The sequence below is a fragment of the Xenorhabdus poinarii G6 genome, from assembly GCF_000968175.1.
GTDB lineage: Bacteria > Pseudomonadota > Gammaproteobacteria > Enterobacterales > Enterobacteriaceae > Xenorhabdus > Xenorhabdus poinarii.
On the sequence record NZ_FO704551.1, the window covers coordinates 2133846 to 2249188 of the forward strand.

Here is a 115343-nt window from a genome sequence, read left to right on the forward strand (position 1 = left end):
TGCGTGATGAGAAATTTGCGCAATTCACTTCTTTACAGGAAAAATTGGAAAACGGCGAAGATTTAGAATCGACTATCCGCCTGCGTGAAGAGCTGGCTGAACAGCACCATGCGCTGGGTCAAATCAAAGAGATGGCGGCTAAATACGGTTATGATATTGCCAATCCGGCAACCAATGCGCAAGAAGCGGTGCAATGGACTTATTTCGCTTATCTGGCCGCTGTTAAATCTCAAAACGGGGCAGCCATGTCTTTTGGCCGGGTGTCCAGTTTCCTGGATATCTACATCGAACGTGATATACAAGCCGGTCAATTGACCGAACAACAGGCTCAAGAACTGATTGACCACCTGGTGATGAAACTGCGCATGGTGCGTTTCCTACGTACACCGGAGTACGATGAATTGTTCTCTGGTGACCCTATTTGGGCAACCGAATCCCTGGCAGGTATGGGTTTGGATGGCCGTACACTTGTCACTAAAAACAGCTTCCGTTTCCTGAATACGCTGTATACCATGGGGCCATCGCCAGAACCTAACATGACCATTCTGTGGTCTGAAAAACTGCCTGTTAGCTTTAAAAAGTTTGCTGCAAAAGTATCGATCGATACTTCATCCCTGCAATATGAAAATGATGATCTGATGCGTCCTGATTTCAACAGCGATGATTATGCTATCGCGTGTTGCGTCAGCCCGATGATTGTGGGTAAACAAATGCAGTTCTTCGGCGCCCGTGCAAACCTGGCAAAAACCATGCTGTATGCCATCAACGGCGGTGTGGATGAAAAAATGAAAATGCAGGTTGGCCCGAAAGAGGAGCCAATGAAAGACGCCGTGCTGGATTATGACAAAGTCATGGAACGCATGGATCATTTCATGGATTGGCTGGCAAAACAGTATGTTACTGCCCTGAACATTATCCATTATATGCACGACAAGTACAGCTATGAAGCCTCGTTAATGGCACTGCATGATCGTGATGTATTCCGCACTATGGCATGTGGTATCGCGGGCTTGTCTGTTGCGGCTGACTCACTGTCTGCCATTAAATACGCAAAAGTTTCGCCAATTCGTGATGAAGCGGGTTTAGCCATTGATTTCAACATTGAAGGTGAATACCCTCAATTCGGCAACAATGATCCACGTGTCGATGATATCGCTTGTGATCTGGTTGAACGTTTCATGAAAAAAATCCAGAAACTGCAAACATATCGCCATGCCGTTCCGACACAATCTGTACTGACCATCACCTCCAACGTGGTTTATGGTAAGAAAACCGGTAATACACCTGATGGACGTCGTGCTGGCGCTCCATTTGGGCCAGGTGCGAACCCAATGCACGGACGCGACCAGAAAGGGGCCGTTGCTTCATTAACTTCGGTGGCTAAACTGCCATTTGCCTATGCCAAAGATGGTATTTCATACACTTTCTCTATCGTGCCTAATGCATTAGGTAAAGATGATGATGTACGTAAAGCCAATCTGGCTGGTCTGATGGATGGTTATTTCCATCACGAAGCGGATATTGAAGGAGGTCAGCATCTGAACGTCAATGTAATGAACCGTGACATGTTGTTGGAAGCGATGGAAAATCCTGAGAAATACCCACAACTGACCATTCGCGTATCAGGCTATGCCGTGCGGTTTAACTCTTTAACTAAAGAACAGCAACGAGATGTTATCACGCGTACTTTTACTCAATCGATGTAATATCAGAACCATATCATTGTCTTATATTGAAATAAAATGACATACACTAAAGACCCCTAAATAATGGGGTCTTTATCGCTTGTCAGTTTTGGAGAAGTCCTCTCATGCCCGTACTTGGCCGTATCCACTCATTTGAATCTTGCGGAACCGTAGATGGCCCCGGTATTCGCTTTATCGTGTTTTTTCAAGGTTGTCTCATGCGCTGCCTCTATTGTCATAATCGCGATACCTGGGATACCCATAGCGGAAAAGCGGTCACTGTTGAAGAACTCATAAAAGAAGCCATAACCTATCGTCATTTTATGAATGCTTCGGGAGGTGGCGTCACCGCTTCTGGTGGTGAAGCTATTCTGCAGGCCGAGTTTGTCCGCGATTGGTTCAGAGCCTGCCATGCAGAGGGTATCCATACCTGTCTGGATACCAATGGTTTCGTGCGCCGTTATGATCCGGTGATCGATGAATTACTGGATGCCACTGATTTAGTGATGCTGGATTTAAAACAGCTTAATGATGATATCCACCAAAAATTAGTCGGCGTATCTAATCATCGGACTCTTGAATTTGCCCGTTATCTGGCAAAACGTAACCAGAAAACATGGATTCGCTATGTCGTTGTACCAGGATGGTCAGACGATGACAATTCTGTTCAAATGCTGGGTGAATTCACTCATGGCATGAAAAATATCGAGAAAATTGAGTTATTGCCTTATCATGAACTTGGCAAACATAAATGGATTACCCTGGGTGAAGAATATCAGCTAGAAGGGGTCAAACCGCCAACCCAAGAGACCATGGAGAGAGTAAAAGATATTCTGTCCAGTTATGGACATAAAGTCATCTATTAGCCCCGCTTTTTCCCCTTTTTCGCCATCAATTGCAATTGGTTCAATCTATTATTGAGCCAATGCTGCATTTAATCACACAATAGTTATTTTTCATGTAATAACGTAAAATAAAATTACACTCATAAATTATTAGTTGTGAAATCAAATACAATAACGCTTATGATAAAAAAATTTCTTCTAGAAATTCACAATATCTCGCGCTTAAATTTTGATTTTTTCTTTAAGTTTTTAAAAAAGCATATAATCCAAATTTATATAATAAAATGAAATTAAAATAATAGAATATATCCTTCAATATTAAGGCGCAATTGCACATTAATCCGTTAATCATCATGGCAACTAATGCTTGTTGATTAATCATTTTTATATGATAATCCTGCCGTTTTTCTCATAATTTGTGCTAATGAGATGGAAATAGAGAAAGACCAATTTAATAATAATCGTTCAATAAGGTAAATCGGAAAAAAGATGGATCATCAAGAGATTAATTCAACATCAGGAGAGAACGTTTCTCTGAGTAAAGAAAAAGAGACATTTATTCCCGGCGGACGTGCAGTTGGTGCCGGCGCATCAATAGAATGGATTAGCAATGCCTGGAACATGTTTAAAGCACAACCGCTGAAATGGCTTTTACTGTATTTAACCTATTCCGTCAGTTTATTAGCATTTGTTGTCGTCTCCAGTATTCTCGCCTTAATAATTCCATATTTATTTTTTGCAATTATACTCATTTTACCCGTCTTCACAGCGGGGATCATTGTTGCTTCTGAGGAACAAAGAATGACAGGCGAGCTTAAAATAGGTTCTCTGTTCGTTGGGTTTAAGCACAAATTGGGTTCACTGGTTGCTGTTGGAGCACTAACCTTTGGTATCTCTATACTCGGTTTATTTGCGTCTATGCTTATTGGCGGTGTAAGCCTACTTCAACTTTTTTTCTTATTACAAAACTCAGATCCTGCCCTACTGCTAGGAGGTATTTCTACTTTAATTCTGGCAGGGGTTATCATGGCTATTTTCTCTATCATTGCTCTTGCATTTAGCTGGTTTGCTCCTGCTCTGATTATGATTAATGATCTGAAATTTGGAGAAGCTGTTTCAATGAGCTTGAGTGCAGTAAAGCAAAATTTGCTGGGTGGTTTTATCTTTTTCTTACTCATCAATGTGCTTATGTATATTTCTGCTATTCCATTTGGATTAGGTTTATTGATTACTATCCCTATGTACATGGCAACTTATTATACTACCTATCGCAATATTTTTTATGCTCCACAAGTAAGCAAAAGTGAATAACACCATTTCAATTTAATCAGCGAATAGTTTATTTATCATTAACAGTCACTATACTGATAAAAAAGCGCCATTATGCGGCGCTTTTTTATTAAGAATAGCTGAGATTAACCAATATATTCCAATCCATTCATATAAGGGCGCAATACTTCCGGGATGGCAATGCGACCATCTGCCTGCTGATAGTTTTCCATCACCGCAACCAGAGTACGACCTACCGCCAAACCAGAACCATTCAATGTATGCACCAATTGAGTTTTCTTATCCTCTTTACCGCGAAAACGCGCTTGCATACGACGCGCTTGGAAATCCCACATGTTGGAACAAGATGAGATTTCACGGTAAGTATTCTGCGCGGGTAACCAAACTTCCAGATCGTACGTTTTTCTTGCGCTTGCGCCCATATCACCGACACACAATAGCATCTTACGGTAAGGAAGATTCAGTAATTGCAGGACTTTTTCTGCATGCCCCGTCAATTCTTCCAATGCATCCATGGATTTCTCAGGATGAACAATCTGAACTAACTCAACTTTATCAAACTGGTGCATACGAATCAGGCCACGGGTATCACGACCGTAAGATCCTGCTTCGGAACGGAAGCAAGGCGTATGGGCCGTCATTTTCAGTGGTAACTCACTTTCATCCAGAATTTCGTTACGCACTAAGTTAGTGACAGGCACTTCTGCGGTTGGAATCAGCGCATAATGGCTACCAGATTCTTCTTCCAGTGGTCTGGTATGGAACAGATCTTCACCAAATTTAGGTAACTGGCCTGTCCCATATAAGGAATCCTGATTAACCAGATAAGGGACGTAAGTTTCCAGATAACCATGCTGTTCAGTATGCAGATCCAGCATAAACTGCGAAATAGCACGGTGCAGACGAGCTATCTGACCTTTCATCACCACAAAACGTGAGCCAGTCAATTTAACCGCAGCAGCAAAATCCAGACCACCAGTCAATTCACCCAGCGAAACGTGATCTTTGATGTCAAAATCATATTGGCGAGGTTCACCCCAACGACTGATTTCCAGATTATCACTGTCATCTTTTCCGTCCGGAGAAGAATCATCTGGCAAGTTTGGTATGCTTAACGCGATATGACGAATTTCAGCTTGCAAGACTTCCAATTCAGCTTTTGCTGAATCCAGTTTTTCACCCAACTGATTGACTTCCTGACGCAGTGGTTCAATATCTTCACCACGGGCTTTCATTGTACCAATAGCCTTCGATCGGGAATTACGTTCTGCCTGCAGGGTTTCAGTTTCAACTTGTAAAACTTTGCGACGCTCTTCGCGTTTACGCAGCATCTCCACATCAAGGGTATACCCCCTGCGAGCCAGTTTTTCGGCGACTGCGTCTAGCTCATTACGCAGTATATTTGGATCGAGCATGCTAGTCCTGTGCTTTGTTGTTATTGAAAATAATGGTTATTGAAAAAATTGTTATTGAAAAATCGATTTGCGAGAATTGACTATAAACCTTACCGCATCAGGAAAATTAACGATAGCGTTTTATTGGGCTATTTTGATCCTGTGCCATTAGCCAGTTTAGTTTCTCACCAATCTTACCTTCCATCCCTCTGGTAGCCGGATAATAATAACGTGTTTGCTGCATTTCCGGGGGAAAATAAACTTCCCCGGCAGCATATGCATTCGCTTCATCGTGAGCGTAACGATACGTTTCACCAAGCCCAATATCTTTCATCAGCTTCGTTGGTGCATTACGTAAGTGGGCAGGAACATCATAATCGGGCTTGTTTTGCGCGTCCGCCATAGCGGCTTTGAATGCGGTATAAACGGCATTGCTTTTCGGTGCACATGCAAGGTAGACAATCGCCTGTGCAATAGCCCTTTCTCCTTCAGCCACCCCCACGCGCGTAAAACAATCCCATGCGGCAATCGCAACTTGCATACCACGAGGATCAGCATTCCCTACATCTTCAGAAGCAATCGCCAATAACCGACGAGCAACGTAAAGCGGGTCCCCCCCTGCCGTTATCATACGGGCATACCAGTAAAGTGCTGCATCAGGTGCTGAACCGCGGATTGATTTATGCAAGGCTGAAATTAAATCGTAATATCGATCACCTTTGTTATCAAACCTTGCACTCCTTTCCCCACTGACTTCTTTCAATAATTCGGGCGTTAAAACCCGCAGCCCTTGTGCGTTGGTTTCCGCCATATCCGACATCATTTCCAGCAAATTCAGTGAACGGCGTGCGTCTCCCGCAACAAGTTCAGCTATCATCTGGCGAGTATTGTCGGGTAATACGATATTCTGCCCGCCAAGACCACGCGCTGTATCATTCATGGCCTGAATAAGCACGAGTTCAATTTCTGATGCCAACAATGGTTTCAGTAAATAGACACGAGCCCGCGACAATAATGCTGAATTTAGTTCGAAGGAAGGATTTTCGGTTGTGGCACCAATAAATGTAATCGTACCGTCTTCAACATGGGGTAAAAACGCATCCTGCTGACTTTTATTAAATCGATGAACCTCATCAACAAATAAGATTGTCCTACGCCCCGCGTTACGGTTTTGTTGGGCTTTCTCTATGGCACCACGAATTTCTTTAATACCGGATGTTACTGCCGAAATACGTTCAATATCAGCTTGCGCATAATAACCCATGATTTCAGCCAGCGTTGTTTTTCCCGTTCCCGGCGGTCCCCATAAAATCATGGAGTGGAGATGTCCTGCCCGGATAGCTCTTGGTAACGGTTTTCCTTCCGCCAATAAGTGTTGCTGGCCGACATAATGATCCAATGTGACTGGCCGCATTCTTGCGGCCAGGGGCTGAAATTCATTCTGTGAAAAATCAAGAGAAAGGTTGTTCACTTATACCTCACTGGCGTTGATCATCCAGCGTGACGCCTTGCGGTACGGTAAATTTGAACTTTGCCGCATCTACGTTGGTGTTTTGCTGCCCTTTTAATTGATAAGAACTTTTTTGCCCATCCTGTTCAACAGCCGTAAATTTTTGAATCGTGCCCTCTGGCGTCACCGTAATTGAAAAATGTTTTAAATTGCCATTAGCGTTATCCGGCGTTAACTCAAAGCTGTTGCCATTCTGTACAACTTTATACTGTTTCCAGTCCGCCGGGTCATTACGGGTAATTAACATAAATGGCGTATTCCCTGTTGCTTCTTTTAACCAATTTGCTGTCACTTGTTCAACAAAAGGGTTATAAAACCACAAGGTTTTTCCATCAGAAACTAACACACTCTCATCAGGTGAGGTCATATGCCAGTTAAACAGATTAGGGCGTTTGATCCAAAGTTGCCCTTCCCCTTTTTGGATTGTTGAACCGTCATTACTCGTGACGGTTTGAGTGAAACTGGCATGAAAACTATTCACTTTCCCCAAACGCCCTTGTAGATCCTGCTCCGCATCAGCCCACACAGAACCTGTGCTCACACCCATCATCAGACAACCAATCAAAATCAGTTTTTTCATGTGCGAGATACCTTCAATTCGTTTTATTATCAGCCGGCAAGCTGATCGTGTATTGCATTTCACCGCAGTCATTAATGTTCATGCGGGGGAGGTGCCAAAACTTCACGATTCCCATTATGCCCCGGTGAACTGACTATCTGTTGGGCTTCCATTTGTTCGACAATTCGAGCGGCTCGATTATACCCAATACGGAATTGACGTTGTACACCCGAAATGGAAACCCGACGCTTTTCAATGATAAATTCAACGGCTTGATCGAACAGTGGATCCAGCTCTTCCTCGCTGTCAAATCCCAGGCTGCCTTCGCCGTCTTCTCCCCCTTTGACAATACTATCGATATATTGAGGACGACCACGGGCTTTCCAGTCATTCACAACTTCATGAACTTCTTGATCGCGTACAAAGGCCCCATGAACACGTACAGGAATGGAAGAGTTTGGTGCTAAATAAAGCATATCTCCCATGCCAAGTAATGATTCTGCGCCACCTTGATCAAGGATAGTACGGGAATCTATTTTACTGGATACCGTAAAGGCAATCCGCGTCGGAATATTGGCCTTAATCAACCCGGTGATAATATCAACAGAAGGGCGTTGTGTTGCCAGTACCAAGTGAATACCTGCTGCTCGTGCTTTCTGAGCCAAGCGTGCAATTAATTCTTCCACTTTTTTCCCGACTGTCATCATCAGATCGGCAAACTCATCAACCATGACCACAATATAAGGCTCTTTTTTCAGCACAGGATGTGTTACGTCCATACTGTCGCCCGGCTTCCAGAACGGATCAGGGATCGGACGCCCCATATTTTCTGCTTGTTTGATTTTATCGTTATAACCCGCAATATTGCGTACACCTAACGCTGACATCAATTTATAACGCCGTTCCATCTCATTGACACACCAGCGCAATGCATTAGCGGCATCTTTCATATCGGTGACAACTTCAGTCAACAGATGTGGAATTCCGCCATAAACGGATAATTCAAGCATTTTAGGATCGATCATAATAAAGCGCACATCTTCCGGTTTCGCTTTATACAAGATACTGAGGATCATCGCATTGACCCCTACCGATTTCCCCGAACCGGTCGTCCCGGCGACCAATAAGTGTGGCATTTTACCCAAATCAGCAACAACCGGCTGACCTGCAATGTCTTTTCCTAATACGATTGTGAGCGGTGAAGGGTTATCACGAAACTTCTCGCAATCCAGGACTTCCCGCAGATAAACTGTTTGGCGTTTTTTATTGGGTAATTCCAGCCCAACATAAGGTTTTCCCGGAACAACTTCCACGATACGAACAGCGACGGCTGACAATGAGCGAGCAAGGTCACGCGATAAGTTAGAAATACGTGAGGCTTTTACCCCTGGTGCCAAATCCAACTCAAATCGTGTGATGACTGGCCCTGGAGAGAAGCCAACAACATCCGCTTTGACGCGATAATCATTCAAACGCGCTTCAATTAAACGCGAGGTTTGCTCAAGTGCAAACATATCAACCGGTTCTTCTTCCGCAGGAGGTGCTGCCAACAGATCCAAAGAGGGCATGGGGGTTGTTGGTTTAGGCAAGGGTTGATCATTGCGTATCAAAAATGGATGAAACAAGCTATCTTGCTGTAATTGCTTACTTTTCAATTCGTGAGAATCAAGCTCAGCAGCTATATTTTTCTCCTGAATATGTTGACTCGGTGATTCTGATGCGAATTCCACTGGCTTCGGCTCATCGAGATGATTAGCCTGCGGGAAAGATTGCGCGTCTGATTGTTCATCCGGGGTCAATATTTGAACCGAAGATGCAGGTGGATACATTTGGTAACGTTCACGCTGCTGCTGCTCAAAAGCAACTCGTAACGCTTCTTCCTGCGCTTTTTGTTGATCTATTGGTTCATCTATTAACTGTTTATCTATTGCACCCTGTTGTTGCCCTGCTCTCTGTTCATTCACGCCATTTGTTATAAACTCAGTCGCCGTTGGTTGTTGGTGGATCACTGTTTCTTCTTCACCTCGCTCCCTGGTTTCTTCTGCAAAATGGGTGCCATAGCGTTCACGTTGCTGATCGAGGAATTGCTGACGCAACATATCTTGTTGTTGAGCATCCATCTGCTGTTCATTAGCTTCTGCAATCTGCTCATTTTGCCGCTCTTTCTCTTCTCGCTGCCTATATTCTGCCAAACGGTGAGAGGGGACTTTAATACCGTACAATTCTCGGCGGGTGGGGATCCTGACAGGGTTTGGACGAGGCATTTCAGGACCAATACCTTGTTTCACCTGTGGATTTCTCGTCACCACCACCGGGCTGGCGAGATTTGCTGCCACATTTTTCAAATTCTCTTCATCATTTGGCGCAAGCGTGAATGCAGCGTGTGACTGCGTATTGATTTCAATCGGGCTATGCAAAATAGGCTGGGAAACGTTATCTGCTTCAACAACGTTATCTGCTTCAATGTGGGTACCGGAGGCGTCTTGATCAGAGACTTCAAAAGAATAGCGGATGGGTTCTTGTTCCTGATGCCCCGCTTCTCCATGTTCTTCTTCCTGAGATTGTACTTCCAGTTGATCTACTGCTGGAGAGGATATCACTGTTTCTTCCATAGCCAAAGAAGCGGCTGTAGGTTGCAAATCTGCCGCGGTACTCGCTAATTCAACCACCGTTGGCACGGTCAATAACACATCATCTTCATCTGCGTCTGACTTTTCACTCGCGCCCGCTGATTTATTCGTGTCATGTATATCACCCTGCCCGGTTTGTGTCTGCTCACGGGTTGAGCGCTCAGCATCTAATGTATTTTCTGGCGTATATTCAGCGTCATGACGACCACGATTGACTACAAAGCTCAATGCATCCAGAATAACCGCACCTATTTTTTCTGCAATCGTGAGCCACGACCAGCCGGTAAACAGGGTGAATCCAACAGCCCAGAAACCAAGCAGCGCCAATGTTGATCCAAGCAGGTTGAACCGAAGCAAAATCGCACCGCTGAATAAATTACCAATAACGCCACCCGCAGAAAATTGATCAAAATCATCAATATTAAGCGCCGCCAAACCACACGAAGTGAGTATCAGAGCCAAAGCACCAATGACGCGTAATGCAAGTATGACGAAATCGACGTACTCTTGCCTATCTTTTGGACGGAAAGCATTCCAGCAACCTAAAAACATCAGCGGCGGGACTGCATAGGCAAAAATACCAAATGCGGAGAACAGCGTATCCGATAACCAGGCACCAACACTGCCACCCCAATTGTGAACAGGTTCATGCCACGATGTTTGTGACCAACTGGGATCAGAGGGGTTAAAGCTCAATAACGCGACCATCAAGTACACAGCACAAATAGCAATAACCAACAAAACGGCTTCCAGAAGCCGACGGCCACTGCTTATTTTCTTCAACTTAACACGTTTGTCTTCTGTATATTCCTGGTTCAAGAAAGGATCTCCAGGGTTTCTTGTTGATTAAACGGAACAACGCTGAGGGCAGCTCAGCGTTGAAACTGTATGCATACACAGGAGTGTACCTAAGTTTTTCCTGTTTTGCATCTGTACATTTTAGACAGAAATTTAACGAGTTTTAATTACCAAACGGTTACTCTGTTTTACTTCTTCCATTACCACATAAGTACGGGTATCGTTAACACCAGGAAGACGTAACAAGGTTTCGCCGAGTAATTTCCGATAGGCAGACATATCTGGCACACGCGTTTTCAGCAAGTAATCAAAATCACCAGAAACTAAATGGCATTCCTGGATTTCTTCTAGTTTCTGAACAGCCGTGTTAAATTGTTCAAATACATCTGCTGCACCGCGGTTTAGCGTGATTTCAACGAATACCAACAATGATGCGTCCAAGTAATGCGGATTCAGCAACGCTGCGTAGCCAGAAATAAAGCCCTGACGCTCCAAGCGGCGTACACGCTCCAGACAAGGCGTGGGTGATAAACCCACTCGTTTGGATAACTCCACGTTAGAAATACGACCATCTTTCTGCAATTCGTTGAGGATGTTACGATCTATACGATCAAGATCTTTTCCTGGGCGCTTCTTATTATCTATCATCTTATTGCTCTCTCTTTATATTCCTATACCTATAACATTTTCCCTATCTCTTTCAATCGGTTGAGCTGGAAAAGATGTCTTCAAAGGCTAAAAACTCAATCTGTAACCAAGGGTTGAGGTCTACCATCATTTCCGGAATACAATCTTCTGGCATTCGCGTGATTATCTCTTTTATCTTCTAAGTCGCTGCGATGCCGGCGATGTTCACCTATCCAGCCACCAAATTTCTATGTGTTTGAGATTTTGTTTCCTTGCAGCCACGTTGCAACTTAAAATTCATTAGATATATAACACGATTTACCCGAATATCCTGTTCCGAAAAACGCTCTCAGAACACGATCTCCCAGAACACTATCTTCTAAAACGCCAGGTGTTCAGAAAACAGCTTAACGGCAATTTTTAATATTCAATGAGAAAATTATCCACATTAATTTTATCTATTCTATAGAAACAATTGATTAGCGAGGTAGATAATTATCTCTTATACAGATGTTTTCGCAAATGCATAGCGGATTGTCAAAGTAAATGAACAAAAATCAGGACAACATACCAAACAAACTTTCAGTAAATCGTTTTAATCGCTCACTTAATGTCTCAAATGTATAAATGATGTTCGATACAGAAAGTGGAACCCTCTCTTCTAACAATTTGATGACATCATCGTGATTATCTATCAGTAAAATCGTTAATAACATGAATATTTTATCTGATAATCGCTTTTTTTAACTTATTATTTCTCCTACAATCCCTAAATCTGCAATATGCGATAATGGAAATGAGGTATTCATGAGCACAGACAATCACAGTAAACTTATCATTCTTGGCTCAGGTCCTGCTGGTTATACCGCTGCGGTGTATGCAGCCCGCGCGAATCTAAATCCCGTCCTCATTACCGGGGTTGAAAAAGGCGGCCAATTGACCACTACGACTGAAGTTGAGAACTGGCCCGGCGATCCTGAAGGTCTGACTGGTCCAGGTTTAATGGAACGTATGTTCCAGCACGCTGAAAAATTTCAAACAAAGATTATTTCTGACCATATTCAGAAAGTTGATTTCTCAAACAGACCATTTCGTTTATTTGGTGATGAACAAGAATATACCTGTGATGCTTTAATCATCGCGACAGGCGCTTCAGCCCGTTATCTCGGACTGCCTTCCGAAGAGGCGTTCAAGGGCCGTGGTGTATCTGCCTGTGCAACATGTGATGGTTTTTTCTATCGCAAACAAAAAGTGGCAGTCGTTGGTGGTGGTAATACCGCGGTTGAAGAAGCGCTGTATTTAGCGAACATTGCCTCTGAGGTACATCTGATTCACCGTCGTGATACATTCCGTTCTGAGAAAATCCTGATTGATCGCCTGATGGAGAAAGTGAAGAACGGTAATATCATTCTGCATACTGATCGTACTCTGGATGAAGTTCTGGGTGATGATATGGGCGTTACCCGTATCCGTATTCGGGAAACAAAAGGTGACAATACCGAAGAACTGGATGTTACCGGTGTTTTCATCGCTATCGGCCATAGCCCGAATACAACCATTTTTGACGGTCAGTTAGAACTGGAAAACGGGTATATCAAAGTTCAGTCTGGATTGCACGGTAATGCCACTCAGACGTCTGTTCCCGGTATCTTTGCGGCCGGAGATGTGATGGATCATGTGTACCGTCAAGCGATTACCTCCGCCGGCACAGGCTGTATGGCTGCACTGGATGCTGAACGTTTCCTGGACGGGTTGGCAACCCAATAATCTCCCCTTTTTCCAAAAGCGCTATTTCGGTAGCGCTTTTTAACAGGTAACATAAGCTTGTTTTGATATTCCGTATCATCACCCGCTAATCAGAAACTTTTCTTATGGACAAAGCAAGACAATCTGAACTTGTTCGCTGGCTGAAACAACAAACTGCGCCTGCCCGTCAATGGCTGCGTTTATCCATGCTGCTTGGCCTGATCAGTGGATTGCTGATTATCGCTCAAGCTTGGATCTTGGCTACCCTCCTTCAAGCCTTGATTATGGATCATGTTCCCCGCGAAAATCTTATCGACCGATTTCTCATGTTGGCTGCTGCTTTTACATTACGGGCAGTGGTTAATGCTATACGGGAGCGGATCGGGTTTATCTGTGGCAAGATTATCCGCCAGCAAATCCGCAGCATGGTACTGGATAAACTCGAACAACTGGGACCGGTCTGGGTTAAAGGAAAGCCTGCTGGAAGTTGGGCTACCATTATCCTGGAGCAAATAGAAGATATGCAGGATTTTTATTCCCGCTATCTGCCCCAAATTGCGCTTGCGACGATGATCCCTATCCTCATTCTGATTGCCGTATTCCCGATTAACTGGGCCGCCGGACTGATTTTATTTGTCACGGCACCCTTGATCCCTCTGTTTATGGCCTTGGTGGGTTTAGGTGCCGCAGATGCCAATCAACGCAATTTTGTTGCTCTGAGTCGATTAAGCGGTAATTTTCTCGATCGTTTACGCGGATTGGAAACGTTGCGCCTGTTTCATCGGGGGGATGCCGAAGTTAAACAAATCACAGAATCAACCGAGAATTTTCGTCGCAGAACCATGGAAGTACTGCGGATGGCATTTTTATCTTCAGCCGTCTTAGAGTTTTTTGCCGCCGTTTCCATCGCGGTTGTTGCTGTTTACTTCGGTTTTTCCTATTTGGGTGAATTGCATTTTGGCAGTTACGGCATGGGAGTTACCTTATTTTCGGGGTTCCTCGCGTTAATTCTCGCACCTGAATTTTTTCAACCTTTGCGGGATTTAGGGACATTTTATCATGCAAAAGCTCAGGCGATCGGCGCAGCAGAATCGCTTTTCACTTTGCTTAGCAGTGATGGGGAGCAAATTACAACCAACGGTGAGAAAACACTACCCGATATAAACCCCGTCGCCATTCAGGCCAGTGAACTGGAGATTCTATCCCACAATGGCCATCACCTTGCGGGCCCTTTAAATTTTACGATTGATAAGCATCAACGCATTGCGCTGGTTGGAAAAAGTGGTGCCGGCAAAAGTTCGTTGATCAATGTGTTACTCGGGTTCCTGCCTTATCACGGTTCGCTAAAAATTAATGGTATTGAATTGCGTGAACTCAATCTGACCAAATGGCGAGACCACTTGAGTTGGGTTGGGCAAAATCCGCATCTGCCAGAACAAACGTTGCTCGATAATATCCGTCTCGGTCAATATGATGCCACACAAGCACAAATCCAAAATGTGATGGATCGGGCTTATGTCAGTGAATTTATCCGTGATCTCCCGAATGGAATGGCAACGGTAGTCGGTGACAATGCGGCTCGCCTGTCTGTCGGGCAAGCCCAACGTATCGCGGTGGCACGAGCATTATTGAATCCCTGCCAGTTACTATTACTGGATGAGCCAGCCGCGAGTCTTGATGCGCATAGCGAACAACGTGTGATGATGGCTTTAAATCAGGCATCTCATCAGCAAACGACATTATTAGTGACTCATTTGCTGGAAGAAACATTATCCTATGACCAAATTTGGGTCATGGAAAATGGGTTACTCATTGAGCAGGGTGATTATCAAACTTTAAGCCAGTCTCAAGGTGCATTTTCTCGTTTGTTATCTCACCGTTGTGTGGAGCTTTGATCATGCGTGTATTACTCCCATTCCTCACACTCTATCGCCGCCATTGGTTGCTCATTAGCTTAGGCATGATATTAGCGATGGTCACGTTGCTGGCCAGTATCGGGTTGTTAACATTGTCCGGTTGGTTTCTTGCTGGCACAGCGCTGGCCGGATTTGCAGGATTATATACGTTCAACTATATGCTACCTGCCGCTGGCGTGCGTGGCGCAGCTATTTTTCGGACCGCTGGCCGTTATAGTGAACGGCTTGTCAGCCACGATGCCACATTCCGTGTATTAGCGCACTTACGCGTTTTTGCTTTTCAAAAAATACTGCCTCTTTCTCCCGGTGGTATAGCCCGCTTTCGTCAGGGGGAATTGTTAAACCGGCTTGTTGCCGATGTCGAAACACTGGATCACCTGTATCTGCGTGTTATTTCTCCTGTCCTTGCGGCATTGGTCGTCATTTTAATACTGACATTTGGCTTAGGGATTCTTGATATTACCCTCGCCTACACCATTGGCGGTATTATGCTGGGGCTATTGCTGATATTACCTGTCGGGTTTTACCACGCAGGAAAATCTTGCGGCAGAGAGATTACCCACCAACGTGGTCTGTACCGTACACTACTTATCAGTGCGTTACAGGGGCAAGCTGAACTGAGCGTATTCGGTGCCCTTAAACGTTTTCGCCAATCCCTGACCGACGTTGAAAATAATTGGTTAACAAAACAACAAAAACAAGCCGGTTTAACCGGGCTTGCACAAGCCATCATGATTTTTTCCACTGGCATCACCGTGACGTTGGTTCTTTGGTTATCTACAGCAGGCATAGGCGAAAATAGTCAGGCTGGCGCATTCATTGCGTTGTTTACATTCTGTGTCCTTGCCGCATTCGAAGCACTTGGACCGGTTACCGTTGCATTTCAGCATATGGGGCAAGTCATTTCTTCTGCGACCCGTGTTTCTCAGTTGATGTATCAAAAACCGGAAATTGTTTTCCCTTCATATGGGGTTGAGGCACATAATGAACTCAGCCTTGAGATAAAAAATGTTGATTTTACCTATCCTGGTCAACCCTTACCTGTATTGAAAAATATTTCTCTCTCCCTGGCGCCAGGCGAACATATTGCTTTATTGGGAAAAACAGGATGTGGAAAATCAACCCTCTTACAATTATTGACCCGTGCATGGGATATCAATAGTGGTGAAATTCAACTTAATCAACACCTTATCTCTTACTATGATGAGGCAACGCTGCGATCAATGATGTCCGTTGTTCCCCAACGAATACATGTATTTAGCCACACTTTGCGAGAAAATCTTTTATTGGCAAAACCAAATGCTAATGACGATGAATTAATCACCCTATTACAGCTCGTTGGTTTAGAATACCTGCTCGACACGGATGAAAAACTCAACTGTTGGTTAGGCGAAGGCGGGCGTCAGCTTTCTGGAGGAGAACAGCGTCGTTTGGGAATAGCCAGAGCATTGTTACACGACGCTCCTTTGATGCTTCTGGATGAGCCAACTGAAGGGCTGGATGCAGATACAGAACAACAGATTTTGTTGCTGTTACGCCGTCACTGCCAGCACAAGGCACTGATTATTGTGACCCATCGGCTCACCGGATTACAACATATGGATCGAATCTGCGTGATGGATGGAGGGTGTATTATTGAGCAAGGCAAACACAGTGCGCTACTGGCTCTGCAAGGCCGTTATTATCAGTTTTACCAGCGGCAACAATTTTCTCTGTTACCGGAATATCCAGAACACAGGTGATTCAGCTTATGCCAATAGCTCAACTGGATAACTCATATACCTTCCCCCACCCAACAAATGCGTTAACTGAACCTAATGGTTTACTGGCGTTTGGTGGAGATCTGAGTGCAGAACGTTTACGAGTAGCGTATCATGAGGGGATTTTTCCGTGGTATTCACCTCATGAACCTCCTTTGTGGTGGTCTCCCGATCCCCGGGCGGTACTGATCCCTGGAGAATTACATACTGGCCGAACACTGCGTCGTTTTATTCGCAAACATACTTACCAAATTACGGTAAACTGTGCTTTCGATGAAGTGATATACCATTGTGCCCAACGGCAAGAAGGCACCTGGATTGGGGCAGACATTCAAAAAAGTTATCAATCCTTACATGATGAAGGCTTAGCACATTCGGTCGAAGTCTGGTATAACCATCAGCTTGTAGGGGGATTATATGGTGTAAGTGTCGGTACACTATTTTGTGGTGAGTCAATGTTTAGCAAAATGCTAAATGCCTCCAAATGTGCTTTTGTCGCATTTTATCACCATTTTTTGCGTCATGGTGGCCAATTGTTTGACTGTCAGGTATTAAATCACCATACAGAATCATTGGGCGCTAAAAATATTCCAAGAGAAATATTTCTCCAGTATCTTTATCAATTAAGAAAGCAATCATTGCAATCAGGTTGCTGGTTAGTACAAAGATTGGATTTATAATGGTCTCTTAGAGATTAATACTGTTCAAGGTGGGAATGTCACTCACCATTACCTTATCGTATATAAAATGATGGGTTAAAAGACGACATTCCTTTACATAATGATGGTTTTTCGGCATTATCTTGCCGGTTAAAAACCATGGTTGTTACATTTAGAGGATTAGATGGCCAAAGAAGACAATAGTTTTGAAATGCAAGGTACTGTGTTAGAAACACTACCAAATACCGTGTTTCGCGTTGAATTAGACAACGGGCACGTTGTCACTGCTCATATTTCGGGAAAAATGCGTAAAAACTATATCCGCATCCTGACTGGAGACAAGGTTACAGTTGAGCTAACTACATATGATCCGGAAAAAGGGCGTATCACTTTCCGTAGCCGCTGATTAAGGTACCTTCAGCACCACAGGTGATCGTATTTTCTAACATTCACCTGTGGTGTGGCTACTACGTTTTTTTACTGTATTTTTTACTACCATACCTTTTACTACTACTGGTCACCCGTTTCTGTCACCGAAAGTACTTGTCACTATTTCGTTTTGCACTGTTTGATGCTGACTGTTTAATGCTGAGAGCTATAACACCGCATCCTCAGATTTCTTTCTGTTTGATTTTTGATTGCTCTTAAAATCGTATATTAATGCCTGTTTAGATTTATCCAGTTTGATCCTGACCGAACCGCCATGCACTAAGGAGCCAAATAACAGCTCATTTGCCAGTGGTTTTTTCAGGTTATCCTGGATGACACGAACCATAGGGCGAGCCCCCATTGATTTATCATAGCCTTTATCACATAACCACTGACGGGCATCTGCACTGATTTCCAGAGAAACGCCTTTTTCGTCCAATTGAGCTTGTAACTCGACGATAAATTTATCAACAACTTGTTGAATAACTTCAGCAGAGAGTGCATCAAACCAGATAATGCCATCAAGACGATTGCGGAATTCCGGTGTAAAAATCCGTTTGATCTCTTCCATGCCATCCGTGCTGTTATCCTGTTCGGTGAAACCAATAGATTTACGCTGTATTTCACGAACGCCCGCATTGGTTGTCATCACTAAAATCACATTGCGGAAATCTGCCTTACGGCCATTATTGTCGGTCAATGTCCCGTTATCCATCACCTGCAACAGCAAGTTAAACACATCAGGATGGGCTTTTTCAATCTCATCCAGTAACAGTACAGAATGAGGATGTTTGATGATGGCATCGGTTAATAATCCTCCCTGATCATATCCAACATAACCCGGAGGCGCGCCAATGAGGCGACTGACTGTATGGCGTTCCATATATTCTGACATATCGAATCGCAATAATTTAACATTCAATACCTTGGCTAGTTGGACTGTCACTTCCGTTTTTCCGACGCCCGTCGGCCCGGCAAACAAGAAAGACCCGACAGGTTTATGTTCCTGCCCTAGCCCTGCGCGACTCATTTTAATGGCTTCCGTCAAGGCACCAATCGCTCTGTCTTGACCAAAAACCAACATTTTCAAACGATCATCCAGTGTTCTCAAGATATCTTTATCACTGGCTGATACCGTTTTTTCTGGAATACGAGCGATACGAGCAACAATAGACTCAATATCCGAAACATTGATCGTCTTTTTACGGCGGCTGGCGGGCACTAGTCTTGTTCTCGCACCGGCTTCATCAATCACATCAATGGCTTTATCTGGTAAATGACGATCAGTAATGTACTTCACCGATAACTCAACCGCAGCGCGGATGGCTTTTGTGGTATAACGGACATCATGGTGTGCTTCATATTTAGTACGCAGCCCATTGATAATCTGGATCGTTTCTTCCAATGACGGCTCAAGAATGTCAATTTTTTGGAATCGGCGAGCTAACGCCCGATCTTTTTCAAAAATATTGCTGAATTCGTGATAAGTCGTTGAGCCAATGACCCGTATACGCCCACTGGACAACAGCGGTTTAATCAGATTCGCTGCGTCCACCTGCCCACCCGAAGCGGCACCGGCACCGATAATAGTATGGATTTCATCGATAAAAAGAATACTTTTGCTGTCTTGCTCCAAGGTTTTTAGCAAAGATTTGAAGCGCTTCTCAAAATCACCGCGATATTTTGTTCCCGCCAGCAATGAGCCGATATCCAGAGAATAGATGGTACAATTCTGCATCACTTCGGGAACATTTTTTTGCACAATGCGCCATGCCAGCCCCTCAGCAATCGCCGTTTTACCAACGCCAGACTCCCCAACAAATAAAGGGTTATTTTTGCGACGACGGCACAGCACCTGAACGGTTCTTTCCAATTCATGCTGACGGCCGACAAGTGGATCAATTTGCCCCTTCAGCGCCAATTGATTCAGGTTAGTCGTGAAATTTTCCACTCGGTCATCACTCATCGCCGGCTCTTCCTGAACCGGATTGACACTGTGGTGAGAATCATTATCTGATTCATCTTTGCGCGTTCCATGAGAAATGAAATTGACAACGTCCAGGCGACTGACGTCATGCTTACGCAGTAAATAAGCGGCTTGAGATTCCTGTTCACTAAAAATGGCAACTAAAACATTCGCGCCAGAGACTTCCGAGCGCCCCGAAGATTGAACATGAAATACCGCACGTTGCAAAACACGCTGAAAACTTAATGTAGGTTGTGTATCCCTGTCATCATTTTCAGACAACAACGGGGTGGTTTGTGCAATAAAACTTTCTAACTCCTGGCGTAATTTTGCCAGATCGACTTTACAAGCCTCCAGTGTTTCTCGCGCTGATGTGTTACTTAACAACGCCAGCAACAGGTGCTCTACAGTCATAAATTCATGTCTGTTATCCCTTGCTTTGGCAAAAGCAATGTTGAGACTAAGCTCCAGTTCTTGATTGAGCATAAGCACCTCCTCCTAAATTCAGTGAGCCAGATCAGACCTTTTCTAGCGTGCAAAGTAACGGATGCTCGTGCTCCTTAGCATACATGTTCACTTGCGCAGCTTTAGTTTCTGCGACCTCTGCCGTATAAATTCCGCAAACTGCCTTCCCTTTATAATGGACATCCAGCATTAGTTGCGTTGCTCGTTCAACATCATAAGAAAAGAACTTTCGCAATACGTCAACCACAAACTCCATGGGGGTATAGTCGTCATTATTAAGAATGACCTTATACATTGATGGCGGTTGTCGTTTTTGTTTTGCATCATCCGCAATAAATTCTTCAACTTTCAAATTGTTATAAAACTCAGTCATTATTATTCCACTGGGTATTCACTTTCCGCTGGATTTTAGTATGAACTCATTCATTCTGCTGCTTTCTATTTTATCACTTCATCGCCCACTCTGCTTACTCCTCTTTGATGAGCGAATCAGGAATTTCATCTAAAAATCTCAGACCGTTATCTATATCAAACTTTGATCATTTGGGATAGCTTGACGTGATTTATCAGCTTGACGACGTAATGAATTTCACTACAGTATGTTTTGCGAACACCGCCTTCTGTCCTGGGTGTCTGTTCATATTTCAACATTTTTAGTGACTCCTAAACCCGACATCGAGATACGAGGGATAGAGAAGTATGGAAACAGGTACTGTTAAATGGTTCAATAATGCAAAGGGCTTTGGATTTATTTGCCCGGCCAGCGGAGGCGAAGATATTTTCGCTCACTATTCAACCATTCAAATGGATGGTTATAGAACATTGAAAGCTGGGCAGACAGTGAATTTTAGCGTTAATCATGGCCCCAAGGGTAATCACGCCAGCTTGATTGTTCCTGTAGACAATGGTTCAAAACCCAAACAAGAACGCGACTCGACAAATGCGTAATGTTCACGCCACAGTAGGCTACACGCTTATTGTGGCGTGCTGTTTTATTCCCTAGCAAGTGCTTCAATGGGATTAAGATGCGCCGCATTTCGGGCAGGCAGGAAACCAAAAGTGAGGCCGATTACTGTTGAAAAACCAAACGCGACAATAAATGTAATCGGGTTATACACAAAATCCCACGTCGGTAACATCACTTGTACAATCAAAGAAAGACAATATGACAGGGTAATCCCCAATATTCCTCCGACAAAACAAACCAAAATGGCTTCCACAAGAAATTGCTGCATAATGTCACTGGTTCTGGCGCCAACAGCGATGCGAATGCCAATCTCCCGGGTACGCTCGCTAACAGATACCAACATGATGTTCATGACCCCAATCCCCCCGACAACTAAGGAAATCACCGCAATGAGCGTCAAAAATATTTGCAGCGTTTGCGTTGTTTTATCCATGGCTGTCAGGATCCTGTTCATGCTTTCAGCCTGAAAGTCTTTTTTACCATGACGGAATATCAACAACTGATTCAATTTTTTTTCTGCTTCATCAGAAGAATAGCCACTTTTTAATCTGATAACGATCAAATTCAAGTAACTTTGATTGACTAAACGGCTATTCATCGTACTGTAAGGCACCCAGATTTGTAATAAATTACCGGTATTATAAATATCTTGTTTTGGTGCAACGACACCAATGACGGTCAACGGGATATTTTCTAACAACACCTGTTTTCCTATCACCTCATTCTGATGAGGAAATAATTTCTGACGTGCCTTATCGTCAATGATAACCACCTGAGCCTGCTGATAAATCATTTCGGCAGTAAAATAGACGCCTTGAGACAGTTTCATGGCATATACCTGAAAAAAGCCACTTCCCACACCAGCTACCTGCGCTGTAGTATCTATCCTCCCTTGACGCAAGCGCCCATTGTAAATGAACTTAGGAGAAACAGACTGAACATAAGGCTGAGATTTGATGGCGGAAACATCACTCATTTTCAATGCCTGTAAACTCAAATCCTCATTACTGCCATACTCTTTTCCCGGATAAATCGATATAGAGTCGGTCGAAATGGATCTAATCTGAGATAACACCATTGACTTTGCCGCATCACCAATCACCAGAATCGTGACAACAGAAGCAATACCTATAATAATTCCTAGCATCGTCAACAGGGTACGTAATTTATTAACATTCATGGCGCGCCATGCCATCAAGACAGCCTCATTGAAACGGCCCCAGGTTTGTTGGATTGGTGAACTTTTTTTCGCATTAGCCATTTTTGCTTCTGGAGAAGAGGGATGAGGCAATGTCTGATGCTCAGAAGAACGAACATCACTGATAATTCGTCCGTCTTTAATTTCAATCACTCTTTGAGCCTGAGCAGCGATATTAGGATCATGGGTAACAATAATGACCGTATGCCCTTGTTGACAAAGTGCCTTTAAGATGTCAATCATCTCCTGGCCTGAAGCACTGTCCAATGCCCCCGTTGGTTCATCAGCAAGAATGATTTTGCCCCCATTCATCAGTGCTCTGGCAATACTGACTCGCTGTTGCTGACCACCTGAAAGCTGGTTTGACCGGTAATAAATACGGTTTTCCAATCCAAGACTCTTTAACAATTCAATCGCCCGCTCACGACGTTGTATTTTAGACATACCGGAATAAATTGCCGGTATCTCAACATTTTGTTCAGCTGTTAAATGAGTCAATAAATGATAACGCTGAAAAATGAATCCAAAATATTCCCTGCGTAATTCCGCCAACTGATTGTTATCTAAATCAGCAACGTTTCTCCCTGAAACCCAGTATTCGCCGTGACTGGATTGATCTAAACAACCCAATATATTCATCAACGTGGACTTCCCTGAACCAGACGCACCAACAATCGCGACTATTTCGCCAGCCTGGATGGATAACGAAATATCCTGCAACACATTGACCTGGCCCTCGCCAGACTGATAACTACGGCTAATACTTTTCAGTTCCAGTAACGCACTCATTATTCACTACCCTCTATGTGCCTATCACTGCTATCACTCCGATTCATGATCACGCGTTCGTGCTCTTTTAATCCGGAAAGCACCTGAACATTCACGTCATCAAAAGCCCCTATCGTAATTTTACGTTTCTCTGCTTTTCCATTGCGCAAAACACTCACTTCATACTGAGCAGAAGATGGCTGTTGGTTTGAAACAGAAGATAAATCCAGGACTGAAATCGGGATCATCAAGACATTATTCAGTAACTGTAATTGTATTTTGACTTGAGCGGTCATCTGTAAACGCAAGAGATGGCTGGGATTAGGGACGTCAAAACGGGCATAGTAGAAAACAGCATTATTCACAATTTGTGGTGTTGGTTGAATATCTTTCAGAACACTATGAAATTCCTTTTCCTGATTTCCCAAAATGGTAAACGACACTTTCTGTCCCGGCTTTAAACGGATCACATCCGCCTCCGACACCTCTGCATTAACCGTCATAGTATCGAGATTGGCAAGTGTCAGGATCGTGGGTGCTTGCTGGGCAGCAATCACAGTTTGTCCCTGAAATGTTTTAATATCGGTTACCGTCCCTTCTATAGGGGCAATGATTTTGGTATACCGCAAGTTAGTTTGCGCAGTATCAAGCTTGGCCTCATTTTGCTTAATTTGCGCTATTAAATCATCGATTCTGGCGGCCTTAGACTGCATATCCATTATGCTGTTGTCCAGATCCTGATGAGATATCAACTGCAATTTAAATAAATGCTTCAGACGATTGACTTTCAGCTGTGCAAACTTTAATTCTGCTTTTGCTCCACGGAGATTAGCCTTCAGTGATTTTGCCGTTTCTTGTATTTCTGTCACAGAATTTTGTGCTGTTTGCGGATCAAGCAGTGCCAGTAATTGCCCCTGCTTAACCTTATCGCCCAATTTCACATAAAGCTCTTTCAATTGACCACTAACCTGAGCGCCAACGTCAACCTTATTGATCGCATCCAATTTCCCTACCGCCAGAACATTCCGTTCAAAATTCCCGGTGATTACCGGGGTCGTCTGATAGGCAATAGGTTTCGGTACATAGACGAAATGGTATACAGCTACAGTGGCAATAAGGATAAGCCCAGCTCCAATCCAGCGACGTTTGGTAAAAAGAAGATTCATCACAAATACCCACCATAAAAACCGATTACTTATCTATATTACTGTAGGTAAGGTAAACGTAATCTAACAACGTGCTATTTCTAATAAAGAAATGATACACTTTCCTCTGCCGTGACTGTCTCCGGGCTGTTGGGTGACGCTTCCACTTCTCATTTTATTTACCCGTCTTTTTGTCTGGTTTTGGTTATGAAAACCAGACAAAAAGGTATTTTTTTATTAGATAAGGACATGGGTCATGTATTCAGGATTGTTGATTATTCTCCTGCCTTTAACGCTGGGCTATCTGATTCATTTAAATAATCAGTCGTTATTAAACTTCGTACATCAGCTTATTAGTGCAATGGTTTATCTGATACTGATTCTGATGGGCATGAGTCTCGCCATGCTAGAAAATCTGAGCAGCAACTTACTGTCTATCTTACTGTATGCGACAACATTTTTTCTGTGCATTTTTATTATTAACCTACTCGTCCTTTCCCTTTTAGATAAACGAAAACCGTGGATTATTAATAGTCATCAACAGGAAAAACCGCCTTCCCGGTTACATATGGCGTTAGATTCCGTCAAATTATGCGGTGCATTAATATTGGGATTCCTGATTGGGTTAACCGATTGGTCATGGCTGCGTTCTTCCAGCCATGCCAGTGAAATCGTCTTGGTTTTTCTACTCTTTCTGGTGGGAATCCAATTACGCAATAACGGTATGAGCTTAAAACAAACACTGTTTGATCGTCGTGGCACGATGATTGCGATCGTTGTTGCCATAAGCTCTTTGCTAGGCGGGGTGTTAGCCGCATTTTTGCTAGGGCTACCGACGAAAACTGGCCTTGCCATTGCCTCCGGATATGGCTGGTATTCGCTTTCCGGCATTTTAATTTCCGACGCTTATGGGCCAGTACTGGGTAGTGCCGCCTTTTTCAATGATCTGGCTCGTGAACTGGCATCAATCATGCTCATTCCCATGCTCATCAACCGCTATCGTTCAACTGCACTAGGTTTAACCGGTGCGGCTTCCATCGACTTTACCTTGCCGATTTTACAACGCTGTGGGGGAGTCAGTATCGTGCCAGCCGCTATCGTACATGGTTTCATTTTAAGCTTAATGACACCGTTGTTTATTGCATTGTTCACTCAATGAAGAACACCGTTTCCCTGATATTTTAATTGACTAAAAATTTTTTTTAAGAGAAAAATCAACCTGTTCAGGCCTCCAAAAAGGCAAAAAATAGGCTAACAAACACCCACAGGTTGATTAGTTAACTAACTAATTCGATTAAAATAACAATTTTTAGCGGATATTATTGCATAGTTATGCTCATGACATTAATATCCAATCAAACAATTAACTATTCAAATTTTTCGCATGAGCATTCAATTAAAAAACATAAATTGTTTCTATGGCTCGCATCAGGCTCTGTTCGATATCAATTTTGAATGTATATCGGGAGAAACTGTTGTGTTACTGGGACCCAGTGGGGCAGGAAAGAGTTCGTTGTTACGCGTCCTGAACCTACTGGAAATTCCTCACTCTGGACAACTCAATGTGACAACGCACCGATTTGATTTCAAACAACAGCCCAACCACAAGGATATTCTGGCATTACGACAAAAAGTGGGGATGGTCTTCCAGCAATACCATTTGTGGCCTCATTTGACCGTCATGGATAATTTGATTGAAGCACCTTGCCGGGTATTGAAGTACTCTAAACACCAAGCGCAGGAAAAAGCGGCAAAACTGCTTGCCCGGCTTCGTTTGGACGCATTTGCTAACCGGTTTCCCCTGCATCTGTCCGGTGGACAGCAACAGCGCGTTGCGATTGCCCGAGCATTAATGATGGAGCCTCAGGTTCTATTGTTTGATGAACCCACGGCGGCTCTCGACCCCGCAATAACCGCCCAAGTTATTGATATTATCAAAGAATTAGCAGAGACTGGCATCACACAGGTGATAGTGACTCATGAAGTCGAATTGGCTCGCAAAACAGCCAGTCAGGTTATCTACATGGAACAAGGACATATTATTGAAAAAGGTGACGCAACGCATTTTATGCACCCGAAAACAGAAGCCTTTGCTCATTACTTGTCACACTGAGTACCCTACTGAATCGGTAAGTCGGTAAATTTCAAGCAATAGTATCCCCCGTAAGGGGCAGCTTGAAAGAGGAAGTGTCTATCGATAATCGATGACTAAACAAACAGTAAAGCAGTTATCAACCATAAATTTTATAAACGATAGGATATTGCTATGAAAAAATTATTGTTTGCCGCTCTGCTAAGCGCAGTGACCTTATCAGCAACCGCCGCAGAAGAAGAAGCGACGCTCCGTTTTGCAACAGAAGCAACTTACCCACCATTTGAATATCTTGACGCAAACAATAAGATCCAAGGATTCGATATTGATTTAGCGGATGCCTTATGTGCAAAACTCAACACAAAATGTACCTTTACCAACCAGGCTTTTGATAGTCTGATCCCTAGCCTGAAATTCCGTCGTTTTGATGCTTTGATGGCCGGCATTGACATCACACCAGAACGCCAGAAACAAGTTGATTTCACACATATTTATTATGATAACTCGGCCACTTTTATTGCTGTCAAAGGGAAATTTGCCCAAGTTGCCGACCTCAAAGGCAAACAAGTCGGGATGCAAAATGGCACGACACACCAGAAATATTTGATGGAGCAACACAAAGAGATTAAGACTGTGCCTTATGACAGCTACCAAAATGCGATCCTTGACTTGAAAAATGGCCGCCTTGATGCTGTGTTTGGCGATACCGCCGTCGTCAATGAGTGGTTGAAAAAGAATAAAGAATTAAACGCGGTTGGCAATAAGGTCACAGACAAAAACTATTTTGGTATCGGTTTAGGCATTGCCGTTCGCAAAGGTAATACGGATTTACGGGATAAACTGAATAAAGCCCTGGCAGAAATTAAACAAGACGGTACTTACGATACTCTCTATAAAAAATGGTTTGAACAATAAACTCAATCATAATGAATGAATTCCAATCTTTAATCAGTGCCGCCGGAATCACCGTCGGCCTTGCTGTTTCTTCGCTGATTGTCGGTCTAGTCCTCGCCATGTTTTTTGCTGCGTGGGAATCCATGCGCTGGAAACCCCTCGCATTTTTAGGTTCCTGCTGGGTGACATTGATCCGAGGGTTACCTGAGATTTTAGTTGTGCTCTTTATCTATTTTGGTAGCTCACAACTGCTGATCACGCTGTCAGAAGGTTTTGAGATCAATCTCATTATCTGGCACGTTAAAATACAGATAGACATTGATAACTTTAATGTCAGCCCGTTTCTATGCGGTATTATTGCCCTGTCTCTGCTCTATTCCGCGTATGCATCACAAACACTACGAGGAGCCTTAAAAGCCATTCCTATAGGGCAATGGGAAGCGGGGCAAGCGCTGGGATTAAGTCAACGTCGCCTCTTTTTTCGCTTAATTCTGCCTCAGATGTGGCGTCATGCTTTGCCAGGGCTTGGTAATCAATGGTTAGTACTCTTAAAAGACACAGCGCTGGTTTCATTGATCAGTGTTAATGACTTGATGTTACAAACAAAAAGTATTGCGATCCGAACTCAGGAGCCGTTCACATGGTATATGATCGTGGCGGCCATTTATTTGATCATTACCCTGATCAGCCAATTTATTCTTAAACAACTTGAAACACGCTCCACCCATTTTGAACGGGGTGCTTCATGATATTTACATATATCAAGGAAATTTTACCGGGCTTGCAAACCAGTCTCAGTTTAACGTTCGCCGCGTTACTGGTTGCCCTCATTCTCGCCATTGCCCTGACCATGATCCTGACCATGAAATTGCCGGTGCTGTCGCAAGGGGTAAAAGGCTATATCACACTGTTTACCGGCACCCCGCTCCTGGTTCAGTTTTTTCTGATTTACTACGGGCCAGGGCAGTTTCCATCACTCAAAGAATATCCGTGGCTATGGCAACTGATGTCAGAAGCGTGGCTATGTGCAATGATCACTTTAGCGTTGAACAGCGCGGCCTACTCAACTCAGCTATTTTACGGGGCTGTCAGAGCGATTCCAGTGGGGCAATGGCAATCTTGTCAGGCGCTTGGGATGTCCAGAGCGCATTCCATGTGCATTCTGCTTCCTTACGCCTTCAAGCGCGCGCTTTCTTCCTATTCCAATGAAGTTATATTGATTTTTAAGAGCACTTCACTGGCCAGCACGATCACACTTTTGGATATTATGGGATATAGCCAGCTCCAATTCGGGCGTAGTTATGATGTCACCGTATTTGTCGCAGCAGGGGTAATTTATCTCTGTATAAATGGTCTTTTGACGCTACTGATGCGTATGATTGAACGGCGCGCGTTATCATTTGAACATCGTCATTAATGAGCCTGTACACTGAATTATCCCGTGATAACATCTCGTTATCACGGGGTAATCAAATCAGCCAGGTGATTAATTTACGTCAAGAACTAACAGGGCCAAGGTTTCATAATGTTCAGTATGGGGAAACATATCGAATAGCTGAATCTTCTCGATACGATATTGCTTAAGCATCGTAATATCTTTCGCCATCGTCTCGGCATGACAACTTGAATAGAGAATAAATTTGGGCGCCATCCGGCTAAGATATTCACAAAGCGCCTTGCCAATCCCTCGTCGGGGTGGGTTTACCAAAACTAATTCTGGCAGTTGTGATTTATCAAGGGCGAAATGTGTGGAATCCAGCGCCTGAAAATCCACGTGTTCCAATCCAAGACTTTTAGCCGAACTTTTCGCACAACTGATTGCTTCAGCGCTGATCTCAATCCCCGTCAGCCTGGTCTTTTTATCTGCGCAATGCAGACCAAAACCACCCGCACCGCAAAACAGATCCCACAAACTGTTAATGCCCAATTCCCTAACCCAACGCCCTGCTGTTGCATACAGTTCGGCGGCAATATCCGGGTTCGTCTGAAAAAAACTCCGTGGGCGAATATACAACGGAATACCGTTAAACCTTTCCGTCAACATTTTGCGCTCAGTCAAAATGATTTCCTTTTCGCCTTCCAAAATCGCCATATGGGTAGGTTGAATATTCGCGGAGATAACGGTCGCTTGCGGCAGTTGCGCTTTCAGCCAAGGCAAAGCCCGTACTAACTGAGCCAGCTTTGTTTCCGAACGCAAAACAAAGCGCAACATCATTTCACCATTAGCGCGGCTTTCTGTCAGAAGAATATATTTTAATTCTCCTTTCTTTCGTTCAACGTTGTATGGAACCAGACCAGCTCTAGCGATAAATGTTTTTATTACAGCAAATACCGGCTGAAAATATTTTGGATACAGCGGACAATCACAAAGATCCACCGTTCTGCCATCACGATGCAACATACCAAGCAACGGACGCTCGACACTGCCACTGACGACCATTTTGGCTTTGTTACGAAATTCGCTGGTTTTGCTGGTCACCGGTGTCAGCCAATGTACTACTGATGTTTCCTGTAACAGTTGTTTTAAATGTTGTTGTTTATCCGATAATTGCTGTGAATAGGGCTTATCGAGCCACTGGCAGGAGTGACAATGCCCCACGGTATACTGCACACACTGCATTGTAAGAAAACCGTATCAAAAAAATGTTAGTGCAACGTAAATGTTGACGTCTCCGTCGACGTCAAAGATTCGTCATCTTCCGCTTCAGCTTCTATCTCATTTTCCAACTCATGAGTCACATAGAGAAGATTATTGCTGTGGATCTCAAAAATCACATTAGCAATTTGTTCTTCACCTTGCTGTATAAAATTGGAGAATTGCTTGAAAGTCATTCCGGCAGCGATAGGGAATGTCTGACACACAATTAATTTAGGCAGGCTTTCATCCTGAACATCAAGAAAGGCCTTAACCGTAAGAGAACTGGCATTAATCTGACTTAAATTGGCAACCAGCGGCACTATCGCGGTAGGTCTGACTTCGGCCAGCGCAGAAAACAGCAATGCATCACCCAACAGATCAATTTTGGCATCAAATAAGCCATCAATATTCTGCATATGAGGCAGATGCAAGACTGAACCTGAATCATTCTCAAAATAAGAGATCTTGAGCTGTTCAAGCCATGTACGTAGAATTGACAAATCGGGAATAACCATAGAATCCATCGAATTAACCTCATATAACCAAGAAGTTACACATGCTACGTTAGGAAACTCCCCCGCAGGCAGCAAAATGAACAATAATTGATCTATTTTATTTTTTCATCATCAGTGACACTCTGATGATTTGTATCCGCTTTCTTATGATCAATTCCCAAAAAGGAAAGATTATAAACCGCGCGCCAGATAATATGGATAGTAGCGGGTATCAAACACCCCATACCCAACAAGATCATAGCAATGTGCACCTCTGTCGTCATTAATAAAGGTGATAAAATTATGCTATCAGTGATTGATAAGTAAGCCAGTGCTAATAAGCCAATGCCCAATACTTCCAATAAAATGACTAACTTAGGCATATCAGCTAATGAACGCATCGCTTTTGAAGGGTTAATATTCATGCTTTAACCTGTTCCAATCTGAAAAATAGATTTTTTATTACTCAGTAAACTTCTATTCATGATAGTAAAACTATCATACCTGAATCCCACTGATTGGCGGCACTAATTACAATAAAAGGGACTTCCCACTTTTTTTTGCGCATACTTACAGGCATAGTAACTACCGTTGCCAAGTTATGAAAATCGTCATGATTACCACTAAGGAGTTTATATGTACACTGTTATTTTCGGCCGCCCGGGTTGCCCATACTGCGTTCGCGCTACAGAATTAGCGGAGCGATTAAAAAAAGAACGTGACGACTTTGACTACCGCTATATTGATATCTGGGCTGAGAATATCACTAAAGAAGACTTATCAAAAACAGTCGGCAAACCGGTTGAAACGGTTCCTCAAATATTCATTGACGAAAAACATATTGGTGGCTGCACAGATTTTGAAGCGTACGCTAAAGAAAATCTGGCTCTCTACAGCTAATCAAGCCAGATAACGGGTTGACGAAAAAATTTTGTAATTTTTTTCTCAGGGGTGAGAACTTTCACACCACAATGTAGTCTTAATTATTGCCACTGCTTTTCTTTGATGTCCCCATGTTGAGGAGCCCGATAGTCATCCACTTTGGTTAAAGACTATCGGGTTTTTTGTTGCCCAATCCGTGAGCGACGATCACCGAAGGTTAGGGAAAATGTCAAAAGATAAACGTTACCGTTCTTTGCCATTACCTTCTCTTATTATCTATCATGTAAGATTAACAAACACTAAATTAATATGAAGATTTAACATCATTCCCTTTTTTTAGTGACTATATCTTGTAAAACTACTGTTTTTAACAACAAGTTGATAAAATAGAATCATCTTGTTTGCATCAATATCTCGTTTGTGAGGCTTACTTTGCTAGAACAACTTAACCACAATTTGTTTACTTTTATTAATGCGACACCCGATTCACCACCTGCAACGATCTCGCTTGCCATCTTTATTGCGAAATATTGCGTCTTTATTTACCCGGCTGTCTTAGCCATTTGCTGGCTTTGGGGAGATGACAAAGTCATCGCATCTCAACGCGTCGTTGTCAGTAAATCCACCATTGCTTTTGCCTTGGGTATGTTAGCATCCTATATCATCGGTGTGGTTGTTCAACATGACAGGCCATTCGTTGAAGGCTTTGGCTATCATTTTCTCTACCACGCTCCGACAGGGTCTTTTCCCAGTAACCACGGCACAACCGTCTTCACTTTCGCCCTGGCATTTCTATTTTGGCATCGAATCTGGTCAGGTTTATGTTTAATGCTCATGGCCTTTGCCATCGCTTGGTCTCGTGTCTATGTGGGCGTTCACTGGCCAATCGATATGGTTGGCGCGTTTTTAGTCAGCTTGTTAGGGTGTACATTGTCCCAAGTATTTTGGAACCAGTATGGCGAACGTTTACAAGACAAAATCACTTTGCTCTATCACTTCTGCTGTGGATTTTTGATCAAAAAGGGTTGGGTGAGAAATTAATACAACGTCAATCGATGTCCAAATAGCACACAGAAACAAGCCTCTCAATTAGCAGGATAACGATACCCCAGTCACATCATTCTGTGACTGGGGTATCGTTATATTTAACAATATATAGCCATTGAAATGATTACGATTTCTTTATAAAGATAGAATAAACGAACACACTTTACCCATAAAATCTATTTATATTTAAAATGCTTATTAATACATCATCAATGAAAACCAAATTTCTGCTCAAAAGGGTGAATGTTACATAAAGCAAAGAGGCATCCTTATTTTATTTTTATTTATCAAAATGTTAAATGAAAAATACTTGCCAACAAAGACGTATTAAAGATGAAGTTATTGACATTTATGGTTCCACTTTACTCCAGACCAACATTAAACAAAAAGGATCATTAATATATGAATATATTTAAGCAGTAGGCCAAATGGATATTAGCATTTAAAATAAAAATAATGAGAGATCCTTTAACAGAGATTAAATCTTGCTTTATTTAATATTTAATCAACATTTAGAAAAGTATTTATAACAATATCCCTTTTCTATATAAATCTTGCAATTGCGAGAGTGATCACGGTACATTTCACTGAAAATAACTATATTCCCCCCACCAAAAGTCCGGAGTTAAGTTTTTGAATTCAGGAATCGAAAAATAGAGCAAATAAGTTGAAAATTTTCTGTTTTAAATGAACAAATTTCAATCATATTACGCATGTGGCAATGAAAGACGTTTAAATAAACACCGACGCAATATTTGACAACTTATACATAAAAAAATCCAACTCGCGCATCTAATTAATGTGCGGGTTTAGCAGTTTTTAATTTTTTACTTTACCGCGTTATTTCGGAGATATTTATGGACACATCTCAAGCAGGTTCAATCGTATCCTCTGCTGCAAGCAAAAGCGATTACACAACCTGGCGTAAATCAGACACTGTATGGATGTTAGGATTATATGGCACAGCAATTGGTGCCGGCGTTTTATTTCTTCCTATCAATGCAGGTATCGGTGGTTTGATTCCACTGATTATCATGGCAGTGCTTGCCCTGCCCATGACATTTTTTGCTCACCGTGGCATGTGCCGTTTTGTTCTGTCAGGCAGAAGCAGCGGTGAAGATATTACTGGTGTGGTAGAAGAGCACTTTGGTAAAGTTGCCGGATTTCTCATCACCATTCTCTATTTCTTTGCTATTTATCCTATCCTGCTCGTCTACAGCGTTGCTCTGACTAATACAGTCGAAAGCTTTATTGTACACCAACTGCAAATGAATGCTCCGCCACGTGCATTGCTGGCGTTGGCATTACTTCTCGGTGTAATGAGTATTATTCGTTTCGGTGAGAAAGCTATCGTTAAGGCGATGAGCGTATTAGTATTCCCATTTGTCACCGTGTTAATGCTATTGGCTCTGTATTTAATCCCTCACTGGAATACGACTATCTTTGATACTTTGTCACTGAATAATTCCCTGTCTTCGACAAGCAATTCCGGTCTGTTATTTACTCTGTGGCTGGCCATTCCTGTTATGGTTTTCTCGTTTAACCACTCGCCCATCATTTCAGCCTTCGCCATTGCAAAACGTGAAGAATATGGCGAAAATGCGGAGAAAAAATGTTCACGCATTCTGGCTTATGCCCATATCATGATGGTGCTGACAGTCATGTTCTTTGTGTTTAGTTGCGTACTGAGTCTATCACCTGAAAACCTGGCAGAAGCAAAAGCACAGAACATTACTATCTTGTCCTATCTGGCTAACCATTTCCGTATACCAACTATTGAGTATATTGCGCCACTCATTGCTTTTATCGCGATCACTAAGTCTTTCCTTGGCCACTACCTGGGCGCCCGTGAAGGCTTCAATGGTATTGTCAACAAAGCTATGATGAACACACGCGGTAAGACTATTCAGCAAAAAACGCTGAATCGTATCACCAGCTTATTTATGCTAATCAGTGCCTGGATCGTTGCGACACTCAACCCAAGTATCCTGAATATCATTGAATCTTTGGGTGGACCCATTATTGCGATGATTCTGTTTATCATGCCAATGTACGCAATCTACAAAGTGCCAGCGATGCGTAAATATGCAGGTAAACCAAGCAATATCTTTGTTATCGTAACAGGTTCAATCGCGATTTCCGCAGCGATTTACTCTGTCATGTAATCAAAATCTGGGCACCGACTTTTTCAGCAAAAGTCCCTAAAAAAATGCCAGTCAACTTTTTGCTGACTGGCATTTTCCATTACTATCGCGATATGAATTTTTTTGATTTTAACTAAAAATCGCGTTAAACCAGCCCGTCACAGTTTTTATCACAAAATCCCATATACGCCCAAAGAAACCACTTTCTTCCACGGCTTCTTTAACGACTAATGGTCGCTGGTCAATCACTTTATCATTCAAGACAAAATTCACCGTACCAACAACCTGGTTCTGCACGAGTGGGGCTTCGAGTGGGGTTTTATCCAGCATAAAACTCACTTTCACATTTCCTATCTGTCCACGGGGAACGACGGCAGAAGCCTCTTTTTCCACCCCCAATGCAACTTCCGGGCGGGTTCCATACCATACTTTTTCCGTCACCAGGGTATCACTGGCCTTCAACGGTATTGTCGATTCATAAAAACGAAACCCCCATGCCAATAGTTTTTCGCTGTCAGAAAAACGGACGCGATCACTGGATGCTCCCAATACCACTGAGATCAAGCGCATTGGTCCTTCAGTCGCCGATGCAACAAGATTATAACCTGCACCACTTGTATGCCCGGTTTTGACACCATCCACATTCATATTTTTATGCCATAACAAGCGATTGCGGTTAGGTTGGCGGATATTATTAAAAGTGAATTCTTTCTCTTTATTCAGCGCATATTCTTCTGGTACATCACGGATCATCGCCTGACTTAAACTGGCCATGTCACGCGCCGTGCTATACTGCCCTGCGGCATCCAGACCGTGTACTGTCTTAAAGTGAGTATTGGTCAGTTTTAGTGTCGCTGAATATTTATTCATCAAATCGACAAAAGCATCCTGACTACCTGCGACATAATCCGCAAGTGCAATACTGGCATCATTACCGGATTGAATGACAATACCACGGTTTAAATCAATCACCTTCACCCTGTCACCCGGTTTCAAAAACATCAGGGATGACCCTTTAAGCACGGGGTTTCCGGTGGCCCAAGCATCCTGACCAATGGTAACCCAATCTTCTGAAGAAATTTTCCCTGATTTGATCGCCTGCCCAATGACATAACTGGTCATCATCTTCGTTAAACTGGCTGGATCTAACCGCTCATCTGCGTTATTTGATGCCAGGATTTTTCCACTGGCGTAATCCATCAATACGTAGGCTTTTGCATCAATTTCAGGTGTCGCCGGCTGTTCCATCGCGTAAGCGTTGACACTCACCAGCCAAACAACACTTAAGCTAAAAGTAAAAGATTTAATGATTGGTATCTGCTGCCTTTTTTTCATCATCGCTAGCCCTTTTTCTCTACTGCTCAACCTCGTGTCGCATCGACAGAGTAGATATAAAAACATAAAAACGCTATTAATATAGGATGTTATGCGATAAGACTCCAACCTAATAACATAAAGGTTTTTCGGTTATCCCATTGGCATTCTGCCGGGATCAGGGAACTGATACTCAAACCCTAACACCCGACAAATACGACTCCCATCGACCATTTTGCTTGCAATTTCTGTACTATTTCCAATGATACTATTTCCAATGATTGTACTGTCTGACTGCAAAAATTCTGGCGGAGTCAGATTAAGCTGACGGCTGGCTAACGGATAAAATACCGCTTTTTTCGGGTGTATTGGTGCACACAAATTAAAGAGATGCCCGCCTTTCGGCTGTTGAATAAGAAGCTTAATGGCAGAAATCACATCATCTTGATGAACTAAATTGACAGCATCCTCACCTCCCTTAAGAGCCTTTTTCCCGGCAAGAAAACGTCCTGCATGGCGTCCATTACCCACCAGTCCCGCCAAACGTAAGATATCCACCGAAGTATTGGGGAGTTGATGCAGCCAGTTTTCCAACACAACTAACGCCTTTGCGGATTCGGTTTCAGGGCACAGAGGTTCATCTTCATTGAGATACCCCACAGACGAACCATACACAGAAGTTGAACTCATAAAGATAATTCTTGGCACTGAATAGGAAAGGGCTGTATCAACAACTAATTGCACCGCTTTTACATAGGCTTCCCCACCCCCTGCTACGCCTCGAACGGGCAAGGTTAAAATCAGGACATCAACAGACATCAGTTGATCAAGCGTATCTGCATCACAAATAATTTGAGGAGCCAGGTTCAATAAATAACAATCGATGCCACACATACATGCCGCTTCAACACCATCTGGTGTTGTTTTACTACCGACTACCTGTATGCCTCCACGTTGTAATGCTTGTGCTAATGGCATACCTAACCAGCCCAACCCAATAATGGAAACTTTTTTCACCATGATCCCCCCCACAAGCAATGCATTTTAATTCTTAGGCCATTAAGTCACCTTAGCTAACATTACGCATATATCTACTGAATAGCAATAAAGCATATATTGTTTTAAAACAATCAGTTAAATCAAAATAAACCTATTTTTAAAAAAAGAATTTGCTTTTCACATATAAAATCGTATAGGTTAAACAACAAACAATTCATTCTTAATCACAACGATAATTGTACATCGACATGATTCAATAGGGTGTTATTTTGTCTATAAAAATAGCACTGAATGTTACATCGAACGCACCATCAAAAAGACAGAGAGCTTAATCAATGATTCGTATTCAATTTAACCATCATCATCACCATCATCCTGATTAGTCTTTCAGGCTGCTGTGTGCTGGAAGACATCTAACCCGTCTTCCGGTGGCATGAATGCGATAAAAAACCCTCGGAAGATTTTCCGGGGGTTTTTTTATTGCTGAATTCGACAAATTAATGACTGACTGAAAACGAAGATGGGGGTAAAACATCACATGTTAGATAAAACACGCTTACGTATAGCCATTCAAAAATCAGGCCGCCTGAGTGATGATTCCAGAACATTACTGGCACGCTGTGGTATCAAAATTAATTTGCAGCAACAACGCCTGATTGCATTCGCTGAGAATATGCCTATTGATATTCTACGTGTCCGTGACGACGATATCCCGGGTCTTGTGATGGATGGTGTTGTTGATTTAGGCATTATCGGGGAAAACGTCCTTGAAGAAGAACGACTGACTCGTCAGGGGCAAGGAGAAGATCCTCGCTATTTAACATTACGCCGCCTCGATTTTGGCGAGTGCCGTCTTTCGCTGGCAACTCCGCTTGATGTCGATTATACCAGTGTAGTATGTCTGCAAGATTCCCGCATTGCGACCTCTTACCCACATTTATTAAAACGTTATTTAGATCAAAAGGGCATCCGCTTCAAACCCTGCCTTCTTAATGGTTCCGTTGAAGTTGCGCCCCGTGCAGGGCTTGCTGATGCGATCTGTGATTTAGTGTCAACCGGCGCTACATTGGAAGCGAATGGCTTGCGAGAAGTGGAAGTCATTTATCGCTCCAAAGCTTGTATGATCCAACGTGGTGGAGATATGCCGGACACCAAACAACAGCTTATCGACAAATTAATGCTCCGCATTCAGGGGGTCATTCAGGCGCGAGAATCCAAATACATCATGCTACATGCCACCCATGACAAACTGGAAGAGATTATCGCTCTACTTCCAGGGGCAGAACGTCCCACTATTTTGCCGCTGGCAGGCGCACAAAATCGCGTCGCTGTACATATGGTCAGCAGCGAAACACTGTTTTGGGAAACGATGGAAAAACTTAAGGCACTCGGTGCCAGTTCCATCCTGGTGCTGCCCATTGAAAAAATGATGGAGTAATCTTGATGAAGAATCCTTTTAACACCATCATTCGCTGGCAAGAATGCACGCCAGAACAACAAAAAAGATTGCTGACACGCCCGGCAATGACTGCATCCGATACGATTTCCAGTACGGTTAAACAGATTCTGGAAACAGTCAAAACACACGGTGATCAAGCATTACAAGCATTCAGCCAACGCTTTGACAAAACGACGATTGAAGCCATTCAAATTTCCACTAGGGAAATAAACACAGCGGCCGCCCGCCTGATACCTGAAATCAAGCAGGCTATGCAACAGGCCATGAAGAATATTCACCTGTTTCATGAGGCACAAAAACCAGCAAAGGTTGATATTGAAACACTCCCGGGCGTTCGCTGCCAGCAAATTACGCGCCCAATCGATTCTGTTGGGCTTTATATTCCCGGCGGCTCTGCGCCCCTGCCTTCCACTGTATTAATGCTTGGTACACCGGCCAACATTGCAGGTTGCCGTAAAGTCATTCTGTGTTCCCCTCCTCCTATCACAGATGAAATACTTTATGCGGCACAGCTATGCGGGATCAGCGAGATATTCCAAATTGGTGGCGCACAAGCAATTGCAGCGATGGCATTCGGCACTGAATCCGTACCCAAAGTAGACAAAATTTTTGGCCCCGGTAACGCCTGGGTTACCGAAGCCAAACGCCAGGTAAGCCAACTGAGCGAGGGTGCTGCAATCGATATGCCCGCCGGCCCGTCTGAAGTACTGGTTATCGCTGACAGTGAGGCTAACCCCCTATTCATCGCCGCCGATTTACTTTCACAAGCGGAACATGGCCCCGATTCCCAAGTGATATTGGTCACCCCTGACGAAAATCTGGCTGTACACGTTATCCGTGAGATTGAAGCCCAACTTGCAGTTTTGCCACGCCAGCAGATTGCAGCACAGGCTCTGCAAGCCAGCCGAATCATTATTACCGAAGATCTTCCCCAATGTGTGGCGATCAGCAATCAATATGGTCCAGAGCATTTGATCATTCAGACTCGTCAGCCTGAGCAACTGGTTGAGCAAATTACCAGTGCTGGTTCCATTTTTCTCGGAGACTGGTCACCCGAATCTGCGGGCGATTACGCCTCTGGTACTAATCACGTTCTGCCGACTTATGGCTATACTTCAACTTATTCCAGCCTCGGCCTGGCTGATTTCCTGAAAAGAATGACCGTTCAGCGGCTCACCCCTCAAGGATTAAGAAACCTCGCCCCCACTATCGAAACACTGGCACAGGCAGAACAGCTTATCGCGCACAAAAATGCCGTGACGCTACGTATGGCGGCTTTGAATAACGCAGACTTAGCACTACAAAAGGAATCATCATGAGTACAGTTTTTGATATCACTTCATTGGCAAGAGAAAACGTTCGCAAGTTAGTTCCTTATATGTCTGCCCGTCGTCTGGGGGGTCATGGTAATATCTGGTTAAATGCAAATGAATATCCCATTGCACCTCATTTCCAACTCACTGAAAATACGCTTAATCGCTATCCTGAATGCCAACCTGTAACCGTCATTCAACGTTACGCCGATTACGCCGGTTTGCAACCTGAGCAAGTGCTTGTCAGCCGTGGCGCAGATGAATCTATCGAGTTGCTCATCCGGGTTTTTTGCGAGCCAGGGCGCGATGCTGTCCTGTTTTGCCCCCCCACTTATGGCATGTACAGCGTTAGCGCCGAAACCTTTGGCATAGCGCAGAAAAAGATCCCTGTCTGTGCTGACTGGCAACCCGATATTGCCGCGATCAAAAATAACCTGGATTGCGTCAAGCTGATCTATATCTGTAGCCCCAACAATCCTACCGGTAACCCCATTGACCCTGCTGCATTGCGCCAGATCCTGGAATTAGCTCGCAACCGTGCCATTGTTGCTATTGACGAAGCCTATATCGAATTTTACCCGCAGCACGTTACCCACCATGCTACCACGCGTTGGCTGAAAGATTATCCCCACTTAGTCATTTTGCGAACCCTCTCGAAAGCTTTTGCTTTGGCTGGATTGCGTTGTGGATTTACGCTGGCTTCTGCCGATATTATCGCGCTAATGCTAAAAGTGATTGCACCTTATCCACTTGCTACGCCTATCGCCGATATTGCTGCACAAGCACTCACTGAAACAGGGATTCAAATCATGAGAAATCGAGTGGAAGAGATCAGCTGCAATCGAGCTTATCTCCAGCAAGCGCTCAGTCAATTAGCGTTAGTTGAAAAAGTGTTTCCAAGCGAAACCAACTATATTCTAGTGAAATTCATCAATGCAGAATTCGTATTCAAGACACTGTGGAAGCAAGGGATTATTTTACGCGATCAAAGCCAACAACCGGGATTAGAAAACTGCCTGCGCATTACCGTCGGCAGCCGGAATGAATGTGAACAGTTAGTCAGTGCTATTGACGCCCTTTCCAATCAAACTCAACCTATCAAGGAAACGGAGAACCCATGAGTCAGAAAATACTTTTTATTGACCGCGATGGCACCTTAATCACCGAGCCAGCGGGTGATTATCAAGTTGATCGCCTTGATAAATTGGCTTTTGAGATTGGCGTGATCCCCGCTTTACTCTCCCTGCAAAAAGCGGGTTATCAATTCGTCATGGTCACCAATCAGGATGGATTAGGAACATCCCATTTCCCACACGCAGATTTTGATCCCCCCCATGCGCTGATGATGCAAATTTTTACCTCACAAGGCATTCATTTTGAAGAAATACTGATCTGCCCACACAAACCAGAAGATCACTGCCATTGCCGTAAACCTAAACTCGGATTAGTACAAAAATATCTGGCCGAAAATATCATCGATACTGAAAACAGTTATGTCATCGGTGATCGGGAAACTGATCTGCAATTGGCGCAAAATATGGGACTCAAAGGGATTCGTTATCACGCAGAACTATCAGGATGGTCAACTATCTGTGCCCAGTTGCTCCGCACTGATCGCCATGCCCACGTTGAAAGAAGAACCAAAGAAACCACTATTGATATTGAAATCTGGCTGGATCGAGAAGGAGAAAGCCGCATCAATACCGGTGTCGGTTTTTTTGATCATATGCTGGATCAAATCGCGACCCACGGCGGCTTTCGCATGAAGATACACGTCAAGGGTGATCTCTATATTGACGATCATCATACCGTTGAAGATACCGGTCTTGCCCTGGGAGAAGCATTAAAGCAAGCGCTGGGGGATAAACGGGGTATTGCCAGATTCGGCTTCATACTACCGATGGATGAGTGTCTTGCGCGCTGCGCCCTGGATATTTCCGGCCGTCCGCATCTTGAATATAAAGCCGAATTTAAACATCAGCGGGTGGGTGATTTAAGTACCGAGATGATTGAACACTTCTTCCGTTCCCTCTCTTACACCATGGGATGCACCTTACACCTGAAAACCAAAGGCAAAAACGATCACCATCGGGCAGAAAGCCTGTTTAAAGTTTTTGGTCGGACATTACGACAAGCTATTCGCATAGAAGGCGATACCTTGCCGAGTTCCAAAGGTGTTTTGTAAGCAATGCGATAAAGGAAGTTATGATGAATGTTGTTATTCTGGATACCGGCTGCGCTAATCTTACCTCTGTTACCTATGCTATCCGTCGGTTAGGCTACAAGCCTATTGTGAGCTTAGAGACAGAGATTATACGGACAGCCAATAAACTCTTTTTACCGGGTGTCGGTACTGCCAGTGCGGCAATGAAACAACTTGAACAACGACAATTAATTCCCCTGATTCATTCACTTACCCAACCCGTATTGGGTATTTGCCTTGGTATGCAATTGCTTGCCAATGTCAGTGCAGAGGGAAATAACGTTCCTCTCTTGAAACTCATTGACGCTGCTGTCGAAAAAATGACGCCTGAAGGACTGCCATTACCACACATGGGTTGGAATCAAGTGAAAGCACACGCAGATAATCCGCTATTTCGTGACATTGCCGATAACACCCGTTTCTATTTTGTTCATAGTTATGCACTGCCCGTTGGTGAATATACAATCGCCCAAACTGAATATGGCAATACTTTCAGCAGTGCCATTGCAAAAAATAATTTTTTTGGGGTGCAATTTCATCCTGAACGTTCAGGTGCCGCCGGCGCACAATTACTCAAAAACTTTTTGGAGATGTAATCACATGATTATACCTGCATTAGATTTAATCGATGGCAATGTGGTACGTCTGCATCAGGGACAGTATGATCAACGTCGGGATTATGGCCATTTTCCCCTTTCCCGCTTACAACAATATGAACAGGCCGGTGCCCGCTTACTGCATTTAGTCGATCTCACTGGTGCCAAAGATCCCACTCAACGTCAAATTGCACTTTTAAAAATGTTATTGGCCGGCGTTACCGTTCCTGTTCAGGTTGGTGGCGGCATTCGCACCGAGACGGATGTAAAAACCTTATTTGAAGCTGGCGCAAGCCGAGTTGTCGTCGGTTCCACGGCCGTAACTCAACCTGAATTAGTCAGGCAATGGTTCCAGCAATACGGGGCAAATGCCATAGTTCTGGCTCTGGATATCCGTATCAATACAAGTGGCGTTAAGCAAGTCGCTATGAGTGGTTGGCAGGAAAACAGCCATGCAACCCTTGAAGATGTGATTGACCACTATCTCCCGGTTGGGCTGAAACATGTTCTATGTACCGATATTTCTCGTGATGGCACATTAGGCGGATCGAATATTGCACTGTATCAGGAAATCTGCCAACGATATCAGAAAATCCAGTTTCAAGCCTCTGGTGGTATTGGCCGTCTCGCCGACATTTCTCTTTTGCCGGCATCCGGTGTCGCGGGGGTGATTGTCGGGCGTGCATTACTGGAAGAAAAATTCACCTTAACGGAGGCGATTCAATGTTGGCAAAACGCATAATCCCCTGCCTGGATGTCCGGGATGGACAAGTCGTCAAAGGCGTACAGTTTCGTCACCATGAAATTATTGGTGATATTGTTCCCCTCGCGCAACGCTATGCCCAAGAAGGTGCGGATGAGCTGGTATTTTATGATATTACAGCCTCCTCAGATGACCGTGTCGTCGATAAAAGTTGGGTAGCCAAAGTTGCTGAAGTTATCGATATCCCTTTCTGCGTGGCCGGGGGCATTAAAACTGTCGAAGCAGCAGGGCAAATCTTGGCTTTTGGCGCAGATAAGATCTCCATTAATTCCCCGGCATTAGCTGATCCGGATTTAATTAATCGTCTGGCTGATCGTTACGGTGTCCAATGTGTCGTTGTCGGTATTGATACCTGGTTTGATGAGAAAACCGAAAGTTATCACGTTTACCAGTTTACCGGCGATGAAAATCGCACTACCGCAACCCGCTGGCAAACACTAGAGTGGGTGACAGAAGTGCAACAACGTGGGGCTGGTGAAATTGTTCTGAATATGATGAATCAGGATGGTGTCCGTCAGGGTTATGATCTGACTCAGCTAAAATTAGTGCGCGATCGCTGTTCAGTCCCGTTGATCGCTTCCGGTGGCGCCGGATCAGCAGAACATTTTCTGGCGGCTTTTCAACTTGCCAATGTGGATGGTGCTCTAGCGGCTTCCGTTTTCCACAAACAGATCATTAATATCACTGAACTCAAACAATATCTTGCTACACAAGGTGTCGAGGTTAGAACATGTTGACAGCACAACGATTAACCCCTCAAGACATTGAAAAACTCGATTGGGAAAAAGTGGACAATCTGATGCCCGTCATTGTCCAACATGCCATCTCAGGCACAGTGTTAATGATGGGCTATATGAATCAAGAAGCACTGAATATCACACTCATTTCTGGCAAGGTAACCTTTTTTTCTCGAACTAAGCAGCGATTGTGGACAAAAGGCGAAAGCTCCGGTCATTTCCTGAATCTGACAGAAATCTATCCTGACTGCGATAACGATACTTTGCTGGCTTTAGTGAACCCTGTTGGTCCAACCTGCCATAAGGGTACGGAAAGCTGCTTTGCATCTGCACAAACCGAATGGGGGTTTCTCTACGAATTGGAACAATTACTGGCCAGCCGGAAAAATGCTTCACCAGACAGCTCCTATACTGCCCGTTTATATGCCAGCGGCACAAAGCGCATCGCCCAAAAAGTCGGTGAAGAAGGGGTAGAAACCGCATTAGCAGCGACAGTCAATGATAAAGAAGAGTTGACCAATGAAGCCGCAGATTTAATCTATCACCTGTTGGTCTTACTCCAAGATCAAGATCTCGATCTCCGTCATATCATCCGCCAATTGCAGGCGCGGCACTCAACCAAGAGTTAGTTTTCATGGCGGGGTAGAATCATTAAAAAATAATAGCCACTTCGTTAATCAAAATTTAAACGAAGTGGCTTCTTTGCCTCATCTCACCATAAGAATGGCAAAATTGCAGGGATCACTTGACTGTCCGCTACATTGCCGCACTAAAGATCGCAACAATTTCTTCATGTGAAGCCTGAATCGGATTAGTAAATCCACAGGCATCTTTCAATGCATTCGTTGACAGGATTGGCAAATCTTCCTTTTTGACATTCAATTCAGACAAACCTGACGGAATATTCACCGCTTTTGCCAATTGGCTGATTGCCTGAATGCAGGCTTCTGCCCCTTCCTCGTCATTCAGTGCCTGAACGTCAACCCCCATAGCCGCAGCAATCTCTTTCAGGCGCACAGCGGACACTTTTGCATTGAATTTCTGTACATGAGGCAATAAAACGGCATTACAAACCCCATGCGGCAAATCATAAAATCCCCCTAACTGGTGTGCCATCGCGTGAACATATCCCAAAGACGCATTATTGAATGCCATACCTGCCAGGAATTGAGCATAAGCCATATTCTCACGAGCTTCTATATCATTGCCATTTTCAACGGCACGGCGCAAATAGCGACTAATCATGGTCACCGCTTTCAACGCGCAAGCATCAGTGATAGGGTTAGCCGCTGTAGAGACATAAGCTTCAATGGCATGAGTCAATGCATCCATTCCCGTGGCGGCAGTCAATCCTTTTGGCATTCCGGCCATCAGCGTCGAATCATTGACCGACAAAATAGGGGTCACATTTTTATCCACAATGGCCATTTTGATATGACGCTCAACATCCGTAATAATACAGAAGCGTGTCATTTCAGAAGCCGTTCCTGCGGTAGTATTAATAGCAATTAAAGGAAGTTGTGGTTTAGTGGAACAATCAACCCCTTCATAATCACGAATATCCCCGTCATTCGTTGCCACCAGCGCAATCCCTTTTGCACAATCATGTGGTGAACCCCCACCTAAAGAGATAACACAATCACAGTCATGCTGACGCAGAACGTCTAAACCTTCCTTAACATTAATTGTCGTTGGATTTGGATTCGTTCCATCATAAATCGCACTTTTTATGCCAACATCCGCTAACAAGGCTTGAACCTTTCCAACAACACCAATCTCCTTGAGTACGCGGTCAGTGACAATCAAAGCCTGCCTGTAGCCATAATTTTTTATTAATGTCACGGCTTCAGCCAGGCTCCCCATGCCGATTTTATTCACCGGCGGAATAAAGAACGTTGATGCTGCCATTTGAAACTCCTTAGATTTTTCTGAAGTATTTCAAATCTTGATATAAGTAAATTGAATTACAATATGACACCTATCTTTCTCAGTAATTTTGATCGAGATCAAAATTACCTATGTAAAATGAAAAACCAGGTATCAGTTTTACTTTAAATTTATGCAGGAGAATATTTTGCTAAAAGACACTATTTTCGAACGCCTCACGGCGTTATTAGATGCTAACAATGCCCGCTATCGAGTGATGGAACATGCAACTGGCGGTCGCTCAGAAGAAGTGGCAAAAATACGCGGAACCCTTCTAGGACAAGGTGCGAAAGGCTTAGTTTGTCATGTGAAAAGGAACGGATACCGACAGTATATCCTTGCTGTCTTACCTGCTGATCAACAAGCTGATCTTGCAACGCTGGCTAAACACGTGGGAGGAAGTCGGGCATCTTTGGCAAGCCCAAAAGAAGTTTCTGAATTGACCCATTGTGTTTTTGGTGCCATTCCTCCATTTAGTTTTCACCCAGACCTCAAGCTCATTGCCGATCCGCTATTGTTCGAACGTTATGATGAACTGGCATTTAATGCTGGCAGCCTGGAGCGTTCGATTATTTTGAATACAGAAGATTACCGCCACATCGCTAAACCCGATTTAGTAACGTTTCGGAAAACAGATAATTGAATAAAATTCAATTAATCATTATAAAATAATTAATATAATTTATGTTTTGCTATAATTTAACCAAGTGGAAATGAGCGATTATTATATGAATAATATTCCTGTTCTGGTAATACTCGGTCTTGCTATTCTCTGCCTCGCGGCCTTTCTTTTGTTCCATGATGCCGAGATCGCACACTGGTTGGAGAAATTGGCACAACGGCTGCTGACGTGGTAATCCTCAGTTGAATACTTTCATTTAATAAAAAAGGTGCTGATAATTCAGCACCTTAACTTTATGCATGCCTAGACATTATAAAAACATCTCATCATTAAACCAGCCATTCGGTGTGGAAAACACCTTCTTTATCCGTACGCTTGTAAGTATGCGCACCAAAATAATCGCGCTGAGCCTGAATCAAATTCGCTGGCAATACCGCAGAACGATAGCTGTCGTAATAAGAAATCGCGGCTGAGAATGTGGGTGTTGGGATACCATTTTGCACACCGTAAGAAACAACATCACGCAGAGCTTGCTGGTATTCATCGGCAATGTGTTTGAAATAAGGTGCTAACAGTAAGTTAGCGATCGCAGCGTCTTCATTGTATGCATCGGTGATTTTTTGCAGGAATTGTGCACGAATAATGCAACCTGCCCGGAAGATCTTAGCAATTTCGCCATAATTCAGATCCCAATTGTACTCATCTGATGCTGACTTCAACTGTTGGAAACCTTGTGCATAAGAAACAATTTTACCCAAATACAGAGCACGGCGAACTTTCTCAATAAATTCAGCTTGATTGCCGACAAATGGCTGAACTTCCGGGCCTGATAGTACCTTAGAGGCCGCTACGCGCTGATCTTTCAGGGACGAAATATAGCGGGCAAATACAGATTCCGTGATAAGAGTCACAGGAACACCCAGATCCAGCGAACTTTGGCTAGTCCATTTACCCGTTCCTTTGTTGGCCGCTTCATCCAGAATTACGTCAACCAAATATTTCCCTTCTTCATCTTTTTTAAGGAAAATATCAGCGGTGATTTCAATCAGATAGCTACTCAGTTCCCCCTGATTCCAATCACTGAACACGTCCGCCAATGCTTGATTACTCAGGTTCAATGAATGTTTCAGCAAGGAGTAGGCTTCCGCAATCAACTGCATATCACCATATTCAATACCATTGTGAACCATCTTCACATAATGCCCTGCGCCATCGGCTCCGATATAAGTCACACAAGGCTCACCATCAACCTGAGCAGCGATTTCTTTCAGGATCGGTGCGACCAATTCATAGGCGTCTTTCTGACCCCCCGGCATAATTGAAGGGCCTTTCAATGCGCCTTCTTCACCACCAGAAACACCGGTGCCAATAAAGTTAAAGCCCTGAGCAGATAACTCGCGATTACGGCGGATAGTATCCTGAAAATAGGTGTTGCCACCATCGATCAGAATGTCACCCTTATCCAAATGTGGCGTCAGTGAAGCAATGGTTTTATCCGTCGCTTCACCCGCCTTAACCATCAACAGAATACGACGTGGTTTTTCCAGCGAATCGACAAACTCTTCAATGGAATAACTCGGAACTAATTTTTTCCCTGGATTTTCAGCAATAACTTCATCAGTTTTATCGCTGGAGCGGTTAAAAATAGATACAGAGTAACCCCGGCTTTCAATATTCAACGCCAGGTTACGCCCCATTACCGCCATACCGACAACACCGATCTGTTGTTTGGACATGAATAACTCCCGTCTAATAATGACTGCTACCCACTCAAGATGCAGTACGCAATGTCATATGCCGTATGCAACAATACAGAGCAGGCAATGTTAATGAAGTCACATGTTAACTCAGGAACGGTCATCGAGGGTAGTTATTGATGCAATCGATATCGTCGGAATGCTTTTTTGCTGAAAAAATTCCCATCTGAGATAAATCACCTATTGATATTTAACACTGTAATACCCATTATTTAATGGTCGGCACATGCCGTCCTCATAAAAGGTAAAACAAATTGTATGGAATGGATCGCTGATCCGACGATATGGGCAGGTCTGGCCACACTTATCGTTTTAGAAATTGTTCTCGGAATAGACAACTTAATATTCATTGCCATTCTGGCAGATAAACTTCCTGAAAAAGAGAGAGACAAAGCTCGCCTAACAGGGCTTTCCTGCGCCCTTATTATGAGGGTATTGCTACTATTTAGCTTATCTTGGCTTATTTCCCTGACCACCCCCTTAGTCACTTTATGGGAACATCCCTTCAGCGTCCGTGATTTAATTATGTTGATCGGGGGTATCTTCTTACTGTTCAAGGCGACAATGGAATTAAATGAACGGTTGGAAGGAAAAAATCTGCACACTAACCAGCAGCGCAAAAGCGCAGGCTTTTGGGCGGTTGTTGTACAAATTATTGTCTTAGATGCCGTGTTTTCTCTGGATTCTGTTATCACCGCAGTGGGAATGGTTGAACACATTGGCATCATGGTTGCGGCTGTTATCATCGCCATGATCCTGATGATCTGGGCTAGCAAGCCTCTGACAAAATTTGTCAATGCACATCCTACAATTGTGATCTTATGTCTCAGCTTCTTACTGATGATCGGTTTCAGCCTGGTTGCAGAAGGCTTCGGTTATCACATTCCGAAAGGTTATCTCTATGCCGCCATCGGCTTCTCCATCATGATTGAAGCACTGAATCAGTTTGCTCAGTTCAATCGGCGCAAGTTTTTGAGTTCTTCCCGCTCCCTACGTGCAAGAACTGCAGAAGCAGTGCTTCACATTTTAAATGGTAAACGTGAAAACGCGGTGCTTGATAACCACACCTCCAGCCTGATTGCAGATCATACAGAGCACAAAGAGGTCTTTGAGCCTCAAGAGCGCCAGATGATCGCCCGCGTTCTCGGTATGGCACAACGAACTGTCAGTAGCATCATGACTTCACGCCATGATGTGGTTTATCTTGATGTCCATGCGCCTACCGAAAAATTGACGACGTTGTTGGAACAAAAACCACACACCCGAATTGTCGTCACAGACGAACAGGTCAATGATGAACCGCTTGGCGTTGTCCATGTGATTGATATCCTTAATCAACAACTGACTCACAAAACGTTTGATTTACGGAAATTAGTCCAACAACCGTTGATTTTCCCGGAATCCCTCTCATTGTTACAAGCGCTGGAACAGTTTCGTCAGGCGCAAACACACTTTGCCTTTGTCGTGGACGAGTTTGGTTCTGTTGAAGGTGTGGTGACAGTCACAGATGTTGTTGAAACTATTACTGGCAATCTTCCTGTCGGTAGCGGAGAGATCGATGCTCGCCATGATATTCAGATGATGGAAGAAGGGTATTGGATTGCCAATGGGTTTATGCCACTGGAAGATCTCGTGCTTTATGTACCACTGCCATTGGACGAAAAGCGAGAATATCAAACGCTGGCAGGCTTGCTAATGGAACATTTACAACATATTCCACAGCAGGGTGAACAATTGAAGATTGGCGACTATCTGTTTGAAGCGCTGGAAATCACCAGCCACCGTATCAATAAGGTGAAAATTACCTCACTGAAAGTGGAAGAAGAAACGGAAATATAACCCGCTATTCGACAACCACGCCAACTAAAAAAACCGGTATAACACCGGTTTTTCTATTTCTATCCGTTTGGTTTTATGTTTAGGGGATTGACCTATTTTTGATTCATTAGCCCTTTCAGCACTTCATTATCCCTGTTATTTTCAAGCCAATCTTTGATCGATTTCTCGGCTTTCTGCCGTAACTCATCACGCAACATAGATTCTACATTCAGCTTATATTGCAAATTATTCCAGTCACCATAAACTCGTAGCGGGATTTGTAATTGCGCCAGACGACGTACTAATTCGTTCTGCTTACCCCATCCATGAATCAATTGCACCCATAATGAAACATCAGCGTTCTGTTGCAGTAAATCTGCTTTTCCTTGTCCTTTAATATTGAACACCGATGACATCGCTGCAAGTTCACTGATTTGAACCTTTCCGCGATCTAATTGTGCCTTCATCAACATTCGGTTCGCTTCGGTAACATCCTGTGTATTCGTCGGCGGGCTAACTTGATCCGTTGCCCGTGCAACCGTTTGTTGAATCAGCTGGGGAATATTCAGCCCTTCCAAACGAGCCTGTTTCAGGTCAATATTCAAATCACCTTGCCAATAATGCGAAATCGCATATTCATCATAACCTTCTCCCACAAGATCCCCATCAACATAAAGCTGACCACTGAATATTGATGGTAATGCCAACGCGGTTAACAAGGGTTTGGCCTCTATCTTTTGCAAAAACGGTTTTGTATGCAATTTTGCAGGCACAGCCGTCGCATCAATTGAAGTAGGCAGTGCAAAATGCCCACCAAACACATTACCACCGAATTGAGTGATCTCGGCCATCCCACTGTTATTGGTCGCTTTCAGCGTAAAATGATCAATATCCATCCCTTGATAAATAAATTTATCTGCTATGAATGAGATATCACCATTAAATCCTTGCAGAAAGGTCAGATCATAGCGAGACAACGGCGAGACAGATCTCGCAATCACGGGTTTTAATGAATGATGTTCAACAAGATAATCGTGTTTTTCCGGTGGTGTTTTTTTCGATAATGCTCTCCACCCCGATAGATTATCCAAATCGAACTTTGACGCATGAAAATTGATAAGGTATTGCGGCTTATCTCGCAAGATTGCCGTAATATCGCCTTTAATCTCGTTCTCATCATTCAGCGTCAAGGCCACTTTTTGCAGCGCAACAGATTCAGGTGAAGCCTGGTATTTCAGTATCGCGCTTCCCTTTCCTCGGATACCTGTGGAGGGTAACCCGATCCCCTGTAACTGGTATTCAAAAGCATTAATATCAGCGGATAACTGATGTGGATAATCAGAAATATCGACTGACGAATTAAGTTCAAATGACAGTTCTTGCTGATTTTTATTGATTTTACTGCGCAGGCTAAGGTCGACGTGATCCGGATCACTGCGTTCCAGTGATAAATTGATGTCACGGACATTTAATTGAGAATGTTCATCGGATTGCCAGATCAGCAAACTATCCTCTACCCTGATTCTGGCAATATCCAGTTTCCAGGCCTGGCTTCCCGTTATCATTGAATCATGGATATCGCTTACCGGTGCGATTGGCGCCGCTGACCGTTTTTGCGGTTGACTATCCGGCGTCAGCCGCAATACAGCACCTTTCAACATCACCTCGTTCACTGAAAGCTGGTGAGACAACAGTGGCAGTAACGCGACATCTAGACGCATGTTTTCTGCCACAATCGCCGGCATCTTAGCATTCTCGGCAGTTAAAGAGACTTCGCCTGTTAAAATGCTCAACTTTGGCCAAACGTGCCAACGTAAGTCATCCCGCAAGACGAGCTGATAGCCACTCTTTTTTTGTACCTGTTTGACGATGTAACCACGAAAATCATTAGGATTAACCAGCATAACCAAAACAATTAAGCCAGTCACAATGACTACCAACAAAATAATGAGTGTCGTCAACAACCTTTTCATGACTTCCCCAGCCCCATGTCCACAAGAAGACTATTTTTCCACCAGAAAGCGTTATCAGAAAAGATTAATCCTCACTGATTCGGCTGCCTACGGCTCCCTGCTGATTTTTATATTTAGCATCCTGACGTCGGTTATAAGGCCGTTCAGCAGAACCTGAAAGCGGTTCAAAGCTTAATGCCCCTATCACCATGCCGGGACGTAAAGCCAATGGCAGTTTACCTGAATTGTAGAACTCCAAAACAATTTGCCCCTGCCAACCGGGATCAATTCGATGTGCAGTCACATGAACCATGAGGCCAAGACGTGCCAGAGATGAACGTCCATCCAACCAGCCGACTAAATTATCAGGCAGTGTGACAGATTCCAGCGTTACCGCCAAAGCCAATTCCCCCGGATGAAGGAAAAATGCTTCGCCATCCTGCAACGTAATTTCATCGCTCATAACGCGGTCAAGTGCCGCATTGACTTCAGCCTTAGGGCCACTCAAATCAATATAGGCCGCAGTATAACCACGAAAAACGCGAAACTGATTCCCCAGGCATACATCAGCCGTTGCCCCATTAATACGTTCAACAGGGGGACGCGGGGTAATGACCAGCTTACCTTCATCCAGCCATTTAATAATGTCACGGTCACAGAGTCGCATTATTTTCCTCTCAAATACGATGATACTGATAACTATCTGAATAACAGATTATTCGTAAAATTGGCCAATCTTGGCTTTTAAGATATCAATGGCTACGCGGTTTTTCCCACCACGAGGAACAATAATATCGGCATATTGTTTTGATGGCTCGATGAATTGCAGGAACATCGGGCGTACCGTTTTTTTGTACTGTTCTATGACGGAATCTAGTGAACGTCCACGTTCATTCACATCGCGTTTAATGCGGCGCATCAAACAGATATCCAGTGGTGTATCGACAAAAATAGAGAAATCCAGTTCTTGACGTAAGCGCTTATCCGTTAATAGTAGAATACCTTCGAGGATAATAACTCTTTTTGGTTGAAAATGAATGGATTCGGGTTTGCGGGTGTGCTGAACGTAATCATACTGCGGCAATTCGATGGACTTTCCGGCTTTCAATGCCTGGAGATGCTCAAACAGCAAATTGTGATCCATTGAACTTGGGTGATCATAGTTAACTTTATAACGTTCTTCCATCGGCGTATGGGTTTGATCTTTATAATAGCAATCTTCTGGAATAACACCGATATTGTGATCACCAACCTGAGCCCGTAATTCTCGATAAAGCGTGTTGGCAATCATGCTTTTGCCTGAGGCAGAGGCGCCTGAAATACCGACAATTGTACACTTATGTGCTTCATCAGCCATAATAGAAATAACCTGGTTAAAAAAGAAAAAAATAAAGTAGAAACATGGTATTCGTTAGTACCACGTTTGGCGGATTATAGGGAGTTAATGACTTCTATTCCAGCGTAAACAAGATCAGACGCGTTTTTTTCAATACGTTTCGCATAAAAATGCTGCAATGTCACGCTTAGAAATAGAAAAATCATGTTTAAACCACACCAATACGGGTTTCCTGCATCAAATAGCATAATTTTAGGTGCGGCTTCCAGCGTCAAACCAGAAGCCGCCGTTGATATCAACGAAGAAACCACACTGAATTTGTTTTACATTGCTGCCCAATGTGGGCGTTATGACTCAAATCAAACGGCGCGGAAAGCGATTTCCGTCGGGATCTTTTCGCCTCGCCAATACATTTTCGCAGAAATATTGGCCGCAATATCACGGTAAATATCGGCAAATTCACTGTCACGCCGACAAATTACCGTGGGTTCTCCTCGATCAAGATCCTCACGTAATGAAATATGTAACGGTATTTTTCCCAATAACTGGCAATCGTATTTTTCTGCCAGTTTTTCCGCCCCACCCGTACCAAAAATGGGCTCATGATGACCACAGTGGCGACAAATATGGGTGCTCATGTTTTCAATAATGCCCAACACCGGCACATTCACCTTCTGGAACATAACGATGCCTTTCATCGCATCAATCAGTGCAATGTCCTGGGGTGTTGTGATCACCAACGCCCCAGTCACCGGAATATTTTGGGACAACGTTAATTGAATATCACCTGTTCCTGGCGGCATATCTATCACCAGATAATCCAGATCCGGCCACAGCGTATCCTGCAACATCTGCATCAAGGCCTTACTTGCCATCGGGCCACGCCATACCATCGCGTTATCATCCGTCACCAGATAACCAATGGAGTTCGTTGCCATGCCATGTACCATAATGGGCGCCATATGCTGACCATCAGGAGAAGTCGGACGCTCTTTGGCTGTACCAAGCATACTGGGGATGGATGGACCATAAATATCGGCATCGAGAATTCCCACCCTTGCGCCCTCTTGTGCCAGTGCCAACGCCAGATTCACCGCGGTACTGGATTTTCCCACCCCGCCTTTTCCTGAACTGACAGCCAGAATATTGCGCACCCCATTAACGCCAGGTAAGTTATTGGCACGGCGCAATGTGCTGATATCGTGGCTTAATCGCCATTCAATGGCCTTTGCTCCCGTTGCAGATAGCAGCGGTGGGGTTAGGTCTTTCTTCAATATTTCAAACGCACGTTTCCAGACAAACGGCATGGTGAATTCAATATACAGTATCCCATCCAACATGGCGCAGTGGTGCAAGGCTTTCAGGGCGATCAGATCTTGCTCTAATGTCGGATGTTTAAACGTTGCGACTATGTTCGCAACTTGTTCTTTCAGCAGGTCAGGATTGGTCTGCTCGGGGGATTGTGAGTTCATCCCGGCTCCTTTTACGTTATCTTTTTCAACCTAAAACTGTTTCGCCATCATAACAGAAGCCCACGGCTCGGATAAGGCAACAAGTAAAAGTGATGAAATCTCGCGTTACCCTAGCGGCAGCGCTCTTGATCAGGTAACATCAAAAACCCTTTTAATTTTACGGAAGTCAGATCCTTACTATGTCTCAAGTCGCGAACAAATTATTGGTGACCTGTGCGTTACCTTATGCTAACGGTCCCATTCATCTCGGTCATATTCTGGAACACATTCAGGCTGATATTTGGGTTCGTTATCATCGAATGCGCGGCAAAGAGGTTCATTTTGTCTGTGCCGATGATGCCCACGGTACACCAATCATGCTGAAAGCCCAACAAAGCGGGGTCTCGCCAGAAGAAATGATTGCCAAGGTGAACCTAGAGCATCAGCAGGATTTTGCCGGATTTGCCATTAGTTACGATAATTACCACTCTACGCACAGCGAAGAAAACAGCGCGCTGGCATCTGAAATTTATCAGAAGCTGAAACAGAACGGTTACATTAAAAACCGGACGATTTCTCAATTGTATGATCCAGAAAAAGGCATGTTCCTGCCAGACCGTTTCGTCAAAGGCACCTGCCCGAAATGTAAGGCAGAAGATCAATATGGCGATAATTGTGAAGTTTGTGGAACCACCTATTCCCCAACAGAACTGGTGAATCCGCGCTCCGTCGTGTCTGGTGCAACACCACAACTGCGGGATACAAAACATTTTTTCTTCGATCTACCTGCTTTCAGCGATATGCTACAAAAATGGACACGTTCCGGCACGTTGCAAGAACAAGTCGCCAATAAAATGCAGGAGTGGTTCGAATCTGGTCTGCAACAGTGGGATATCACCCGTGATGCGCCTTATTTTGGTTTTGAAATTCCAGATGAACCGGGTAAATATTTTTACGTCTGGCTGGATGCCCCCATTGGCTATATGGGGTCATTCCAGAACCTGTGTGATAAACGTGGTGACCTGAGCTTCGATGAATTCTGGGCGAAAGATTCTAAAGCTGATCTCTATCATTTCATTGGTAAAGATATCGTTTATTTCCACAGCCTGTTCTGGCCAGCGATGCTGGAAGGAAGTCACTACCGTAAACCAACCAACTTATTTGTCCACGGTTATATCACGGTGAATGGCACCAAGATGTCCAAATCCCGTGGCACCTTTATCAAGGCTGACACCTATCTGAAACACCTGGATGCAGATTGCCTGCGTTATTATTATGCGGCGAAACTCTCTTCTCGTATTGATGATATCGATCTGAATCTGGAAGATTTTGTTCAGCGTGTCAATAGCGATATTGTTAACAAAGTGGTGAATCTGGCTTCACGCAACGCGGGCTTCATTAATAAGCGTTTTGATGGCAAACTGGCCGGGCAACTCGCTGATCCCGCGTTGTACCAGAAATTTGTCGATGCAGCACAGGTTATCGCGGAAGACTTTACCAACCGTGAATTCGGCAAGGCTATTCGTGAAATGATGGCACTGGCCGATCTTGCCAACCGCTACGTTGATGAACAAGCACCGTGGGTTGTGGCGAAACAAGAAGGCCGCGACGCGGATCTGCAGGCTATCTGCTCAATGGGCATTAACCTGTTCCGCGTATTGATGACGTATCTGAAACCGGTCCTCCCTGGTCTGACTGCCCGAGCTGAAGCCTTCCTGAATACAGAACTGACTTGGGATGGCATTCAGCAACCGCTGTTGGACCACAAAGTTTCACCATTCAAAGCACTGTTCAACCGTATTGAGATAGCGAAAATTGAAGCCATGATTGCCGACTCAAAAGAGAGCATCGAGCCACAAAAAACCGTGACAGGCCCATTGGCTGATGATCCTATTCAAGACACCATCGCATTTGATGATTTTGCTAAAGTTGACTTGCGGATCGCATTGATCAAACAGGCGGAGGTTGTGGAAGGTTCAGATAAGTTGCTGAAACTGACACTTGATCTGGGTGGTGAAGTTCGCCAAGTTTTCTCTGGGATCCGTGCCGCTTATCCTGATCCCAAGGCACTGGAAAATCGTCTGACCGTCATGGTTGCCAACCTTGCGCCACGCAAGATGCGTTTTGGTCTTTCCGAAGGGATGGTGATGGCAGCCGGTCCCGGTGGCAAAGATATTTTTCTGTTAAGCCCGGATAGCGGTGCGCAACCGGGTATGCAGGTTAAATAACACCTGCACATATTCTAAAATATTTTTAATAACTAATGAGATAATAAAGCGGGTTTAGAAAAAACCCGCTTTTTAATGTGATGTATGGTAGATTCACAAGGTTAGTCGTATGATGAGATCCTCGTTATATTGAGGAATTATTGATTATGTCTTTCCAAAATGTGCTGATGATAGGTTGGCAATACCTGCGCGCATTCGCGCTGCTCTATTTGTGCCTGATCGCGGGGAATATCATTTCAGCACTACTTCCCTTTTCTCTCCCCGGCAGCATTATCGGCTTACTGCTCCTGTTTGCTTTACTCGCATTGCAAATCATCCCCTCACATTGGGTAAAACCCAGTTGTAGTCTGTTGATGAAAAACATGACACTACTCTTTTTACCCATCGGCGTAGGGATCATGGATTATTACCCACAACTTAGCCAACAGATGTTCCCCATTCTTCTTTCTTGCATCGTCAGTACCCTGATTGTCATGGTTGTCGTGGCTTACAGTTCCCACTATATTCATCGTGAACGCATCATTGTAGGCACTAAGATTGATACTAAAGAGCAAAAGCCTATCTCAACGCCCACAGCCCAATCACAACAACCATCACTGCAATCTCCGCCAACACAAAAACCGGAAGAGAAGAAAAAATGTTAAGCTCTATTTGGTGGTCACTACCATTAACGCTGATTGTTTTTTACTTTGCTAAAAAATTGTCAGTGCGACTCAAACTGCCTGTATTTAATCCCTTATTAATATCAATGACAGTGATTATTCCTCTGCTGCTGGTCACCCACACACCTTATCAACACTATTTTGCCGGCAGCCGGATACTGAATGATTTATTGCAACCTGCCGTTGTTGCGTTAGCTTTTCCGCTGTATGAACAGCTACATCAAATCCGAGCCCAGTGGAAGTCCATTATCAGCATCTGTTTTATTGGCAGTGTTGTCGCAATGATCACGGGAACCGCGATTGCATTATGGGCAGGTGCAACACCTGAAATTGCGGCATCCGTACTCCCCAAATCGGTCACGACGCCTATTGCCATGGCGGTGGCCGATTCCATTGGTGGCATCCCTGCTATCAGCGCAGCCTGTGTCATTACCGTCGGTATCTTAGGCGCTATATTTGGTCATAATCTATTTAACGTTCTAAAAATAAAAACTCGGGCTTCACGAGGATTAGCAATGGGCAGCGCATCCCATGCGGTAGGAACTGCCCGGTGTGCGGAAATGGATCATATTGAAGGTGCATACAGCTCGTTGGCCTTAATGACCTGCGGCATTATTACCTCTTTGATTGCCCCTTTTCTATTCCCGATATTGCTGCTCCTGTTTGGTTAATTCTTCTATTAATAATCCCATTTGGCAACACACTGCAGAACAGAAGAATATGTCAGTAGATGCCACATCATAATGTGATATCTACTGACATAAATGAGGTATCCAAAAGATAAATAGTGCCGAAAATTCATCCTGTTGCACAAATTTCATGAATTCTATGGCCCTTATCACATTACAAAGCTGAACAGACATCCTAGAATGACCTTCAATTAATTTGGAGATCATTCTATGCAAGCTCGTTTCCAAGCCATGTGGTCAGAAATCACACCGAAACTTCAGGACGCTCTATTCCCTTACATTAGCGACGATGACTTTCCCGCCATGCTGACGGCAGAGCAAGTGGAATTAATCAAGCAGATGAGTGGATTTGATGATCAGGCGCTGGCATTTGCTCTGTTGCCGCTGGCGGCGGCCTGCGCCCTTGCTCCCATTTCCCAGTTCTTTGTTGGTGCTATTGCACGAGGGGAAAGTGGCAATCTTTATTTCGGTGCCAATATGGAATTCACGGGAGTTCCATTGCAGCAAACCGTTCATGCCGAGCAATCAGCCATTACACATGCCTGGTTACGTGGAGAGAAAAAGCTCGTTTCCATAACGATCAACTATTCCCCTTGCGGCCATTGCCGACAATTTATGAACGAATTAAATAGTGGCACACAATTGGAGGTTTATCTCCCTAACCGTCCGCGATTAACCCTGGCGGACTATCTACCGGGATCTTTTGGCCCACAAGATCTCACCGATACGCCATTGTTGCTGGATACCGTTCATCATGACCACCAGCTGACAACGCATGACCAATTGATACAAGCTGCCCTGAATGCGGCAAACCGTAGCCATGCACCTTATAGCCAAGCTCACTCAGGTATTGCCCTGCTGGATAAGGAAGATCGGATTTATACTGGCCGTTATGCGGAAAATGCCGCCTTCAATCCCAGTTTGCCGCCATTACAGGCGGCATTAATACTGATGAATATGGCAGGCAGCCATTGCCAATCCATCAAACGAGCTGTATTGGTGGAAGGTGAACGTAACCGTTTATCACAATGGAACGCAACAGAATCGACATTAATGGCTCTCGGCTGTACCGATATCGAGAGGCATACATTTTAAAGACCGATATCTTAAATAGAGAAAGAGATAACTTAACAAAATGGCCATGTCTCCCTCAATACGGTTCAGGAGACGGAGAGTGAAAACACTCAATAACATTTCATTAGCCAATTCTGTCTGTTATCTCTCATTTTTACTCATGATAATCATATTTAAGTAACATTTACTGTACTTATTTTCTTTATCTTCTTAGGATCGGTAGCCGATTTTGTTATTGATAAGTTCAAAGAGTAAGCATCATGGAACTGGAACACGAAAATAAACGTCCTCTCTATATTCCCTACGCAGGCCCGATTTTGTTGGAATTTCCTCTGTTGAATAAAGGCAGCGCCTTCACAGAAGAAGAACGTAGCCATTTTAACTTGCATGGATTATTACCACAGACCGTTGAAACAATAGAAGAACAGGCCGAACGTGCCTATCGCCAGTATTGCGATTTTAAAAAGGATGCCGATAAACACATTTATTTAAGGAATATTCAGGACACCAACGAAACGCTGTTTTATCGTCTCCTTGACGCCCACCTCAGTGAAATGATGCCCATTATCTACACACCAACCGTTGGTGAAGCATGTGAACATTTTTCTGACATTTACCGCCGAGCCCGTGGTCTGTTTATCTCCTACCCAAACAGAGCTTACATTGATGACATGCTGCAAAACGCAACCAAACAAAATGTCAAAGTTATCGTTGTAACCGATGGTGAGCGTATTCTTGGCCTGGGTGATCAGGGAATCGGAGGGATGGGAATTCCTATCGGTAAGTTGTCACTGTATACCTCTTGTGGTGGGATCAGCCCGGCTTACACGCTGCCTGTGGTTCTGGATGTCGGCACCAATAACCCACAACGTTTAAACGATCCGCTTTACATGGGCTGGCGCCATCCACGCATCACGGGAAAAGAATACGATGAATTTGTGGATGAATTTATCCAGGCGGTGAAGCGCCGCTGGCCTAATGTTCTGCTGCAATTTGAAGATTTTGCCCAAAACAATGCCATGCCGCTGTTGACCCGCTATCGCGATGAACTGTGTTGCTTCAATGATGACATTCAGGGCACCGCCTCCGTTGCCCTCGGCAGTTTGATTGCCGCCAGCCGAGCTGCCGGCCGTCAATTGAAAGATCAAACTGTGACCTTCCTGGGTGCCGGCTCCGCCGGTTGTGGTATTGCAGAACAGATCATTGCCCAGATGAAGTCTGAAGGATTGAGTGATGAGCAAGCACGCGCCCGCGTATTCATGGTTGACCGCTTTGGTCTGCTGACTGACAAGCAACCAAACTTACTGGATTTCCAAAGTGCATTGGTACAGAAGAGTTCAGCCTTGCAATCATGGGATGTTACCAATGATTCACTCTCATTGATGGATGTGGTGCGTAACGCCAAGCCTACTGTTTTAATTGGTGTGTCTGGTCAGTCCGGTCTGTTCACTGAAGAGATCATCCGCGAAATGCATCAACATTGTGAACGTCCAATCGTGATGCCTTTATCCAACCCGACATCACGTGTGGAAGCTCGCCCGGAAGATATTATCAAATGGACGGAGGGTAAAGCGCTGGTGGCGACAGGAAGCCCCTTCGCCCCTGTAAAATACAATGGTCAGGAATACCCGATTGCACAGTGTAACAACGCTTATATCTTCCCGGGGATCGGGTTAGGCGTTATCGCTGCCGGTGCTAAACGGGTCACAGAGGATATGTTAATGGCGGCCAGCCGTACACTGGCAGATTGTTCACCTCTGGCTCAAACTGGCTCTGGCCCATTGTTGCCATTAATTGATGATATCCAGGATGTTTCCCGCAGCATTGCCAAAGAAGTCGCGAAAAAAGCGCAAATTCAAGGTGTCGCGATTGTTACATCGGAAGATGCCTTGGATGAAGCGATTGAACGCAATTTCTGGAAACCAGAATATCGCGTCTATAAACGAACTTCATTCTGATCCTATTTGTCATTATCCTGCCAATAATATTGGCAGGATGATCCCTTGATGCTCGAGGATTATTATCCTCTCACTGTATATGGGCGGATAATGACATCTAGAAAAACGAGAGAGATATATTAATTAAAAATAACCCACAATTCTAAATAGAATAAAATTCGCGATAAGAGCATTCATTGAACACTTGCTTCGCTATTTCAAGTCAAGTAGCCTTGAAAGCATTTGTTCATCCACACAGTTAAGGCAAACAAAAAATCATGTGGAAGCGCTTGATTACGTGGCTTATTTTTATCATAGCTGTTCTTATCCTGGCCGCCATTATGCTTGATCGCTGGATTAGCTGGAAAACCGATCCGTACATTTTTGATGATCTCAGGCAACTGCCTGAGCAGAAAGTTGCCATCGTGCTCGGCACATCCAAATATTATAAGGGAGGCGCCTTTAATCAATATTATTCCTATCGGATTCAGGGGGCAATTAACGCTTACAATAGTGGAAAAGTAAAATATTTGTTATTAAGCGGAGATAACGCCCAACAAAATTATAATGAACCCATGACGATGAAGAAGGATCTGATTAAGGCCGGTATTCCAGCCAGCAATATTGTCATGGATTTTGCTGGTTTCAGAACATTGGACTCGATTGTCAGAACGCAAAAGGTCTTCAGTACCAACGAATTCACGATTATCACTCAACGTTTCCATTGCGAACGGGCGCTGTTTATTGCCTTGTATTCGGGCATAGAAGCTCAGTGTTATGCCGTTCCCTCCCCAAAAAACATGATGACGATCCGTTTTAGAGAAGTATTGGCGCGTCTCGGTGCGTTGGCTGATCTCTATATTTTAAAACGCGAACCGCGTTATTTAGGCAAACCAGAAACCATTCCGGCGCAATATACTGCACCAACCGGCATTCAAGGTTATCCAGCTGTATCACCCGCAGAATTACAGGCGTTAGAAAGCAGATCCCAAAATAAAGACACACCATCAATCCACTGATGTTTTAACGTTTTTTCAAGTTGCAGTTCACCGATAAAACTGCAACTTGAAGCGGATGAATGCAGAGCAATAGACTAAAGCTTATTGGCCAATTGTGCGGTTAAGTGACGCCAGAGCTTTTCCATTGGCCCATGAGAGTAACGCTTCAACCACCAACAGGCAAACCCGATATTCAATGCCCAAATAAAAGGAATAAATGCCATTAACTCTAAGCGGTTAAATTGCTCAAATAACTCAAGGTGATAAAAAATAGTGGTACAGACCAACGTTTGCAACAAATAGCTGCTCAGTGCCATTTTTCCCACCTGCCGAAGCCAAAATGTCACTCTCCAACACGAAATGACTGACCAAAACCCATAAATCAATGCGATATAAGCCAGCCCAAATAATGGCGTCGCCAATTCAGGCATGATATCGCTGATACTCAACCAGATAGAATAATTGCCGAGATCTAAATAGCGTGTCGATAAGGTCATCGCCTGCATCACTATACCAATGGGAATAAAACATAACGCTACCAGGCGGTAATGCCGATCACTGAATGTCCCTTTCAACCAACCGTTACGTACTAACATTGCCCCACAAAGCATAGTTCCCATGATTTGCCAGCCATATTGCACGATGACCATCATGATCATAATGCTCATTTCCCGAATTCGGTACTCTATCGCCAACCATCCACCGTGTGTTTTCCAATAAGTTTCCTGAAAAATATTTTCCGGTGTCGCCTGAAACTGCCAGAATGCATTACCATCCCCGGTAAAAGTGATCAACAGATACAAGAGGTAAAGCATCATAACGCCGAACAAATAGAAAGTCAGCGCGGTACTCAATAATGTCTGGCGAGTCTTAACAAAATGCCATGCCAACATAGCAGCAATGCTATACGACAACAAAATATCGCCATCCCATAGCAAGACACCGTGCAATAACCCCATAACAGCCAGAACAAGTAATCTGGCAATATCCTTATCACGCCCATTCTGCCGGAGCAATTCAAGTGAAGCGCCAAACAATAACGCCAGGATGAATCGAAATTTCCCCGCCGCAAATGTATTTAAAACAGACCATATCACCACATCAGAAGATGAGACTGAATCTTTGTAAAACGGGTTGATATCGGCTGTCGATAACAGGGCAAAGCCGGAAATATTCAACAATAATATTCCCAAAATCGCAAAGCCACGTACACTATCAATTATCTCAATTCGCTTACTCATTACCTCATTTAAACCACATTCCATAGCAATAGAAACAGCAATTCGTCATGACAAATGCAGGTGACGCACCGCACGCAAGAATTCCTGTCGGGTATTTTGGCTGGTTTTAAATAATCCGCCCAGGGAGGTGGTGGTGGTGGTACTGGTCGCATCACGAATACCACGCGCTTTCACACAGTAATGGATAGCATCAATGGAAACGGCAACATTATTTGTGCCAAGCAGGGTTTGTAATGCAATCAGGATTTGCTGTGTCAAACGTTCCTGTACTTGTGGGCGCTGAGCAAAAAACTGGACAATGCGATTAATCTTCGACAAACCAATCACTTTATCCTTAGGGATATAAGCAACCGTCGCCTTACCATCGATAGTGACAAAATGGTGTTCACACGTGCTGGTCATCGTAATGTCACGCACTGTGACCATTTCATCCACTTTCATTTTATTTTCTATCAACGTAATTTTAGGAAAATTGTTATAGTCTAACCCTGAAAATATCTCATCTACATACATTTTTGCGATACGGTTTGGTGTATCTGCCAAACTGTCATCACTTAAATCAAGATTTAACAGTTTCATAATTTCTGTCATGTGTTCCTCAATGCGTACTTTGCGGATTTCAGGTTCCAACGTTTGTTCACGCAATGGGGTTTCCAGGCCACGGGCTATCAGTGCCGAATGTACCAATTCGGCTTCTGTACTTAAGGATGACATGCTTTTCTCCAAGGTAAATACTTTCCGTTAATTGACGGGAAATCGGGCTGCTTATTTTACGCAGATATCAATGAATATCACACTACACGCTATCTATTTATTTATCTTGTTTTACACATACTGTTTTACACTTATAAATGGGCTTTCATCATAGTGATAAACACAAATAATGAGGATACCTGCGCATCATCCAATCAAGGCCGCAAATCAGGCTGGCTCACGATGCGTATTGGGGTGATAAAATACCAAGAATCCGGCAATGAGCAATCCAATAAATGCGATATATAAAGCAGGCTCCAGTTTGCCCGTCAGCCCTGTTGACATAGCCGATAACATTGGCCCAACCAGTTGCCCCAATGCATAACCAGTGGTCAACAACCCCGCCATATAACGCGCATGATCAGGTGCCAACTCACGGCCATATTGCAAAGCCAGTTGTACCACACACATAAATCCACCGCCTATCAACAATGCCCCCATCATCAAACCACCAATGCCCGACACCATTTCCGCAATCAAAATCCCCAGAGCCTGAAGCCATAATGTTACCGCCAGACGGATTTGAGCCGTTGATACATTACGCAGCAAAATGCCCAACATAATGCCAATCACCGAAGCCCCCCCAAATATTGGCCAGACAAATTGGGCAAACAAACTATCAGGAAAACGCGCTGTCGCCATTTGAGAAAGAAATGTCGCCGGCAAAATATAGCCAAACCCCGCCAGACTATAACCCCATACCAATCGCTTGATTTCCGGTGTCAAATTCAGTACCTGGATCGCCGTTTGCGGACGGTGTAATTCACCGCGGCGAGGGAGATAGCGACTGACATAAAGGCTGAACAACAACGCTAAAATGCCATATAACATCCACGCACTGGCGGCACCTATCTGCCAAGATTGAAGCCCAATTGCCAGCAGGCCACTGATAACGATCCCCACGCCGGGGCCAGAGAAAACCGCCGCACTCAACCCCGGGCGATTCAATTTTCCTAATTCCTCATTCGCCCACGCGGTGACCAGCACCAACGTCCAGCCACTGGCCCAGCCAACCACAAAGCGGGCAATACTGTGCAATATCGGTCCATCCAACAAGGCAGAAAGCAGTGTTATCATGACGGCTCCCCATAATCCGCTCCATAAGCGGTATTCCACAAAACGTTGCGCCCGCATGGCATCATAAGAACCTGCCAGATATCCGAGGTAATTGAATGCCGCAACGATACCCGCACTCGTCAATGTGAGTTGGGATTCCGCAATCATTAATGGAACTTGTGGGGTAAAAGTGAAGCGTCCTATTCCCATTGCAACAACCAACGCAAGGAAACCACTTAGTGCAATCTGAAAGGCTTGATAGTGACGGTGATGAAAGGTAACCGTTTGATTTTTCATAGTGATTAATAAATGATTGTGATTAATGAGTAATGGAATTAATGGGTTTAGTGAGTCTTGTTTATTTATAACAAATCACTCATACAATATACATCTTTTATTAACAATGCGTTTTTCTATAAAACGGTTAATCAGGACACTTATCCCTTTTTTCGTCAGCGTTACATCGTCTGACGACGAATTCGAATTGGCATTAACGGGAATTTTCAAGGAAAGTAACAGCGAATTATTACACCGGAAAAAAATCAAAAATATTATATAACAGATGATCTTGATACCTGGTTTTTTGATGATAAAAGGCGGATTAAATTCAGAAGAAATTGAAATTTATAAGAATGAAATAATAAGATTATGTCATAATGAATCCCGGATTGATGACAATATCGCTTATATTGAAGCGCAATATTGTCGAAAAAAAGCGGTATTTGCAGATGTAAATAAAGCTCACACAGGCTTTGTTGATGATATAGATGAAAAATGAAGGATATCCAATCATTATCGGCATATAGGGAGTTTGTTATGGATCACTGTCATACCTCAGGCTTAATTTCACTTGAGCAGGCGCTGGAAAAATTACTGGCACACGCGGTTCCCCTGACGACCAAAGAAACCATTTGCCTGACCGAATCAGCCGGTCGAATTACCGCGACGGATATTATTTCCCCCATCCATGTTCCCCCATTTGATAACTCAGCGATGGATGGTTATGCCATTCGCCTTGCCGATCTGAATGACAACCAAACGTTGCCAGTAGCAGGAAATGCACTGGCAGGCGCACCGTTTCAGCAGGAATGGCCGACCGGCAGTTGTATTCGTATCATGACAGGCGCTGCTATTCCTGCCGGTGCTGATGCCGTTGTAATGCAAGAACAAACAGAGGTGACGGAAACTGGCGTTCGTTTTACATATCCGGTCAAACATGGGCAAAATATCCGCACGATTGGAGAAGATATCCGCCAAAATTCAGTCATCTTGCCAAAAGGAACCCAACTTTCCACCGCACAATTACCCCTGATTGCTTCACTGGGCATGGCAACAGTTGATGTTGTCCGCAAACTGACCGTCGCCATTTTTTCTACCGGCGATGAACTACAAACCATCGGAGAACCCTTGCAGGCTGGCCAAATTTACGATACCAACCGGTTTGCTGTTCGCCTGATGCTGGAAAAACTGGGCTGTGACGTGATCGATTTGGGTGTGAGCCGTGATAATCCTGACACATTGCGCCAAACCTTTCTCGAGGCAGATAAACAGGCTGACTTAGTGATCAGCAGTGGCGGCGTTTCTGTTGGTGATGCGGATTACACCAAACAAATTTTAGATGAAATAGGCACAATCCATTTTTGGAAACTCGCCATTAAACCGGGTAAACCTTTTGCCTTTGGCAAACTAGAGAATGCCTGGTTCTGCGGTTTGCCCGGTAACCCCGTTTCTGCCGTGCTGACATTTTATCAATTAGTACAACCCTTCATTGCCCATCTATCAGGTTTTACGACATGGCAACCGCCGATGCGTTTAACTGCCAGAGCAACAACACCATTGAAAAAATCCCCCGGCAGACTGGATTTCCAACGGGGTATCGCTACCCTCAATACAAACGGAGAATTAGAGGTACGAACCACAGGACATCAGGGTTCTCATATCTTTAGTTCATATGGTCTCGGGAACTGTTTTATCGTTTTGGAGCAGGAACGTGGGCACATTGCGGCGGGTGAAACAGTACAAATCGAATTTTTCAACCACCTACTGAAAAATCAATAAAATAAGACGACCATGACGAGCGAACTGACCGATGAAGAAACCTTACGCTATAACCGACAAATTGTTTTACGGGGTTTCGATTTCGAGGGGCAGGAAAAATTAAAATCCGCCAGGGTGCTGATAGTGGGTGTCGGCGGTCTCGGTTGCGCCGCCGCCCAGTATCTTGCTGCTGCTGGCACGGGAACCCTGACTTTGCTGGATTTTGATACCGTTTCTTTGTCCAATCTGCAACGGCAAATTCTCCACCGTGATGAACGTATTGGGATGGCGAAAGTCCATTCTGCGGCGCTGACCCTGCGCGAGATCAATCCACACGTTATTATCAATCCCATCGAAGGGCGATTGGATGCCTCTGCATTAGATGAGTTAATCAGCCAACACGAAATGGTGCTCGACTGTACAGATAACGTCGCTATTCGCGAACAGCTCAACCGCCAGTGTCACCAACAAAAAATAGCGTTAGTTTCTGGCGCAGCTATCCGTATGGAAGGGCAACTTTCTGTCTTTACTTACCAGCCCGAAGAACCTTGTTATCGTTGCCTGAGCCGATTATTTGGTGAAAACAGCCTGACTTGCGTTGAAGCGGGAGTCATGGCCCCCCTAGTAGGCGTCATCGGCGCCTTACAAGCAATGGAAACCATTAAGCGATTGACGCGATATGGAAAAAACGCTCATGGCAAAGTACTCTTGTTTGATGCCATGACAATGCAATTTCGTGAAATAAAATTACCGAAAGATCCTCAATGTGAAGTTTGTCAGACACATTGAGCATAGCCCCGAGAGATCGGCGGGGCTATTTACCTCAGGTGAATTATTCAACAATCCCCTGACTTCTCAGATACTCATCATAAGTCCCTTTAAAATCAACCACCTTATCGGCTTTAATTTCTACAATACGGCTGGCCAGTGAACTCACAAATGCCCGGTCATGGGAGACGAAAACCAATGTTCCCTGATAAAGTTCCAGCGCAAGGTTCAGGGATTCGATAGATTCCATATCCAAGTGGTTGGTTGGCTCATCCATGATCAAAATATTGGGTCTTTGCATCATCAACTTACCAAACAGCATACGGCCTTGCTCACCACCGGAAAGCACGCCCACTTTCTTCCTGATATCATCCTGACCGAACAACAGACGACCAAGAATACTCCGCACCGCTTGTTCGTCATCGCCTTCACGCATCCACTGGCTCATCCACTCAAATACCGTCATATCGCAATTAAAATCACTGGCGTGATCTTGCGCATAATAGCCAATGGTGCTGTTCTCAGACCACTTGACAGTGCCGCTATTTGGCGCTTCTTCGCCAATCAGTGTTTTCAGGAATGTCGTTTTACCGATACCATTTTCACCAATCACCGCCATCTTTTCACCGACTTCCATCAGCAAATTCAGGTTTTTGAACAGGGGGTGATTATCGTAACCTTTGGTCAGACCGTCTAATTCCAATGCATTACGGAACAGTTTCTTATCTTGTTCAAAACGGATATAAGGATTTTGCCGACTGGATGCCTTCACGTCTTCTAACTGGATCTTATCAATCTGACGCGCGCGCGAAGTTGCCTGTTTAGATTTGGACGCGTTAGCGCTAAAACGGCTAACAAAAGACTGCAATTCCGCAATCTGTGCTTTTTTCTTCGCATTATCGGCCAGTAAGCGCTCACGAGCCTGCGTTGCGGCAACCATATACTCATCATAGTTACCGGTGAACATGCGCAGTTCGCCGTAGTCTAAATCAGCCATATGGGTACATACGGTATTCAGGAAATGACGGTCATGGGAAATGATGATCATCGTGCTGTTACGTTCATTGAGCACTTGTTCCAGCCAGCGAATAGTATCAATATCCAGGTTGTTGGTTGGCTCATCAAGCAGCAAGACATCCGGGTTGGAAAACAGGGCCTGTGCCAGCAATACACGCAATTTCCAGCCCGGTGCTACCGCGCTCATCAAACCATAGTGCTGTTCCACCGGAATACCGACACCCAGCAACAGTTCACCTGCGCGCGCTTCTGCACTATAACCGTCCATCTCACCATACGCGACTTCCAGATCCGCGACACGATAGCCATCTTCTTCGCTCATTTCCGCCATCGCATAAATGCGGTCACGTTCCTGTTTGACTTCCCACAGTTCCGTATGCCCCATGATAACGGTATCCAGCACCGTATATTCTTCGAACGCAAACTGATCCTGACGTAATTTACCCAGACGTTCATTGGGATCAAGACTGACATTACCGGAGGTTGGTGTTAAATCTCCGCCCAAAATTTTCATGAAAGTTGATTTACCCGCCCCATTCGCACCAATCAAACCATAACGGTTGCCGTTGCCGAATTTGACAGAAATATTTTCAAATAATGGCTTACTGCCAAACTGTATAGTGATGTTGTTTGTACTTAACACAACTGTTGCTCTTAAAGTGAATGAAAAAGGGAAATGACAAAATCGATAGCCGCGCATTATGCCACAACAAGAAAAAAGTATCGCCAGAATGCGCAACTTACCTTGCAGGCCAACATACAGGGTTAAAGGTACCTACTTTCCAATGGTTCGTAACCATTGGATTATTAACAAAATAGGAAGAGAATATCAAATAACTTTAAATAAACCCCCACCAGTCTATCAGATTCATTCTGACAATATTCATTTCTCAAGAACCGCGTTAATCGGATAAACCGGTGATAACCCATGATAAAAAATCACGACTCTTGAAAAATTATTGACGATACGTTTTCACCGAAGGCGCTTGGTAATCATTAAAACGATCAAGTAATGCAACAGGATCTTGCTCAACAATCGCCATATGACGGTATTTCTCCTGTAAGAACTGCTCATCAGCCATTTTATCAAACATGGAAATCAACGGATCATAGAATTGGTTGATATTGAGAATACCGCAAGGCTTACTATTCAAACCAATCATGCTCCAGGTTAAAACTTCACTGAGCTCTTCCAGAGTGCCAAAACCGCCGGGGAGTGCCACAAAACCTTCCGCAAGTTCGATCATTTTATGCTTACGCTGGTGCATGGTTTCCACAATATGGAGTTCAGAGAGGTTTTTGTGGGAAATTTCGCGTTTTTCCAGAAAACTCGGGATCACACCAATCACTTTACCACCGGCTTTCAGAACCGTATCCGCGACCGTTCCCATGATCCCCACACTTGCGCCACCATAAACGAGGGTAATACCGCGTTTTACTAGCTCTTTCGCAAAAGATATTGCGCTTTCTTGATAAATGTCAGATACACCGAGGCTTGATCCACAATAAACCGCAATACTCTTTATATCACCATTGACTGCTAAAAAGTTATTTATCGAAACATCTTTCATTATTAAACTCCATTATTGTTATTTTAATTTCTGATTATACGATAGACTAACAACTATACAACCGATAATACTATTGAGTTATCTCTGTTTCACTGCGAAGATGTCATCCTCTAATAACACGTTGTAACTGAGGTTTTTTTAAATGTCTCTTTCTAAACATCGGGCAGCTTCTTTCTCATTGCTTCCTGTGATTTTATTGTTATTGTCAATGACATCAATTCAAGCCGGAGCCTCACTGGCTAAAACGCTATTTCCTGTCATTGGTGCACCTGGTGTCACTGCCCTGAGACTTATATTAGGAACCATTATTCTTTTTCTGATTTTTAAACCGTGGCGTCTGAAATTTCAGCGCGCTTCACTGCTCCCTCTTTTTGCCTACGGTATTTCATTAGGGGCAATGAATTACCTGTTTTATATGTCGTTATCGCATATCCCGCTCGGTATTGCTGTTGCTCTTGAGTTTACCGGTCCGCTGGCGGTCGCGATGTTTTCTTCCCGACGTCCTTTGGATTTTCTTTGGATCGCCTTGGTGATTGCCGGGTTAAGCTTCCTGCTGCCCATTGGCAATAGCGTGAATAGCCTCGATCCCATTGGGATTCTGTATGCACTGGGCGCTGGCGTTTTCTGGGGGCTTTATATTATCTTTGGAAAACGTGCTGGCGAGGGTTATGGGGCGGCAACGGCCTCTGTCGGCTCACTGATTGCCGCTGTGATTTTCTTCCCGATCGGGTTAATACAGACTGGCCCTGAATTACTATTCAACGTTTCATTACTCCCTGTTGCGCTGGGGATTGCCATTTTATCCACGGCTTTTCCCTATACACTGGAAATGATTGCGCTGACACGCCTACCAGCCAAAACATTTGGCACTTTAATGAGCCTGGAACCGGCGTTGGGGGCATTATCAGGTATTATTTTCCTTAATGAGCATTTGACCATGATTCAATGGGTTGCCCTTTTCTGCATTATTTGTGCTTCCATCGGCTCAGCGTTAACCATCAAACAAAAAACAAAAATAGAAAAAATCGCATAATCACGTTAAAAACAGGGCTGTGATTGGTTTCAACCGGAGAAATAATGCACTTCTCCGGTTTTTTAAAAAACAGAAGCTATAGTCTAAAAAACAAGAGTAATCTTTAAAAAAGTCATTTTTCTCTCTATAATCCTTATTTGATTTGAAAATAAATATGAGGACTCTATAAGATGGATATCGAAGTTAAAGACTCTAACGGCGCATTACTCAATGACGGCGACTCAGTTCAAGTTATCAAAGATCTGAAAGTCAAAGGAACTTCCAAGACGCTAAAACGCGGCACGCTGATCAAAAACATTCGTCTGACCCACCGCGAAGATGAAATTGAATGTAATGCCGATAAAATCAAAGGACTCGTTCTGAAAACCTGCTTTCTGAAAAAAGTTGGATAAATAACCGTTACAGACCGTTTTTTAAATAAAGGATAAATAATATTTACTTTTCCTGTATTTATCCTTTTTTTATTCAAATTGTACCTATGGAACCATAATCCGCGCTAGCCGAAACTGTCTTTTCAATAGAAAAGTACAAAAACTGACTACTCGGCTGACAGGTAATTTCCAGACTTTAGTTCCTGCATCTTCAAGTTAATTACATAGATAAAAGAAAAATGCATCTGAATTGCTAACCAAAGGACTGATTTGTACTATCATCATAACTATTGACAAATTAAAACTCGAGTAAATGATCTTTTAATTAATACATGAGAAATTTCAATGTGTTTTTTTATTGATATGGCAATTAGCATTGCAATTACTATTGCAATTCATAATACTAATAAAAAGCATATAAATCTCTAAATCTCTAAATCTCTAAATCTCTAAATCTCTAAATCTCTAAATCTCTAAATCTCTAAATCTCCAAAATAAAAAGCAATAACTTATAGAGCAATGACATAAGTTAATACAAGGTTGTTAATAGGTTGTGTATTTAAAAGGTTATAATTTACAGAGTAAAAGAGGAAAAAATTATGACTCAAGCCATAACAATAACAACACGTGATGGTTCAGTATTATCTGATCAATCAAAAATCATCATCGGTCAACGTTTAGTTTTAGATATATCTTTATCAGGGGGTAATAACGAGTTTTCAACTACCGATACGGTAACTATAACGCCGGAAGGAAGTTGGATAACAATTTTAGAAGGAAGCACTTCCACTGTTAATATCAATGCTAGTGATAAAAAATCAGCCTCAGTTAAAAAAGTTCTTGTGAAAGTAAATGAAAATAAAAACAATATCGGAAAACAATTTTCTTTTAAAGTGACTACAACTAATCGTGGTTACGATCCTCAAGATTTTAAATATAATATTACAGATATAGATACTGGTAGCATACGGTTGGTTATGGATAAATTTTATATAAAAACACCGACCATTCCAAATATTCCGAGTAAAAACAATCCTAATAATACAAAGGTATCTACAATAATCAAAGATAACAAGGGTAACCCGATTCCAAATTTAAAAGTGACGATTTCACCATCTGACTCTGTCAGTTTATCAAAAACGATAATAACAGATAAAGATTATCAACCAATACAAATCAATCAGGTAGAAACATCAAAGCATGAGCAATTTATATTATCCACAGACCATAGTGGTATTTTGAGTTTCTTTGTTTTCCCTCAGGCATTGAGTTCAGCTGTGTTTTACCTTTATAGTACAGTTGAAGGAATGAATAACTCTCATCAGACAGAACATCCTTTATTTATTTTAAATAAAGATCTTGATTATCTAGATGATATTAATGGATATCTAGAACCACCCTATATATTAGAACTAGATGGGGGTACCCTAACCCCTGCTCCTGACGAAACCGTATTTCATGTAAATATTTCAATGTACAATAATGCACAGCAAGGCGATTATTTGTTATTTTTTGTAGATGGAAATCAAAAAGGAATTTATCAAAGGGTCGCTAAACTATCAGATCTGGGAAAATATTCATATCAGTTACCGTATAGTATATTTCCATTATCACAAGAAACTGATTTGAGTTATGCTATTGCCAGACCATCATTAATCTATTCATTTTCTGATGGTATTGCTGTGACGTTGAATGGTAATTCAGATAACAAGCCTCAAACTGGTCTTAAAAGAATATATCCAGCGCCAGAAATATATAATAGTTATGGTGTAAGTTCACCCTCTAATCTTGTTACTCCAAACAGCATCATTGATATTGATACCATTTCTAATTTCATTGCTAATGGTGGAATTGCACTTTATGTAGTGGTTAGCGCTGATTCGACAGATGCTAATAAATTAGATCCTGGTGATAAGGCCACTGTAACGGTTTATATTAATTCATCTAATAATGGGGCTGTCACAATACCTTATAACATAACTATACCTGACGCAGCAACTGGAAAAACAACATCAAATTATACTTTAGAACTTCCTGTCTCTTTAATTGGTAATAACGATTCGTTTTCAGGAGATGATGAAGGTACTTTTTACGTAGAATACTATAAAATAAGTGAAGGTGATAAACAATATAGTAAATCTTGGGATGGATTGATAGATACAGTAAGACCTGGTCAGATCGACTTTTAATATAAAAATATTATTATATTTTATATAACCATTTTTATGTTATTTTAATTGTTCAAGAGATACATTAATGTCTGATACATCAAAAGTAACTATCATATTGGAACCACCGACTTTTCCACAAGCCGAGAATGGTATAATTAACATTGAAGCTCAAAAGGCTTCAGGTGAAAAATATATATTTATGGAGATCCCATATTATTATAATCGACAACCTGAAGACATGTTAGAGGGTTATCTGAAAATCAAAGAAAGTGGAACGATTTTAAAATCGCTTCCTTAACATTAATACTACAGCCGTAACGGCTCCATGATCAGATGTTCCTCCCGGTGGCGGTAATGACATTATTTTGCACGGTACTGATGTCGCCGCCACCAGTTTAACTAATATAAAATTTGCTCTACAGTTTCCGCTGCCTTTTCCAGTAGATTACGCCGTTCCGATATCCCCAAGGCGACCTGTAACGGCTCACATTCCATTTCATCCAGCTAACGATAGGCCGAATGGCTCGCTAATGGCGCAACGCCCAGCCGTTTGATGCTTTCCCATTGATAGTCATCGGGGGAATTTTGGATATCAATCATGATGCCATAATATTATGATTTCTCTATCAATAATGAAACTATAAATCACGCTCTCGAAAAATAAAAAAATAAGTTTGAATTCAAAAAAAGACAATTTATCATAACGATGTCTTTTTTAAGATAAATAAAAAGACACTGAAAATATGATAATTGATATCGAGGCAATCATATGAAAACGTTACTTACTCTATGCACAGCAATGTTTTGCTTAATATCCTGGCATGCGTTTGCAACGCCAACAAAACCGCACAATACACCGGAACAATGTGAAGCCCAGGCGCGTATCATCTGTTTCAAACATATTAAACATCATAAAAAATATGAATTTTGTCTTAGAGAAATATATGGCATATGTATCCACCAATAGATGTTGTTTAACCTTCATGCTATTTAATACCTGATATTTATTTACAATGATATTTTGACTAATCATTTATTTTCCATCATAAAAAATAATCCATAAAAAACAACACATCAATATGGTTCGTTTATGCTATTTCATTAGAAAGATAAATAACTCATCCTTGAGTTATTTATCTTTTTTCATAATGTCTAATTCCCTTTCCGCTGGCACACTTGGCCGTTCGATAGGAAAGACAGGTAAAGCGTTCAATAAACGAGAGCCATAACGTTTGGTCAATAACCGATTGTCATAAATCACCACCTCACCATAACATTGATGGCTGCGAATTAGCCTTCCCACTTGTTGAATCAGGTTAAAAGAGGCATTCGGTAAACTCTGTACTTCAAATGGGTAACGTTTTAACGATTTCAGCCATTCACTTTCAGTCATAATCACCGGATCCGTGACGGGTGGAAAAGCGATTTTGTGTATATGAACTTGTGAAAGGTAATCACCTTTGAGATCCAATCCTTCTGCAAACGACTGTAAACCAACCAATACGCTGGCTTGTCCTTCATCAATCCGCTGGCAATGGCTTTCTACCAGCCGGTAGCGAGGCTGATCACCTTGTACCAATAACATCAAGCGCAAATCTGTCACCAATGTCAGGAACCCGTCCATTGCCCGTTGACTGCTAAAAAGAACCAACATGCCCTGATGCTTCCCTGCCAGTACCTGAGCACGGAAATAACGCGACATCTCCTCAAGATGCTGCATTTCATTTTGTATGGTCGGTTCCTGTGTCATTTGGGGAATCAGCAAACGCCCTTGTTGTTCATGGACAAAAGGCGATGACAGCGCGATAAAACGATCATCATGATTTTCATGTAATCCGGTGAGTTCCTGAATACGGGCAAAACTATTCAGTGAACGCAACGTAGCCGATGTCACGACAACATGGGGAATACTGCGCCATAAAAGCTGAGTTAATTGTTCACTGACCCGTATTCCCGCACAATGAAAATAAAGATGTGATTGGTTTTTCTCATCGCGACGTGTTAACCATTTTGATATTGGCGCATGGGAAGACGCTTCTTGGGAGGCCAGACGCCATAGTTTTGCCATATTCTCAAAATAGCCCAGTGTGCGACTGGCTTGCAAAATAGCACGATGTAAACGGACAATATCCTGCCGAGCCGTCTGATCACTCAAGTCATTTAAAATCGCTTCCGCTAAACCACGTAATCCATCGGTGAATTTAAATAATTGCTGGCAGCAGAGCAGCAAACTCTCTGGTAATTTCCCCAGTGTGAACACATATTCTTTTGCTTCACCACGCTCAGGCAACAGTGCCTGTGTTATCTCCGCCAATTGTTTAACGTATTCACGAATGGTTTCACAATGAGTCAGCAATCGGGGAATATTGGCCAAAGCCGGGGGTTTTGTCGGCCGGAATTGAATCAGGTATTGCTCCACATGCCGAATAAATGCGTCTAACTGTCCATTCAGTTGAAATAACGTAATCTCACCTTCTACTTCCAACGCCTCCCTGGCGACTTCAGGAACATGATGCCCTTCATCCAGAACCAGCAGCAGATTTTTTGCCTCCGGTAAAACAGATTCGCTTTCCAGTGCTGCCATAACCAAGGCGTGATTAGCGACGACAACATCTGCGGTTTCAATTTCTCTACGGGCAAGAAAAAATGGGCAACGGTGATAAAACGGGCAGTTTCGGGCTAAACAGTTCATTTTATCTGTACTGATTTTTGCCCACAGTGGATCTGCTAAGGCCAGTTTATGGTGATCACGTAAACCATCCCATGCAAATGTCGTGTAGTCACTGCGCAATCGACGACATAATTCCCGCTCTTCACTATTTGCAATGTCTGTTTGGTCTTCAAGTAGAAACATCAGGTCAATCTGTTCCCCTTCAGCGGCACAAATCGCTTCCAGATTACGTGGACAGACATAACGGGCACGCCCAAAAGCGCCGGTGAATTTCAGGTCAGGAATTATCTTGCGCAACAACGGCAAATCCTTGCTGTAGATTTGATCTTGCAGAGCAACATTGGCTGTACTGACCACCAATGGTTTCTGTTCAGCCCGGCTGACGGCAATGCCTGGGATCAGGTATGACAATGTTTTTCCGACCCCCGTTGGCGCTTCTATCACCAAATGCCGTCCTTCTGCATCTGCTAATGTCTTTGCCACCTCGGCAATCATCTGACGTTGGGGTGCCCGTGGGACAAAGCCATCGATATGCGTAGATAATGACTTATACCATTGACTAATCTGATTTTTTATTGAACTGGAAAGTGCCATGAGTGTTGTTACTTTAAAATAGGAGCACTATTCTCCCACAGAGTGGATCTCAAATCAGCCTGATCTCATCATGGCTAGAAAGGCAATGACAAGAAAATCGGTTATGACTTGTCTAGCGGGCAGAAGCCGATATACTTTTGGCACTCTGTCTTTTTTCTTTTTATGGCTGATATAGCCCTTTATTCAGATTGCCTTAATGGGATACAAAAATGAAAAAAATCCTACTTATTATCATTATATTATTTTCTATTGGTTCAATCGGCGGCGTTTTTTTGGCGGGGATGAATATGTATACTCGGTCAACAACACCGATAGAAGAACCACAACAGACTCAACAGGAAAATACGCCGACAGGGCACCAATAAATACATGAGTTTTTATCGTAATACCCGATGAGGAAGTGCATGAAAAATGAATATTTTGTCAGTCCACAATGGTTAAATGAGCATCTCTACGATGAAAATGTTGTTATCGTTGATGCCAGTGCACCTATGCCTAGCCAATCCATTGATTATCATCAACGCTGGTTAACACAACACATTCCGGGTGCTCAGTTTTTTGATCTTGATAAAGTTGCCAATCTACAAACCAACCTGCCACACATGCTGCCGGAGCCGGAAACTTTCCGCCAGGCGGTGAGCAAAATGGGGATCAGCGAAAATCATCTGGTCGTGATTTATGATCAAGGAAATATGTTCTCCGCACCACGGGCATGGTGGACTTTCAAAATCTTCGGTGCCCGCCATATCCGTATTCTTGACGGTGGATTACAAGGCTGGCAACAGGCGGATTATCCCACCGAATCGGGAGCCGTCAGCCGTTCACCCGAAGTGTTCAATATCCAATTCATGCCTGAAAAAGTCGGTTCTCGGGCGCAAATCCTCGATATCCTCCATCACCATGAATCCGTGAAGTTTGTGGATGCCAGAGCCGAAGAGCGTTTTCAGGCGAAAGTGCCAGAACCCCGTCCAGGTTTGAGAATGGGGCATCTTCCCGGTGCCAAAAATGTTCCATGGACGGCATTAATTGAAAATGGCAGTTATAAATCAGCTGAAGAAATGACAGCCATATTTCACAAACAAGGTGTTGATTTAAGTCAACCCATTATGACCAGTTGTGGTTCGGGTATGACCGCCGCCGTTTTAGTCCTGGGGCTTGATATTCTTGGTCACAGAGAAACGCAATTATACGATGGCTCTTGGGCAGAATGGGGAGCCGATGACACATTACCTCTAGAAAAATAACACTTAAAAAAAGCGGTAATGCAAGGGACAGGACCTAAAAAAATAGGTTTAAAATGGGCAAAAGCACAGGGCATCAGAAAACGATGCCCTTTCTTATTATTCAAGACATCATTTCTGAATATGAAGAAAAACCATTAAAACTAATGGTTAGCCATTTTATGGTATACAAATAAGACAATTATCGCGCCAACAACGGCAATGGCAAAACTGCCTAAATTAAAGCCGTCTACTTTTCCCATGCCAAAGAATGTACTGATATATCCACCGAAAACCGCACCCACAATACCAAGAATCACCGTCATAATGATGCCGCTGCTGTTATCTCCCGGCATAATCCACTTAGCCAGAATCCCGGCAATTAAGCCAAAAATAATCCATGACAGGATACCCATATGTGACCTCCAAATCTGATTAGATTATTTGCTTACCAGTCTAACTTTAAGACATTCTTGATCAGAATGGCAAATCGACAAGGAAAAGTCGTCATTAATGATGAAAACATCTGGCTCATCGCCCAAATATTCAATCACAGGATATCGCGGGCCATATCGACATCCCGATCGGTGCGATCCAGTAAATATTGAATACCATCAGGCGAAGTTTTGATGAGCCATTCAGCCGGTTACCATTTTATTAATTTAAATTATGTATTAAGCAACTTCCTTCCCATAAAGTAAATACTGATATATTGAATAATATAAATTTAGCAATAAATCCGTACTTGTTTTTTTGTAAAAAACAGATAATTCTAAATAGGAACAGTGTTGCTGGAAAAATAAAAATCGCTATAAACGTTAGCTTATTGTAACATAAAGTAATAATAAGAGGAACAGTTAGAGCAATCATTGTTATTGACAAAACGTTTAAAATTATAGATAAAATATTTTTTTCTGATATACAAAAAGACTTTAATAATCCAAGCATCGGCATATGCAAAGAAATCATTGTATATAAAAGTTCTGATGTTTGAAATATAAGAATTACATGAAAAAACGCGACAAGCAAAATCACAACGGAGAAATTCAGTTCCATAGGATTTAATAGTAAAAGTATTAAAACTGAAACAATCAAAACAACAAATAAATTTATTCTTTGACTTATATATTTAAGACCAAAAAGATAGTACAATGATATCATTCCAATATTTAATTTAAATCCTTTATTTGGATTGATTATTTTTCGAAATTTTATTTTTTTGGAAAAAACAAATGGTGAGTTTCTTATCTTATAGATAAATATAGAAGCCATCATGAATAAAAATATTTTTATAGTAATCAAGGATGTAACAGACATAACTAAAGGAATAAATAATGATAATAAAAAAACAATGAAACACGAATATGGGGAATAGAGGCAAAGCAATTGAAAAAACAAAAAATACATCATTAATAATAAAATCAATATTGTTTGCTTTAAAAAAACAACATTATCTACACCACCTTCATGACCAAATAACATTGCAGAAAAAAATGGTAAAAAAATAGGTATATCAATAATGAATAGTACAGATAAATTCAATGAATTTACAATATTATTACTAATGGGTAGCGTCTCTAAAAATTTCTGATAACTCCCACCACTAATACCTTCTGCCTGGATGCTACAAATAATAATGAATAAAATTGATAATGAACACCATATAAATAGCACATGGTAAATATTCCGGTCATTAGTTAATGTTAAAATAGGTGTAGCTAACAGGCGCATCTGTGATAAAAATGGCATTGCCATAGGAGAAATAATTAGAAGAAAAAATAGCGTGATACCCATCCTTTTTTTAAGTAGTTCAGATGTGACATTAGAATAGTACCGGAGACGAAAAAGTAAAAGTGTAATATAAATTCTCATTTATTTATCCTATATTAGTATAATCTCCGAAAGAGACTGACAAAATAATGACCGAGCAACAGTCTTAAACGATATTTTTATAAAGCAATGTGATCATACGATTCATCCCATTACTCGTTTTCTGACCATCACATTCGAGATAGTCAGCAGATTACACATACAGACAACCAGAACCACATTTTTTGAGTTTCCCATATACAACGCGGTACGCATTCCGACCCAATCCACCAAAAATGGTTGACTTTGCATAATCCTTGAGTCACGGTTAATAGGGCTGCATCAACAATATGTTTCTATGGGGAATGCCTTACTGAACCAATTCCAGCTTAAATTCAGCAGAATATTGACATCAAGGACTGTTATCACAACTGTGCTGTAAGCCCAGTCGGTGACACCGTTTATTTTCTGTTGACAGCTCATAGGAATAAGGAGGCCACATTACGTTTCTTTAATCCAAAACGGACAACACAAAGTGAAGGTCTTTAATAAAAGTGGTACGAACAAAGCCGCGCTGGACAAATTACATCAGAGAAAATTGGAAGGTGATCCTCAATCTAAACCACGTCAATTTTTTCTGATGTTGACGTTTTTCTTAATGCATTTTGTATGAGCCACTGGTAAATAGTAAAAGCATCTTGTGTTAAAAATGACTCATTATGAAATTGAATTGAGGCCACATTACTTGACGATAATGCAATAATTTCATTGGAAACAAGCCGTTCAAAATGGATAGTTTTGTTATACGTTGTACTATGCCAGTAAGACTTATGATGAATGGCAGAAAAACTATTATAGAAACCGACACAATGATTTTTTCCCTGAATCGATACCTGATATTGACTGCCCTGACGATTTCTGGGTAAACGTATAATTGGGATGCCAAGCTCAGCGCAAATAAGTTGATGCCCCAGACAGGTTCCAATTAGCGGATATTGGAAACGCAATTGTTGCGCAATGACTTGTCGGGCAACCAGGACTTTTTCGAGTTTCGGGTTGGTAGGATCACCCGGTCCCGGACCGATGAACACGATGCTATTACTGGTCTGTGGCAATTTGCACGGACAATCATACCAAGGGACAATAGTGACAGTGCAGCCTGCTTTTCTTAACTGATAGGTGATCATTTCGGTGAAAGTATCTTCCATATCAATCAGGAAGATCTCATTGTGAGGCAGGATTATCCGATTTTGTTCCATCTTTCCCAGCCAGAATATGGATGCTTTTTCATTGCGTTGTGCCAGAAGTTGGTTTGCTCTTCTATACAACTCTACAGATATTTCCGTTTTTGGCGAGCCTGCAGATATTGTCGCAACATCAAAGAAAGAATGCATCAGTCCCTGTAACTTAGCGCGTGTTTCGTAGGCTTCATTATGTGGTACGGAGTTCCTGACGATAGTCGAACCTGCCGTTAAGCGGAAATGCCCCTGTGAGCTGATATCAGCTGTGCGGATCATGATAGCGGAATCCAGATAACGTTTTTCGCTGTTGTTACCGATAATAGCAATAACACCGCTATAGTAGCCACGACCTCGCTGTTCATGGCGTGCAATGACTTTACAGGCATTTTCGATTGGACTGCCCGTGACTGCTGGAGAAAACAACGATTGCCGGATAATTTCCTTCAGACCCCGGTCAGACTCACCATTAATATAGTATTCTGTATGGGCAATATACGACATCGTCTTGAGTTTCGGACCGGATACTTTGATATCACGTTGACAAATATTGCTCATCATTTTGAGCTCTTCATCAACTACCATGAATAACTCATCGCATTCTTTTTTATCCTGTAAAAAATCATACAGTGCTCGTTCTAAATGCTGAGCATCAGGATATCTTAATGTACCGCTAATGGGATTCATCGAAACAGACTGCTGACTTACCTTAATATGTTGTTCGGGTGTACTGCCAATAAAATAACGACTACCTGTATAGCACATCCATGTCCAGTAAGCTCCACACTCAGAATACATCAATCGTTTAAATAAATTTAGCGCGTATTTGATACTAAAACCATCAATATCACCTTCTAGACTGCGTGAAATGACAAAATTACTGCCTTCTCCCGCGTTTATTTCCTGACGGATTACAGTGTCAACAATCTCACTGTACTCTTGATCATCGAAATCGAAACGAAGATTCTTCGGTTTAATATCGTAATTGGCGATAACTGCCATAAATTGGTTGACAGGGTAATATGCCAGCTTATCGATATACATTACGATCACCTGTTCGTGATCATCAATGCAAGCATAGCCCTTTTCCTTTAATTGATTAAAAGGTAACAAAACCAACTGCGACATCTGATGGGTGTTAGAGTCAGAAGTAAAGGTATCTAGTGTCAAATCGGCAAGGGAAGAGTATCGCTCAATATTCCCTTCAAGGAATAACACTGAGTCAGCCGTATCGACTTGTGGACGATATATACAGGCAAAAGGGCGATTGAGATTGTCAATATGAGCCGAAAGTTCATCGGTACTGTAGGTGGCAAGTACCGCTGCATTGGTAGATAATATCATCATTTCCTCTAATGCATAGAATTATCCAAAGCGTTGATGAGCTGTTTTGTGTGTAGTACCAAGGAACAAGTCTCTGCTGCCAGCTCCAGCGCCAGACGATGTTTTTCTGCGGAAAAATCGGCAACAGCGTCGGCAACGAAAAAAGTTTCGATATCATTGGAATAAGCTTCCTGTGCTGTGCATAGGCAGCCTATATGGGCATAAACTCCGCATATAATGAGCTGATCGCGTTTAAAACCACGCAGCTTGGACAACAATGGAGAGTTGAAAAACGCGCTATAACGCCACTTGGTTAATATATGTTCCCCTTCTTTTGGGGTCAGTTGTGGGATGATCTGTTTATGTTCATGGCTGGCGCTCATACCTGATCCCCATATACTTTGCAGCAATCCTCGTTGCAAGGGGGTCATATCACCTGGTTGGGCAGAATAAAACACAGGAATTCGCAGATATCGGGCGATATTCAACAAGTGGCATGTATTATCAATAAGATGTACTACAGGTGACGCATCGGCCGTAAAGAAATTGAGGAAATAGTGCTGCATATCATGGATGAGTAACGCTGTACGGGTGCAAACAGGCTGCCAGTTTACAACTGATGCTGGCAATTGATATTCCGTAGGTAATTTATAGGGTGGTATCTTTTCCATTCTGTTTTCCCCTTCAAGATTAACAATTACCGAGGGCGGCTCCGCCATCGACCAGTAACGTTGAGAGAGTTGTTTGTCCCGACTCTTCACACAGGTAGAAACAAACTGCTGAGGCAATCTCTTTCGCTGTTGCGATTTTATTGAGCGGAATACCGATACGGAATTGCAGTGGGTTACCATTGAGGGTATTTTGCTGGTCACGCTCATTGTTCCACATACCGCGTAGCATGGAGGTATCAGTGGAACCAGGCGCAACAACGTTGCAACGGACACCATATGGTGCAACTTCTAGCCCCAGCGCATAGGTAAATGCCTGCGCCGCCGCTTTTGATGCGCAATACGCTGCCATAGTAGCCCGCGGTACGCGCGCTGCATTAGAGGCAATGGTAACAATGCTACCCTTCCTCTGTTTTGTCATCAAATTAGCCGCATGGCGGCTGACATTGAATACTCCGGTTGTATTGACTGCGAAGGTTTTTTCCCAATCCTTGGAGCTAGTCTCAGCAACAGTAGAGTAACAAAGTACGCCTGCAGCATTGACCAGATAGCCCACCGGCCCTAACTGCCGCGTCAGTACGGCAAAAACTTCTGCAACACAGCGATCGTCAGTTACATCAACGGTAAAACCCATGATGGGTTGTGTATGCACGTTATTTAGCTCGGCAACTAGGGATTTCAGCGTTTGTAGTTTGTTATCCAATAACGCTAATGAAATCCCCTCTTTCGCCAGTAACCGGGCTACTTCTTCACCAATACCCCCGCAAGCGCCAGTAATGACGGCAATGTAACATTTATTAAAGGTCATTTTTCTGTAATCCTTTCAGTAGTGTAATTAAGATTTGAGTCTGCGCCATGTTTAAGCTTAAATCGCAGGTTATTTGTTTGATTTCTAATGCCTTAGGTTGATAATGGGAACAAAAGTAATTGACAACTGAGTATAGAGTAACCTCAAGATGGAGTCCGGCAACGCAGACATTACACTTGCTACCTGTAGAAAATCAGCAATCTCCATCATCATGTCGTTGAGGTTATGGTGTTTATTTCCGGCTGGCGTTTGGTTCGTGTTACCGTACATAGGATCTCATATTCATATAACCAGTGTTACAGTAACTTCCATTAAGTCAATCAGCACACCAACCCATGAATATGTTGGAATCCGAAACACACAATAAATGTCAAATGTCCCGGAATGCACGGGCGGTAATTGTCAATATAGTTGGTACTATTGATCATTTAAGCCACCTATTTCATTTATTAATGTAATCCAAGTGCATAATAAATTTATCTATCTCGATATTACATCGCTCCCAGCTATAACTTTGTTTAAATATGTGATTATCATTCTCTAATGTATATAATTTACGTTTAACACTTGCATCTGTGAAATATTTTGAATGCTCCCAAGGAGTCACCTCATCTTCTTTTGAATGAATTATCAATATATCGGTGTCTATCTTTGAAAATAACTCACTTATTATATTTTCATTATTTATTAAAGAATGTTTTAAAACATTAAAATCATAAACCGGGTTAATAATAATAGCTGGAATTGATGAGTTAGTATTATGCAAAAAATTTAATATAGATAAACCGCCTAGACTACCAGAGCAAAGTACAACTTTATTGAAGCCAATTTCATTTAACTCCGTAATTACACTACTCAGATAATCATCTTCATTAATTTCTTTATTAAGTTCAAAACTATTTACAGAACTAAAAGAACTAGGAAGATTGAGTATCATACCTTGATAATTTTTTGATTTATTTTTGGTAAAGAGACGACAAATACATTCTTGAAACATATTTGGCTGCATGCCACTCATTGCTAACTTATGGACGCCCGGATAATAAACAATAATAATATTTTCTTTTTTATAATTTAGATCAAAAATATCTTTTTTTACAGATGACCAATTGAGTCTAGGAATAGAAGGATATTCTGTTTTATTTTGATATAATACTTGTACACTCTTACTAATACGACTGTACTTCAATATTGATAGTTTATTTTTTAATAATCCATAAAAAATACAATCACCGTTTTTTAGAACGGATAATTTATATCCTACATCTTCAAAAATCACTCTTGTGATGAATTTATTACCATAGTTTGTTACTTCAAAAATTTTTCTGATTGATTTATTTGAGACATGTTCTATTGCAATATAATATATTGAAGAGTGACAATTCGATGAAACAAAGTTAATAACTACATGCTGTGGTAAAGATACAGGAGTTATACGCTCACTTATAGAGTTATAATGGCATAAATAGACATTATTACTTCTCTCACAGACAAATAAAACATCGTTATTTTTCCATCTTGATAAATTAATATCTTTTATACTTAAATGAGAGACTGCTTCAATACTTATATTTTTAATTGAATCAAAGTTACATTTATTTATAACAATAAGATAGTTATTAATTTCACCAATGAGATCTTTTGGTTGTACATATACATATATATATAATTCAGTAGGAACTATGCTAAACTTGGTTCTAGAATTAAAATTCATATTACCTATTCTATATCTGAAAATCTCTTTCCCATCATTTACTATCAAAGTGAAATCATTTTCATCATCACCAGATAATAAATAGACCTTTTTATCTTTTAAGATAAATGACTTAACATTTTTTTGAAAAACATAATATTCACCAAAAGAATTTGATAGGGTCTTAAACAACGTTTCTCCAGATAATAACCATAATGTATTATTGTAATCAAATTGCATTGATTTTATGTTTTTTAAATTAATTGAACCACATATTTTATTATTTTCGAGAGAAAAAATCTTAACATCATCAGTTGTACTTAAGGCGTAATTTTCTTCCGAAAATGAAATTATGTTTTGATAAAAATTTTCTTCTAAATGCAAAGAAACAAGTTCCTCTTCAAAAAGTTTATACCAATAATGATATACATTATTACCATCACTAGCAATCCAAGATACAATCACATCTTCTTTATTATCATTTTGCAATGAGGTAATAAATGGTGTTTCAAAAATATTTTGTTTTCCAACAAATGAAAAGTAATTCACTTAATCACCCTTAAATATATTGATGTTAATAACATAAGGTTTTAGATATTTTCTAACTTCAAAATTATGACATGTCATTATAACCAATCCAGATAGACTAAAATTTTTTATATTTTCGATAAAATACAAAAGTGAATCATTATCAAGGCCATTAGTTGGCTCATCAAAAATAAGTATTTTTACATTTGCTATCATTGCAGAAATTAACATGAATTTTTTTGCAGTCCCAAGAGACATATCACGAAAATGAGTATACATATAATTATGCAAATTAAAACCGTCGACTAAATCAAATTGTTTTTCTATTTCTACCTTTCTTATAGAACAAATAAGATCTAAAAATTCTTTTCCAGTAATGAATTCATATATACAGGGACTATCAGGAGCATAAGCTATAAAATTTTTTCTCCAACAACACCCTCCATTTATAAACACATCTCCATAATCAGGTTGAATAGCACCAGCTATAATTCCTAACAATGTCGATTTACCTGAACCATTTTCTCCTTCCAGAAAATAGATACCATTATTAGGAAAAGTAAAGCAAGCATCCTTAATTATAAACCTTCCTGAATATTTTTTACATATATTGGATAATTTAATCACTATGACACCTATTTTCATTTAAAGTAAATATTAATCTTGTTACTTCTGGAGATTATAATTCTAAAAAGAGAGAGAGGTTACCCTTTAACCCGTTCTCCAAACGAAGAATTCGGATAAAGACATGCTGGGTGATTCCTTTAAGTTCGAATTTTTCGCAATCAATGTTTCCATATTTACTTCACTTATTTATAAAATTATCTTTTATATCTCATTAAACAATGATTAATATTGATGCTTTATATTTAAAACCAACCACATTATAAGTTAAGCGCTCTTGCATTCAAATAACAGATTAACTTGTATAATCGTAACACTTATTGTTATTTATTTTCCGTTTAACAAAGCTACCGCCATTGAGTTATTTATTATGGGAACAACTCATTTATTTTATTGTACTTTTCATTGATGAATCACATTATTATTCATATAGCTAAATAACAGAATATTTCATTAATTTTTTAATATTGAAATCACTTTTTATCGATCTGTAAATATCTAGTGTACCATCATAATTCCCTAATAAAGCTCGGTGATGTATCCAAACTCCCCTATTTGCAATATATTCAGCAATTGGACACGAGTCTACAAATTTTTGCTTATTTCGTGTTGCGCAAGGATATAACCAATAATTATCAACATAGTAAATTGCTTTATAAGCACGGAATGCTGGAATTCCCTCAGCGAATAGACAAGCTACAAAATAACTACGATCAATATAGGCAATCCTTTGATTAAGTGTAAACATATAGTGTGGATGAGATGTTACGATTTTAGTATTGTATTCTTGAAGAGTCACTTCTGGTAATGTTTTTAACATTTCCTTTAAATTTGCTGCGTTACGCTCTCGAATTTTAGTTTGTTCTTTGAGTCTGTTTAGTTGAATACGCAAAACTGCCGCAGAAAATTCACTTAGTCTTGCATTGGTTGCGATTATAGTATGTTGATATTCTTTGTCTTTTGCATGGCGTCCACAATTACTATAAAGAAAAACAAGATCACGTAATTCTTTAGTAGGACATAAAACGATACCGCCTTCTCCTGCTGTCATTAAATTAAGATTATAGAAACTAAAGCATGCCAATGTTCCCCAATCACCTATCTTTTTCCCTTCTTCTCCACAGGCTCCATGTGCATGAGCGGTATCTTGAATAATAATAGTATCATGTTTATTAACTATTTTTATTATATTGTTCATATCACATAAATGACCAGCCATATGAACCGGTATGATTGCTTTTGTTCGAGGAGTTATATTTTTTTCAATTAGATTATGATCAATACAATAAGTACTTTTTAAAACATTTATAGATATTGGTATTGCACCAACTCGTTGAACTGCCATGCTAGTCGAAATAAATGTAAAAGCTGGAACTATAACCTCATCTTCAGGTTTTACACCAGCAGCTAATAATGCTAATTCTAATGCTACCGTCCCACTATTGACAGTAATGGCATAACCATTATGGTATTGACTAAATTCTTGTTCAAAAAAATTATTTTCTTTTCCTTGATTTCTCCACCAATATCCTTGATGTAAACTCCTCAATAATGCTTGATCTTCACTCTCATTAAAACAAGGCCATTTAGGAAAGTTCGTGAGACGAATCGCTTTACCACCATTGATTGCCAATTTCATGTTGATCACCAATTTAATTTCAATAGTTTATTAATTTGTTTAAGTCATTATTTTTTTGAGATTGAAATAAAAAATCATATTTTATATTTCCAATTAATTTAGATTATATTAAATTCATTCAGTATATAGGTTTTTTATTAAAAAATTATTCTAGTTTAGATCCAAACTTACGAGGACAGGTGAGACGACAATATGCAGGAGAATTAAACAGTATTTCTCTAGCACGGTGTAAACTCTCTAAAATATCATTAATATCGAAATTAGAATCCCTTTCTAAAACAATACCATGAGGTACAATTCTAGAACATATATACTCAAGTAATTCCCATACTGGTTTTTCTATTTTATGACCATGACTATCTATTAATAATTCATCATGAGTATATCCTCCGGCTATGTGAACTTCTACGATTGAATTTAAATCTATTTTTTCTAAAAAGTCATAAGGATCATAACCATGATTTCTAGAATTAATATAAAGATTATTTACATCAATCAGTAACCCACATCCACTACCCTTAATAATATCACATATAAATTCACATTCACTATATTCATTATCAGGAAAGTCAAAATAATATGAAATATTCTCTATTAAAAATGGTATATTACTATATGAACAGATTTCTTTTATTTTTGATATCACTCTTTTTTTATTATATAAGTTTCTTCTAATAGGCATCAATTGATCTATATCAAATGCATTTATCTTTGTATATGCCAAATGATCACTGAACCATAATGGGGATAACTTATTTATGACATTGACTGTTGATTTTAAATAATTTAAATCAATACCTTCATCAGCACCTATCGATAATTTTAATCCATGCAGTACACAATATTTTTTAGTTAAAATTTTTTGCAAAGATAAAGGTATATCTTTAGATAAAAAAAACAGGTCAGTGATAATTTCTACAAAATCAAAACAATCAATATTTTTTAACAAATCATCACCTATTTCGGGACGGTAATTAATTCCAACACCATATGGGAGATTATCTAACATATTAACTCCTATTTATATTTTTTTAATTTACTCTTGGAAAACCATCTAATCACGCCTAGTGATTCTAATTTAATAAATATTGAGTCCACTTTTAAAAAATCGTTATCAGACAACTCTGATGAAAATATTTTATCACAAATTTTTTTATACGTTGATAGAGAATAGGATTCTTTGATTAATTTCATTAATAACGTACTTACCTTTATAGTTCTAACTTTCTTGTCATGCCAAGATATATAAGTTAATATATTGGTTTTTTTATTTTCAAAAAAATCTTTATCTGATAATTCTATTTCTATATTATCATTTTTTTTTCTTAGTTTTTTTATCATTGTAACTATATCAAAATCATAAGTGTTATAAACTGGCTTTACCATTACCACAGGATAATTATCATCTCTTTTATAACCTGAAATTGATAATGAATTATAATTCATTTTCCTTGCGTTATTTAACACCTCAAGGATACTAATTTCATAACGAATAATTTGATATATAAAAAAACCATTGACATAAGAAAGAAACGAACCTTTATTTATTATATATTTCATAAAATCTAGTGCGCATAAATCAGCATCATTCCACCTAAGGTTAGGTAAAGTACTACGAAAATCATTCCATTCTACATGTAATATATTTTCACTAATAATTTTTATAGATAAAGAAAAGAACAAAAGCACATGTTTATATAATCTTTTATCTAAAATCTCACTTAATATTCTAATTCTTTTTCTTTGACTTAAAACCACACCGTTAATAATTTCTTTAATTTCCTCAGGTATATTTAAATTAGGATCATCAAATTCTTTGGTGTGCATATAATAATCCAATGAATGTGTATTGGTAACCAAGTAACCAATCAAATATTGAATTATTGATTCGTTTTCTTTTTTCACATTTACCTCCCATACAATTTAGCATTACTTTCCCTAATTCTAATTAAAACATCACCAGAAAGAACAGCTTCCAATTGAGATGAATATCTTTTAGATTTACTTATATCAAGACGAATCATTTTTTTATATGCTTGTAATTTAATTGATGGGGTTCCTAGGGAAAATATTTTCTCCAATATATTAAATTGAAAATTTTGATTTAACTTATCAGTAAGAAGTAAACATGAAGTTAAATTTCTCAGTACTACAATAGAATAATCAATATTATCACGGGGATCGTTTTCCCCTAACCATATAGTATCACCATTTTTATCTTTTCTCAGATCTGAATCACAAAAAACATGTAAAGTGATACTATATTCGGACAAATCTGGATTACCTAATGCATGGATGCATGGCGGTATTAAATAACCTGTTTTCCCTTCAATCGCAATTATTTCATTAATAACGGATATTCCTTCATTTATTTTTTCATAAATTTTTATTTTTATTTTATTGTGCATAACCCCACTTACGCTCCATGTATTATGCTGATGAGGTTGGTTTTCACTCTTAGGATTCCATAAAAATATACTCATTCTCCATTTATTATTGTAATCAACATAAAGTGGCTTAATTTCGTTAATTCTTAAGGTGTTTTTAATATTTTCAATGAGTTCATTGATACAATCATTCAAAAAAATTTCGTCTGTAATTGCTACAGACATAATGTTTCTAATATTATATATCATATCAGGCATACTTTGTGTTGATGTAATTTCGTGGTTTATTTTTTTTGCAAAATCAATAACATTCATAACTCCCCCATAAAGTGTGAGTTCATAACGAAAGGTTATACGACTGAATCTTGTTAATTAGATTTTATGAAGTTTATTTCTTATTTTTAAAATACCGACTAACCATTAAATATTATTTAACAATCATAAGAAAATTCAGTTAGAGTTTTACTTCCTAAAATATTACGTTGTAATTTCCCTGAGCTGTTCCTCGGTAGAATCTCCATAAATTCAATTTTCTCTAAATGTTTATATGTAAAATCAATCCATCTATTCTTTACTGAATTTAAAATTCTTTCCTCTAATGAGAGAGATATTATAACCCCTTCTTTACATACAACACATGCTTTTAATATGATTACATTATTTTCATTTGTTTCTCCAATGACTGCACACTCTAACACTTCATCATTTTTTAATATCTCATTTTCTATTTCATAAGGAGATACCCATTCGCCACAACCTTTTTTAATCATATCATCTGAACGACCGAAATATGTAACATAATCATTAGAAATACTAAACATGTCATTACTAATATGCCAACCATTATTAAAAGATTGCTCGCTTCTTTTTGCATCGTTTAAATATTCACAAGCAACACTTGGACCACGAATGCAAAGTCGACCAACTTTTCCTTCACTAACTTCATTTCCTTTATTATCAATAATTTTAATTTTGAAACCATTTAAGCATTTACCTACTGTCTGTGGTCTTATATTATCTAGGGTATTAGATATAAAAATATGCCCCACTTCTGTAGAACCAAAACCATCTAAAAGTGGGGTTCCTATCTCATTATTCCATTTTTCTAATAGAATAGATGATAAAACCTCTCCGGCAGAAGTAGATATACGCAGAGATTTTAATTCACCCACATTCTTATTATTAAGTAATTCAGAGATCATTCTTGGTGTTCCAAGAAATATTGTTGGTTTTAAATCCTTGCTTAGCTTTATGATTTTTTCATGAGTTGTTTTTTCTCTAAAAATAATGCATGACGCACCATATATGAAGCTAAATAATAATGATCCGCCTAACGCATAACCAAAAGTTAGTTTAGGGACGGCTAGAACTCTATCTGCTGAATTCATATATAAAACATTTTCAGAAAAAGCATAAGCACAGTGCAAAATATCTCGGTGACGCCTAGGTATTACTTTATTTTTTCCTGTTGTTCCAGAACTAAGTAAAGCATAGGCATAACTATCAGTACTTGTATAGCTGATCAATAAATCACTTGATTGGTTTTCTATTGCTATTTCTAAATCAGATGGATTTAAATGAAAATCTCCGATAAAAATAGTTTCAATGTTATTGGTTATCCCAGAAAGTAATGCTCTTTTTTTCTCTATTTCATGATCAATAACTAATATATCAGCATTTAGTTCTTTTATTATGTCATTTATTTCTACCGATTCACTAAGAGGATTACTTAAGATAGCCATAGCACCGCATGCTATAACTGCAAAAAAACTTATTACAAATGCTGGGGTATCAGGAATGGCTAATATAACTCTAGTTTGATTTTTCACACCTATTGACTTAAAATAGTTTGACGTTTTTGAGATTTTTTCTGATAGCTCTTGGTAAGTAAAATCTTTCCCATCATATGATATAGCTACATTTTCACCTCTACCTTCTCTGATATGGCGAAAAATAAGAAAATCAGTTAAGTTTAAAGAATCATTTTTTAATAAGTCTTCTAAATATAGATTTTTCATAAAAATTAACAACTCCCATAATCATTAAATATAATAACTCATCAATTAACTTAATTTTATTGAAAAAGCAGAGGGTAACATAATTATCACCCTCTATTAATTATCTTAAGAGCAACTTAAACAGGCCAAACCAGCTTCCTCAATTTGTTCTAGAATCTCAACTAATTCTATGGATTCAATATCTCTAATAGCTTGATTTTGCACATCTTGAACATCAGCTTTTCCGTTCATATATACCTCATAAAGTCGAATTCTTCACCATTAGCTGATTAGTTAAAAATTACATAGATGAAATAATTCTAATATAGAAAATAAAAGACGTTTTCATCGTAATCTAACCTAAGCCACTAATGACTTGTTGTCAATATCACCAAATGATCTGTTGTCTATATGTTTACATTAATGTTTTCCATAATGAATATAATTATATTTCATTTCATTACCTTGTAACAGGTCATCTTGATTAGAGGATCATTGTCCCAATAATTAGATATTGTGATAAACGTCTCTCTTTATAATGAGTATCTTTGGCGGGATATGTGAATTTTATGGAGGCTAGCCATTCTATTACCAAATATATAGCAAGTTATACCTGCTGATTCCATCCTCACTAGTATAACAATGGATTAACCCCAGTAAATCAGAAAGATTATTTTGGAAAAATGCTATGATTACAACCGTCATTCACTCTTCTTAATAGCGTATAAACACATAGAACAGCTTTAAATTAATGCAGTGATTTTACTATTATTACAGCTGTAGTATTAGGTCGTGTCCCTTAATTATATAACCGCTTGTAAAAGAGTCGAATACAGCCTAATTTCACCATGGATAAATAGTTTCGGGCGGTTTTTTCATAGCGGGTTGCAATACGCCGATTTCCTTTCAGAAAACCGAAACAGCGTTCGACCACATTCCGGCCACGATAAGCCTGTTTATCAAATTGCGTACGACCATCAGTACTGCCTTTTTCATTGATTTTATACGGAATAATGCCCTTTATCCTCAATTTACGCAGATAACCGCGCAGTTTTCCGCCCGAATAGCCTTTATCTGCCAGTACCGCTTTACCGCGCCGTTTCATGAAACCATTTTTGCGTTGGACGCCAATGCCATCAAGCAACGGGATGGCCGATTGACTTTCATGGGCTTGCCCAGCGGTCACTATCAGGTTGAGGGGAAATCCCTTTCGGTCGGTTGCCAGGTGGATTTTGGTGCCATAACCACCGCGTGAGCGACCCAGCGCATGATCGTCAGCGATATCGGGATGTTTTTTTTCGCGCCTGCGGCATCTTTACTCGCGCGAATATTGCTGCCATCCAGGCAAATTTCAGCCCAGTCAATCAACCCTTTTTCATCCAGAATGGACAGTAAACGATTAAATATCTTGTTGATAATGCCTGATTTTGACCAACGATTAAATCGGTTATAGACCGTTTTCCAAGGCCCATAGCGTTCCGGTAAGTCGCGCCACGGTGCCCCTGAACATAGCACCCAGAACATCCCATTTATCACACGGCGGTGTTCAACATAGGGACGTCCTGCCCGTTCTGAATGAACCAGGGGCAAACAAGATTCTATCAATATCCATGCGTCATCAGGAATGTCGTAGCGTGCCATCATCTTTTCCTATATTGAAAACCGTTTAGATGATAATACTACCGATTTACATTAAGGGACACGGCCTAGCATATTGGCAGAAGAATAAAATTAAAAATCTGGGAAGGTGCTATTTTCAGCAATGCCCAGTTCAGGAAATTGACACCATTTACCCCATCCATACGGGACGAAGGTTCAGGCGCGAGAGATAATCGCAGCGATCTGAGCCGTTGTTTTTAATACCCGGATTTGCATAAATAACGCATCAGCTTCATCGTATTCTTTACGCAAATACCCCAACCATTGTTTGATGCGAGCAACGTGATACAATCCGGTATCGCCTTGCTTTTCCAGATAAATGTATTTTTGCAACAGCTTAAGTACCTCACACCACGGCATTTTGGGTTCATGATATTTAATGACCCGACTCAAGTTTGGTGTATGCAGCGCACCACGCCCTATCATCAGCGCGTCGCATCCTGTGATACGGATACACGCTTGAGCACTCTGCCAATCCCAGATTTCTCCATTGGCAATCACAGGAATGGAGAGGCGTCGCCGAATCTCGCCAATCGCCGCCCAGTTAATACATTCGGCTTTATAACCCGCTTCTTTGGTTCGGCCGTGTACAGCCAGTTCCGTCGCTCCCGCCTGCTGAACAGCATCCGCAATTTCAAACTGACGTGAATCGGAATCCCATCCTAAACGTACTTTTACTGTCACTGGTAAGTGAGCAGGAACAGCCTCACGCATAGCTTTGGCGCCCTGATAGATCAGTTCAGGATCTTTCAATAAGCTGGCGCCACCACCGCTGCCATTCACCGCCCGGGACGGGCAACCGCAGTTTAAATCCACGCCCCACGATCCTAGCTCAACGGCTCTGGCGGCATTTTCTGCCAACCATTCTGGGTACTGCCCCAGAAGCTGAACTCTGACAGGGGTGCCGGATGGCGTCAGGCTCTGGTGATGCAATTCGGGGCACAGCCGGTAAAAAGATTTTACCGGCTGTAAGCTGTCAACCACACGCAGGAATTCTGTGATGCAGAGGTCATAGTCATTGACTTCACTCAACAATTCTCTGACCAGAGAATCTAAAACACCTTCCATCGGTGCCAGCAAAACACGCATGGATTACTTTCCTGTGACGAAAGCACGAGGAGATTTGGTTGCGGCACGGGGGCGGCGTTGACGTGTTGAAGCGCCCTGATTACGTGGACGATCCCCACCTTGTTTGCCATTTTTATGTTGAGTACGGGAAGACGTATCGCGGCTATTGCGTCCGTTCAAGATGGGTTCGGCCTTGATTGAAGGATCAGGTTCATAACCCGGAATGGCAATGCGTGGAATTTCCCGCTTCAATAGACGTTCAATATCTTTCAGGAGCTTGTGTTCATCGACACATACCAGCGATATTGCCTGCCCAGTCGACTCTGCACGCCCCGTTCGGCCAATTCGATGAACATAATCTTCGGCAACATTTGGCAGTTCATAGTTGACGACATAAGGTAACTGATCAATATCCAACCCACGAGCCGCGATATCGGTTGCCACCAATGCACGGATTTTGCCGGTTTTGAAGTCAGCCAATGCACGGGTTCTTGCCCCCTGGCTTTTGTTACCGTGGATCGCCGCAGCCGTCACGCCATCTTTATTCAGTTGCTCCGCTAGCCGGTTTGCACCGTGTTTAGTGCGCGTAAATATCAATACCTGCTGCCAGTTCTGGCTGCCTATCATGTAGGAGAGCAATTCTCCTTTGCGCTTTTTGTCTACAAAATGGATTGACTGATCAATCTGTTCAGACGCGGAATTGCGCCGGGCGACTTCTACACTGACAGGATTTTTCAGTAACTTATTAGCAAGATTCTTGATGTCATCAGAGAATGTCGCAGAGAAGAGTAAATTTTGACGTTTTGCCGGTAGCTTGTTCAACACACGACGAATATCGTGAATAAATCCCATGTCCAACATGCGATCGGCTTCATCCAAAATCAGAATTTCAACGCGGGAAAGATCCACCGCATTCTGGTGTTCCAAATCCAGTAAGCGCCCCGGCGTTGCCACCAGAATATCCACACCCCCACGCAATTTCATCATCTGCGGATTAATACTGACTCCGCCGAATACCACAAAGGAACGTAATTTAAGGTATTTACTGTAGTTATGTACACTTTCTCCCACCTGAGCCGCCAGTTCTCGGGTCGGTGTTAAAATCAAGGCTCTGACCGGACGTCGACCTTTTGCCTGGGTTGAAGATTCGCTCAAAAGTTGCAGGAGAGGTAGAGTAAACCCTGCGGTTTTTCCGGTACCCGTCTGAGCACTGGCCAATAGATCTTTACCGGATAACACAACAGGAATCGCCTGCTGCTGAATAGGGGTAGGCTCTGCGTAGCCTTGTTCTTCAATGGCACGCAAGATATCAGCCTTCAAGCCGAGTGACTCAAAATTCATAAATAAGAAATGCTCCAGACTTCACCATGCCTGATATCACTCAGGGGCAGTTTGATGGGAAGAAAACAGACGCGATAGAACGCAAAGAAATTACATAAACTGCAATGCACCATAATTAGCGCGGCATTATAACAGATATGATGTTTCACGCGGGCTTAAAGCGACCAATAATTGAAAGTAAAATTATGTCAATCCAGTCAGAGACGAGTTAACAGCGAGAATGGTGTAAAAACTGAAAGGTTATTTTTTTATTGATGTCTATTAAAAAGACAATTTGTGCCGACTTTACATCGAATTGCTTTAGTTTTAAAGTTAATCATACGATTGATATATTTTTCGACACTCTTGAAAATTCTTTGCAACGGGAAATTTTTTAACATGGCAGCGAAGACGGCTCAGACATTACGGGGCGAACAAGCCAAACAGCAACTTCTGGAAGCAGCAATCGCCATTTTTGGCAAATCCGGTCTGGATGGGGCAACGACCCGCAATATTGCACAACATGCACAACAAAATATCGCAGCCATTGCCTATTATTTTGGTTCTAAAGAAGGATTATACCTTGCCGTTGTGCAACATATTGCCGACAAGCTAAGAGCGGAGTTTGCACCTCTTATCGAATCCATTGATCGTTTTTTTGCTGAAACACCAAAACCCTATCCACAAGCGCAAATACTGGCCTTTATTCATCAGGGGATGGTGAGTTATAACCGACTGATTTTCGAGAAAAGTAGTATCAACATTAGCCGGATCATGTCCCATGAACAATTGACCCCCACTGAAGCTTACAGTGTCATGCATGATCAGGGGCTGGCCCCCATTTATTCCCGCTTGAATAAACTCATCGCCAACTATATCGGCGCTGATGAACGTCATATTTCAACCCAAATCCATACCCATGCCTTACTCGGTGAAATACTCTCTTTCCGACTGGCCAGAGAAGCCTTATTGCGCCAAACGGGGTGGGACAATATCGGGGTGAAAGAATATGAATTAATCAATCACGTTTTATCGCAACACATCAATTTATTGCTTGATGGATTAAGTGCGCAGACCGTCAGTCAGCCGCAGGTTGAGTGAATTCTGTTGATGCAATCCATCATATCCAGGCAAGCAGTACCTAAGCGAACAGTACCAAGTAGATAGTACCTAAATAGATAGTACCTAAGTAGATAGTACCTAAATAGATAATACACTGGCATTAAAACGTATATTCCCCATGACGCTCAAGTTGCCCCCTTTCTTGAACGCTCGGGGAGATACACTAAACAGGCATAAGGGATAGTATGAACAGTAAACAGTTTGCTCTTACCCTATTGGCGCTCATTGTTGTCATCGGTGCGATGGTGGGGATGTATTACTATCAGGAACAAAATAGCAGGGCGCTGACCTTGTATGGCAATGTAGATATCAGAACGGTCAATCTTGGCTTTCGGGTGGCTGGCAAATTGTCTGAGCTACAAGTGGATGAAGGTGATGCCATTGCAGTAGGACAGACGCTTGGCCGCCTCGATGATGCGCCGTTTATCAATGCGTTAAATCAGGCCAAAGCCGCTCGTGATATCGCCAAAGCCAATCTTGCCAAAGCAGAAGCCGGTTATCGCCGTGAAGAAATCGCTCAGGTACGATCTGAAGTGGCGCAAAAAGCATCAGCATTCCGTTTTGCGGATAGTTTCCTGAAACGTCAGCAAGGATTGTGGCAAAACAAAACCCTTTCCGCCAATGATCTGGAAAATGCCAGAGCCGGGCGTAATCAGGCTCTGGCCGCTTATCAGGCTGCAAAAGATAAATTACGTCAATTTGAAGCGGGTTATCGCACCGAAGAAATCGCGGCGGCAAAAGCGCAACTCACTCAAGCAGAAGCGGCCGTCGCACAGGCTGAACTCGATTTAAAAGATACCCAACTAACCGCCCCCTCTGCCGGGGTGATCCTGACCAGAGCCATTGAACCCGGCACCATGCTGGCGGCCGGCAATACTGTTTTTACGCTGTCACTGACCAATCCTGTTTGGATCAGGGCATACATTGATGAACCCAATCTCAATCAAGCCATTGCCGGACGGGAAATTCTGATTGATACCGATGGACGCAAAAATCAGCCCTATCATGGCAAAATTGGGTTTGTTTCGCCTACCGCCGAATTTACCCCAAAGAGCGTCGAAACACCGGATTTAAGAACGGATTTAGTCTATCGCCTGCGGATTATTGTTCTGGATCCCGATAATGGCCTGAAACAAGGCATGCCGGTCACTTTACGTTTTGCCGATACCAATACGGCTCAAGTCGATTTAGCTGACACAGATAAGTAAGGCGATAACATGAGCAGTTCAGCCAACATGATAACACTGAACGGCGTGGTGAAAACGTTTCCGGGTCTAGACGTTCCTGCGATCGCTCACCTCCGGGCAGAAATTCAGGGTGGATCAGTGACGGGGCTTGTCGGCCCTGATGGTGCCGGCAAAACCACGCTGATAAGAATGTTAGCCGGATTATTGCAGCCTGATAGCGGCAATATTGACATCATGGGGCTTAATCCCATCAAAGACAGTATTCAGGTACGTGCTGAACTCGGCTATATGCCGCAGAAATTTGGCTTATATGAAGATTTAACCGTGATGGAAAATCTGACTTTATATGCCGATCTCCGGGGTGTGTTTGGTGAGGAACGCAAAGCCACATTTCAAACGTTACTGAGCTTCACGGACTTGACCCATTTTACCCAACGGCTGGCGGGAAAACTGTCCGGCGGCATGAAACAAAAATTGGGGCTTGCTTGTACCTTATTGGGTAGCCCAAAAGTTTTGCTGCTGGATGAGCCGGGTGTCGGCGTCGATCCCATCGCCCGTCGTGAGTTATGGCAAATGGTCCATGAACTCGCTTCTGACGGTATGCTGATCCTGTGGAGTACCTCTTATCTGGATGAAGCTGAGTTATGTCGTGACGTTTTACTGATGAATCGGGGGGAATTGCTCTATCGCGGCCCACCACAAGATTTAACACAGGGTATTGCTGGCCGCTCTTTTTTGCTTGATGTCAGGCAAAATGTTCGTCGCAAGGTACTGCAACATGCCCTCACATTGCCACAAGTGACTGATGGTGTGATTCAGGGGAAATATGTTCGTCTGATCTTAAAGCAATCAGCGGATAAAAATGAATTACTCCAACAAACACTATTTCAACAAATAGGGCTATCGGCAGCCAATATCGTCGATGCCGAACCACGTTTCGAAGATGCATTTATCGATTTATTGGGAGGCGGCCCTGCTCGTCATTCAGAACTGGCTGAAATTCTGCCACAAATCCCGCCAAATCCGACAGAAACCGTGATAGAAGCCTGTAGCCTGACGAAAAAATTTGGCGATTTTGCAGCCACTGATCAGGTGGACTTTCAGGTAAAACGGGGTGAAATTTTTGGTCTGTTAGGGCCGAATGGCGCCGGAAAATCGACGACCTTCAAAATGATGTGTGGTTTAATGATCCCCACGTCCGGCAAGGCACTGGTTTTGGATATGGATCTCAAAACCCGTTCAGGTAAAGCCCGCCAGCACCTTGGTTATATGGCTCAGAAATTTTCGCTTTATGGCAACCTGACGGTTGAGCAAAATCTCAAATTTTTCTCCGGTGTTTACGGCCTGACAGGCCGCCAGCAAAAAGAGAAGATGTCCGGCATGATCCATGCCTTCAATCTCGACCCGATTTTACATCAAAAGACTGAACGTCTGCCGCTGGGATTTAAACAACGACTCGCCCTTTCCTGCGCATTAATGCATGAGCCTGACATCCTGTTTTTGGATGAACCCACTTCGGGGGTTGATCCCTTGACACGGCGGGAATTTTGGATGCATATCAATGGCATGGTGGATAAAGGCGTCACCGTAATGGTCACAACCCACTTTATGGATGAAGCAGAATATTGTGATCGTATCGGGCTGGTATTTCGCGGCAAATTGATTGCAGCAGGCACGCCGGATGAGCTGAAACAACGGGTCGCCACGGATACGCGCCCAAATCCCTCCATGGAAGATGCTTTTATCGATCTCGTGGTGAATTACGATAAGGAGCCACAATGAGTTATCCAGAACACAACACCGCCCAACCGGTAACACACCAGAAAGCGGCTCGTTTTTCATGGCGTCGATTGAAAGCACTCTGTATCAAGGAGACGAAACAGATTATCCGTGATCCTAGTAGTGCTTTAATTGCGGTCGTGATCCCATTGATGTTACTGTTGATTTTTGGCTATGGCATTAATTTGGATTCCAGCAAACTTCGCCTCGGCATTTTAATGGAACAGCAGAGCAAAGACGCCCGTGAATTAGTGCATGTCTTTACAGGATCGCCTTATATTGATGCCATGATCAGCGACAATCGCCAGCATCTCATCAAAAAAATGCAGGAAAACCAAATCCGCGGTATTATCGTTATTCCGGTCAATTTTGATGCTCTGCTTGCCCGTCCAGACAACCTCGCCCCCATTCAGGTGATCACCGATGGCAGTGAACCCAACACCGCCAATTTTGTTCAGGGTTATACCAAAGGTATCTGGCAAATTTGGTTACAACAACGAGGGCAAAATCAGGGAGTATCAACAACCCCCTTGATTGATACACAAATTCGCTATTGGTTTAACCCCGCCGCCATCAGCCAACATTTTCTTATTCCCGGCGCTGTCTCGATTATTATGACCGTAGTCGGTGCAATTCTGACCTCCCTGGTGGTTGCCCGTGAATGGGAACGCGGAACGATGGAAGCCCTGCTTTCAACTCAGGTCACCCGCATTGAATTACTGCTCGCTAAATTATTGCCCTACCAAATGCTCGGTTCTTTTGTCATGGTGCTTTGCATGGTATTCACGGTTTTTGTCCTGGGTGTCCCTTATCGCGGTTCCTTGTGGATATTAGCGTTAGTCTCCAGCCTTTATCTCGCTACCGCGTTGGGTATGGGTCTGCTCATTTCTACCCTGACACGTAATCAGTTTAATGCTGCAATGATTTCGCTGAATGCCGCTTTTTTACCTGCCATCATGCTGTCTGGCTTTGTATTCGAAATAGACAGTATGCCCGTACTGATTCAGGCTTCCACTTACGTGATACCTGCCCGTTACTTTGTCAGTAGCCTACAGACACTCTTTCTGGCTGGAAACATCGGTACGGTGTTGATGACCAATCTGCTTCTGCTACTTGCCAGTTCCATCGTCTTTATCGGCCTGACCGCGTGGAAAACCCGCCGGCATCTGGATTAAACGGGATAAAAAGGAGAGAGCATGTTTTATCGTCTGTATACCCTCATTATGAAAGAGTTACAGTCTCTTCTGCGTGAACCGCAAACACGGAACATTCTGATTTTAACCGTAATTATACAAATGATCCTGTTTCCGTGGGCAGCCACACTGGAAGTCAAGAACGCCACCATCGCCATTTATAATGAAGACAAAGGGCAGGCATCGATTGAATTAACGCAGCGGCTGGCAAAATCGAAAGCCTTTCCTGATGTGATTTTGCTAACCAGTTCGCAAGCAATACGCCCCACCTTAGATAACCGTAAAGCGCTACTGCTGGTACGTTTTCCACAAAATTTCAGTGCGAATCTCGCCAATCATCATCCGGCTTCAATCCAGGTTTTGCTGGACGGACGTAATTCAAATAGCGCTCAGATTGCTGCCAACTATATCCAGCAAATTGTGCTGGATTATCAAAAACAATTATTGGGCAATAGCGCCAATTTCAATCACAGTGAGTTAATGATTCGTAATTGGTATAACGCCAATTTGGATTATAAGTGGTTTGTTGTACCATCATTGGTTGCCATGATTACCACCATTGGCGTACTCATCGTTACAGCGCTGTCGGTCGCGCGTGAACGGGAACAAGGAACGCTGGATCAATTGCTGGTTTCTCCATTGGAGACATGGCAAATATTCCTTGGTAAAGCCATTCCGGCGTTGATCGTCGCGACGATGCAAGCCAGTATTGTTTTGTTGATTGGCACGCTGTGCTATCAAATCCCTTTCGCGGGTTCATTATTGTTATTTTATGGTTGCATGTTGATTTATGGATTATCGCTAGTGGGTTTCGGCTTACTGATTTCGGCGGTTTGTTCTACTCAGCAGCAAGCGTTTATCGGGGTATTTGTGTTTATGATGCCGGCTATCCTCCTTTCCGGCTATATCTCTCCGGTTGAGAATATGCCCGTTTGGTTACAAAACATCACCTGGATTAACCCCATCCGACATTTTACTGATATCACCAAACAGATTTATTTAAAAGGGGCTGATTTAGCTGTGATTTGGCCAAATCTCTGGCCTCTATTGGTCATTACGGCAACGACGGGGGGAGGAGCTTATTACCTGTTCCGCCGTAAGATTGCGTAATATAACCACCAACAAATCATCAAACACCACCGCAAGTTGCACCTACTTAATTGTAACGAATGATAGGCGCAATGAGCGGCTGCTCATGCTCACGTTATATCAGCAGCAGTAGATACTTCTACTGGAAAAGTCTATTCCGGTTTTAGTGACCAGCCTCATCCAACCACACTTCATCGCCATTTTTTAAGACTTATACACATACCTCAGCACCGAATCAAATGAAACACAAATGAAATATTTTATTAACATGTGAATTGTCACACAACTGCATCGCACATTTGATTCGACATCACATTTTTTCCATTAAATTCAATTTGAAAATGGAATATCAAAAATAATTCGGCATACTTAGCAAAGACCAATTGTTTCAAAAACGTTAAATTTTTATTAAAAATTTAACTCATTAAAGCCTCTATTTTAACAAAAGGGGCACCTCTTAAACGTTGCCATTAACAGGCAATAAGCTAACAACTAACAAATGGTTTTTAAGGAGAATGCTCAATGAAAAAAGCATTTTTATTCATACCTGCACTGCTAGCGATTTCAATCAATCCCCTTGCCCATGCCCATATTGATAAAAATGTGTATGTTTTTGGTGGAGATAGCACGACTGATACAGGAAATGCCCGCGCCGAAACAATTAAAAATGCAAAACCTGAAGAAAGGGAAGATGCGGAAAAACTCCACGCACGCTACACGACTGATGGGAATAAAGAAAAAGTTGCTGTTGAAGTATTTTCTGGCCGCAACTTAATACCCTCTGAAGAAGGTGGCACCAATCATGCCAAAGCAGGAGCAACGGCTACCGGAGCATTTAATCCCGAAGATCCCAACAACACGACAGCAAAACAGCTCAACGATTTTCTGGAAAACAATAAGATCGACCCTGACGGAATCTATTTTCATTGGGTAGGCGGGAATGATATTAAAACGGCGTTAATGGCAAATCTGGGAAAACTGTTTGACCTCAGTGATAAATCCTCTTGGAAACCTGATGATATAATCAAAGAAAGTGCGAACGCTACCGCAGCACAAATTAACACATTGGTGAAACACGGGGATGGATTAGTTGTCGCTCCCACTGTGCCTGATATTGGCAAAACACCAAAATTGTTGGAAGCCGTTTTGGCATCAGGGATAAAAATGAAAGTGAATAAAATAGTGGATGCCGAAATAGAGAAAATGGACCCGTTTGTGCGCGATCTTCTCGGAAACACAATCAGATCAACCGTCCAAAAAAAAACACAAGAACAAATAGAAAGTATTTTAGGCGAAGTACACTTAAGCATTAATCAAGCCACCATCGTTAGCGAAGAGGCACGTCAACTCGCCCTCCAAAAGCTATTCAAGACATTGGGGCAGTTATCTGAAAACAAGGTTAAAGCGCTGGCGATGGAATATCAAAGCCAACTTAAAATGCTTGGCATAGACCTTGAAAAGATTAAATTAGATCCCACCGCCATTGAGAAAGAACTCGCCGAGGCTTATAACAAGGCCAGCACTGCTGCGACAAGCCTCACCGAGGCTTATAACAAGCGAGTAGATAATGAAATCAGCGGTAATATCTTACGTGCAGATATTAATGGCCTGCTGCGTGAGGTTATGTCTAATTCCATCATCTATGGCTTCGGCAATAATTTGGGTTATGCCTGTGGCGTAGGCGTCGATGCGAACAAATGCACTTCCAAACCTAAAACGACCAAAGAACAAGGCCCTAAAGATTTTGATGACAGTAAAGAGTTTATCTTCTCGGATGGTTTCCATCCATCACCACTGGCACACAAGATCATGGGCCAATATTTTGAATCCATTTATGTCGCCCCATCACAGGTGATGATCCTGAATCAGGTCAATCGTGCTCCAGTTAAAGGCACTCGAGCTTCTCTTGATGGTCACCTGCAACAATTACGCCATGGTGGTCATCAACCAGGAAAATTGGGTGTCTTCGGTGCCTATACTGGCAATCGTCATCACTCCTTTACTTTAGGTGGCGACTATCAACTGACAGAAAACTTTTTGCTGGGTGTGCTGTACGCCAATGACAAATCCGAGCGTTCCCCTATTTCCAATTTTACCTACAATGGAAATGCTCATGTAGCAACGGGTTATGCCCTATGGAATGTCTTTAACAACGCATGGGTGAACGCTGATCTCCACTATGCTCACATGAGTTACGACCTGACCCGCAACATTCAACTTGGGAAAGCTACTCGTAGAGAAAGCGGTTCAACGAAAGGGAAACAATGGGGAGCTCGTTTTACGGCGGGTTGGGATATACCTGTCACAAACGTCGTCAGCACCAGCCCTATTATTCAATTTGCTTGGGATAAAGGCGATGTCAAAGGCTACCGAGAATCCGGTAACAACAGTACCTCCATGCATTTTAGTGACCAGCATTACACATCTAAAGTAGGGACATTAGGATGGCGTGTCGATACCCAATTGGGGCGTTTCAATCCTTATGCTGCTGTAGCATTTCATCACCAGTTCGGGGATACACGCTACAAACTGCGCAGCGCCATTCATTCCACCACAAACGCCTTTGTTATGGAGAGTGGTAAACAGAGCAAAGACTGGCGCCAATACACAATAGGCACAAATGCGAATCTGTTTAATGATGTACATGGTTTTGCTTCCGTCACACGTAACGAAGGCCATTCGCAAGATCCCAATTACAATTTTAGTTTGGGGATCAACGTCCGATTCTGAATGTGTCACGATTCGCGCGAGAAAAAACGCGGTTTGCTGGAGACTCAACAACCACCGATGTTAGTCGGTGGTTGTCAATAATCTGAAAAATCCCCCAATAGAAATTGAGGGATTTTGGCAGGAAAAACAGGCCAACGCCGGGTTCTTATATTAAAAAATAAGGCGATATATCCGCAGTTATCGGCGATCACCCAAAATACGCAGCAACATCAGGAACAGATTAATGAAGTCCAGATACAGAGTCAGTGCGCCCGTAATAGAATACCTGCGCAAGTTCTCTCTATCATTCATATCCAGCTCTTCCCCCATTTCTTTCAGTTTTTGGGTATCGTACGCAGTCAAGCCAGCAAAAACCAAAACACCAATATAAGTGATGACCCACGTTAATGCGGAGTTTTTCAGCCAGAGGTTCAACAGAGAAGCCAGAACGATACCAATGAGCCCCATAAATAGGAAGTTACCCAGACCACTGAGGCTACGCTTGGTGGTATAACCATAAACGCTCAATGCGCCGAACATCCCCGCTGACACAATAAAGGTACTGGCAATAGAACTAGCGGTATAAGCCACAAAGATGACCGAGAGTGTCAACCCGGTCAACATGGAGTACAGCATAAACAGCCCTGTTGCCAGCGCCCCGCTCATTTTATGCACTAAACCAGACAGCACAAACACCAGTGCAAGCTGTGCAATCACCAAACCATAAAAAATAATGTTGCTGGAAGTAATGATGGAGAAAATTTCAGCGGTATTTGCCACATACCCTGCAACAAATGCCGTTAACAGCAGGCCACAAGTCATCCAGCCATAAACTTGCGCCATATAACTTTGTATACCAGAACCCGCTTTCTGGACAATCGAATCATTAGGACGTTGATATCGATCCATGACGATTACCTTTTCATAAAAGAGTTTAAGGATTAAGACTGTTAAAAAACAACCCACTTAAAAGCTATACATTAGCATAGAACATGAATAAAACCATCCGCCAATTAATGGCTATTTCAGTGATATATTATTTATCCAGCCCGTTTTCAAGATAATTCACAAAACAACCCCTTGAACACAATTTCAGCCTATTATGACCCGAATGATGACCAACGGTTTATTGCCTCCTGATCACTTTGTCTCGTTTCGACCCAACGTTCTCCCTCTCCCTGCGCAAGCGATTCTTTTTTCCAGAAGGGGGCCTGCGTTTTCAGATAATCCATAATAAATTCAGCCGCCATAAAAGCCCTATGACGGTGAGAGCTGGTCACGCCAACAAAGACAATCTCATCCCCCGGGTACAGTTCTCCCACGCGATGGATAACGCTGACTCGTTGTAAAGGCCAGCGTTGGCGCGCTTCATCAACAATGTTCTGTAACTGCTTTTCTGTCATGCCAGGATAATGTTCCAATGTCAGTGAATGAACGCTATCTCCCAGGTTATGGTGACGAACTTTGCCGGTAAAAGTCACTATTGCTCCTTCTTCATCACCCTGTGAGAGCCATTGATATTCTTCACCGACATGGAACACCTCGCGTTGAACATTGATCCGAGTATTTTCCATTGTTATCCTCCCGTCACCGGCGGGAAAAACGCCACTTCATCACCGTCATGTAAGGCCTGTTCGGCATGGACAAAAGATTGATTCACCGCAAATAACAATTTACCTTCTTCCAATGCCAACGCCCATCGTTCACCTTTTTCAATCAGTGCATGTCGGAGATGCGCAACCGTTGGGTAATCATTCGGCAATTCAAGTAAATCGATTCCTACCAACTCACGGACTTGAGCAAAAAAGAGTACTTTTATCATACGCTCACCTTAAAATGCCCTGATTTACCGCCACTTTTTTCCAATAACCGTATCGGCCCAATCACCATATCCTTTTGCACAGCTTTGCACATATCATAAATCGTCAACGCGGCCACAGATGCCGCAGTCAGAGCCTCCATCTCCACGCCGGTTTTGCCGGCCAGGCGGCAGCAAGATTCAATCCTGACACGATTGTGTTCTGTTTGTGCTTCCAATTGAATATCCACTTTGCTAAGCAGTAGCGGGTGGCAAAGGGGGATCAGATCCCATGTCCGTTTTGCTGCCTGAATTCCGGCGATACGGGCGGTCGCAAAAACATCGCCTTTGTGATGCCCACCGGCAATGATCATGGCTAAGGTTTCCGCCTGCATTTCAACGAATGCTTCTGCCCGTGCTTCACGGACAGTCTCCGATTTGGCAGAAATATCCACCATATGGGCTTCCCCCGCAGGATTGATATGGGTTAATTGCGGCATTCTTTGCTCCTAAATATTACGCCTGAAAATGAATCTGGCAGTGACATTAACCACCAATAAAAGAGAGATTCGGGGTAATACCACTGTCCCCTTGATGTAAGAAGTGAGTTTCACGTTTATGGCCTAATCCTCCTTGAATGCGTCGTTTCAACGCGTCAAGTGAGACGTCATCAGCCAATAAATCACGCAACGGAATACCCTGTTCACCAAACAGGCACAAATGAAGGTTGCCAATAGCGGAGACTCGCAGGCGGTTACAGCTTTGGCAGAAATTTTTTTCATACGGCATGATAAGACCAATTTCTCCCTGATAATCAGGATGACGGAAAACATGAGCCGGTCCGTCACTGCGCGCACGCGGCCGCAGCTGCCAACCTTGTTGCAACAGTTGGCGGCGAATGACTTCACCAGAAAGGTGATGGCGATGAAAAATATCACTGCCTTCCCCCGTTTCCATCAGTTCGATAAAACGCAATTGGATAGAGCGGTGTTGAATCCAGTGAAGAAACGCAGGCAGGCTGGCATCATTTTGATTTTTCATCAGCACCGCATTCACTTTTACCGTGTTGAATCCCGCTTCAAAAGCCGCATCAATACCACGCATAATCTGAAAAAATTTATCCTGCCCGGTGATGGCATAAAATTGGCGGGGATCTAAACTATCAACACTCACGTTAATGGCGGTCAGACCCGCCGATTTCCATTGAGAAACTTCCCGTGCCATCCGGTAGCCATTCGTTGTGACCGCAATTTTTTTGATTTGCGGATTTTCGTGAACGGCAGCGATAATGTCACAGAAATCACGCCGCATCGTTGGCTCTCCCCCTGTCAGGCGGATTTTCTCTGTACCAAGTTCAGCAAATGCCCGGCTGACACGACGAATTTCCGGCAGAGAAAGAAAAGATTGATGACCATGAGGCCGATATCCATCAGGCAGACAGTAGGTGCAACGAAAATTGCACACATCCGTAATCGATAATCTCAAATAATAGAACTTGCGCAAAAACGCATCTACGAGTTGTTCCACAATAACACCTTCCAAGTACGGGAGATGCCGGTATTTCTACCTTGCATCCTGGTGACTCAAGAGCCACGGCCAGTGCATCATATCAATGTGGTATCCATTTGATAAACAGCGACTTAGACACAGAGGCTAGGCGTTAGTATCCGTTAAATTTGGCTATAAACGACAATGCGAATGACGATGGACACGCCCGGAATTCTAACGCTTAAGAAAATAAAAAGCGAATCCACAATCCAATATATACCTTATTAGGCAACGAGTTACCGCTAGATAACGCTCAAAGTATGACGGTGTTTCCACGCAGTCACATTGAATATAAGGGAAATAGATTGTACAAAATTACACCAACCTTCTGAAAGCATTATATTTTGTGATAAATTAGATGAGGTTTATTTAATCCCCTACGTTTAGTCAGTAATAGGAATCCTATGCGAAATCGCTCATTAGCTGATCTGGATCGCGTTGTCGCTCTCGGCGGCGGTCATGGACTTGGACGCGTGATGTCTTCCCTTTCCTCCCTCGGAAGCCGTCTGACAGGCATTGTCACGACCACGGATAATGGGGGTTCAACCGGTAGAATACGACGCTCAGAAGGCGGGATCGCATGGGGAGATATGCGTAATTGCCTCAATCAGTTAATCACGGAACCAACCATTGCTTCTGCCATGTTTGAATATCGGTTCAGCGGTAAAGGCGAATTATCCGGGCATAATTTGGGCAATTTAATGTTGAAGGCTTTAGATCATTTAAGCGTCCGTCCTCTTGAAGCCATTAATTTGATCCGCAATTTATTGAAAGTCAACGCACAGTTGATTCCCATGTCAGAGCAATCGGTTGATTTAATGGCCATCGATGAGCAAGGTAATACCGTGTATGGCGAAGTGAATGTCGATCAACTCAATGGTGTACCACAAGCGCTTGCCCTTTATCCTCATGTCAACACGACGAAAGAAGCACTGGAGGCGATTGAGCAAGCAGATTTAATTCTGATCGGACCTGGCAGTTTTTTCACCAGCCTAATGCCATTGTTATTATTGGAAGATTTAACGCAATCCCTGCGACGTAGCAACGCGAATATGATTTATATCGGTAACTTAGGGAAAGAGCTGAGTCATGCGGCAACAAAGCTAACGTTAAAAGATAAAATTGACATTATGGAAAATAAGATTGGCCGCAAAATGATCCATGCACTGATTGTCGGCCCACGTACAGATATCAGCGCCTTTACGGATCGAATTGTGACCCAACAGGTTTTGGAAGCGCAGGATATCCCTTATCGCCATGATCGTGAATTATTACGCCAGGCAATTGAATACACGCTGCAAAAATTGGGTTAGCGATGTGCCTGAGCATTGTGCCCACGGCACAATGCTCATGACTCAGGCGTTGGTGATAAATTGTGCCCGTAATGTCTGAACCTGATCACGGAGATTAGCCGCTTGTTCAAATTCCAAGTCCCGTGCATGTTGGTACATTTTATCTTCCAGTTCACGGATTTTATGTTCCAGCTCTTTCGCGGATAAATGGCGGTAATCCCTCGTCTCTCCGGCAATTTTACGCTTACCTTTGGCTTTTCCTTTACCATCAACAGGTTGACCAATTTTCAGAATGTCACCGATTTTTTTATTCAGCCCTTGCGGTACAATACCGTGTTCTTGATTAAATGCCTGCTGTTTGGCGCGACGACGCTCCGTTTCATCAATGGCTTTCGCCATCGACCCCGTCACTCTATCACCGTATAAAATTGCTTTACCGTGTAGATGACGCGCTGCACGGCCGATAGTCTGGATCAGAGAGCGCTCTGAACGCAGGAAACCCTCTTTATCTGCATCTAAAATGGCAACCAGGGAAACTTCCGGCATATCCAGACCTTCACGCAATAAGTTAATACCGACCAAAACATCGAATTCACCAAGACGAAGATCACGGATAATTTCCACCCGTTCCACGGTGTCAATGTCGGAGTGAAGATAACGCACCCGCTCACCATGCTCTTCCAGGTATTCCGTCAGATCTTCGGCCATACGTTTAGTTAAGGTCGTGACCAACACCCGCTCATTTTTTGCCGCCCGGATACGGATTTCAGATAACAGATCATCCACTTGAGTTGCCACAGGGCGAACTTCAATTTCGGGGTCAATTAACCCCGTCGGACGCACGACTTGTTCGACAAGTTCATTGCCCGATTTTTCCAATTCATAATGACCCGGCGTCGCTGAAATATAAATGGTCTGTGGCGCCAATGCTTCAAATTCTTCAAACCGCAATGGCCGGTTATCCAGCGCTGACGGCAAACGGAAACCGTACTCCACTAATGTTTCTTTGCGGGATCGATCGCCCCGGTACATTCCGCCGATCTGCGGAATAGTGACGTGAGATTCATCAACCACCAGCAAACCGTCTGCCGGAAGGTAGTCAAATAGCGTTGGCGGAGGTTCTCCGGCAGAACGACCTGACAGATAACGAGAATAGTTTTCAATGCCAGAACAGTAGCCCAGTTCACTCATCATTTCGAGATCGAACTGTGTTCGCTGAGTAATACGCTGCTCTTCCAATAATTTGTCTGACGCCAACAACACCTTACGCCGCTGCACTAATTCCGCTTTGATCGCCTCCATCGCCTGAAGGATGCGTTCACGCGGGGTGACATAGTGCGTCTTGGGATAAACAGTATAACGCGGCACCGAGTACACGATCTGCCCTGTCAGCGGATCAAACAGGGAAAGACGTTCAACTTCATCATCGAACAACTCCACACGCAGCGCCTGTTCATCTGATTCTGCGGGAAAAATATCAATCACTTCACCACGGACCCGGAATGTGCCTCGCTGGAAGGCCTGATCATTACGGGTATATTGCAGTTCTGCCAAACGACGCAAGATAGCACGCTGGTCAATTAACATACCTTCCGTTAAATGCAGCATCATTTTCAAATAACTATCAGGATCACCCAGGCCGTAAATCGCAGAAACAGAGGCAACGACAACGACATCACGACGTTCCAGCAACGCTTTTGTTGCCGACAGGCGCATCTGCTCTATATGTTCGTTCACGGAAGCGTCTTTTTCGATAAAGGTATCGGAGCTAGGCACATAGGCTTCCGGCTGGTAGTAATCGTAGTAGGAGACAAAATATTCTACGGCATTCTCAGGAAAGAACGCTTTCATCTCGCTATAAAGCTGTGCGGCCAATGTTTTATTGGGAGCAAGGATCAGGGTAGGACGATTTATGTTTGCGATAACATTGGCAATCGTAAATGTTTTACCCGATCCGGTTACCCCTAACAGCGTCTGATGAGCCAGTCCATCTTCCAGCCCTTCCTGTAATTGCCGGATAGCCGATGGCTGATCGCCTCCCGGTTTAAAATCAGAATGCAACTTAAAAACCTTACTCGTTTCTTTGCTCATTTTTCCCGCACCATCCCCTGAAAACCCCTTTTTATCATACTGGATAAAAAAACAGCTTCAAGCAAGTTGAAAAAATAATGGTGTTTTTGTTGGCAAGACGATCTTAGAACGATCAAAAAATAGCGGCAAATCACCACTTGGCGCAATATTTACCACCAGGTGATATTCACATGATGATATTAACCTTTAATTAACATGAATCGTGACGATGTTTATCCCCAGATGATGGGATTGCTTTTTCCTATTTTTGCACTCGTTACTGAAATGATAAGACACCAAATCACCAAAGAAGAAAGAAAGAAATTGCTTTTATATAATAAGTTGATTTTTAATCAAAAAAAATCCGAGTAGAGAATAACAACAAATCTCGCCAAAGCCGCGTGTTGCCTTGCACGAGGATACTTTTCTAAAACTAATACACAGGGTTATCCACAAGAATAGTGGATAACTCAGCAAAACCTATTAAGCATGGGTGATCGCGGAGCGATCCTTGTTTATCAATTATTTTCAATAACGGAATATTTTGGTGCTGTTTTAGGATTGCTCTACGTTATTCGTTGTTTAAAAACCAGACAGAAATTGTCGAAACAAAATACTTATCACGTAAAAAAAATCGGCTAAAATGTCACGCTTGAAACTTATTTTAGCCAACTTAAAGTAAACAATTACTTAACCAGTGGATCAATCGTCATATATTGACCGATGTTATCGCTATCACTGAATTCCCCCAGATGAGGAAGAACGCCCAGTAAAGGCGCAGGGATCATACGTTCCAGTGTCGCCAAATATGCCGCCTGATATTTGCCCGCCGGTTCAATTTCATTAGCAACCCAACCGACCAGTTTCAGGCCAGAAGACTGAATCGCTTTTACGGTTAATACAGCATGGTTAATACAACCCAATTTAACACCGACGGTTAAAATGACCGGTAAATCTTCCTGAATAACCCAATCCGCAAAAGTCATGTTTTCCGATAGTGGTGTATACCATCCCCCGGCGCCTTCAATCAAAATCCAGTCAGATTTTTTTGTCAGGACGTCCAATCCCGCAGATAAGACGGAAAACTCGATTGGCTGATTAAGCGCCGCACTCACAATATGGGGTGATGTGGGTTCAACAAAGGCCAGAGGATTCACCTCCTGATAGGTTAATGACACCGTGCTGTGACGTTGCAGAGCCAGCGCATCACCATTACGTATCCCCTCTGTTGTCATTTCACTGCCGGATGCCACCGGCTTGTAACCTGCTGTCTGATAACCTTTTTTCTTCGCAGCCTGCAACAAAGCACAGCTCACAACCGTTTTACCGACTTCAGTATCGGTGCCTGTCAGAAAATACTTATTTGTCACAATAAATGACTCCAAAAACAATTTGATAACTTAACGGATAATTTCCATGATTCCGTGGGTATGCTTCGGCAAGGGCATTGATGCGTTTTCTGGTCATTAATCCGCGCTGGCGGCCATGATGAAGGTGTGTGGCTCCGATCCCCTTTAAAGAGTTCAGTAGTGGCAAAAGTTGTGGGTAGCACTGCAGATATTTCCGGTGAATGATTTTATGTTGATAGGATTGACATGCTTGTGTAATGGCTCGCAGAGGCAAAAATTGATTAATATGCTGATAATCATCCACCTGCTTCCACGCAGTGGCCAATTCATTCAGTGAGTCCTGCGCCAGAGTGGAAAACACGATCAGGCCACCAGGTCGGGTAACACGATAAAACTCCCGCAATGCACTTGGCAAATCACCACACCATTGTACCGCCAGATTACTGAAACAGATGTCCACACTGCTTTCCGCCAACCCCAGATGTTCGATATCCCCTTGCAGATAATAATCGGCAACTTGTTGTCCTTTTGCGTGGTTTAACATGCCAGCAGCCAAATCCA

103 protein-coding genes, 1 pseudogene, 1 riboswitch and 1 other annotated feature (2 of these 106 cut by a window edge) are annotated in these 115343 nt (G+C 42.5%); of the genes and pseudogenes, 52 read left to right on the forward strand and 52 right to left on the reverse strand.

Annotated elements, in window-relative coordinates:
- From pflB to XPG1_RS09915, 3 genes are all read left to right on the forward strand, one after another.
- Positions 1–1706, forward strand: the 3' portion of a protein-coding gene (gene pflB, locus XPG1_RS09905) for a formate C-acetyltransferase (RefSeq protein WP_045958928.1). 577 nt of this gene lie to the left of the window's left edge; 1706 of the gene's 2283 nt are visible here — the last part of the coding sequence; its start codon lies beyond the left edge, outside the window; it ends in the stop codon at positions 1704–1706.
- A gap of 104 nt (positions 1707–1810) precedes the next feature.
- Positions 1811–2551: a pyruvate formate lyase 1-activating protein gene (gene pflA / locus XPG1_RS09910; protein WP_045958929.1), complete on the forward strand. Its 741-nt coding sequence runs from the start codon at positions 1811–1813 to the stop codon at positions 2549–2551.
- 468 nt (positions 2552–3019) lie between these two features.
- Positions 3020–3841, forward strand: coding sequence for a BPSS1780 family membrane protein (locus XPG1_RS09915; protein ID WP_045958930.1), 822 nt, complete (start codon positions 3020–3022; stop codon positions 3839–3841).
- A gap of 104 nt (positions 3842–3945) precedes the next feature.
- Here the strand turns inward: XPG1_RS09915 and serS are convergent, their stop codons facing one another.
- From serS to lrp, 5 genes are all read right to left on the reverse strand, one after another.
- Positions 3946–5235 (reverse strand): serine--tRNA ligase, encoded by a 1290-nt coding sequence (gene serS, locus XPG1_RS09920; RefSeq protein ID WP_045958931.1) that lies wholly within the window; start codon positions 5233–5235, stop codon positions 3946–3948.
- 106 nt (positions 5236–5341) lie between these two features.
- Positions 5342–6685 carry a replication-associated recombination protein A gene (locus XPG1_RS09925; protein ID WP_045958932.1) on the reverse strand — a complete coding sequence of 448 codons (1344 nt, stop codon included), beginning with the start codon at positions 6683–6685 and terminating at the stop codon, positions 5342–5344.
- A 7-nt stretch (positions 6686–6692) separates the two neighbouring features.
- Entirely contained in the window at positions 6693–7304 is a 612-nt protein-coding gene (lolA, locus tag XPG1_RS09930) for an outer membrane lipoprotein periplasmic chaperone LolA (protein ID WP_045958933.1), read from the reverse strand.
- Between the two features lie 71 nt (positions 7305–7375).
- The gene (locus tag XPG1_RS09935; protein WP_045958934.1) at positions 7376–10732 is read right to left on the reverse strand and encodes a DNA translocase FtsK; all 3357 of its coding nucleotides are present in this window, start codon (positions 10730–10732) and stop codon (positions 7376–7378) included.
- Positions 10733–10864: 132 nt separating this feature from the next.
- Positions 10865–11359 carry a leucine-responsive transcriptional regulator Lrp gene (gene lrp / locus XPG1_RS09940; protein ID WP_045958935.1) on the reverse strand — a complete coding sequence of 165 codons (495 nt, stop codon included), beginning with the start codon at positions 11357–11359 and terminating at the stop codon, positions 10865–10867.
- Positions 11360–12145: 786 nt separating this feature from the next.
- Between lrp and trxB the strand changes: the two genes are divergently transcribed.
- From trxB to infA, 5 genes are all read left to right on the forward strand, one after another.
- Entirely contained in the window at positions 12146–13105 is a 960-nt protein-coding gene (gene trxB, locus XPG1_RS09945; protein ID WP_045958936.1) for a thioredoxin-disulfide reductase, read from the forward strand.
- 104 nt (positions 13106–13209) lie between these two features.
- Complete coding sequence (cydD, locus tag XPG1_RS09950) at positions 13210–14979, forward strand: heme ABC transporter permease/ATP-binding protein CydD (RefSeq protein WP_045958937.1); 1770 nt, start codon at positions 13210–13212, stop codon at positions 14977–14979.
- Between the two features lie 2 nt (positions 14980–14981).
- Entirely contained in the window at positions 14982–16742 is a 1761-nt protein-coding gene (gene cydC / locus XPG1_RS09955) for a heme ABC transporter ATP-binding protein/permease CydC (protein WP_045958938.1), read from the forward strand.
- Between the two features lie 8 nt (positions 16743–16750).
- Positions 16751–17440: a leucyl/phenylalanyl-tRNA--protein transferase gene (gene aat, locus XPG1_RS09960; RefSeq protein ID WP_045958939.1), complete on the forward strand. Its 690-nt coding sequence runs from the start codon at positions 16751–16753 to the stop codon at positions 17438–17440.
- Positions 17441–17603: 163 nt separating this feature from the next.
- A complete protein-coding gene (infA, locus tag XPG1_RS09965) occupies positions 17604–17825 on the forward strand; it encodes a translation initiation factor IF-1 (protein WP_045958940.1) in 222 nt (73 codons plus the stop codon).
- Positions 17826–18014: 189 nt separating this feature from the next.
- Here the strand turns inward: infA and clpA are convergent, their stop codons facing one another.
- Together clpA and clpS are read right to left on the reverse strand one after the other, a co-directional pair.
- A complete protein-coding gene (clpA, locus tag XPG1_RS09970; RefSeq protein WP_045958941.1) occupies positions 18015–20300 on the reverse strand; it encodes an ATP-dependent Clp protease ATP-binding subunit ClpA in 2286 nt (761 codons plus the stop codon).
- 31 nt (positions 20301–20331) lie between these two features.
- The gene (gene clpS, locus XPG1_RS09975) at positions 20332–20652 is read right to left on the reverse strand and encodes an ATP-dependent Clp protease adapter ClpS (protein WP_045958942.1); all 321 of its coding nucleotides are present in this window, start codon (positions 20650–20652) and stop codon (positions 20332–20334) included.
- A gap of 326 nt (positions 20653–20978) precedes the next feature.
- Between clpS and cspD the strand changes: the two genes are divergently transcribed.
- Positions 20979–21227, forward strand: a complete 249-nt coding sequence (gene cspD / locus XPG1_RS09980; protein WP_045958943.1) for a cold shock-like protein CspD — start codon at positions 20979–20981, stop codon at positions 21225–21227.
- A gap of 44 nt (positions 21228–21271) precedes the next feature.
- Here cspD and macB read toward each other — a convergent pair whose 3' ends face one another.
- Together macB and macA are read right to left on the reverse strand one after the other, a co-directional pair.
- Positions 21272–23233 (reverse strand): macrolide ABC transporter ATP-binding protein/permease MacB, encoded by a 1962-nt coding sequence (macB, locus tag XPG1_RS09985; RefSeq protein WP_045958944.1) that lies wholly within the window; start codon positions 23231–23233, stop codon positions 21272–21274.
- Positions 23233–24378 carry a macrolide transporter subunit MacA gene (gene macA, locus XPG1_RS09990; RefSeq protein ID WP_045958945.1) on the reverse strand — a complete coding sequence of 382 codons (1146 nt, stop codon included), beginning with the start codon at positions 24376–24378 and terminating at the stop codon, positions 23233–23235. Before macA ends, macB begins: the two co-directional genes overlap by 1 nt.
- 235 nt (positions 24379–24613) lie before the next feature.
- Between macA and XPG1_RS09995 the strand changes: the two genes are divergently transcribed.
- From XPG1_RS09995 to artM, 5 genes are all read left to right on the forward strand, one after another.
- Positions 24614–25516 carry a LysO family transporter gene (locus XPG1_RS09995; protein ID WP_045958946.1) on the forward strand — a complete coding sequence of 301 codons (903 nt, stop codon included), beginning with the start codon at positions 24614–24616 and terminating at the stop codon, positions 25514–25516.
- Positions 25517–25741: 225 nt separating this feature from the next.
- Entirely contained in the window at positions 25742–26470 is a 729-nt protein-coding gene (gene artP, locus XPG1_RS10000; protein WP_045958947.1) for an arginine ABC transporter ATP-binding protein ArtP, read from the forward strand.
- A 153-nt stretch (positions 26471–26623) separates the two neighbouring features.
- Positions 26624–27364 (forward strand): arginine ABC transporter substrate-binding protein, encoded by a 741-nt coding sequence (gene artJ, locus XPG1_RS10005; RefSeq protein ID WP_045958948.1) that lies wholly within the window; start codon positions 26624–26626, stop codon positions 27362–27364.
- Between the two features lie 11 nt (positions 27365–27375).
- On the forward strand, positions 27376–28092 hold the full coding sequence (gene artQ / locus XPG1_RS10010; RefSeq protein ID WP_045958949.1) for an arginine ABC transporter permease ArtQ: 717 nt from the start codon (positions 27376–27378) through the stop codon (positions 28090–28092).
- Positions 28089–28760 (forward strand): arginine ABC transporter permease ArtM, encoded by a 672-nt coding sequence (gene artM / locus XPG1_RS10015; RefSeq protein WP_045958950.1) that lies wholly within the window; start codon positions 28089–28091, stop codon positions 28758–28760. The genes artQ and artM overlap by 4 nt, the downstream gene beginning before the upstream one ends.
- A gap of 69 nt (positions 28761–28829) precedes the next feature.
- On the opposite strand, the gene rlmC is transcribed toward artM, so the two are convergent.
- From rlmC to XPG1_RS10030, 3 genes are all read right to left on the reverse strand, one after another.
- Positions 28830–29963, reverse strand: coding sequence for a 23S rRNA (uracil(747)-C(5))-methyltransferase RlmC (rlmC, locus tag XPG1_RS10020; RefSeq protein ID WP_045958951.1), 1134 nt, complete (start codon positions 29961–29963; stop codon positions 28830–28832).
- Between the two features lie 26 nt (positions 29964–29989).
- Positions 29990–30505, reverse strand: coding sequence for a type III secretion system chaperone family protein (locus tag XPG1_RS10025; RefSeq protein ID WP_045958952.1), 516 nt, complete (start codon positions 30503–30505; stop codon positions 29990–29992).
- Positions 30506–30588: 83 nt separating this feature from the next.
- Positions 30589–30900 (reverse strand): YbjC family protein, encoded by a 312-nt coding sequence (locus XPG1_RS10030; protein ID WP_045958953.1) that lies wholly within the window; start codon positions 30898–30900, stop codon positions 30589–30591.
- 211 nt (positions 30901–31111) lie between these two features.
- Between XPG1_RS10030 and XPG1_RS10035 the strand changes: the two genes are divergently transcribed.
- The 3 genes from XPG1_RS10035 (at position 31112) to XPG1_RS10045 (ending at position 34569) form a co-directional block, all read left to right on the forward strand.
- On the forward strand, positions 31112–31375 hold the full coding sequence (locus tag XPG1_RS10035) for a GrxA family glutaredoxin (RefSeq protein ID WP_045958954.1): 264 nt from the start codon (positions 31112–31114) through the stop codon (positions 31373–31375).
- A gap of 414 nt (positions 31376–31789) precedes the next feature.
- Complete coding sequence (ybjG, locus tag XPG1_RS10040) at positions 31790–32398, forward strand: undecaprenyl-diphosphate phosphatase (RefSeq protein ID WP_045958955.1); 609 nt, start codon at positions 31790–31792, stop codon at positions 32396–32398.
- 863 nt (positions 32399–33261) lie between these two features.
- Complete coding sequence (locus XPG1_RS10045) at positions 33262–34569, forward strand: serine/threonine transporter (protein WP_045958956.1); 1308 nt, start codon at positions 33262–33264, stop codon at positions 34567–34569.
- A 108-nt stretch (positions 34570–34677) separates the two neighbouring features.
- Here XPG1_RS10045 and XPG1_RS10050 read toward each other — a convergent pair whose 3' ends face one another.
- Positions 34678–35883: a serine hydrolase gene (locus XPG1_RS10050; protein WP_436286829.1), complete on the reverse strand. Its 1206-nt coding sequence runs from the start codon at positions 35881–35883 to the stop codon at positions 34678–34680.
- Positions 35884–36015: 132 nt separating this feature from the next.
- Positions 36016–36879: an NAD-dependent epimerase/dehydratase family protein gene (locus tag XPG1_RS10055; protein WP_045960662.1), complete on the reverse strand. Its 864-nt coding sequence runs from the start codon at positions 36877–36879 to the stop codon at positions 36016–36018.
- 317 nt (positions 36880–37196) lie between these two features.
- Here XPG1_RS10055 and hisL point away from each other — a divergent pair, with 317 nt between their 5' ends.
- From hisL to hisIE, 9 genes are all read left to right on the forward strand, one after another.
- Complete coding sequence (gene hisL, locus XPG1_RS18460) at positions 37197–37244, forward strand: his operon leader peptide (protein ID WP_152552705.1); 48 nt, start codon at positions 37197–37199, stop codon at positions 37242–37244.
- Positions 37220–37342, forward strand: a sequence feature (His leader region). Its footprint overlaps the gene before it by 25 nt.
- Before the next feature lie 57 nt (positions 37343–37399).
- On the forward strand, positions 37400–38299 hold the full coding sequence (gene hisG, locus XPG1_RS10060; protein WP_045958958.1) for an ATP phosphoribosyltransferase: 900 nt from the start codon (positions 37400–37402) through the stop codon (positions 38297–38299).
- A gap of 5 nt (positions 38300–38304) precedes the next feature.
- Positions 38305–39639, forward strand: a complete 1335-nt coding sequence (gene hisD, locus XPG1_RS10065) for a histidinol dehydrogenase (RefSeq protein WP_045958959.1) — start codon at positions 38305–38307, stop codon at positions 39637–39639.
- On the forward strand, positions 39636–40754 hold the full coding sequence (hisC, locus tag XPG1_RS10070; RefSeq protein WP_045958960.1) for a histidinol-phosphate transaminase: 1119 nt from the start codon (positions 39636–39638) through the stop codon (positions 40752–40754). Before hisD ends, hisC begins: the two co-directional genes overlap by 4 nt.
- Positions 40751–41818 (forward strand): bifunctional histidinol-phosphatase/imidazoleglycerol-phosphate dehydratase HisB, encoded by a 1068-nt coding sequence (hisB, locus tag XPG1_RS10075; RefSeq protein ID WP_045958961.1) that lies wholly within the window; start codon positions 40751–40753, stop codon positions 41816–41818. Before hisC ends, hisB begins: the two co-directional genes overlap by 4 nt.
- A gap of 23 nt (positions 41819–41841) precedes the next feature.
- Complete coding sequence (gene hisH, locus XPG1_RS10080; protein ID WP_045958962.1) at positions 41842–42432, forward strand: imidazole glycerol phosphate synthase subunit HisH; 591 nt, start codon at positions 41842–41844, stop codon at positions 42430–42432.
- Positions 42433–42436: 4 nt separating this feature from the next.
- Positions 42437–43174: a 1-(5-phosphoribosyl)-5-[(5-phosphoribosylamino)methylideneamino]imidazole-4-carboxamide isomerase gene (gene hisA, locus XPG1_RS10085; RefSeq protein WP_045958963.1), complete on the forward strand. Its 738-nt coding sequence runs from the start codon at positions 42437–42439 to the stop codon at positions 43172–43174.
- Entirely contained in the window at positions 43156–43932 is a 777-nt protein-coding gene (hisF, locus tag XPG1_RS10090; RefSeq protein WP_045958964.1) for an imidazole glycerol phosphate synthase subunit HisF, read from the forward strand. Before hisA ends, hisF begins: the two co-directional genes overlap by 19 nt.
- Positions 43926–44561 (forward strand): bifunctional phosphoribosyl-AMP cyclohydrolase/phosphoribosyl-ATP diphosphatase HisIE, encoded by a 636-nt coding sequence (gene hisIE, locus XPG1_RS10095; RefSeq protein WP_045958965.1) that lies wholly within the window; start codon positions 43926–43928, stop codon positions 44559–44561. Before hisF ends, hisIE begins: the two co-directional genes overlap by 7 nt.
- A gap of 127 nt (positions 44562–44688) precedes the next feature.
- On the opposite strand, the gene yiaY is transcribed toward hisIE, so the two are convergent.
- Positions 44689–45840, reverse strand: a complete 1152-nt coding sequence (gene yiaY / locus XPG1_RS10100) for an L-threonine dehydrogenase (protein ID WP_045958966.1) — start codon at positions 45838–45840, stop codon at positions 44689–44691.
- 151 nt (positions 45841–45991) lie between these two features.
- Between yiaY and XPG1_RS10105 the strand changes: the two genes are divergently transcribed.
- Together XPG1_RS10105 and XPG1_RS18700 are read left to right on the forward strand one after the other, a co-directional pair.
- Positions 45992–46501, forward strand: a complete 510-nt coding sequence (locus tag XPG1_RS10105; RefSeq protein ID WP_045958967.1) for a YbaK/prolyl-tRNA synthetase associated domain-containing protein — start codon at positions 45992–45994, stop codon at positions 46499–46501.
- A gap of 70 nt (positions 46502–46571) precedes the next feature.
- Positions 46572–46715: a hypothetical protein gene (locus XPG1_RS18700; RefSeq protein ID WP_173425872.1), complete on the forward strand. Its 144-nt coding sequence runs from the start codon at positions 46572–46574 to the stop codon at positions 46713–46715.
- 94 nt (positions 46716–46809) lie between these two features.
- Here the strand turns inward: XPG1_RS18700 and gnd are convergent, their stop codons facing one another.
- Positions 46810–48216 (reverse strand): NADP-dependent phosphogluconate dehydrogenase, encoded by a 1407-nt coding sequence (gene gnd / locus XPG1_RS10110; RefSeq protein ID WP_045958968.1) that lies wholly within the window; start codon positions 48214–48216, stop codon positions 46810–46812.
- Between the two features lie 279 nt (positions 48217–48495).
- Here gnd and XPG1_RS10115 point away from each other — a divergent pair, with 279 nt between their 5' ends.
- A complete protein-coding gene (locus XPG1_RS10115; protein WP_045958969.1) occupies positions 48496–50076 on the forward strand; it encodes a TerC family protein in 1581 nt (526 codons plus the stop codon).
- 92 nt (positions 50077–50168) lie between these two features.
- Here XPG1_RS10115 and asmA read toward each other — a convergent pair whose 3' ends face one another.
- The 4 genes from asmA to apbC form a co-directional block, all read right to left on the reverse strand.
- Positions 50169–52028, reverse strand: coding sequence for an outer membrane assembly protein AsmA (asmA, locus tag XPG1_RS10120; RefSeq protein ID WP_045958970.1), 1860 nt, complete (start codon positions 52026–52028; stop codon positions 50169–50171).
- Positions 52029–52092: 64 nt separating this feature from the next.
- The gene (gene dcd, locus XPG1_RS10125) at positions 52093–52674 is read right to left on the reverse strand and encodes a dCTP deaminase (RefSeq protein ID WP_045958971.1); all 582 of its coding nucleotides are present in this window, start codon (positions 52672–52674) and stop codon (positions 52093–52095) included.
- A 48-nt stretch (positions 52675–52722) separates the two neighbouring features.
- Complete coding sequence (gene udk / locus XPG1_RS10130) at positions 52723–53364, reverse strand: uridine kinase (protein ID WP_045958972.1); 642 nt, start codon at positions 53362–53364, stop codon at positions 52723–52725.
- A gap of 338 nt (positions 53365–53702) precedes the next feature.
- Positions 53703–54815 (reverse strand): iron-sulfur cluster carrier protein ApbC, encoded by a 1113-nt coding sequence (gene apbC / locus XPG1_RS10140; protein ID WP_045958974.1) that lies wholly within the window; start codon positions 54813–54815, stop codon positions 53703–53705.
- 179 nt (positions 54816–54994) lie between these two features.
- Here apbC and metG point away from each other — a divergent pair, with 179 nt between their 5' ends.
- The 6 genes from metG (at position 54995) to sanA (ending at position 62403) form a co-directional block, all read left to right on the forward strand.
- Positions 54995–57022, forward strand: coding sequence for a methionine--tRNA ligase (gene metG / locus XPG1_RS10145; RefSeq protein WP_045958975.1), 2028 nt, complete (start codon positions 54995–54997; stop codon positions 57020–57022).
- A gap of 146 nt (positions 57023–57168) precedes the next feature.
- Entirely contained in the window at positions 57169–57666 is a 498-nt protein-coding gene (locus XPG1_RS10150; RefSeq protein WP_045958976.1) for a CidA/LrgA family protein, read from the forward strand.
- On the forward strand, positions 57660–58355 hold the full coding sequence (locus tag XPG1_RS10155; RefSeq protein ID WP_045958977.1) for a CidB/LrgB family autolysis modulator: 696 nt from the start codon (positions 57660–57662) through the stop codon (positions 58353–58355). The genes XPG1_RS10150 and XPG1_RS10155 overlap by 7 nt, the downstream gene beginning before the upstream one ends.
- A 228-nt stretch (positions 58356–58583) precedes the next feature.
- Entirely contained in the window at positions 58584–59468 is an 885-nt protein-coding gene (cdd, locus tag XPG1_RS10160) for a cytidine deaminase (protein ID WP_045958978.1), read from the forward strand.
- Positions 59469–59707: 239 nt separating this feature from the next.
- Positions 59708–61405: an NAD-dependent malic enzyme gene (locus XPG1_RS10165; protein WP_045958979.1), complete on the forward strand. Its 1698-nt coding sequence runs from the start codon at positions 59708–59710 to the stop codon at positions 61403–61405.
- Between the two features lie 257 nt (positions 61406–61662).
- Positions 61663–62403, forward strand: a complete 741-nt coding sequence (gene sanA / locus XPG1_RS10170; RefSeq protein WP_045958980.1) for an outer membrane permeability protein SanA — start codon at positions 61663–61665, stop codon at positions 62401–62403.
- 74 nt (positions 62404–62477) lie between these two features.
- Here the strand turns inward: sanA and yeiB are convergent, their stop codons facing one another.
- The 3 genes from yeiB to XPG1_RS10185 all read right to left on the reverse strand — a co-directional run bounded on the left by yeiB (position 62478) and on the right by XPG1_RS10185 (position 65729).
- On the reverse strand, positions 62478–63623 hold the full coding sequence (gene yeiB / locus XPG1_RS10175; protein ID WP_231852994.1) for a DUF418 domain-containing protein YeiB: 1146 nt from the start codon (positions 63621–63623) through the stop codon (positions 62478–62480).
- A 45-nt stretch (positions 63624–63668) separates the two neighbouring features.
- A complete protein-coding gene (gene folE, locus XPG1_RS10180; RefSeq protein WP_045958982.1) occupies positions 63669–64337 on the reverse strand; it encodes a GTP cyclohydrolase I FolE in 669 nt (222 codons plus the stop codon).
- 207 nt (positions 64338–64544) lie between these two features.
- On the reverse strand, positions 64545–65729 hold the full coding sequence (locus tag XPG1_RS10185; RefSeq protein ID WP_045958983.1) for a YbfB/YjiJ family MFS transporter: 1185 nt from the start codon (positions 65727–65729) through the stop codon (positions 64545–64547).
- Positions 65730–66018: 289 nt separating this feature from the next.
- On the opposite strand from XPG1_RS10185, the gene XPG1_RS10190 reads away from it, so the two are divergent.
- The 3 genes from XPG1_RS10190 to moeB are packed head-to-tail and all read left to right on the forward strand — an operon-like array spanning position 66019 to position 68258.
- Positions 66019–66210 (forward strand): hypothetical protein, encoded by a 192-nt coding sequence (locus tag XPG1_RS10190; RefSeq protein ID WP_157879475.1) that lies wholly within the window; start codon positions 66019–66021, stop codon positions 66208–66210.
- Between the two features lie 38 nt (positions 66211–66248).
- Positions 66249–67490: a molybdopterin molybdotransferase MoeA gene (moeA, locus tag XPG1_RS10195; RefSeq protein WP_045958985.1), complete on the forward strand. Its 1242-nt coding sequence runs from the start codon at positions 66249–66251 to the stop codon at positions 67488–67490.
- A gap of 12 nt (positions 67491–67502) precedes the next feature.
- On the forward strand, positions 67503–68258 hold the full coding sequence (gene moeB / locus XPG1_RS10200; protein ID WP_045958986.1) for a molybdopterin-synthase adenylyltransferase MoeB: 756 nt from the start codon (positions 67503–67505) through the stop codon (positions 68256–68258).
- Positions 68259–68301: 43 nt separating this feature from the next.
- Here the strand turns inward: moeB and XPG1_RS10205 are convergent, their stop codons facing one another.
- A complete protein-coding gene (locus XPG1_RS10205; RefSeq protein ID WP_045960663.1) occupies positions 68302–69897 on the reverse strand; it encodes an ABC-F family ATPase in 1596 nt (531 codons plus the stop codon).
- A gap of 313 nt (positions 69898–70210) precedes the next feature.
- Entirely contained in the window at positions 70211–70825 is a 615-nt protein-coding gene (locus XPG1_RS10210; RefSeq protein WP_045958987.1) for an LOG family protein, read from the reverse strand.
- A gap of 142 nt (positions 70826–70967) precedes the next feature.
- Here XPG1_RS10210 and rhtA point away from each other — a divergent pair, with 142 nt between their 5' ends.
- The 4 genes from rhtA to XPG1_RS10230 all read left to right on the forward strand — a co-directional run bounded on the left by rhtA (position 70968) and on the right by XPG1_RS10230 (position 74698).
- Entirely contained in the window at positions 70968–71858 is an 891-nt protein-coding gene (rhtA, locus tag XPG1_RS10215) for a threonine/homoserine exporter RhtA (RefSeq protein WP_045958988.1), read from the forward strand.
- A 170-nt stretch (positions 71859–72028) separates the two neighbouring features.
- Positions 72029–72250 (forward strand): alkylphosphonate utilization protein, encoded by a 222-nt coding sequence (locus tag XPG1_RS10220; RefSeq protein ID WP_045958989.1) that lies wholly within the window; start codon positions 72029–72031, stop codon positions 72248–72250.
- A 578-nt stretch (positions 72251–72828) separates the two neighbouring features.
- Positions 72829–74418, forward strand: a complete 1590-nt coding sequence (locus XPG1_RS10225; RefSeq protein WP_045958990.1) for a hypothetical protein — start codon at positions 72829–72831, stop codon at positions 74416–74418.
- 67 nt (positions 74419–74485) lie between these two features.
- On the forward strand, positions 74486–74698 hold the full coding sequence (locus XPG1_RS10230; protein WP_045958991.1) for a hypothetical protein: 213 nt from the start codon (positions 74486–74488) through the stop codon (positions 74696–74698).
- 831 nt (positions 74699–75529) lie between these two features.
- Here XPG1_RS10230 and dinG read toward each other — a convergent pair.
- Entirely contained in the window at positions 75530–77665 is a 2136-nt protein-coding gene (gene dinG, locus XPG1_RS10240) for an ATP-dependent DNA helicase DinG (RefSeq protein ID WP_045958993.1), read from the reverse strand.
- Between the two features lie 209 nt (positions 77666–77874).
- Between dinG and XPG1_RS18705 the strand changes: the two genes are divergently transcribed.
- Positions 77875–78030: a hypothetical protein gene (locus tag XPG1_RS18705; protein WP_173425873.1), complete on the forward strand. Its 156-nt coding sequence runs from the start codon at positions 77875–77877 to the stop codon at positions 78028–78030.
- Between the two features lie 39 nt (positions 78031–78069).
- Positions 78070–78909: a 3-mercaptopyruvate sulfurtransferase gene (gene sseA, locus XPG1_RS10245; protein WP_045958994.1), complete on the forward strand. Its 840-nt coding sequence runs from the start codon at positions 78070–78072 to the stop codon at positions 78907–78909.
- A gap of 140 nt (positions 78910–79049) precedes the next feature.
- On the opposite strand, the gene XPG1_RS10250 is transcribed toward sseA, so the two are convergent.
- The 3 genes from XPG1_RS10250 to XPG1_RS18465 form a co-directional block, all read right to left on the reverse strand.
- On the reverse strand, positions 79050–79301 hold the full coding sequence (locus XPG1_RS10250; protein ID WP_045958995.1) for a GlsB/YeaQ/YmgE family stress response membrane protein: 252 nt from the start codon (positions 79299–79301) through the stop codon (positions 79050–79052).
- A gap of 241 nt (positions 79302–79542) precedes the next feature.
- Positions 79543–80757: a hypothetical protein gene (locus tag XPG1_RS10255; protein WP_045958996.1), complete on the reverse strand. Its 1215-nt coding sequence runs from the start codon at positions 80755–80757 to the stop codon at positions 79543–79545.
- 102 nt (positions 80758–80859) lie between these two features.
- A complete protein-coding gene (locus XPG1_RS18465; protein WP_157879476.1) occupies positions 80860–81006 on the reverse strand; it encodes a hypothetical protein in 147 nt (48 codons plus the stop codon).
- Between the two features lie 138 nt (positions 81007–81144).
- Here XPG1_RS18465 and XPG1_RS18970 point away from each other — a divergent pair.
- Positions 81145–81292, forward strand: a pseudogene (locus tag XPG1_RS18970) (IS6 family transposase); the annotation flags it as partial.
- 19 nt (positions 81293–81311) lie between these two features.
- On the opposite strand, the gene XPG1_RS10260 reads toward XPG1_RS18970, so the two are convergent.
- The 15 genes from XPG1_RS10260 to rhlE form a co-directional block, all read right to left on the reverse strand.
- Positions 81312–83279 carry a chorismate-binding protein gene (locus XPG1_RS10260; RefSeq protein ID WP_231852995.1) on the reverse strand — a complete coding sequence of 656 codons (1968 nt, stop codon included), beginning with the start codon at positions 83277–83279 and terminating at the stop codon, positions 81312–81314.
- A 5-nt stretch (positions 83280–83284) separates the two neighbouring features.
- The gene (locus tag XPG1_RS10265) at positions 83285–83926 is read right to left on the reverse strand and encodes an isochorismatase family protein (RefSeq protein ID WP_045958998.1); all 642 of its coding nucleotides are present in this window, start codon (positions 83924–83926) and stop codon (positions 83285–83287) included.
- A gap of 19 nt (positions 83927–83945) precedes the next feature.
- Entirely contained in the window at positions 83946–84731 is a 786-nt protein-coding gene (locus XPG1_RS10270) for a 2,3-dihydro-2,3-dihydroxybenzoate dehydrogenase (RefSeq protein WP_045958999.1), read from the reverse strand.
- Between the two features lie 84 nt (positions 84732–84815).
- Positions 84816–85001, reverse strand: a complete 186-nt coding sequence (locus XPG1_RS10275) for a hypothetical protein (RefSeq protein ID WP_045959000.1) — start codon at positions 84999–85001, stop codon at positions 84816–84818.
- 172 nt (positions 85002–85173) lie between these two features.
- A complete protein-coding gene (locus XPG1_RS10280) occupies positions 85174–86973 on the reverse strand; it encodes an alpha/beta hydrolase (RefSeq protein WP_045959001.1) in 1800 nt (599 codons plus the stop codon).
- Positions 86974–87579 carry an ATP-binding cassette domain-containing protein gene (locus tag XPG1_RS10285; RefSeq protein WP_157879477.1) on the reverse strand — a complete coding sequence of 202 codons (606 nt, stop codon included), beginning with the start codon at positions 87577–87579 and terminating at the stop codon, positions 86974–86976.
- A 430-nt stretch (positions 87580–88009) separates the two neighbouring features.
- Entirely contained in the window at positions 88010–89215 is a 1206-nt protein-coding gene (locus tag XPG1_RS10290; RefSeq protein WP_045959002.1) for a DegT/DnrJ/EryC1/StrS family aminotransferase, read from the reverse strand.
- Between the two features lie 145 nt (positions 89216–89360).
- Positions 89361–90224 carry an MbnB/TglH/ChrH family RiPP precursor modification enzyme gene (locus XPG1_RS10295; protein ID WP_052708294.1) on the reverse strand — a complete coding sequence of 288 codons (864 nt, stop codon included), beginning with the start codon at positions 90222–90224 and terminating at the stop codon, positions 89361–89363.
- Between the two features lie 8 nt (positions 90225–90232).
- The gene (locus XPG1_RS10300) at positions 90233–91120 is read right to left on the reverse strand and encodes a hypothetical protein (protein WP_045959003.1); all 888 of its coding nucleotides are present in this window, start codon (positions 91118–91120) and stop codon (positions 90233–90235) included.
- A 2-nt stretch (positions 91121–91122) separates the two neighbouring features.
- A complete protein-coding gene (locus XPG1_RS10305; RefSeq protein WP_045959004.1) occupies positions 91123–91917 on the reverse strand; it encodes a hypothetical protein in 795 nt (264 codons plus the stop codon).
- A 116-nt stretch (positions 91918–92033) separates the two neighbouring features.
- Positions 92034–93620 (reverse strand): AMP-binding protein, encoded by a 1587-nt coding sequence (locus tag XPG1_RS10310; protein ID WP_045959005.1) that lies wholly within the window; start codon positions 93618–93620, stop codon positions 92034–92036.
- A gap of 105 nt (positions 93621–93725) precedes the next feature.
- Positions 93726–93851, reverse strand: coding sequence for a hypothetical protein (locus XPG1_RS19075; RefSeq protein WP_269450569.1), 126 nt, complete (start codon positions 93849–93851; stop codon positions 93726–93728).
- 547 nt (positions 93852–94398) lie between these two features.
- A protein-coding gene (locus XPG1_RS18025; RefSeq protein WP_157879562.1) for an IS5 family transposase occupies positions 94399–95240 on the reverse strand; the annotation gives its coding sequence in 2 pieces (ribosomal slippage) (positions 94399–94898 and positions 94898–95240; 843 coding nt in all).
- Positions 95241–95414: 174 nt separating this feature from the next.
- Entirely contained in the window at positions 95415–96347 is a 933-nt protein-coding gene (dusC, locus tag XPG1_RS10325; RefSeq protein WP_045959007.1) for a tRNA dihydrouridine(16) synthase DusC, read from the reverse strand.
- A 3-nt stretch (positions 96348–96350) separates the two neighbouring features.
- On the reverse strand, positions 96351–97667 hold the full coding sequence (gene rhlE / locus XPG1_RS10330; RefSeq protein WP_045959008.1) for an ATP-dependent RNA helicase RhlE: 1317 nt from the start codon (positions 97665–97667) through the stop codon (positions 96351–96353).
- Between the two features lie 378 nt (positions 97668–98045).
- On the opposite strand from rhlE, the gene XPG1_RS10335 reads away from it, so the two are divergent.
- The 6 genes from XPG1_RS10335 to XPG1_RS10360 all read left to right on the forward strand — a co-directional run bounded on the left by XPG1_RS10335 (position 98046) and on the right by XPG1_RS10360 (position 106746).
- Positions 98046–98747 (forward strand): transcriptional regulator, encoded by a 702-nt coding sequence (locus tag XPG1_RS10335; protein WP_045959009.1) that lies wholly within the window; start codon positions 98046–98048, stop codon positions 98745–98747.
- Between the two features lie 206 nt (positions 98748–98953).
- On the forward strand, positions 98954–99976 hold the full coding sequence (hlyD, locus tag XPG1_RS10340; protein ID WP_045959010.1) for a secretion protein HlyD: 1023 nt from the start codon (positions 98954–98956) through the stop codon (positions 99974–99976).
- A gap of 9 nt (positions 99977–99985) precedes the next feature.
- Entirely contained in the window at positions 99986–101737 is a 1752-nt protein-coding gene (locus XPG1_RS10345) for an ATP-binding cassette domain-containing protein (RefSeq protein WP_045959011.1), read from the forward strand.
- Positions 101734–102909 carry an ABC transporter permease gene (locus tag XPG1_RS10350; protein ID WP_045959012.1) on the forward strand — a complete coding sequence of 392 codons (1176 nt, stop codon included), beginning with the start codon at positions 101734–101736 and terminating at the stop codon, positions 102907–102909. Before XPG1_RS10345 ends, XPG1_RS10350 begins: the two co-directional genes overlap by 4 nt.
- A 21-nt stretch (positions 102910–102930) precedes the next feature.
- The gene (locus XPG1_RS10355; protein WP_045959013.1) at positions 102931–104037 is read left to right on the forward strand and encodes an ABC transporter permease; all 1107 of its coding nucleotides are present in this window, start codon (positions 102931–102933) and stop codon (positions 104035–104037) included.
- A 501-nt stretch (positions 104038–104538) separates the two neighbouring features.
- Positions 104539–106746 carry an autotransporter domain-containing protein gene (locus XPG1_RS10360; protein WP_045959014.1) on the forward strand — a complete coding sequence of 736 codons (2208 nt, stop codon included), beginning with the start codon at positions 104539–104541 and terminating at the stop codon, positions 106744–106746.
- Between the two features lie 177 nt (positions 106747–106923).
- Here the strand turns inward: XPG1_RS10360 and XPG1_RS10365 are convergent, their stop codons facing one another.
- The 5 genes from XPG1_RS10365 to moaA all read right to left on the reverse strand — a co-directional run bounded on the left by XPG1_RS10365 (position 106924) and on the right by moaA (position 110050).
- A complete protein-coding gene (locus XPG1_RS10365; protein ID WP_045959015.1) occupies positions 106924–107634 on the reverse strand; it encodes a Bax inhibitor-1/YccA family protein in 711 nt (236 codons plus the stop codon).
- 191 nt (positions 107635–107825) lie between these two features.
- Entirely contained in the window at positions 107826–108299 is a 474-nt protein-coding gene (gene moaE / locus XPG1_RS10370) for a molybdopterin synthase catalytic subunit MoaE (protein ID WP_045959016.1), read from the reverse strand.
- Positions 108300–108301: 2 nt separating this feature from the next.
- Positions 108302–108547: a molybdopterin synthase sulfur carrier subunit gene (gene moaD / locus XPG1_RS10375; protein WP_045959017.1), complete on the reverse strand. Its 246-nt coding sequence runs from the start codon at positions 108545–108547 to the stop codon at positions 108302–108304.
- Complete coding sequence (gene moaC, locus XPG1_RS10380) at positions 108544–109023, reverse strand: cyclic pyranopterin monophosphate synthase MoaC (protein ID WP_045959018.1); 480 nt, start codon at positions 109021–109023, stop codon at positions 108544–108546. Before moaC ends, moaD begins: the two co-directional genes overlap by 4 nt.
- Positions 109024–109069: 46 nt before the next feature.
- Entirely contained in the window at positions 109070–110050 is a 981-nt protein-coding gene (gene moaA, locus XPG1_RS10385; protein ID WP_045959019.1) for a GTP 3',8-cyclase MoaA, read from the reverse strand.
- Positions 110040–110195, reverse strand: a riboswitch (molybdenum cofactor riboswitch). It overlaps the preceding gene by 11 nt.
- 280 nt (positions 110196–110475) lie before the next feature.
- Here moaA and yvcK point away from each other — a divergent pair.
- Positions 110476–111384 carry a uridine diphosphate-N-acetylglucosamine-binding protein YvcK gene (gene yvcK, locus XPG1_RS10390; RefSeq protein ID WP_045959020.1) on the forward strand — a complete coding sequence of 303 codons (909 nt, stop codon included), beginning with the start codon at positions 110476–110478 and terminating at the stop codon, positions 111382–111384.
- Between the two features lie 42 nt (positions 111385–111426).
- Here the strand turns inward: yvcK and uvrB are convergent, their stop codons facing one another.
- The 3 genes from uvrB to bioC all read right to left on the reverse strand — a co-directional run.
- Positions 111427–113454 carry an excinuclease ABC subunit UvrB gene (gene uvrB / locus XPG1_RS10395; protein WP_045959021.1) on the reverse strand — a complete coding sequence of 676 codons (2028 nt, stop codon included), beginning with the start codon at positions 113452–113454 and terminating at the stop codon, positions 111427–111429.
- Positions 113455–114119: 665 nt separating this feature from the next.
- Complete coding sequence (gene bioD / locus XPG1_RS10400; protein WP_045959022.1) at positions 114120–114803, reverse strand: dethiobiotin synthase; 684 nt, start codon at positions 114801–114803, stop codon at positions 114120–114122.
- Positions 114793–115343, reverse strand: the 3' portion of a protein-coding gene (bioC, locus tag XPG1_RS10405) for a malonyl-ACP O-methyltransferase BioC (protein ID WP_045959023.1). Its footprint extends 223 nt past the window's final position; the window shows 551 of its 774 coding nt (coding positions 224–774); its start codon lies off the right edge, out of view — the gene reads right to left on this strand; it ends in the stop codon at positions 114793–114795. The genes bioD and bioC overlap by 11 nt, the downstream gene beginning before the upstream one ends.

What these genes read in the sequence shown, in the direction of transcription:
- cydC (WP_045958938.1), top strand. Translation starts at nt 14,982, where the DNA reads ATGCGTGTATTACTCCCATTCCTCACACTCTATCGCCGCCATTGGTTG.
- hisF (WP_045958964.1), top strand. Translation starts at nt 43,156, where the DNA reads ATGTTGGCAAAACGCATAATCCCCTGCCTGGATGTCCGGGATGGACAA.
- XPG1_RS10275 (WP_045959000.1), bottom strand. Translation starts at nt 85,001, where the DNA reads ATGTACGGTAACACGAACCAAACGCCAGCCGGAAATAAACACCATAAC.
- pflA (WP_045958929.1), top strand. Translation starts at nt 1,811, where the DNA reads ATGCCCGTACTTGGCCGTATCCACTCATTTGAATCTTGCGGAACCGTA.
- metG (WP_045958975.1), top strand. Translation starts at nt 54,995, where the DNA reads ATGTCTCAAGTCGCGAACAAATTATTGGTGACCTGTGCGTTACCTTAT.
- lolA (WP_045958933.1), bottom strand. Translation starts at nt 7,304, where the DNA reads ATGAAAAAACTGATTTTGATTGGTTGTCTGATGATGGGTGTGAGCACA.
- clpA (WP_045958941.1), bottom strand. Translation starts at nt 20,300, where the DNA reads ATGCTCAATCAAGAACTGGAGCTTAGTCTCAACATTGCTTTTGCCAAA.
- serS (WP_045958931.1), bottom strand. Translation starts at nt 5,235, where the DNA reads ATGCTCGATCCAAATATACTGCGTAATGAGCTAGACGCAGTCGCCGAA.
- artQ (WP_045958949.1), top strand. Translation starts at nt 27,376, where the DNA reads ATGAATGAATTCCAATCTTTAATCAGTGCCGCCGGAATCACCGTCGGC.
- XPG1_RS10025 (WP_045958952.1), bottom strand. Translation starts at nt 30,505, where the DNA reads ATGGATTCTATGGTTATTCCCGATTTGTCAATTCTACGTACATGGCTT.
- XPG1_RS10335 (WP_045959009.1), top strand. Translation starts at nt 98,046, where the DNA reads ATGGCAGCGAAGACGGCTCAGACATTACGGGGCGAACAAGCCAAACAG.
- moeA (WP_045958985.1), top strand. Translation starts at nt 66,249, where the DNA reads ATGGATCACTGTCATACCTCAGGCTTAATTTCACTTGAGCAGGCGCTG.
- XPG1_RS10290 (WP_045959002.1), bottom strand. Translation starts at nt 89,215, where the DNA reads ATGAAATTGGCAATCAATGGTGGTAAAGCGATTCGTCTCACGAACTTT.
- infA (WP_045958940.1), top strand. Translation starts at nt 17,604, where the DNA reads ATGGCCAAAGAAGACAATAGTTTTGAAATGCAAGGTACTGTGTTAGAA.
- trxB (WP_045958936.1), top strand. Translation starts at nt 12,146, where the DNA reads ATGAGCACAGACAATCACAGTAAACTTATCATTCTTGGCTCAGGTCCT.
- hisG (WP_045958958.1), top strand. Translation starts at nt 37,400, where the DNA reads ATGTTAGATAAAACACGCTTACGTATAGCCATTCAAAAATCAGGCCGC.
- uvrB (WP_045959021.1), bottom strand. Translation starts at nt 113,454, where the DNA reads ATGAGCAAAGAAACGAGTAAGGTTTTTAAGTTGCATTCTGATTTTAAA.
- rlmC (WP_045958951.1), bottom strand. Translation starts at nt 29,963, where the DNA reads ATGCAGTGTGTGCAGTATACCGTGGGGCATTGTCACTCCTGCCAGTGG.
- XPG1_RS09915 (WP_045958930.1), top strand. Translation starts at nt 3,020, where the DNA reads ATGGATCATCAAGAGATTAATTCAACATCAGGAGAGAACGTTTCTCTG.
- XPG1_RS10210 (WP_045958987.1), bottom strand. Translation starts at nt 70,825, where the DNA reads ATGAAAGATGTTTCGATAAATAACTTTTTAGCAGTCAATGGTGATATA.
- moaC (WP_045959018.1), bottom strand. Translation starts at nt 109,023, where the DNA reads ATGCCGCAATTAACCCATATCAATCCTGCGGGGGAAGCCCATATGGTG.
- XPG1_RS10045 (WP_045958956.1), top strand. Translation starts at nt 33,262, where the DNA reads ATGGACACATCTCAAGCAGGTTCAATCGTATCCTCTGCTGCAAGCAAA.
- macA (WP_045958945.1), bottom strand. Translation starts at nt 24,378, where the DNA reads ATGAATCTTCTTTTTACCAAACGTCGCTGGATTGGAGCTGGGCTTATC.
- XPG1_RS10345 (WP_045959011.1), top strand. Translation starts at nt 99,986, where the DNA reads ATGAGCAGTTCAGCCAACATGATAACACTGAACGGCGTGGTGAAAACG.
- XPG1_RS10105 (WP_045958967.1), top strand. Translation starts at nt 45,992, where the DNA reads ATGCAGGAGAATATTTTGCTAAAAGACACTATTTTCGAACGCCTCACG.
- cdd (WP_045958978.1), top strand. Translation starts at nt 58,584, where the DNA reads ATGCAAGCTCGTTTCCAAGCCATGTGGTCAGAAATCACACCGAAACTT.
- XPG1_RS10155 (WP_045958977.1), top strand. Translation starts at nt 57,660, where the DNA reads ATGTTAAGCTCTATTTGGTGGTCACTACCATTAACGCTGATTGTTTTT.
- hlyD (WP_045959010.1), top strand. Translation starts at nt 98,954, where the DNA reads ATGAACAGTAAACAGTTTGCTCTTACCCTATTGGCGCTCATTGTTGTC.
- XPG1_RS10035 (WP_045958954.1), top strand. Translation starts at nt 31,112, where the DNA reads ATGTACACTGTTATTTTCGGCCGCCCGGGTTGCCCATACTGCGTTCGC.
- XPG1_RS18705 (WP_173425873.1), top strand. Translation starts at nt 77,875, where the DNA reads ATGAAAAAAATCCTACTTATTATCATTATATTATTTTCTATTGGTTCA.
- XPG1_RS09995 (WP_045958946.1), top strand. Translation starts at nt 24,614, where the DNA reads ATGTATTCAGGATTGTTGATTATTCTCCTGCCTTTAACGCTGGGCTAT.
- XPG1_RS18465 (WP_157879476.1), bottom strand. Translation starts at nt 81,006, where the DNA reads ATGCAAAGTCAACCATTTTTGGTGGATTGGGTCGGAATGCGTACCGCG.
- gnd (WP_045958968.1), bottom strand. Translation starts at nt 48,216, where the DNA reads ATGTCCAAACAACAGATCGGTGTTGTCGGTATGGCGGTAATGGGGCGT.
- XPG1_RS10270 (WP_045958999.1), bottom strand. Translation starts at nt 84,731, where the DNA reads ATGACCTTTAATAAATGTTACATTGCCGTCATTACTGGCGCTTGCGGG.
- apbC (WP_045958974.1), bottom strand. Translation starts at nt 54,815, where the DNA reads ATGAACTCACAATCCCCCGAGCAGACCAATCCTGACCTGCTGAAAGAA.
- XPG1_RS10190 (WP_157879475.1), top strand. Translation starts at nt 66,019, where the DNA reads ATGATAAAAGGCGGATTAAATTCAGAAGAAATTGAAATTTATAAGAAT.
- XPG1_RS10260 (WP_231852995.1), bottom strand. Translation starts at nt 83,279, where the DNA reads ATGATGATATTATCTACCAATGCAGCGGTACTTGCCACCTACAGTACC.
- udk (WP_045958972.1), bottom strand. Translation starts at nt 53,364, where the DNA reads ATGGCTGATGAAGCACATAAGTGTACAATTGTCGGTATTTCAGGCGCC.
- asmA (WP_045958970.1), bottom strand. Translation starts at nt 52,028, where the DNA reads ATGAAAAGGTTGTTGACGACACTCATTATTTTGTTGGTAGTCATTGTG.
- XPG1_RS10225 (WP_045958990.1), top strand. Translation starts at nt 72,829, where the DNA reads ATGACTCAAGCCATAACAATAACAACACGTGATGGTTCAGTATTATCT.
- cydD (WP_045958937.1), top strand. Translation starts at nt 13,210, where the DNA reads ATGGACAAAGCAAGACAATCTGAACTTGTTCGCTGGCTGAAACAACAA.
- XPG1_RS10250 (WP_045958995.1), bottom strand. Translation starts at nt 79,301, where the DNA reads ATGGGTATCCTGTCATGGATTATTTTTGGCTTAATTGCCGGGATTCTG.
- XPG1_RS19075 (WP_269450569.1), bottom strand. Translation starts at nt 93,851, where the DNA reads ATGAACGGAAAAGCTGATGTTCAAGATGTGCAAAATCAAGCTATTAGA.
- hisIE (WP_045958965.1), top strand. Translation starts at nt 43,926, where the DNA reads ATGTTGACAGCACAACGATTAACCCCTCAAGACATTGAAAAACTCGAT.
- XPG1_RS10350 (WP_045959012.1), top strand. Translation starts at nt 101,734, where the DNA reads ATGAGTTATCCAGAACACAACACCGCCCAACCGGTAACACACCAGAAA.
- hisB (WP_045958961.1), top strand. Translation starts at nt 40,751, where the DNA reads ATGAGTCAGAAAATACTTTTTATTGACCGCGATGGCACCTTAATCACC.
- XPG1_RS10030 (WP_045958953.1), bottom strand. Translation starts at nt 30,900, where the DNA reads ATGAATATTAACCCTTCAAAAGCGATGCGTTCATTAGCTGATATGCCT.
- XPG1_RS10230 (WP_045958991.1), top strand. Translation starts at nt 74,486, where the DNA reads ATGTCTGATACATCAAAAGTAACTATCATATTGGAACCACCGACTTTT.
- moaE (WP_045959016.1), bottom strand. Translation starts at nt 108,299, where the DNA reads ATGGAAAATACTCGGATCAATGTTCAACGCGAGGTGTTCCATGTCGGT.
- dcd (WP_045958971.1), bottom strand. Translation starts at nt 52,674, where the DNA reads ATGCGACTCTGTGACCGTGACATTATTAAATGGCTGGATGAAGGTAAG.
- hisD (WP_045958959.1), top strand. Translation starts at nt 38,305, where the DNA reads ATGAAGAATCCTTTTAACACCATCATTCGCTGGCAAGAATGCACGCCA.
- sseA (WP_045958994.1), top strand. Translation starts at nt 78,070, where the DNA reads ATGAAAAATGAATATTTTGTCAGTCCACAATGGTTAAATGAGCATCTC.
- folE (WP_045958982.1), bottom strand. Translation starts at nt 64,337, where the DNA reads ATGTCATCCTTAAGTACAGAAGCCGAATTGGTACATTCGGCACTGATA.
- XPG1_RS18700 (WP_173425872.1), top strand. Translation starts at nt 46,572, where the DNA reads ATGAGCGATTATTATATGAATAATATTCCTGTTCTGGTAATACTCGGT.
- XPG1_RS10355 (WP_045959013.1), top strand. Translation starts at nt 102,931, where the DNA reads ATGTTTTATCGTCTGTATACCCTCATTATGAAAGAGTTACAGTCTCTT.
- clpS (WP_045958942.1), bottom strand. Translation starts at nt 20,652, where the DNA reads ATGACTGAGTTTTATAACAATTTGAAAGTTGAAGAATTTATTGCGGAT.
- dinG (WP_045958993.1), bottom strand. Translation starts at nt 77,665, where the DNA reads ATGGCACTTTCCAGTTCAATAAAAAATCAGATTAGTCAATGGTATAAG.
- sanA (WP_045958980.1), top strand. Translation starts at nt 61,663, where the DNA reads ATGTGGAAGCGCTTGATTACGTGGCTTATTTTTATCATAGCTGTTCTT.
- hisC (WP_045958960.1), top strand. Translation starts at nt 39,636, where the DNA reads ATGAGTACAGTTTTTGATATCACTTCATTGGCAAGAGAAAACGTTCGC.
- lrp (WP_045958935.1), bottom strand. Translation starts at nt 11,359, where the DNA reads ATGATAGATAATAAGAAGCGCCCAGGAAAAGATCTTGATCGTATAGAT.
- XPG1_RS10115 (WP_045958969.1), top strand. Translation starts at nt 48,496, where the DNA reads ATGGAATGGATCGCTGATCCGACGATATGGGCAGGTCTGGCCACACTT.
- hisA (WP_045958963.1), top strand. Translation starts at nt 42,437, where the DNA reads ATGATTATACCTGCATTAGATTTAATCGATGGCAATGTGGTACGTCTG.
- yiaY (WP_045958966.1), bottom strand. Translation starts at nt 45,840, where the DNA reads ATGGCAGCATCAACGTTCTTTATTCCGCCGGTGAATAAAATCGGCATG.
- aat (WP_045958939.1), top strand. Translation starts at nt 16,751, where the DNA reads ATGCCAATAGCTCAACTGGATAACTCATATACCTTCCCCCACCCAACA.
- artP (WP_045958947.1), top strand. Translation starts at nt 25,742, where the DNA reads ATGAGCATTCAATTAAAAAACATAAATTGTTTCTATGGCTCGCATCAG.
- rhtA (WP_045958988.1), top strand. Translation starts at nt 70,968, where the DNA reads ATGTCTCTTTCTAAACATCGGGCAGCTTCTTTCTCATTGCTTCCTGTG.
- XPG1_RS10185 (WP_045958983.1), bottom strand. Translation starts at nt 65,729, where the DNA reads ATGAAAAATCAAACGGTTACCTTTCATCACCGTCACTATCAAGCCTTT.
- yvcK (WP_045959020.1), top strand. Translation starts at nt 110,476, where the DNA reads ATGCGAAATCGCTCATTAGCTGATCTGGATCGCGTTGTCGCTCTCGGC.
- XPG1_RS10050 (WP_436286829.1), bottom strand. Translation starts at nt 35,883, where the DNA reads ATGAAAAAAAGGCAGCAGATACCAATCATTAAATCTTTTACTTTTAGC.
- XPG1_RS10265 (WP_045958998.1), bottom strand. Translation starts at nt 83,926, where the DNA reads ATGGAAAAGATACCACCCTATAAATTACCTACGGAATATCAATTGCCA.
- rhlE (WP_045959008.1), bottom strand. Translation starts at nt 97,667, where the DNA reads ATGAATTTTGAGTCACTCGGCTTGAAGGCTGATATCTTGCGTGCCATT.
- XPG1_RS10165 (WP_045958979.1), top strand. Translation starts at nt 59,708, where the DNA reads ATGGAACTGGAACACGAAAATAAACGTCCTCTCTATATTCCCTACGCA.
- yeiB (WP_231852994.1), bottom strand. Translation starts at nt 63,623, where the DNA reads ATGAGTAAGCGAATTGAGATAATTGATAGTGTACGTGGCTTTGCGATT.
- XPG1_RS10360 (WP_045959014.1), top strand. Translation starts at nt 104,539, where the DNA reads ATGAAAAAAGCATTTTTATTCATACCTGCACTGCTAGCGATTTCAATC.
- moeB (WP_045958986.1), top strand. Translation starts at nt 67,503, where the DNA reads ATGACGAGCGAACTGACCGATGAAGAAACCTTACGCTATAACCGACAA.
- moaD (WP_045959017.1), bottom strand. Translation starts at nt 108,547, where the DNA reads ATGATAAAAGTACTCTTTTTTGCTCAAGTCCGTGAGTTGGTAGGAATC.
- macB (WP_045958944.1), bottom strand. Translation starts at nt 23,233, where the DNA reads ATGAGTGCGTTACTGGAACTGAAAAGTATTAGCCGTAGTTATCAGTCT.
- XPG1_RS10295 (WP_052708294.1), bottom strand. Translation starts at nt 90,224, where the DNA reads ATGTTAGATAATCTCCCATATGGTGTTGGAATTAATTACCGTCCCGAA.
- artM (WP_045958950.1), top strand. Translation starts at nt 28,089, where the DNA reads ATGATATTTACATATATCAAGGAAATTTTACCGGGCTTGCAAACCAGT.
- hisH (WP_045958962.1), top strand. Translation starts at nt 41,842, where the DNA reads ATGAATGTTGTTATTCTGGATACCGGCTGCGCTAATCTTACCTCTGTT.
- XPG1_RS10150 (WP_045958976.1), top strand. Translation starts at nt 57,169, where the DNA reads ATGTCTTTCCAAAATGTGCTGATGATAGGTTGGCAATACCTGCGCGCA.
- cspD (WP_045958943.1), top strand. Translation starts at nt 20,979, where the DNA reads ATGGAAACAGGTACTGTTAAATGGTTCAATAATGCAAAGGGCTTTGGA.
- XPG1_RS10310 (WP_045959005.1), bottom strand. Translation starts at nt 93,620, where the DNA reads ATGAAAAATCTATATTTAGAAGACTTATTAAAAAATGATTCTTTAAAC.
- XPG1_RS10305 (WP_045959004.1), bottom strand. Translation starts at nt 91,917, where the DNA reads ATGAATGTTATTGATTTTGCAAAAAAAATAAACCACGAAATTACATCA.
- artJ (WP_045958948.1), top strand. Translation starts at nt 26,624, where the DNA reads ATGAAAAAATTATTGTTTGCCGCTCTGCTAAGCGCAGTGACCTTATCA.
- XPG1_RS10365 (WP_045959015.1), bottom strand. Translation starts at nt 107,634, where the DNA reads ATGGATCGATATCAACGTCCTAATGATTCGATTGTCCAGAAAGCGGGT.
- XPG1_RS10220 (WP_045958989.1), top strand. Translation starts at nt 72,029, where the DNA reads ATGGATATCGAAGTTAAAGACTCTAACGGCGCATTACTCAATGACGGC.
- XPG1_RS10255 (WP_045958996.1), bottom strand. Translation starts at nt 80,757, where the DNA reads ATGAGAATTTATATTACACTTTTACTTTTTCGTCTCCGGTACTATTCT.
- dusC (WP_045959007.1), bottom strand. Translation starts at nt 96,347, where the DNA reads ATGCGTGTTTTGCTGGCACCGATGGAAGGTGTTTTAGATTCTCTGGTC.